Annotated in this window: 98 protein-coding genes and 1 pseudogene (1 of these 99 cut by a window edge); 42 read left to right on the forward strand and 57 right to left on the reverse strand. The window is 71.2% G+C overall.

Annotated elements, in window-relative coordinates:
- Positions 1-25: 25 nt before the first annotated feature.
- Complete coding sequence (locus tag FXF60_RS02425) at positions 26-325, forward strand: antitoxin (protein WP_151523677.1); 300 nt, start codon at positions 26-28, stop codon at positions 323-325.
- Positions 326-422: 97 nt separating this feature from the next.
- On the opposite strand, the gene FXF60_RS02430 is transcribed toward FXF60_RS02425, so the two are convergent.
- Positions 423-1415 (reverse strand): GTP pyrophosphokinase, encoded by a 993-nt coding sequence (locus tag FXF60_RS02430; protein WP_151523678.1) that lies wholly within the window; start codon positions 1413-1415, stop codon positions 423-425.
- Between the two features lie 49 nt (positions 1416-1464).
- On the opposite strand from FXF60_RS02430, the gene FXF60_RS02435 reads away from it, so the two are divergent.
- The 3 genes from FXF60_RS02435 to FXF60_RS02445 all read left to right on the forward strand — a co-directional run bounded on the left by FXF60_RS02435 (position 1465) and on the right by FXF60_RS02445 (position 3772).
- Complete coding sequence (locus FXF60_RS02435) at positions 1465-2025, forward strand: dihydrofolate reductase family protein (RefSeq protein WP_151523679.1); 561 nt, start codon at positions 1465-1467, stop codon at positions 2023-2025.
- A 174-nt stretch (positions 2026-2199) separates the two neighbouring features.
- The gene (locus FXF60_RS02440) at positions 2200-2619 is read left to right on the forward strand and encodes a YciI family protein (protein WP_151523680.1); all 420 of its coding nucleotides are present in this window, start codon (positions 2200-2202) and stop codon (positions 2617-2619) included.
- Positions 2620-2629: 10 nt separating this feature from the next.
- Positions 2630-3772 carry an RNA polymerase sigma factor gene (locus FXF60_RS02445; RefSeq protein ID WP_151523681.1) on the forward strand — a complete coding sequence of 381 codons (1143 nt, stop codon included), beginning with the start codon at positions 2630-2632 and terminating at the stop codon, positions 3770-3772.
- On the opposite strand, the gene FXF60_RS02450 is transcribed toward FXF60_RS02445, so the two are convergent.
- The 3 genes from FXF60_RS02450 to FXF60_RS02460 are packed head-to-tail and all read right to left on the reverse strand — an operon-like array spanning position 3750 to position 5504.
- The gene (locus FXF60_RS02450; protein WP_151523682.1) at positions 3750-4199 is read right to left on the reverse strand and encodes a hypothetical protein; all 450 of its coding nucleotides are present in this window, start codon (positions 4197-4199) and stop codon (positions 3750-3752) included. The genes FXF60_RS02445 and FXF60_RS02450 overlap by 23 nt on opposite strands.
- 45 nt (positions 4200-4244) lie before the next feature.
- Entirely contained in the window at positions 4245-5009 is a 765-nt protein-coding gene (locus FXF60_RS02455) for an alpha/beta hydrolase family protein (RefSeq protein ID WP_202879529.1), read from the reverse strand.
- Between the two features lie 36 nt (positions 5010-5045).
- Complete coding sequence (locus tag FXF60_RS02460) at positions 5046-5504, reverse strand: GNAT family N-acetyltransferase (protein WP_151523684.1); 459 nt, start codon at positions 5502-5504, stop codon at positions 5046-5048.
- A gap of 116 nt (positions 5505-5620) precedes the next feature.
- Here FXF60_RS02460 and mraY point away from each other — a divergent pair, with 116 nt between their 5' ends.
- Positions 5621-6733: a phospho-N-acetylmuramoyl-pentapeptide-transferase gene (gene mraY, locus FXF60_RS02465; RefSeq protein ID WP_151523685.1), complete on the forward strand. Its 1113-nt coding sequence runs from the start codon at positions 5621-5623 to the stop codon at positions 6731-6733.
- A 54-nt stretch (positions 6734-6787) separates the two neighbouring features.
- The gene (locus FXF60_RS02470; RefSeq protein WP_151523686.1) at positions 6788-7093 is read left to right on the forward strand and encodes a helix-turn-helix domain-containing protein; all 306 of its coding nucleotides are present in this window, start codon (positions 6788-6790) and stop codon (positions 7091-7093) included.
- Positions 7094-7112: 19 nt separating this feature from the next.
- Here FXF60_RS02470 and FXF60_RS02475 read toward each other — a convergent pair whose 3' ends face one another.
- The 3 genes from FXF60_RS02475 to FXF60_RS02485 form a co-directional block, all read right to left on the reverse strand.
- The gene (locus tag FXF60_RS02475; RefSeq protein ID WP_151523687.1) at positions 7113-7718 is read right to left on the reverse strand and encodes a ClpP family protease; all 606 of its coding nucleotides are present in this window, start codon (positions 7716-7718) and stop codon (positions 7113-7115) included.
- Positions 7715-8341, reverse strand: coding sequence for a ClpP family protease (locus FXF60_RS02480; protein ID WP_151523688.1), 627 nt, complete (start codon positions 8339-8341; stop codon positions 7715-7717). The genes FXF60_RS02475 and FXF60_RS02480 overlap by 4 nt, the downstream gene beginning before the upstream one ends.
- Positions 8342-8420: 79 nt before the next feature.
- Positions 8421-10043, reverse strand: a complete 1623-nt coding sequence (locus FXF60_RS02485) for an FAD-dependent oxidoreductase (RefSeq protein WP_151523689.1) — start codon at positions 10041-10043, stop codon at positions 8421-8423.
- 76 nt (positions 10044-10119) lie between these two features.
- Here FXF60_RS02485 and FXF60_RS02490 point away from each other — a divergent pair, with 76 nt between their 5' ends.
- From FXF60_RS02490 to FXF60_RS02505, 4 genes are all read left to right on the forward strand, one after another.
- Positions 10120-10677, forward strand: a complete 558-nt coding sequence (locus FXF60_RS02490) for a helix-turn-helix domain-containing protein (RefSeq protein WP_151523690.1) — start codon at positions 10120-10122, stop codon at positions 10675-10677.
- 196 nt (positions 10678-10873) lie between these two features.
- Entirely contained in the window at positions 10874-12979 is a 2106-nt protein-coding gene (locus tag FXF60_RS02495) for a calcineurin-like phosphoesterase C-terminal domain-containing protein (protein WP_192796562.1), read from the forward strand.
- Positions 12980-13075: 96 nt separating this feature from the next.
- Complete coding sequence (locus FXF60_RS02500; protein ID WP_151523692.1) at positions 13076-13798, forward strand: 4a-hydroxytetrahydrobiopterin dehydratase family protein; 723 nt, start codon at positions 13076-13078, stop codon at positions 13796-13798.
- Positions 13799-13806: 8 nt separating this feature from the next.
- The gene (locus FXF60_RS02505) at positions 13807-14397 is read left to right on the forward strand and encodes a GNAT family protein (RefSeq protein ID WP_151523693.1); all 591 of its coding nucleotides are present in this window, start codon (positions 13807-13809) and stop codon (positions 14395-14397) included.
- 152 nt (positions 14398-14549) lie between these two features.
- Here the strand turns inward: FXF60_RS02505 and FXF60_RS02510 are convergent, their stop codons facing one another.
- Positions 14550-15431, reverse strand: coding sequence for an aminoglycoside phosphotransferase/kinase family protein (locus FXF60_RS02510; protein ID WP_151523694.1), 882 nt, complete (start codon positions 15429-15431; stop codon positions 14550-14552).
- Between the two features lie 42 nt (positions 15432-15473).
- Between FXF60_RS02510 and FXF60_RS02515 the strand changes: the two genes are divergently transcribed.
- Positions 15474-16787: an aspartate aminotransferase family protein gene (locus tag FXF60_RS02515; protein ID WP_238335664.1), complete on the forward strand. Its 1314-nt coding sequence runs from the start codon at positions 15474-15476 to the stop codon at positions 16785-16787.
- A 5-nt stretch (positions 16788-16792) separates the two neighbouring features.
- On the opposite strand, the gene FXF60_RS02520 is transcribed toward FXF60_RS02515, so the two are convergent.
- From FXF60_RS02520 to FXF60_RS02560, 8 genes and pseudogenes are all read right to left on the reverse strand, one after another.
- A complete protein-coding gene (locus FXF60_RS02520) occupies positions 16793-17206 on the reverse strand; it encodes a VOC family protein (protein WP_151523695.1) in 414 nt (137 codons plus the stop codon).
- 8 nt (positions 17207-17214) lie between these two features.
- The gene (locus FXF60_RS02525) at positions 17215-17490 is read right to left on the reverse strand and encodes an ArsR/SmtB family transcription factor (RefSeq protein ID WP_151523696.1); all 276 of its coding nucleotides are present in this window, start codon (positions 17488-17490) and stop codon (positions 17215-17217) included.
- Between the two features lie 65 nt (positions 17491-17555).
- Positions 17556-18117, reverse strand: a pseudogene (locus tag FXF60_RS02530) (dihydrofolate reductase family protein).
- Between the two features lie 50 nt (positions 18118-18167).
- Positions 18168-18773, reverse strand: a complete 606-nt coding sequence (locus FXF60_RS02535; RefSeq protein ID WP_151523697.1) for a class I SAM-dependent methyltransferase — start codon at positions 18771-18773, stop codon at positions 18168-18170.
- 80 nt (positions 18774-18853) lie between these two features.
- Positions 18854-19507 carry a response regulator gene (locus tag FXF60_RS02540; RefSeq protein WP_151523698.1) on the reverse strand — a complete coding sequence of 218 codons (654 nt, stop codon included), beginning with the start codon at positions 19505-19507 and terminating at the stop codon, positions 18854-18856.
- 567 nt (positions 19508-20074) lie between these two features.
- Positions 20075-20827: a hypothetical protein gene (locus tag FXF60_RS02550; protein WP_151523699.1), complete on the reverse strand. Its 753-nt coding sequence runs from the start codon at positions 20825-20827 to the stop codon at positions 20075-20077.
- Positions 20824-24597, reverse strand: a complete 3774-nt coding sequence (locus FXF60_RS16730) for an AAA family ATPase (protein WP_151523700.1) — start codon at positions 24595-24597, stop codon at positions 20824-20826. Before FXF60_RS16730 ends, FXF60_RS02550 begins: the two co-directional genes overlap by 4 nt.
- Positions 24598-25176, reverse strand: coding sequence for an HAD family hydrolase (locus tag FXF60_RS02560; RefSeq protein ID WP_192796563.1), 579 nt, complete (start codon positions 25174-25176; stop codon positions 24598-24600).
- A gap of 373 nt (positions 25177-25549) precedes the next feature.
- Here FXF60_RS02560 and FXF60_RS02565 point away from each other — a divergent pair, with 373 nt between their 5' ends.
- Positions 25550-25750: a hypothetical protein gene (locus tag FXF60_RS02565; RefSeq protein ID WP_151523702.1), complete on the forward strand. Its 201-nt coding sequence runs from the start codon at positions 25550-25552 to the stop codon at positions 25748-25750.
- Here FXF60_RS02565 and FXF60_RS02570 read toward each other — a convergent pair.
- The 4 genes from FXF60_RS02570 to FXF60_RS02585 form a co-directional block, all read right to left on the reverse strand.
- A complete protein-coding gene (locus FXF60_RS02570; RefSeq protein WP_151523703.1) occupies positions 25742-28840 on the reverse strand; it encodes a type I restriction endonuclease subunit R in 3099 nt (1032 codons plus the stop codon). The genes FXF60_RS02565 and FXF60_RS02570 overlap by 9 nt on opposite strands.
- Positions 28841-28843: 3 nt before the next feature.
- A complete protein-coding gene (locus tag FXF60_RS02575; protein ID WP_151523704.1) occupies positions 28844-30091 on the reverse strand; it encodes a restriction endonuclease subunit S in 1248 nt (415 codons plus the stop codon).
- On the reverse strand, positions 30088-32067 hold the full coding sequence (locus FXF60_RS02580) for a type I restriction-modification system subunit M (RefSeq protein WP_238335665.1): 1980 nt from the start codon (positions 32065-32067) through the stop codon (positions 30088-30090). The genes FXF60_RS02575 and FXF60_RS02580 overlap by 4 nt, the downstream gene beginning before the upstream one ends.
- A gap of 732 nt (positions 32068-32799) precedes the next feature.
- The gene (locus FXF60_RS02585; protein ID WP_151523706.1) at positions 32800-35880 is read right to left on the reverse strand and encodes a replicative DNA helicase; all 3081 of its coding nucleotides are present in this window, start codon (positions 35878-35880) and stop codon (positions 32800-32802) included.
- A gap of 293 nt (positions 35881-36173) precedes the next feature.
- On the opposite strand from FXF60_RS02585, the gene FXF60_RS02590 reads away from it, so the two are divergent.
- Positions 36174-37520 carry an MATE family efflux transporter gene (locus FXF60_RS02590; protein ID WP_151523707.1) on the forward strand — a complete coding sequence of 449 codons (1347 nt, stop codon included), beginning with the start codon at positions 36174-36176 and terminating at the stop codon, positions 37518-37520.
- Positions 37521-37523: 3 nt separating this feature from the next.
- Here the strand turns inward: FXF60_RS02590 and FXF60_RS02595 are convergent, their stop codons facing one another.
- The 6 genes from FXF60_RS02595 to FXF60_RS02620 are packed head-to-tail and all read right to left on the reverse strand — an operon-like array spanning position 37524 to position 44596.
- Positions 37524-39545, reverse strand: coding sequence for a hypothetical protein (locus tag FXF60_RS02595; protein WP_151523708.1), 2022 nt, complete (start codon positions 39543-39545; stop codon positions 37524-37526).
- The gene (locus FXF60_RS02600; protein WP_151523709.1) at positions 39542-40537 is read right to left on the reverse strand and encodes a glycoside hydrolase family 130 protein; all 996 of its coding nucleotides are present in this window, start codon (positions 40535-40537) and stop codon (positions 39542-39544) included. The genes FXF60_RS02595 and FXF60_RS02600 overlap by 4 nt, the downstream gene beginning before the upstream one ends.
- A 5-nt stretch (positions 40538-40542) precedes the next feature.
- Positions 40543-41376, reverse strand: a complete 834-nt coding sequence (locus tag FXF60_RS02605) for a carbohydrate ABC transporter permease (protein ID WP_151523710.1) — start codon at positions 41374-41376, stop codon at positions 40543-40545.
- Position 41377: 1 nt separating this feature from the next.
- Positions 41378-42289 (reverse strand): carbohydrate ABC transporter permease, encoded by a 912-nt coding sequence (locus tag FXF60_RS02610; protein ID WP_151523711.1) that lies wholly within the window; start codon positions 42287-42289, stop codon positions 41378-41380.
- Positions 42290-42293: 4 nt separating this feature from the next.
- Positions 42294-43571: an extracellular solute-binding protein gene (locus tag FXF60_RS02615; RefSeq protein ID WP_151523712.1), complete on the reverse strand. Its 1278-nt coding sequence runs from the start codon at positions 43569-43571 to the stop codon at positions 42294-42296.
- 26 nt (positions 43572-43597) lie between these two features.
- Positions 43598-44596 (reverse strand): LacI family DNA-binding transcriptional regulator, encoded by a 999-nt coding sequence (locus FXF60_RS02620; RefSeq protein WP_151523713.1) that lies wholly within the window; start codon positions 44594-44596, stop codon positions 43598-43600.
- A 199-nt stretch (positions 44597-44795) separates the two neighbouring features.
- On the opposite strand from FXF60_RS02620, the gene FXF60_RS02625 reads away from it, so the two are divergent.
- Positions 44796-45746 carry a hypothetical protein gene (locus FXF60_RS02625; RefSeq protein WP_151523714.1) on the forward strand — a complete coding sequence of 317 codons (951 nt, stop codon included), beginning with the start codon at positions 44796-44798 and terminating at the stop codon, positions 45744-45746.
- Positions 45747-45994: 248 nt separating this feature from the next.
- On the opposite strand, the gene mnhG is transcribed toward FXF60_RS02625, so the two are convergent.
- The 6 genes from mnhG to FXF60_RS02655 are packed head-to-tail and all read right to left on the reverse strand — an operon-like array spanning position 45995 to position 52115.
- The gene (mnhG, locus tag FXF60_RS02630; protein ID WP_151523715.1) at positions 45995-46333 is read right to left on the reverse strand and encodes a monovalent cation/H(+) antiporter subunit G; all 339 of its coding nucleotides are present in this window, start codon (positions 46331-46333) and stop codon (positions 45995-45997) included.
- On the reverse strand, positions 46330-46653 hold the full coding sequence (locus FXF60_RS02635) for a monovalent cation/H+ antiporter complex subunit F (RefSeq protein ID WP_151523716.1): 324 nt from the start codon (positions 46651-46653) through the stop codon (positions 46330-46332). The genes mnhG and FXF60_RS02635 overlap by 4 nt, the downstream gene beginning before the upstream one ends.
- Positions 46650-47255: a Na+/H+ antiporter subunit E gene (locus FXF60_RS02640; protein ID WP_151523717.1), complete on the reverse strand. Its 606-nt coding sequence runs from the start codon at positions 47253-47255 to the stop codon at positions 46650-46652. Before FXF60_RS02640 ends, FXF60_RS02635 begins: the two co-directional genes overlap by 4 nt.
- The gene (locus tag FXF60_RS02645) at positions 47252-48805 is read right to left on the reverse strand and encodes a Na+/H+ antiporter subunit D (protein WP_302849009.1); all 1554 of its coding nucleotides are present in this window, start codon (positions 48803-48805) and stop codon (positions 47252-47254) included. Before FXF60_RS02645 ends, FXF60_RS02640 begins: the two co-directional genes overlap by 4 nt.
- On the reverse strand, positions 48802-49203 hold the full coding sequence (locus FXF60_RS02650; protein ID WP_238335666.1) for a Na(+)/H(+) antiporter subunit C: 402 nt from the start codon (positions 49201-49203) through the stop codon (positions 48802-48804). Before FXF60_RS02650 ends, FXF60_RS02645 begins: the two co-directional genes overlap by 4 nt.
- Positions 49200-52115 carry a Na+/H+ antiporter subunit A gene (locus FXF60_RS02655; RefSeq protein WP_151523718.1) on the reverse strand — a complete coding sequence of 972 codons (2916 nt, stop codon included), beginning with the start codon at positions 52113-52115 and terminating at the stop codon, positions 49200-49202. Before FXF60_RS02655 ends, FXF60_RS02650 begins: the two co-directional genes overlap by 4 nt.
- Positions 52116-52392: 277 nt before the next feature.
- Here FXF60_RS02655 and FXF60_RS02660 point away from each other — a divergent pair, with 277 nt between their 5' ends.
- Genes FXF60_RS02660 through FXF60_RS02675 form a run of 4 tightly spaced genes read left to right on the forward strand, consistent with a single transcriptional unit; the run spans position 52393 to position 56095 of the window.
- Positions 52393-53037 carry an ABC transporter permease gene (locus FXF60_RS02660; protein ID WP_151523719.1) on the forward strand — a complete coding sequence of 215 codons (645 nt, stop codon included), beginning with the start codon at positions 52393-52395 and terminating at the stop codon, positions 53035-53037.
- Positions 53034-54293 carry an ABC transporter ATP-binding protein gene (locus tag FXF60_RS02665; RefSeq protein WP_151523720.1) on the forward strand — a complete coding sequence of 420 codons (1260 nt, stop codon included), beginning with the start codon at positions 53034-53036 and terminating at the stop codon, positions 54291-54293. Before FXF60_RS02660 ends, FXF60_RS02665 begins: the two co-directional genes overlap by 4 nt.
- Positions 54294-54299: 6 nt before the next feature.
- Positions 54300-55073 carry an ABC transporter permease gene (locus FXF60_RS02670; protein ID WP_151523721.1) on the forward strand — a complete coding sequence of 258 codons (774 nt, stop codon included), beginning with the start codon at positions 54300-54302 and terminating at the stop codon, positions 55071-55073.
- Positions 55073-56095: a glycine betaine ABC transporter substrate-binding protein gene (locus tag FXF60_RS02675; protein WP_151523722.1), complete on the forward strand. Its 1023-nt coding sequence runs from the start codon at positions 55073-55075 to the stop codon at positions 56093-56095. Before FXF60_RS02670 ends, FXF60_RS02675 begins: the two co-directional genes overlap by 1 nt.
- A 178-nt stretch (positions 56096-56273) precedes the next feature.
- Here the strand turns inward: FXF60_RS02675 and rplI are convergent, their stop codons facing one another.
- The 4 genes from rplI to rpsF all read right to left on the reverse strand — a co-directional run bounded on the left by rplI (position 56274) and on the right by rpsF (position 58022).
- Positions 56274-56723: a 50S ribosomal protein L9 gene (rplI, locus tag FXF60_RS02680; RefSeq protein ID WP_192796564.1), complete on the reverse strand. Its 450-nt coding sequence runs from the start codon at positions 56721-56723 to the stop codon at positions 56274-56276.
- A gap of 24 nt (positions 56724-56747) precedes the next feature.
- Complete coding sequence (gene rpsR, locus FXF60_RS02685) at positions 56748-56984, reverse strand: 30S ribosomal protein S18 (protein WP_151523724.1); 237 nt, start codon at positions 56982-56984, stop codon at positions 56748-56750.
- A gap of 86 nt (positions 56985-57070) precedes the next feature.
- Positions 57071-57673, reverse strand: coding sequence for a single-stranded DNA-binding protein (locus tag FXF60_RS02690; RefSeq protein ID WP_151523725.1), 603 nt, complete (start codon positions 57671-57673; stop codon positions 57071-57073).
- A 61-nt stretch (positions 57674-57734) separates the two neighbouring features.
- Positions 57735-58022 (reverse strand): 30S ribosomal protein S6, encoded by a 288-nt coding sequence (gene rpsF, locus FXF60_RS02695; protein WP_151523726.1) that lies wholly within the window; start codon positions 58020-58022, stop codon positions 57735-57737.
- A 270-nt stretch (positions 58023-58292) separates the two neighbouring features.
- Here rpsF and FXF60_RS02700 point away from each other — a divergent pair, with 270 nt between their 5' ends.
- Positions 58293-59459, forward strand: a complete 1167-nt coding sequence (locus FXF60_RS02700) for a nucleotide sugar dehydrogenase (protein ID WP_151523727.1) — start codon at positions 58293-58295, stop codon at positions 59457-59459.
- On the opposite strand, the gene FXF60_RS02705 is transcribed toward FXF60_RS02700, so the two are convergent.
- Genes FXF60_RS02705 through FXF60_RS02720 form a run of 4 tightly spaced genes read right to left on the reverse strand, consistent with a single transcriptional unit; the run spans position 59444 to position 63553 of the window.
- Entirely contained in the window at positions 59444-60562 is a 1119-nt protein-coding gene (locus FXF60_RS02705; protein ID WP_202879531.1) for a glycosyltransferase family 4 protein, read from the reverse strand. The genes FXF60_RS02700 and FXF60_RS02705 overlap by 16 nt on opposite strands.
- 21 nt (positions 60563-60583) lie before the next feature.
- Positions 60584-61414 (reverse strand): ABC transporter ATP-binding protein, encoded by an 831-nt coding sequence (locus FXF60_RS02710; protein ID WP_151523729.1) that lies wholly within the window; start codon positions 61412-61414, stop codon positions 60584-60586.
- Positions 61401-62297, reverse strand: a complete 897-nt coding sequence (locus tag FXF60_RS02715; protein WP_151523730.1) for an ABC transporter permease — start codon at positions 62295-62297, stop codon at positions 61401-61403. Before FXF60_RS02715 ends, FXF60_RS02710 begins: the two co-directional genes overlap by 14 nt.
- The gene (locus FXF60_RS02720) at positions 62294-63553 is read right to left on the reverse strand and encodes a nucleotide sugar dehydrogenase (RefSeq protein ID WP_151523731.1); all 1260 of its coding nucleotides are present in this window, start codon (positions 63551-63553) and stop codon (positions 62294-62296) included. The genes FXF60_RS02715 and FXF60_RS02720 overlap by 4 nt, the downstream gene beginning before the upstream one ends.
- Before the next feature lie 87 nt (positions 63554-63640).
- On the opposite strand from FXF60_RS02720, the gene FXF60_RS02725 reads away from it, so the two are divergent.
- Genes FXF60_RS02725 through FXF60_RS02735 form a run of 3 tightly spaced genes read left to right on the forward strand, consistent with a single transcriptional unit; the run spans position 63641 to position 67034 of the window.
- Positions 63641-64756 (forward strand): glycosyltransferase family 28 protein, encoded by a 1116-nt coding sequence (locus tag FXF60_RS02725; RefSeq protein ID WP_151523732.1) that lies wholly within the window; start codon positions 63641-63643, stop codon positions 64754-64756.
- Positions 64753-65388, forward strand: a complete 636-nt coding sequence (locus FXF60_RS02730) for a hypothetical protein (protein WP_151523733.1) — start codon at positions 64753-64755, stop codon at positions 65386-65388. Before FXF60_RS02725 ends, FXF60_RS02730 begins: the two co-directional genes overlap by 4 nt.
- A 5-nt stretch (positions 65389-65393) precedes the next feature.
- Entirely contained in the window at positions 65394-67034 is a 1641-nt protein-coding gene (locus tag FXF60_RS02735) for a hypothetical protein (RefSeq protein ID WP_202879532.1), read from the forward strand.
- On the opposite strand, the gene FXF60_RS02740 is transcribed toward FXF60_RS02735, so the two are convergent.
- Genes FXF60_RS02740 through FXF60_RS02750 form a run of 3 tightly spaced genes read right to left on the reverse strand, consistent with a single transcriptional unit; the run spans position 67031 to position 71734 of the window.
- A complete protein-coding gene (locus tag FXF60_RS02740; RefSeq protein ID WP_151523735.1) occupies positions 67031-68275 on the reverse strand; it encodes an ATP-grasp fold amidoligase family protein in 1245 nt (414 codons plus the stop codon). The genes FXF60_RS02735 and FXF60_RS02740 overlap by 4 nt on opposite strands.
- Entirely contained in the window at positions 68272-71322 is a 3051-nt protein-coding gene (locus tag FXF60_RS02745; protein WP_151523736.1) for a glycosyltransferase, read from the reverse strand. Before FXF60_RS02745 ends, FXF60_RS02740 begins: the two co-directional genes overlap by 4 nt.
- Positions 71315-71734: a hypothetical protein gene (locus tag FXF60_RS02750; RefSeq protein ID WP_151523737.1), complete on the reverse strand. Its 420-nt coding sequence runs from the start codon at positions 71732-71734 to the stop codon at positions 71315-71317. The genes FXF60_RS02745 and FXF60_RS02750 overlap by 8 nt, the downstream gene beginning before the upstream one ends.
- Before the next feature lie 168 nt (positions 71735-71902).
- Between FXF60_RS02750 and FXF60_RS16910 the strand changes: the two genes are divergently transcribed.
- The gene (locus FXF60_RS16910) at positions 71903-73870 is read left to right on the forward strand and encodes a glycosyltransferase family A protein (RefSeq protein WP_151523738.1); all 1968 of its coding nucleotides are present in this window, start codon (positions 71903-71905) and stop codon (positions 73868-73870) included.
- On the opposite strand, the gene FXF60_RS02760 is transcribed toward FXF60_RS16910, so the two are convergent.
- The 4 genes from FXF60_RS02760 to FXF60_RS02775 all read right to left on the reverse strand — a co-directional run bounded on the left by FXF60_RS02760 (position 73846) and on the right by FXF60_RS02775 (position 78977).
- The gene (locus FXF60_RS02760; protein ID WP_151523739.1) at positions 73846-75528 is read right to left on the reverse strand and encodes a glycosyltransferase family 4 protein; all 1683 of its coding nucleotides are present in this window, start codon (positions 75526-75528) and stop codon (positions 73846-73848) included. The genes FXF60_RS16910 and FXF60_RS02760 overlap by 25 nt on opposite strands.
- A 13-nt stretch (positions 75529-75541) precedes the next feature.
- Complete coding sequence (locus FXF60_RS02765; RefSeq protein WP_151523740.1) at positions 75542-76585, reverse strand: GNAT family N-acetyltransferase; 1044 nt, start codon at positions 76583-76585, stop codon at positions 75542-75544.
- Between the two features lie 592 nt (positions 76586-77177).
- Complete coding sequence (locus tag FXF60_RS02770; protein WP_192796565.1) at positions 77178-77762, reverse strand: PIG-L deacetylase family protein; 585 nt, start codon at positions 77760-77762, stop codon at positions 77178-77180.
- A gap of 147 nt (positions 77763-77909) precedes the next feature.
- Positions 77910-78977, reverse strand: a complete 1068-nt coding sequence (locus FXF60_RS02775; protein WP_192796566.1) for an inositol-3-phosphate synthase — start codon at positions 78975-78977, stop codon at positions 77910-77912.
- A 118-nt stretch (positions 78978-79095) separates the two neighbouring features.
- Between FXF60_RS02775 and FXF60_RS02780 the strand changes: the two genes are divergently transcribed.
- On the forward strand, positions 79096-81306 hold the full coding sequence (locus tag FXF60_RS02780) for a transglycosylase domain-containing protein (protein WP_151523743.1): 2211 nt from the start codon (positions 79096-79098) through the stop codon (positions 81304-81306).
- Positions 81303-82667: a hypothetical protein gene (locus FXF60_RS02785; RefSeq protein WP_151523744.1), complete on the forward strand. Its 1365-nt coding sequence runs from the start codon at positions 81303-81305 to the stop codon at positions 82665-82667. Before FXF60_RS02780 ends, FXF60_RS02785 begins: the two co-directional genes overlap by 4 nt.
- Here the strand turns inward: FXF60_RS02785 and FXF60_RS02790 are convergent.
- The 3 genes from FXF60_RS02790 to FXF60_RS02800 are packed head-to-tail and all read right to left on the reverse strand — an operon-like array spanning position 82616 to position 86977.
- A complete protein-coding gene (locus FXF60_RS02790) occupies positions 82616-84931 on the reverse strand; it encodes an acyltransferase family protein (RefSeq protein WP_151523745.1) in 2316 nt (771 codons plus the stop codon). The two genes, FXF60_RS02785 and FXF60_RS02790, sit on opposite strands and share 52 nt — an antisense overlap.
- Complete coding sequence (locus FXF60_RS02795; protein ID WP_151523746.1) at positions 84928-85509, reverse strand: hypothetical protein; 582 nt, start codon at positions 85507-85509, stop codon at positions 84928-84930. Before FXF60_RS02795 ends, FXF60_RS02790 begins: the two co-directional genes overlap by 4 nt.
- Positions 85502-86977, reverse strand: a complete 1476-nt coding sequence (locus tag FXF60_RS02800; RefSeq protein WP_151523747.1) for a CCA tRNA nucleotidyltransferase — start codon at positions 86975-86977, stop codon at positions 85502-85504. Before FXF60_RS02800 ends, FXF60_RS02795 begins: the two co-directional genes overlap by 8 nt.
- A gap of 81 nt (positions 86978-87058) precedes the next feature.
- On the opposite strand from FXF60_RS02800, the gene FXF60_RS02805 reads away from it, so the two are divergent.
- The 9 genes from FXF60_RS02805 (at position 87059) to FXF60_RS02845 (ending at position 99026) form a co-directional block, all read left to right on the forward strand.
- Positions 87059-87544 (forward strand): NUDIX hydrolase, encoded by a 486-nt coding sequence (locus FXF60_RS02805; RefSeq protein ID WP_151523748.1) that lies wholly within the window; start codon positions 87059-87061, stop codon positions 87542-87544.
- Between the two features lie 7 nt (positions 87545-87551).
- Positions 87552-90005: a DUF6049 family protein gene (locus tag FXF60_RS02810; protein ID WP_151523749.1), complete on the forward strand. Its 2454-nt coding sequence runs from the start codon at positions 87552-87554 to the stop codon at positions 90003-90005.
- On the forward strand, positions 90002-93727 hold the full coding sequence (locus FXF60_RS02815) for a lipid II flippase MurJ (protein WP_151523750.1): 3726 nt from the start codon (positions 90002-90004) through the stop codon (positions 93725-93727). The genes FXF60_RS02810 and FXF60_RS02815 overlap by 4 nt, the downstream gene beginning before the upstream one ends.
- A complete protein-coding gene (gene sigM / locus FXF60_RS02820) occupies positions 93724-94302 on the forward strand; it encodes an RNA polymerase sigma factor SigM (RefSeq protein ID WP_151523751.1) in 579 nt (192 codons plus the stop codon). The genes FXF60_RS02815 and sigM overlap by 4 nt, the downstream gene beginning before the upstream one ends.
- Before the next feature lie 165 nt (positions 94303-94467).
- On the forward strand, positions 94468-95361 hold the full coding sequence (locus tag FXF60_RS02825; protein WP_151523752.1) for a hypothetical protein: 894 nt from the start codon (positions 94468-94470) through the stop codon (positions 95359-95361).
- Between the two features lie 131 nt (positions 95362-95492).
- Complete coding sequence (gene trxB / locus FXF60_RS02830) at positions 95493-96530, forward strand: thioredoxin-disulfide reductase (protein WP_151523753.1); 1038 nt, start codon at positions 95493-95495, stop codon at positions 96528-96530.
- On the forward strand, positions 96527-96850 hold the full coding sequence (gene trxA, locus FXF60_RS02835; RefSeq protein ID WP_151523754.1) for a thioredoxin: 324 nt from the start codon (positions 96527-96529) through the stop codon (positions 96848-96850). The genes trxB and trxA overlap by 4 nt, the downstream gene beginning before the upstream one ends.
- Before the next feature lie 351 nt (positions 96851-97201).
- The gene (locus FXF60_RS02840) at positions 97202-97978 is read left to right on the forward strand and encodes a ParA family protein (RefSeq protein ID WP_437440844.1); all 777 of its coding nucleotides are present in this window, start codon (positions 97202-97204) and stop codon (positions 97976-97978) included.
- Entirely contained in the window at positions 97971-99026 is a 1056-nt protein-coding gene (locus tag FXF60_RS02845; protein ID WP_151523755.1) for a ParB/RepB/Spo0J family partition protein, read from the forward strand. Before FXF60_RS02840 ends, FXF60_RS02845 begins: the two co-directional genes overlap by 8 nt.
- Here FXF60_RS02845 and rsmG read toward each other — a convergent pair.
- Genes rsmG through rpmH form a run of 6 tightly spaced genes read right to left on the reverse strand, consistent with a single transcriptional unit; the run spans position 99023 to position 102279 of the window.
- Positions 99023-99724, reverse strand: coding sequence for a 16S rRNA (guanine(527)-N(7))-methyltransferase RsmG (gene rsmG, locus FXF60_RS02850; protein ID WP_151523756.1), 702 nt, complete (start codon positions 99722-99724; stop codon positions 99023-99025). The genes FXF60_RS02845 and rsmG overlap by 4 nt on opposite strands.
- A gap of 4 nt (positions 99725-99728) precedes the next feature.
- A complete protein-coding gene (locus FXF60_RS02855) occupies positions 99729-100322 on the reverse strand; it encodes a Jag family protein (RefSeq protein WP_151523757.1) in 594 nt (197 codons plus the stop codon).
- A gap of 37 nt (positions 100323-100359) precedes the next feature.
- Positions 100360-101337, reverse strand: coding sequence for a membrane protein insertase YidC (yidC, locus tag FXF60_RS02860; RefSeq protein ID WP_151523758.1), 978 nt, complete (start codon positions 101335-101337; stop codon positions 100360-100362).
- 7 nt (positions 101338-101344) lie between these two features.
- Positions 101345-101722 (reverse strand): membrane protein insertion efficiency factor YidD, encoded by a 378-nt coding sequence (gene yidD, locus FXF60_RS02865; protein WP_151523759.1) that lies wholly within the window; start codon positions 101720-101722, stop codon positions 101345-101347.
- Positions 101719-102111: a ribonuclease P protein component gene (locus FXF60_RS02870; protein ID WP_151523760.1), complete on the reverse strand. Its 393-nt coding sequence runs from the start codon at positions 102109-102111 to the stop codon at positions 101719-101721. The genes yidD and FXF60_RS02870 overlap by 4 nt, the downstream gene beginning before the upstream one ends.
- A 30-nt stretch (positions 102112-102141) precedes the next feature.
- A complete protein-coding gene (gene rpmH, locus FXF60_RS02875) occupies positions 102142-102279 on the reverse strand; it encodes a 50S ribosomal protein L34 (RefSeq protein ID WP_151523761.1) in 138 nt (45 codons plus the stop codon).
- 411 nt (positions 102280-102690) lie between these two features.
- Here rpmH and dnaA point away from each other — a divergent pair, with 411 nt between their 5' ends.
- From dnaA to FXF60_RS02915, 8 genes are all read left to right on the forward strand, one after another.
- Positions 102691-104199, forward strand: coding sequence for a chromosomal replication initiator protein DnaA (gene dnaA, locus FXF60_RS02880; RefSeq protein WP_151523762.1), 1509 nt, complete (start codon positions 102691-102693; stop codon positions 104197-104199).
- Between the two features lie 482 nt (positions 104200-104681).
- Positions 104682-105815, forward strand: a complete 1134-nt coding sequence (gene dnaN / locus FXF60_RS02885; protein WP_151523763.1) for a DNA polymerase III subunit beta — start codon at positions 104682-104684, stop codon at positions 105813-105815.
- 39 nt (positions 105816-105854) lie between these two features.
- Complete coding sequence (gene gnd, locus FXF60_RS02890) at positions 105855-106832, forward strand: phosphogluconate dehydrogenase (NAD(+)-dependent, decarboxylating) (protein WP_151523764.1); 978 nt, start codon at positions 105855-105857, stop codon at positions 106830-106832.
- 20 nt (positions 106833-106852) lie between these two features.
- Positions 106853-108094: a DNA replication/repair protein RecF gene (recF, locus tag FXF60_RS02895; protein WP_151523765.1), complete on the forward strand. Its 1242-nt coding sequence runs from the start codon at positions 106853-106855 to the stop codon at positions 108092-108094.
- Complete coding sequence (locus FXF60_RS02900; RefSeq protein ID WP_151523766.1) at positions 108091-108657, forward strand: DciA family protein; 567 nt, start codon at positions 108091-108093, stop codon at positions 108655-108657. The genes recF and FXF60_RS02900 overlap by 4 nt, the downstream gene beginning before the upstream one ends.
- Positions 108658-108876: 219 nt before the next feature.
- Positions 108877-110997, forward strand: coding sequence for a DNA topoisomerase (ATP-hydrolyzing) subunit B (gene gyrB / locus FXF60_RS02905; protein ID WP_151523767.1), 2121 nt, complete (start codon positions 108877-108879; stop codon positions 110995-110997).
- Between the two features lie 11 nt (positions 110998-111008).
- Positions 111009-113714 (forward strand): DNA gyrase subunit A, encoded by a 2706-nt coding sequence (gene gyrA, locus FXF60_RS02910; protein ID WP_151523768.1) that lies wholly within the window; start codon positions 111009-111011, stop codon positions 113712-113714.
- Positions 113711-114466 carry a DUF3566 domain-containing protein gene (locus tag FXF60_RS02915; protein ID WP_238335667.1) on the forward strand — a complete coding sequence of 252 codons (756 nt, stop codon included), beginning with the start codon at positions 113711-113713 and terminating at the stop codon, positions 114464-114466. Before gyrA ends, FXF60_RS02915 begins: the two co-directional genes overlap by 4 nt.
- A gap of 41 nt (positions 114467-114507) precedes the next feature.
- Here FXF60_RS02915 and FXF60_RS02920 read toward each other — a convergent pair whose 3' ends face one another.
- A protein-coding gene (locus FXF60_RS02920; protein ID WP_151523769.1) for a universal stress protein crosses the window boundary here: on the reverse strand, positions 114508-115343 show its 3' portion. The gene runs 58 nt beyond the window's last position; 836 of the gene's 894 nt are visible here — the last part of the coding sequence; its start codon lies off the right edge, out of view — the gene reads right to left on this strand; the stop codon is at positions 114508-114510.

Consider the following 115343-nt stretch of genomic DNA (forward strand, 5'->3'; position numbering starts at 1 on the left):
CGAAGACTCCGACGAGAGGACCCTCATGCCGTCCCGCAAGTTCGCCGCCCTCGGTGCCGCCGTGGACGCGGCCCGCCGGTTCGCCCGCAAGGACCCGGAGAAGACCCAGTCCTACCTCGACAAGGCTGCCGACTTCGCCGACCGGCAGACCAAGGGGAAGTACTCCAGCCAGATCCGCTCGGCCAGCGACAAGGCCAGCCAGGCCGCGCTCGGGCACGACGGCACCCAGGGCGGCTCGGCCTCGGGCGACCGCGTCCAGGACGAGGTGGACCCCGGCACCCAGGGCCGCACACCGCCTCCGCCCCCGCCGCCGCCCGGCTCCTGAGCGCAGCCGCCGCGCGTCTCGTACGCAGCAGTTGTTCTTCGGTCGTGATGCATCACGGCATACGAACAAGAACTGCGTACGAGTGGAGGGCGTCTGCTCAGCCCAGCCGCGCCAACCGCGCCGTCAGCAGGTCCTGGCGGTGCGCGTTGCCGTGCAGCCGGACATACCGCTCCCCGAAGACCATGAGCAGGGAGTCGTCCAGCCGCCGGACCGCACCCGGCGGGTAGCGGTAGGCCATGCGTGCCTCGATGGCCTCGACGTCCACCTCCCGCAGCACCTCGCGCAGTTCGGACAACGAGGTGATGCCCAGCTCGAGGAGCAGACCGCTGATCCAGGCGTAGTGGTCGGTCCTGGACCACCCCGCGTCGGCGAACTGGCCGGCCAGGAAGGCCGCGAGGTCGGTCGGGCTGATCCGCGGATCGTCGTCGACGGCGTCGGCCGGGGAGGTCAGCTCCTCCCGGTGCCGGTCCCGGATCGCGGAGAACTGCTGGTCGGCCAGCTCGAGCAGGCCCGCGGCCAGGGTGAACCGGCGGTCGAAGTCGTGCGCGTGCTCCTCAGGGACGGACCCCTTGTAGCGGATGTCGTGCTCGAACTCCGCCCACGCGTGCTGCAGCACGGTGCGGATCTGGACCGACGCGGGACGCTCGGGCGGGATCCCGGCCTCCGCGGCCCGCTCCTCGTCCAGCGCCACCAGCAGGTGCCGGCTGGAGTAGCCGAACCGTCCCTCTTCGGCGGTCTCCCGGCCCATGTCGCGGTCGTCGCGCACGTCCAGCTGGGCGGCCAGCAGCTGGGCCACCGCGTCGACATCGGCCAGCACGTAGGTCACCACCCGCACACCGATCTGGTCGGTGATGTCGGTCAGCGGCTCGGGGTGGGCCAGCCGCCCGCCGTCGGTGCGCCGGGCCGCCTTGCCCGCGAAGGACTCCACGCTCTTGGTGCGTCCGGTGACCGCGAGATAGTTGATGCCGGCGTCATCGAGGAGCTGGGTGACCAGGGCGACGTAGGCGTCGGTGGCGGCGCGCAGCGCGTCGTGCCCCGCGGCATACCTCGTCACCGCCCTGCGGATCCGGGTCGACTGCGTGCTGGCCATGAGCACAGCCTGCCTCACGTCCCCGCCCCTCGGTGCCACGATGGGGTCCATGGGACGCCTCGTGTATGCCGGGATCGGGTCGCTGGACGGTTACGTCGCCGACGAGCAGGGCGGCTTCGACTGGAGCGCACCGGACGCGGAGGTCCACGCCTATCTCAACGAGCGCGACCGCCGGGTCACCGCCGAGCTCTACGGCCGCCGCCTCTACGAGGTGATGAAGGTCTGGGAGACCTACGGCACCGGGCCGGACGCGTCCCCGGAGGAGCAGCAGTACGGCGAGCAGTGGCGCGGCCGGCCCAAGGTGGTCTACTCGCGCACGCTGACCGGGGTGGACACCGCGCACACCCGGCTGGAGCGCGAGGTGGACCCGGCACAGCTGCGGGCCTACGTCGACGCGGCGGAGGGTGAGGTGTCCATCGGCGGCCCGGAGCTGGCCGCGCACGCGCTGCGGGCCGGGATCGTCGACGCGGTCGAGTACTACGCCAGCCCGGTGGTCCTGGGCTCCGGCACACCATGGCTGCCCGCCGGGCTGCGGCTCGACCTGCGCCTGGTGGAGCTGCACCGCTTCGGCAACGGCGTCGTGCACCTGGCCTACGAGCTCCGAGGGTGACGCCGCCGACTCCTCGCCGACGCCGTCAGAGCGCCGGAGCGAGGTCGGTCTGCGTCAAGTCGTCGCCCGTGAAGAGCAGCGGCGGGGCGGGGTCAGATGTCGAGAACGGCTGGAGGGCTCCGTCCCCGGGGTGATGGCGACCACAATGGTCGGCACGGACACCAGGAGGACATCATGGCGAAGTACCTGTTGCTCAAGCACTACCGGCGCAGCTCCGGCCCCACCGCGCTCCCCGGGACCGACGTCCCCATGGACCAGTGGACCGAGCAGGAGGTCGCCGACCACATCCGCTTCATGGACGACTTCGCGGACGGCCTGCGCGAGCGCGGCGAGTTCGTCGACGGGCAGGCCCTCTCCCCCGAGGGCACCTTCGTCCGCTACGGCGGCGAGGGCAGGCCCCCGGTCACCGACGGGCCGTTCGCGGAGACCAAGGACCTCATCGCCGGCTGGATGATCATCGACGTCGACAGCCAGGAGCGTGCCTACGAGGCGGCGGCCGAGCTGTCCGCGGCCCCCGGCAGGGGCGGTGAGCCCATCCACGAGTGGCTGGAGGTGCGGCCGTTCCTGACCCGGGAGCCCTCGGCGGACGCCTGAGGCGCCAGACGTGGAGGACCTGCTGCGGCAGCTCGCCCCCCGGGTGCTGGGCGTCCTCGTCCGGCGCGGAGCAGACTTCGCGTCGGCCGAGGACGCCGTCCAGGAGGCGTTGATAGAGGCGGTCGCCCGCTGGCCGGAGGGTATGCCGTCGGACCCGCAGGCGTGGCTGGTCACCGTCGCCTGGCGCAGGTGGCTGGACCACGTGCGCTCGGAGTCGGCGCGTCACCGGCGCGAGCAGGCCGACCTGGACGAACCGCCGCCCGGGCCGACCGAGAGCCGGGACGACACGCTCCACCTGCTCTTCCTGTGCTGCCACCCGGCCCTGACCCCGTCCTCGGCGGTGGCGCTGACGCTGCGCGCCGTCGGCGGGCTCACCACCCGTCAGATCGCCGAGGCATACCTGGTGCCGGAGACCACGATGGGGCAACGGATCAGCCGGGCCAAGCGCACCGTGGCCGACGAGGGTCTGGGCGGGACGGGCGACCTCGGGCGGGTGCTGCGGGTGCTCTACCTGATCTTCAACGAGGGCTACCAGGGGGAGGTCGACCTCGCGGCCGAGGCGATCCGGCTGGCCCGTGAGCTGGCCGACCGGGCCGACGACCCGGAGGCCGCCGGGTTGCTGGCTCTCATGCTGCTGCACCACGCGCGTCGGCCGTCCCGGTTCGGCACCGACGGCTCTCTGGTGACGCTCGCCGAGCAGGACCGCACCCGGTGGGACACAGGCGCGATCGCCGAGGGGATCGACATCCTGCACCGGGCGCTCGCCGCCGACCGGCTCGGGGAGTTCCAGGCGCAGGCCGCGATCGCCGCGCTGCACGCGGACGCCCAGAGCGCCGACGAGACCGACTGGCCGCAGATCGTCGGCTGGTACGACGAGCTGCTGGCCCTCACCGACAGCCCGGTCGTGGCCCTCAACCGCGCGGTGGCGGTGGGCGAGGCCGATGGTGCGCAGGCAGGGCTGCGGGCGCTCGCGGAGGTGCCCGACGGCATACCTCGCCGGCACGCGGCGCACGCCTTCCTGCGGGAGCGGGCGGGAGAGCCCGACCGCGCCGCGGAGCTGTATGCCGAGGCCGCGGCCCGCGCGAGCAGCACCGCCGAGCGCGACCACCTGACCCGGCAGGCGGCCCGGCTCAGGTCTGGGCAGCCCCGGTGACCCGCTCGTCGAGACCGGCGAGGCCCTGGCGGATCATCCGGCCGTAGCCGTCGTCCGGCAGCACGTCGACCACCGCCAGGCCGGCGGCGAGCTGATCGCGGGCGTCGGCCACCCGCCCCTGGCGCAGGTAGCCGTCCCCCAGGTTGAGGTGCAGGCTCGGCGCCAGCCCGAGTGCGGAGCCGATCCCGACCGGGGCCAGGGCGTCGTCACCGACGTGCGGCAGCTCGGCCAGCGCGCGTTCGTCCCAGGCGACCTCGTCGTCCAGCTCCTCCTCGAGGTCCGCGAGGTAGTGCGCCATCACGCACCGCTGCGCGTGGTCGTGCTCGTCGGTCTGCTCCCAGAGCGCGAGCAGGTCCGCCCGGCCCTGCGGGGGATCCCCGCCCAGAGCCAGGCCGATGGCGGTCGTGACGGACTCCCAGGTGACCATGTCGGAAGGCTAGTGTCCGGGGCCGACACCCTCGAGCGCCTCCGCTCAGCCCGCGAGGTAGGGGTCGACCCAGGCGGAGATGATCCTGGCCGCCCGCCGGGCCTGGTCGCGCTCGGTGAGCAGATGGTCGGCGCCCTCCAGGGACACGAAGCTGCGGGGGTGCCGCGCGGCCCGGAAGATCTCGCTGGCGTTGGCGATGCCCACGGTGTTGTCGGTCGGCGAGTGCATGACCAGCAGCGCCCGCCTCAGCGTGCGGATCTGGTCGTGCAGGTCCACCGCGCGCACGTCCTCGATGAAGTGGCGCCGCAGGGTCAGCGCCTTGCCGCCGACGAGGAAGGGCGCCTCCCCTTCACCCATGATCCGCTCCACCAGGGCGTCGTAGTTGTGCTCGACGTGGCTGGGCTCGTAGGGGGCACCGACACTGGCCACCGCACGCACCGAGGGGACCTCGTGCGCCGCCGCGATGACCGCGGCGCCGCCGAAGGAGTGGCCCACGAGCAGCCGGACGTCGCGGCCGGCCTCGCTCAGATGGCGCACGGCCTGGGCGGTGTCGGCGACCTTGTGCGAGAAGGAGCCGTCGCCCCAGTCGCCCTCGGAGTCACCCAGACCCAGGTTGTCGAAGCGCAGCATCCCGATGCCTTCGCGGGCCAGCTGCTTGCAGATCCGGCTGGCGGCGGGACTGTCCTTGCCGAGGGTGAACCCGTGCGAGAAGACACCCCAGCCGCGGACCTGGCCCTCGGGGTGGTCGACGAGGCCGGCCAGCCGGGGCCCGCTCGTGCTGGAGAACCACACCCGCTCGGCCACGCCCACATCCTGGCAGAGCCCGAGCTCCCGTGCGGGGCTCGCTCAGCGGCCGTAGCGGTCCGGGTGCTCCCAGGGCCAGTCGGTCCGCAGCCACGCGGCCACGGCGTCGGCGAGGACGCCGTCCAGCTGGGCCCGGTCGGCGCGCACCCACGACTGGACGCTCACGTCATACCCCGGACGCTCCGGCGGGTAGAGGTAGACGCAACCGATGACGTCGCCGCCGTCCGGGTCGAGCACGGTGAAGGTGAATCCTGTGCCCGCCGTGAAGTCGGCCGCGTGCCGCGTCAGGTCGCTCAGGTTCTCCTCCAGCGACATCCCGGCGAGCGGTGGCCAGCTGCCGTCCGGGTAGCCGGGGGTCGCCCGGATGTGCTCCACGCTGGAGGTCCACGCCGCGTGGTCTGACACGTTGTGCTGCGGCCCCAGCGGCTCGAGCCGGAAGTCGTCGGTGACGAGCGAGGTCGGGGCGTCGAAGCCCGCGGGGACGAGGGGGGCGGAGGGCATCTGCCGAGGGTATGCCGGTGGCTCGCCGCCCGCACCCGGGTTGTCGGACGGCGGGGCGCCCGGGGTCGGGTAGCGTCTGCCCAGCCAGTGGACGACCGCAGCGGAAGGGGAGGCGCATGATCGACGTCATGCTTGCCGGCGGCATCTCGATGGCCGTCGCGCTGCTGTGCACGCCGGCCTTCATCCGCTTCCTGGTGCGCCGTCGCTACGGCCAGTTCATCCGCGACGACCTCACCCACCACCACGTGAAGCGGGGCAAGCCCACCATGGGTGGGGCGGTGATCATCGGGGCGACGCTGCTCGGCTACTTCGGCTCGCACGCGGTGCTGCTCGTGCTCGGGGCCACCGGCTGGCTGGACGTGAGCGCCAGCCCGATCTCGCTGAGCGCGATGCTCGTGCTCTTCCTGCTGGCCGGGCTCGGGCTGATCGGCTTCTTCGACGACTTCACCAAGATCAGCAAGGAGCGCAGCCTGGGCCTGACCTCGCGGCAGAAGCTCGTGGGTCAGACGCTGGTGACCGTGGTCTTCGCGCTGGCCGCGCTGCTCGTGACCGACGACCAGGGCAGGTCAGCGGCGTCCACGGCCGTCTCCTTCGTCCGCGACACCCCGCTCGACCTGGCCTTCGCCGGACCGGTCCTGGGGGTTGTGCTCTTCCTGCTCTGGTCCAACCTGCTCATCACCGGCGCCTCCAACGGCGTGAACATCACCGACGGCCTCGACGGACTGGCGACCGGGGCGTCGACGATGGTGTTCGGGGCATACACCGTGATTGCGATGTGGCAGGCCGCGCAGAGCTGTGAGATCTCGCCGGTGGCCAACTGCTACCCCGTCCGGGACGCACTCGACCTCGCCGTCGTCGCCGCGGCGATCTCCGGCGCCTGCGCCGGCTTCCTGTGGTGGAACGCCGCGCCTGCCGCGATCATCATGGGCGACACCGGGTCGTTGTCGCTCGGCGCAGCCCTGGCCGGGATGGCGATCCTCACCCAGACCCAGCTGCTGCTGGTCGTGCTGGGCGGGCTCTTCGTCATCATCACCGCCTCGGTCATCATCCAGGTGATCAGCTTCAAGCTGACCGGCCGGCGGGTCTTCCGGATGGCGCCCCTGCACCACCACTTCGAGCTGCTCGGCTGGGCCGAGATCACCATCGTCATCCGCTTCTGGATCATCGCCGGGATCTGCGCGGCCGCCGGACTGGGCCTGTTCTACGCCGAGTGGCTCGCCAACCTGTAGCGGCCCGGGCCTTCAACCGTCCCGCACGGCCCGGGCCGGGGCTACCCTGGGCCTATGAGCACCGTCGTCCCCCTGCACCGTCGCCACCGAAGGCGTCTCCCGGAGCTGCTGTGGCGGGAGGCTGTCGGTGAGGTGCTGCGCGAGGAGCGGCAGGACCGGGGCGAGCGGATCGTCGACACCGCCGGCACGGCCGGCGTGAGCCCGCAGTACCTCTCCGAGGTGGAACGCGGCCGCAAGGACCCCTCGTCGGAGGTGCTCAGCGCCCTCACCGGAGCACTGGACCTCAGCGTGGCCGAGGTCGCCGCCCGGGCCGCCGACCGGATGACCCGCAGCTCCGGACCGCTCTGCCTCGCCGCCTGAGCAGACCGCGAGACCTGCCTCACTCGAGCTCCACGGGGTCCCGACTGGTCAGCACCGCGTCCACCACGCCGTAGTCGAGGGCGGCCGCAGCGGTCAGGATCAGGTCGCGCTGCGTGTCCTCCCGGATCTGCGCGGGTGACTTGCCGGTGTGCGCCGCCAGCAGCTCCTCCAGCATGGTGCGGACGCGGGCGACCTCCTCGGCCTCCAGGATGAGGTCCGGGATGGTCCCGCGCTGCTGACCGGCCGGGGCGTGGATGACGACGCGGCCGTGCGCCAGCATCGCCCGGTGCCCCGCGGCACCACCGGCCAGCAGGACCGCGGCCGTGGACGCCGCCTGACCGACGCAGGTGGTGTGCACGGCGGGCCGGACATATTGCATCGCGTCGTAGATGGCGAGCACCGCCGGGATCTGCCCGCCGGGCGAGTTCAGGTAGAGCTGGACCGGCAGGTCGGGGCTCTCCGACTCGAGGTGGATGAGCTGGGCGATGACCGTGTTGGCGACCCCGTCGTCGACGGCCGTGCCGAGATAGATCACCCGCTCGGCCAGGAGCCGGCTGTAGATGTCCTGGGTGCGCTCGCCCGCCGGGGTGCGGGTGGTGACGTAGGGGATGGGATAGCTGCTCATCGCCCGCCTCCCAGCCCGACCTGGGGACGCCGCACCGGCATCACCTCGCTCATCGAGGCCACCACGTGGTCGACGAAGCCGTAGTCACGGGCCGCCTCCGCGTCGAACCACCGGTCCCGGCGGGAGTCGTGCTCGACGGTGGCCAGGTCCTGGCCGGTGTCGGCGGCGACCAGCGTGAGCACCGTGTCCCGGGTGTGCCGCAGGTCGTCGGCCTGGATCTCGATGTCCATCGCCGTGCCACCGATCCCGGCGCTGCCCTGGTGCAGCATGACCTTGGAGTGGGGCAGGGCGTAGCGCTTGCCGGGCGTGCCGCTGCTGAGCAGGAACTGCCCGGCGCTGTAGGCCATCCCCAGGTTGACGGTGACGACGTCGCACCCGACGAGGCGCATGCAGTCGCGGATCGCCAGCATCCCGGGGACCGAGCCGCCGGGACTGTTGATCAGGAGCCGGATGTCAGCCGTCGCGTCCTGCGCCGCGAGGATGAGCAGGCCGGAGCAGAGCCGGTTGCTGTTCCACTCCTCCAACGGCTCCCCGAGCAGGAGGGTGCGCTGCTCGAAGAGCTGTCGGTAGAGGTCCTCGTCGAGGTCTCGCCCCGGTGGCGGGGGTGCGGTCTGCGTGCTCATGGGGCCAGCCTGCGTCCGGGGTCGACCCTCGGCTCCCTCCCGCTGCTCAGAGCAGCGCTGCCCGGAGCAGCGTGCGAGGTCAGCCGGTCCGCACCGCCCGGAGCACCACGTCGTCGACGTGGTGGGTCGACGCGGCTCCGGCCGGGCGGGGTCGGGTCTGGTGGAGCTCGACCGTCCACCCGTCCTGGGCGGCGAGTGCGGTCGCGATCTCCTCGACGCCGACGTAGGCCTCGGGGTCCCACATCCGGGTCTGCTCGGCGGGGTCGACCGGCTCGCGCAGCGGGGTCAGGTCGTGGCTGACCACGAGCAGCGTCCCGCCGGGGGCGACCGCGCCCAGCAGGTTGCCCAGGCCCCGGCCCTCCGGGGTGCGGAGGAACGAGCCGTACTGCAGCGAGACCAGGTCGTAGGTCCGGCCGTCGAAGGCACCGGGTGCGTTGGCGTCCGTGCGCAGCAGCGTGACCGGCAGGCCCCGGGCCTGTGCCGCGGCACCGACGTGCCCCAGGGCGTTGCCCGAGATGTCGGAGGCGGTCACCTCCCACCCCTGCTCGGCGAGCCAGAGCACGTCGCCGCCCTCGCCGGCGCCGACGTCGAGCGCCCGGCCGGGCGGCATACCGGTCACCTGGGCGACCAGGGTGCCGTTCGGGTTGCCGCTCCACATGCGGGCCTCGCCGGCGTAGCGGTGGTCCCAGTCGCCCTCCTCGCCGGACGGGCGCTGCTGCGCGCGGACGTCCTCATCGGCCAGGCTGAAGGAGATCATGGCGCCGATCCGGCTGCCGTGCGCCGCGGACGGGAGCACCTGCAGCGAGGGGTCGGTGACGTTGCCGGCGGCATACACCCCGGGGACCGCGGTCTGGCCCGTCATCGGGTCCACCTCCAGCACGTCGCCCATGCCGCTGGCGTGCGGGGTGGCCTCCAGGCCGAGCGAGGCGAGAGCGCCGAGGCGGGCGTGGAAGCGGGTGCCGACCAGCACCGAGTCGGCCTCGAGGGTGGAGCCGTCGGCGAGCTCCACGCCGGTCACCGCGCCGTCCGGACCGGTCGTGACCCGGCGCACCGCCGTGCGCACGACGGGCACGCCGGCGCCCTCCAGTCCGCTCAGGGCCGCCTCGGCGTGGTCGTCCAGCCCGTCGACGTCGTGCAGGACGACGGTCAGCCGGTCGGTGAGGTGGCGCAGCAGGGGGCTGGGGTGCAGCCCCATCGGGTGGGTGACGATCTGGACCAGACGCTGGTCGCGCACCTCGTAGCCGTGGCAGAACGGGCAGTGGATCACGTCCTGCCCCCAGCGCGGCGCGAGCCCCTCGATGTCGGGGAGCTCGTCGACGATCCCGGTGGCGGCGAGCACCCGACGCGCCAGGAGGGTATGCCCCCCGCTGAGCTCGACCCGGAAGCGCCCGTCGTCGCCGGCGCGGACGGCCAGCGCACGCCCGGTGAGCACCTCACCGCCGTAGCTGCGCACCTCCTCGCGGCCCACGGCCACGAGCTCCGAGGGCGCGGCGCCCTCCCGCCCGAGGTAGCCGTGCATGTGCGCCGCGGGGGCGTTGCGGGGCGTGCCGTCGTCGACGACGATGACGGTGCGCCGCTGCCGGGCGATCTGCAGGGCCCCGGCCAGGCCGGCGGCGGAGCCACCGATCACCGCCACGTCGCAGTGGCGCTCGACAGGGGGTGGGGCGGCGTGGTCGTGGGAGTGGGCGTGCTCAGCGGTCATGGGTCAACGGTACGCCCGCCATGCGGTAAGTGAGAACACGTTTGCAGAATTCGCAAGACTGCGGCACGCTTGCCCCATGAGCGCCGCGAAGGACGTCGAGGACCTGGCCCGGTCCCGGCTGCGCAGCCTGCGCACGACCCTCGGCTACTCGTTGGAGGAGCTGGCCGACCGCACCCGCCTGAGCCCCTCCACGATCAGCAGGGTCGAGACCGGCAAGCGCGCCCTGGGTCTGGACGTGCTGGTGCCGCTCGCCCAGGCGCTCGGCGTCAGCCTCGACGCGCTCTTCGAGATGCCCGGCGACGAGGACGTGGTGATCCGCCCGGCGCCGCACAGCTCCGGGGGCCACACCACGTGGCCGCTGAGCCGCTCCGACGGACGCACCATCGCGGTCAAGATGCGGATCGAGCCGACGGGAGGCAGGCCGGACCAGCGGGTGCACCCGGGGCACGACTGGTTCGTGGTCATCGAGGGTCGGGTGCGGCTGCACCTGGGAGACCGCGAGATCGAGGTCGGCACCGGTGAGGCCGCGGAGTTCTCCACCATGACGCCGCACTCCATCGGGGCGATCGGTGGGCCCGCCGAGCTGATCATGATCTTCGACCGTGAGGGGCAGCGCGCGCACGTGCACCAGTGAGCCCTGGGCCGTGCCAGCGGGGTTGTTGACCCGCGCCAGACCAGATCGCCATCGGCGCGCCGCGCGATGTTGACGGGGTCGTGGTCAGGGCATCCAGGGGCGTTCACCGACGTCCCCTTGGCTGGAGCGTGGCCGATGCCGCACGAGATCAGCGCGGCGCAGCCGCCTCATGTCAGCCGACCGAAAAGAGCGGACCGTGAAACGTCACGTCTTCCAACCAGCACTGCTCATGCTCGCCCTCACCGCCAGCGGGGCGAGCATCACCCTCGACGACCCGACCCCGGGCCCGACCACCGACACCACGAGCCGGCCGGAGGTGGGCGCGTCCGAGGACGGGGCGCCCGCGCTGGCGGGGGAGCAGCCGGGCGAGCACCGCCAGGCGGCCTCCGAGCTCGACTACCGCGCCAGCCTCGAGGTGATCCCCGCCGAGGCCGGCGCGACCGCCGCCGCGCAGGCGGACACGATCGACGGTCTGGTCTTCTACGACCGCAACCAGGACGGTCAGCACCAGGAGCGCAGCGAGCCCGGCATCGAGGACGTCCGGGTGACCAACGGCCGCGAGGTCGTGCTGACCGACGAGGACGGCCGCTACTCCCTGCCCGTCGACGACGACATGGCCCTCACCGTCAGCAAGCCGGCCAACTACATGGTCCCCATGGACGAGGACAACATCCCGCAAATGTCCTACCAGCACAAGCCCGAGGGCTCGCCGGACCTGCGCTTCGGTGGCCTGGAACCGACCGGGCCGTTGCCGGAGGCGGTGAACTTCCCGATGCTGCCGACGCGGGTGACCGACGAGTTCAGCTGCGCCGCCCTCGGTGACGTGCAGACCTACTCCGGCAACGAGGTCGGCTACGCACGGGACAGCGCGGTCGCCGACCTGCTCGGCTCGGACCTCTCGGAGCACGAGTGCATGCTCCTGCTCGGCGACGTCGCGGGTGACGACCTCGGGCTGTACCCCCGGATCAAGAACACGATGTCGGCCGTCGGGCTGCCGCAGTACTGGACCCACGGCAACCACGACCTGGACTTCGACGCCACCACGGACGAGGACTCCGCGGACACCTACCGGCGGGAGTACGGGCCGGCCTACTACAGCTTCGACATCGGCCAGGTGCACTTCGTGGTGCTGGACAACGTCGTCTACCCGTGCACCGAGGAGGACCGGGAGAACGGCCGCACCCAGTGCGGCGACCCGGACGACACGGCATACAACGGGCGGGTCACCGACCAGCAGATGGAGTGGCTGGCCAACGACCTGGCGACCGTCCCGGAGGACAAGCTCGTCGTGCTGAACCACCACATACCGATGCTGTCCTTCGTGGACAACGAGCAGGTGATCCACCAGACCGACAACGCGGCGGACATCTACGAGCTGCTGGAGGGCCGCGAGGCGCTGTCGCTGTCCGGCCACACCCACACCATCGAGCAGCTGCTGCCCGACGAGGAGTATGCCGGGTGGCAGGAGGCGGTCGGGGTCGAGGAGGCGCCGTTCCACCACCTCGTCGCCGGCGCGGTCTCCGGCAACTGGTACACCGGTGAGCTGGACCGGGACGGCATCCCCGAGGCGACCGGCCGGCTGGGCGAGCCGCGCGGCTACTTCACCATCGACTTCGACGGCGCGAGCTACGAGGAGTCCTTCCACGCCTCCGGCCAGGCCGACCGCCAGATGGCGCTGTCGTTCAACACCCCCCAGTTCCGCGAGTGGTACGACCAGCTGTGGTCCTGGCACCAGGAGAACCCGCCGACCACCGACGAGATCCCCCCGGTGAACGTCAACGACCTGCCCGACCTGCACCTGTTCACCCCGCGCGACCTGCGCGACGGCGTCTCGCTGACGGCGAACGTGTGGGCGGGCAGCCGCGACTCGGAGGTCTCGGTGCGGATCAACGGCGGCGAGCCGCTGGAGCTGGAGCGCACCCAGGAGGGTCGCGGCGAGGAGGTGCTGCTGGGCGTGGAGTATGCCGACCCGGCCGCCGTGGTGCGGCAGCTGCAGGTCGCGCGCTACGCCTACCAGAGCACGTCCGGCAACGAGGACGCGCAGGGCTGGCAGGCCTATTCCGGCTCGCAGTTCGGGCCCGGCGCGCCGCAGTCGATCGGGCTGGGCGGCGTGGCGAACAAGTCCAGCCACCTGTGGACGGTGCCGCTGCCGCGGGACCTGCCGACCGGCACCCACGTGGCCGACGTCACCTCCGTCGACCGCTACGGCAACCCGAGCACCGACCAGGTCATCTTCGAGGTGCGCGAGGAGCGCCCGGAACAGTTCTGGCGCGAGGGTCCGTGGGAGGACTCCGAGGGCTGAGCCCCGACCACCGCCACCCCCATCGGGGACGTCCCGTGTCCGCGATCCCGCGGGCACGGGACGCGGTGCGTCACCATCCCGGGTACGGTCGCCGCCATGGACATGCTCATGGGGGACGCCATCGCCGCCGCCAAGCTGGCCGACTGGGTGAAGCTCGCCCAGGGCCTGCACGCCCGCTACCTCGTCGACGACTTCGGCGCCGGGGCGCGCTTCCTCGCGGCCGTCGGTGAGGCGGGTGCTGCCGTCGACCACTACCCGACCGTGGCGATGAGTGCCGGCCACGTCGACCTCAAGCTGGTCACCGCCGACGCGATCTACCGCGAGGAGGACGGCACCGAGCACGTCGTGGAGTGGCCGACGCAGCAGGATCTCGACCTGGCCCGACGGATCACGGAGGTGGCCGCCGAGCACCGGCTCACGCCCGACCCGAAGAGCGTCAGCGTCATCGAGCTCGGGCTGGACACGGCGGACTCCGGGACGATCGCCCCGGTCTGGGCCGCGCTGCTGGCCGGTGAGGCGCAGGCCCAAGGCCGAGGCACGCCGAGCGACGAGATCCGGGACGCCACCGGGCGGGTGCCGAACCTGTGGTTCGGCGGCGCGTCCGAGGAGGACTCGCGCCAGCGGTTCCACGTCGAGGTCTACCTCGGCCCCGAGGAGGCCAAGGAGCGGATCGCGGCCGCGCTCGCCGCGGGCGGGACGGTGGCCGACGACAGCGAGGCGCCCGGTATGACCGTGGTCGCCGACCAGGACGGCAACCTCGGCGTCATCTGCGTCGACACCTCGGCCGTGGCGGGCGACGACCCGACCGGGCAGGCGTAGGCCGCGCGATGCCGACGCAGACGGCATACCGGATCGAGGCGCTCAGCCCGCAGACCTGGGACGCCTTCGCGGGGTTGGTCGAGCGCCACAACGGGATCTTCGGCGGGTGCTGGTGCACCCACTTCCACCCCTCGTGCGCCGAGCGCGGACCGGGGTATGAGGGCAGCAAGGCGATGAAGAAGGCCTACGTCGAGCAGGGGAAGGCGCACGCGGCGCTGGTGATGGACGGCGACGAGGCGATCGCCTGGGCGGAGTACGGCCCGCCGGAGGAGCTGCCCAACATCCACCACCGCAAGCAGTACGACGCCGAGAAGAGCGCGGACCCGGACTACCGGATCACCTGCGTCTTCGTCGACAGGCGGCACCGCCGGCAGGGCGTGACCGAGCTGGCGATCACCGGTGCGCTGGACATGATCGCCCAGGCCGGTGGCGGCGTGGTCGAGAGCTATCCGCACGACCTCACCCACCAGACCAAGAAGATGTCGTCGTCCTTCCTCTACAACGGCACGCGGCGGCTCTACGAGCGGCTGGGGTTCACCTACGACCGGCCCAAGGGGCTGAAGAACTGCGTGATGGTGACGTGGGTCGAGCCCGCCTGACCTGCTCGAATTCGACCTCTCGAATGTCTGCCATGGCAACGATTCGAGAGGTCGAAGTCCTGCAGACCCCGAGTGCGCCGGAATTCGACTACGCCTTCGTCTGCCATGGCAGCGTTTCGAGAGGTCGAAATCCGGCGGGCGTGGGTGGCCGATCAGGTGATCTCGGGCGACTCGCGCCAGGCCTCAATCAGGGGAGCCATGCCCGTGCCGAGCTCGGGCACGGAGGGGACGAAGGCGTGCGCCGCCACGAGCTGGACGTTGCGGGCGACGCCCATGAGGCTGAGGCGCTCGGGGTCGAGATCCGCGCCTCCGGCCGCGGTGTATGCCGCGAGCATCTCCTCGGAGCACCCGACCAGATCCCACTCCACCGGCGCCAGCCCGACGTGCTCGAGGTCGCCGACGAGCGTGCCGCGCGGGGTGACCAGCGCGTTGTAGTAGGGCGCGTCGCCGTGCGTCGGGACGAGCCCGTCGACGGAGGAGCACCGCTCGCGCACGACGGCCAGCTCGCGCCGGGCGCGGGCGACGTCCTCGGCGGGCAGCGACCCCGCTGCGGCGACGTCGTCGAGCATCGACTCGCAGCCCTCGAGCGGCACCCACTCGGCGAGGGTCCCGGGATAGTCCGCCAGGGCGCGGTGCAGCTGGGCGACCAGCGGCATACGACGCAGGAAGACCTCCGGCTCGAAGCCCTCGTCACGGTGCTCCACCCAGCGCCAGGCGGTGACGGCGACATCCTCGACGACGTGCACCTCCGCCGGCAGCAGGTCGCTGGGCGCGACCACGGGGAAGTCCTGCCCGGCGAGCCAGGCCGTGACGTCGACCTCGCGCTGGCGCTGGGCCACGTCGGCGGCGAGCGGCAGGACGGTCAGCGTCGGCACCCGGAGCACCACGGGGGCGGGCGCGAGATGGACGATCACGCTGAACGAGTCGTGCAGCACCCGGAGGTCGTCCGTGGGCAGCCCGTGCTCGGTCGCGAGGGTGGTCGCCAGCGCGAGGGCGCGCTCGGCGCGCGGGGAGGGGGTGCTCGTCGTCGACATCTCCGCGATGCTAGCGGTATGCCGGTGCGCCAGCATGTGAGCATGAGTGGCATGACCGATGCTCGCGCCGAAGCCCTTCTTGCTCAGACCGAGCGGCACCTGATCCGCTACGGCTCCGCCTTCTCCCCGCGCATCATCGAGCGCGCCGAGGGGGCATACATCTGGGACGAGGACGGCAGCCGGATCCTCGACTTCACCTCGGGGCAGATGAGCGCGGTGCTGGGCCATGCGCACCCCGACATCGTGCGGGCGGTCACCTCCTCCGTCTCGACGCTCGACCACCTCTACAGCGGGATGCTCAGCCGGCCGGTCCTGGACTTCGCCGAGCGACTCGCAGGCACCCTCCCCGAGCCGCTCTCACGCACCCTCCTGCTGACCACGGGGGCGGAGTCCAACGAGGCGGCGATCAAGATGGCCAAGCTCGCCACCGGGCGCTTCGAGGTGGTGGCGTTCGACCGTTCCTGGCACGGCATGACCACCGGCGCGGCCTCGCTCACCTACTCGGCGGGGCGACGCGGCTACGGGCCGGCGATGCCGGGCAGCCTGACCCTGCCCAGCCCGGACGCCTACCGCTCGCCCTTCCGCCACGACGACGGCTCCTACGACTGGCGCACCGAGCTCGACTACGGCTTCGCGCAGATCGACCGAGCCTCCTCCGGCAGCCTGGCCGCGTGCCTCGTGGAGCCGATCCTCTCCTCGGGCGGGATCATCGAGCTGCCGCCCGGCTACCTGGCGCGGCTGCGGGAGCTGTGCGACGAGCGCGGCATGATGCTGATCTATGACGAGGCCCAGACCGGCCTGGGCCGCACGGGCCAGATGTACGCCTTCGAGCGGGACGGCGTCGCGCCGGACATCCTGACCCTCTCCAAGACGCTCGGCGCGGGCCTGCCGGTCGCGGCGGTCGTCACCTCCCCCGACATCGAGGAGCGGTGCCACGAGCGCGGCTTCCTCTTCTTCACCACCCATGCCTCCGACCCGCTCGCCGCGACCGTCGCCTCCACCGTGCTCACGGTGATCCAGCGCGACGGGCTGGCGGCCCAGGCCGCCGCCCGCGGGGAGGTGCTCCGGGAGCGGCTGCTGGGCCTGCGCGATCGCTTCGAGGAGGTCGGCGACGTGCGCGGGCGCGGCCTGCTCCAGGGGCTGGAGCTCGTCACCGACAAGGCGAGCCGCACCCCCGCCGACGCGCTGGGCGCCGCTGTCACCACCGAGTGCCTGCGCCGCGGACTGCACATGAACATCGTCCAGCTGCCCGGCATGGGCGGTGTCTTCCGCATCGCCCCTCCGTTGACCATCACCGAGGAGCAGCTGCTCGAGGGCCTGGACATCCTGGAAGCGTCGCTCGCGGCGGCGCTCTGAGAGGATCACCCCTCGCCGGCGTGCTCCTCGAGCATCTGGGTCAGCTGGATGAGGTTGCCGCACGTGTCGTCGAGCACCGCGGTGCGCACCGTGCCCATGTCCGTGGGTGGCTGGGTGAAGCGCACCCCCTTGTCCGTCAGCTCCGCGTAGGCGGCCTCGACGTCGGCGACACCGAACATGGTCAGCGGAATGCCGTCGGCGACGAGGGCGTCCTTGAACGACCGGACCGCAGGGTGACCTGACGGCTCCAGCAACAGCTCGACCCCGTCGGGGGCCTCGCTGCTCACGACGGCCAGCCACCGGTCCTCACCGAGGTCGATGTCGGTCTTCGTCACGAATCCGAGGACGGTGGTGTAGAAGCTGAGCGCCTTGGCCTGGTCGTCGACGTAGACGGACGTGTGCGTGATCGCGGGGTTCATCTGGCTCCTCAGGTGGGGTCGACCGGCCAGCGGTCATGGATCTCGCGCAACGGCGAAGGGGTGAAGTGGTGCACCTTGCTGCGGCCGACTCGTGCTGTCTCGACGAGGCCGGCCGACGTGAGCACCGAGATGTGCTGCGAGATGGCCTGCCTGCTCATGCTCACTCCGTGCACGGTGACGAGCCGGGCGCAGAGCTCGAAGAGGGTCTGCCCGTCACGTCGCTGCAGCTCGTCGAGGACGAGTCGTCGCGTGGGATCGGCCAGTGCTGCATAGACGTCTCCCACACGTGGAGCATATGCAAGCGTGTGCTTGCATGTCAAGGATCGGCGAGCCGGCTCGCGACCGGGACCTACGGCCGTGGGCGGTAGCGCAGGGCGGCCGCCCCCGACCCGAACTGCTGCCGGTCGACGAGCTCGAGCTGGACGCGGTCGTGCAGACCGGCGAGGAGGGTCGGCCCGTGCCCCGCGATGACCGGCTGCACCACGAAGACGTACTCGTCGATCAGGCCGAGATCCGCCAGGGCCAGCGGGAGGGTCACACCGCCCACGAAGAGCCCCTCACCCGGTTCCTGCTTGAGCCGCTGGATCTCCCGCCCCAGGTCGCCCCCTAGACGCTGGGCATTCCAGTCGACGTCATCCAGGGTGCTCGACACCACGCACTTGGCAGCCCGGTCGATGATGTCGGCGAACGGGATCTGCCACTCGACCATCCAGGCCGGCCAGCTCCCCGAGGCCGGACGCCGCCAGGCCGACTCCATCATCTGGTAGGTCACCCTGCCGAAGATCAGTGCGTCGGCCCGTGCCAGCTCGGCGGTCCAGAACCGCATCGACTCCTCGTCGGGCGGAAAGGCCCGCCTCGTGGTGGCAGCAGCCGTCGAGCGTGACGTTGATCGCGTAGCGAAGTGGCCTCATCTCACGCCCCTGACCGCGCGTGGACGTCGCTGCCCCCGACGGACAGGGGCTCAGGGCACGACTGCCCGGACCCATTGATAGTGGCCACCGTCATCCATCCACTCCCATGTGTCGAAGTCCACGACGGTCCCGAGACACGTCAGTTCGGCCCGGAGATCGCCATCAGTGCGGTGCCGGAAGTACCGCCCGTCGTCCCCGGTCCATTCACGGTTCTGAGTGTGGCCCCACACGCCGATCTCGACCAGCCCGCCGGGGCGGACGACGCGGGAGATCTCCGCGAGTGCCGAGGCGAGGTCCTCCCCGGGCAGGTGCATCAGGGTGCTCATCGACCAGGCCGCGTCGAAGGAGGCAGCCGCGAAGGGGAGGGAGGTGGCATCGGCCTCCAGCGCGTGCAGCCCGCGTCCTGTGCAGTGCTGGACTGCGGCGGTCGAGAGATCCATCCCTGCGTAGTCGAAACCTGCGCGCGCGATGAGCATCCCGTCACGGCCGGCGCCGCACCCGATCTCCAGCACCGACCTGAGCCCGCGAACGCGCAGCTGCTCGAGAAAGGCCGTGAGGGCACGGCTGCGACGCTCACCCAGGGGTCGAGCGGCTCGGTGCTGCATCTCCCGCGCGTCGTAGTGCGCACAGAGGTTCTCGCGCACATCGGGTCCCATGCGCCGACACTAGGGCAGCCGCACCCCGGCTGTGCGCGGCCGCCGTCAGGACTCGCCACATGGCGGCCAACCGGGGGCGATCACGGTCGCACGCGCCGGGTGTCGTAGGCCCACATCGCGATCTCGACCCGGTTGCGGGCACCCAGCTTGGCCATCAGGGAGGCGATGTGGCTCTTGACGGTGCTCAGGCCGATGAAGAGCTCGCCGGCGATCTCTGCATTGGTATGCCCGCGGGCGACCAGCAGCAGCACCTCCTCCTCCCGTCCGGTAAGGGGATCGACCGGTTGGGCCGGTGTCGCGGGCGCGTGGTCGGCGAAGGTGGCCAGCAGCCGGCGGGTGACGTTGGGCGCGATCAGCGCGTCCCCGTGGGCCGCGGCCCGGATCGCCTGCGCAAGGAGCTCCGGACCCGCGTCCTTGAGGAGGAAGCCACGTGCACCAGCGCGAAGGGCCCCCAGGACATACTCGTCGAGGTCGAAGGTCGTGATCACCACGACCGCCATCGGATCAGCCACGTCCGGCCCGGCCAGGCGGCGCGTGACCTCCACACCGTCGAGGCCAGGCATCCTGATGTCCACGAGGAGGACGTCGGGCCGCAGCCGGGTCGCCGCCTCGAGCGCCGCTGGCCCGTCCGCCGCCTCCCCCACCACCTCGAGGTCGGGCTCTTCGGCCAGGATCATCACGAGACCGGTCCGCACCAGGTCCTGGTCGTCGGCCACCACGACACGGATGGTCACAACCGTGCCACCGCTGGGAAAGTGGACTAGACGACCCAGCCACCACCGGGTCCTGGGACCACAGCGAAGGTGCCGCCCAGCAGTTGCACGCGTTCCGACATACCCGTGAGGCCCCAGCAAGTCGGACAAGGCAGACTGGGAAAGGGCCATCGGTGAGATCTCCTCTGGTGAGTACTTGGCGGTACACACCGAGCATCTCGCCGATGACCCCTCTACGTCAGGGAGCCACACCCACTCCCCAAACCCCACACCCCACGGGACTCCTACCTTCGGCAGCAAGCCGTTCTCGGGGGCCAACGCGTTCCTTGAGGAGGACGGGCGCGAGCCGATCGACTGGCGGATCCCGGATCTGTAATGGTCGGGACTCGAGCGAGGTGCCCAGACCAATTCGTCGTCGGGTAGTCAGAGCCGATGAGCTCGATCGGGCTGAGCGGCACGCCGCCAGCCTCATGGACTTCGCGGACCGCGGGACCACGACTGTGATTCCGCCTTCGCGCCGTCCGTTCGGAGGGTCGGGCTCAAAGGGCTCGACCAGCCATCAGCGACGCGCTGGCCACGGCCTTCACCTCACGCGATCATCGCCTCGAGCGCTTCGACCACCGACTCCAAGGCCTCGAGGTCTTGCTTGACCTCTGTCACGGTGAGCGGTGCCCGGCCCCGACCGTGTCGGTCCCCGGTGTGCACGATCTTGTTCCGCCGCTTGGTGATGCGCTCCAGGAGGTCGAATGAGGTTCCCTTCGGGACCTTGCGATGGTGGTCCATCTGATTGGTCCACTTGGTGATCCCGATGAGTGACAGCAGTTCGCCCAACTTGGAGGGCGAGGTGCTGGCCAGTTCGTTGATATGACGCACCATCACGCGTTCACGCAGTCCTCGGCGCCGACGTTGGTAGTCGGTCTCGATGTCGAGCCAGTCTCCCACCGTGAGAGGCACCTTGCGCATCCGGTCAGTCGCGCTCATGTTCGCCCTGAGCAGTACGCCGGCGCGCTCGATGGCCTTGTCCGACAGGTACGTCTCGGTGGCTGCGCATGCAGCAACCAGCGCTTGACGCAGGAGTGGCTTGTGGTCTGAGAAGTGTGCACGGCTGAGTCCTGAGCCGGGTTTGAACACGACGAGGACGTCGCCGCTCTCAAGGCAGTCCAACTCGCCGCGTTGCTTGGCAGGGATCCGCATGGCATCGCCCACCCGCTCACGGAGCTCGCGGCGCATCCGGTAGGCACGTTGATTGGTGAAGCCTTCGGCCAGGCGCACGAGGTGGTGAGCGTCCTCCATGTTCGCCTTGAAGGACTCCAGGGGCGACAGCTTCGCGACGCCGCTCACACCGACTCCTCGAACACTCCGCGGGCTAGTTGCTCGATCTGAGCGGCGTCGATGCCGTCGGGTGGTTGGCCTTCGGTCGACCAGACGAGTGTTCCCTCAGGGCCTCCGCCTTCGGTCCACGGGGCGATCCCGTGGTTGGCGTACCACTGCCTCTTGGCCTCCCAATCGGCGCGGTAGCCAGCCTTGTCCAGCATTCCCAGGTGCTCCCAGTAGGTCGGCGTAGTTCCGGGGCGATGGATGGTGAAGTCCGGGAGTCGGCGGGTTCCGTCTGGCATCACGAGTGGCTGCTCGTACAGGTATTCCACACCCAGTGACCTCAGTGTGTTGGCCACGATGACCTCGGACTTAGAGATGACGAGTTCTCCGTTGGCCGTGCGGTGGACATGCGCCCCGTCGCGCAGACGGCCGTCTGCGGCCTCGAATGGCGATGGCGGGCGGAAGAGGCGCGTAAGTCGCCGCCCGGTCTCCGATTCGAGCGGACCGGCGACGCGTCGGAGGTCGGACGGATCTCCCTGGATGAGGAGCACGCACTTGCGTTGGTGTCTGGTCAGTGCGGTGTACAGCAACTCCGGGGACAGGAGTGGGCAAGGGTTGGGGACGACGACGAACGTGAGCCCGAATTGGGATCCTTGGGACTTGTGGACCGTGACCGCGTAGGCGAGTTCGAGTTCCTCGACTCCGTCGTTGTCGCCGTTGAGGTCGGATGCCCAGAAGATGAAGTGCAGGCCAGGCTGGGTGGACAACTCGACCTTGAGGCCCTTGTTCCCTGCCCACCAGGTGGCAATGCCGATCTCGCCGTTGGCTACCTCGGCCTTGACCTTGGCTTTGTCGGCGATGCGCTCGGCCTTCATGCCGTGATTGCGGACCACCATCACCTTGTCGTGGTAGAGGATCTCGTCGGCGCCCATCGGTGGGGGCAACCTGTAGTTGTCCCTGGCGCTGGCCGCGTCCTGGCGCCGCCACGTCCGCCGCACCAGCCGGTTGAGGCCGTCAACGCCACCTTTCCTGGCCCGGACCGGTGACAGGAGTTGCCAGTTCTCGGCTCCCTCGCCGCCCGTGCCGAAGTCGAATGCGGGTCGGCCCATGTAGCTCGAGGTCGCGCCAAGGGATTCCTTCAGCGCATCGGAGGTGCCAGGGGCGAGTCGGTACTCATCGACAAGCGTGTCGACGACAAGGTCGTGTAGTTCCTCTTCGGTCTCCCACCGCTTGATCAACACAGAGCCGTCGCCGGTGCCGTTCAACACGCGGGCGAACGCCTCGTCGGCGGCGGGGTGGGCGGAGTCGGTGGCGAAGAAGGCGGCGACGGCGAGGTCGTCTCGACCCGAGTCAGAGCCGGTGATCGTTCCCGTGGTGCCGCGCTGCCGCCGGCCGATGGTGAGCTGGGCGATCCCGCCTCCCGTGGGCTGTGCCTCGACGCCAGCAGAGGACGATGCGTTGAGATCGGCCAGGTGGCGGATGAGGTCTGCGAATGGCCGGCCCGCCCCGATGGGTGGGAGCTGGCGGTGGTCGCCGCAGAGGATGAGTCGGTCGACTCCGGTGACCGCGGCGAGGAGCGCGGCGAGCATCTCCTCCGTGAGCATGGATGCTTCGTCGACGATGACCGTGTGGTAGGAGCCGATCTTGGCCGCGCCGTCCTTGATGTGGTAGCCGAACTCGTAGTCCCAGCGGCCGGAGGGGCGTAGGAAACTGGCGAGAGTCGCCGCCCTTTCACCGGTCTTGTCGCCGAGTTGGACGCGGGCCTTGCCGGTAGGCGCCAGGAGAAGCACGCGTCCGCGGATCTCCGGTTGGCTGCACAGTGCCTTGAGGAGTGTGGTCTTACCGGTGCCGGCGGGGCCGACGAGTGCCGATACGCGTGCTTGAGCCAGCGTCTGAAGCGCGAGCGACTTCTCGGCTCTGGCCAGGGGCTCGTCGACATCCGTCGGGTCGATGGGTTGAGCAATCGCCTCATCGACTGCTTGGGCCCAGTCCCAGGTGACGTCGAGTGGGCCTAGGTGAATGCGCTGACCAATCTCGTCTGCGATGAGGTCGCCAGCAGCGGCCAGCCGATCCAGTTGCCAGCCCCGGCCACTCTCGGCGAGCGGCGTCTCCGCGAGAAAGGGGTGGAACTCGTCTGTGGCGAGCTCGAACAGATCGGTTTCCGGGTCACAGGTGGGTTCCAGGCCCAGGTTGCTGATTCGCCTCCTGAGTTGCGGCTCGTCGAGGAGTGTGTGCCCCTCGTCGATCGCTCGTTCCAAGACGTGGACGCATGCGGCTCGGACACGCCTATCGTCCGCCGCCTCACCGATCGGGTCGGGAAGTGGGCATCGATCGAGCGTCGCCTGGGCGTTCGCGGATCGAGGGAACAGGCCGCGGTCGATGGTGCCGAGGGTCAGGCCGTCGCGACGCCGTCGGTCGATCTCGTAGAGCTGGTACGGGTTGGCCAAGAGCTCGGAGTCGGTGACGATCGAGCCATCGATGCTCCGCTCGGTTTGGTCGAACAGTCGCCGTGCCTGATCCCTGGTGAGGTCAAAGCGTGCGAGGAGTCTCAGGAGTTCGTATCGTTCTGGTTGTTCCGCTAGCCGCTCCCAGGCCTTCCTGGCCATGCGGTGGACCAACCCGGTTGCCGGTCCCTTGCCCGAGGCCGCGTCCTTGATCGCGGACTCAAGGGCAGGCCAAGGGTCGTCTGCGGGGTCATCGAGTGAAGCGACCACCCGGTGCGCAATGACCGCTCCCCGAGCGAGTCCGGCAGCGGTAAGAACTGCACCGAGTCCCGGGTAGGCGCCACGCTGCGCCCACGCGTCGGCGATCCGGTCCTCGAGCCAGGTCGCGACCTGGTTCCACGGACCGTCGACGATTCCGGGAAGCATCTCCACTACGCGTGCGAGTTCGGTCAGTGCCTGGACAGCGGTGTCGTGGCTGACCAGTTCGGTGACGTATGAGAACTCCTCGAAGGAGTCCGGCGGCGCGATGGCAACGAACCGGGCGAGGTCATTGCCGCTGAGCTTCGGGTCGGCCAAGAGCTGCTGGTACGGAAGGAGGAAGCCGTCGGTGCAGTTTGGCGTGATCGAGTGAGCAACCGCGCGTTCCCACATGATCGAGCGCAGCGGACCGGTGCCGTCGTACTCCCATTCGCTGGGCGGCGCCACTGACGTCACCAAGCCCGCGCCCACCAGGACGCGGCCACCGGGTGGTCGATCTTCGAGGAGCGGAACGTCCTTGGCGTAGATGAAGACCAGCGACCTCGTGGGAACAATGGCGGAGAAGAACGAGTCGAGCATCGCCAACTGGTTGCGGTGGTCTTGGACCCAATTCGTCTCGGTGCGCTTCTCGATGATCTCGTCGGCCCGGTCTTCCAAGGACCGGTCGTACTGAATGCCCCAGATGTCGGCGATCAGCTCAGCCTGGTCGCGCATCACCCAGCGATACGGCGTCGCCTCGAACGAGTACGCCGGCATGGTGTGCGTCGTGGTTGCGAAGTGCGCGTGCGACCGCGTCCACCCACCGGCATAGGCATGGTCCCGGTCGATGGAGTAGGCACTCTCGCGCATGAAGCCGCCCCGCTCGAACACGCATGGAGGCACCCGCCGGCGGGGGAGGTCCGACCAAACCATGCCGCTGTCGTCGGACTCGGTCTCGGAGTCCTTGTTCTCCTTGATGTTCTTCAACACCGAGCAGAAGTGGTTCTCTCCAGGCTTGTCGCACACGCGCCCGGTCCAGTCGGTGTCGTGCCAAGGCACGCGTACGGACAGGTGCATCGGCGCGAGTTGCACGGCGCCTTCGGCAAGTGGCATCTACAGCATCTCCCCATGTGGCGCTGAGCGGCAGAGGAGCACGCCTGTGGGGAGATGGTGGTGCTCCGTGGCCTGCAGCCCGTACGTGCCCGTGTACCGACCAGTCCTCAGGTCCTCCGGATCGACCCCCGCAGCAACATCGTGGTCCGGAGATGGGTACAGCACGTCGATGACTCCGTCAAGACCCGTGTGCCGGAGGCGCGACTCCGTCCAGTACGCGCCGGACTCGGGATAGGCAACGATCCGTAGTCCTCGGTTCTTCAGGGCACGGAGCTTCTCGTCCACTCCGGGGTACAGCCTCGTCGTGTGCTTGCGCGCCGAATTCTGGGCATGCAGTGCGTCGTTGAAGACATCGAAAGGGTCACGTCCATCTGCGAACTCGACCAGTGCGGGGACCTCGCGGATCAAGTTGGAGTACTCCGTGGTGCCTCGCTGTTGGTGAACCGCCTTGATCTGCTGTTCCAGAGTCTGCCGGTTCGCCCCACTTATGGAGACGAGCCCGTCGAGCAGGGCGCTGAACGACTGATACCACGCCTCGAACCAGTCCCAGAGCGTGTTGTCCAGGTCCGTGATCAGCATGCGAGGTCCCACCGTCATGCTCATCACCCTAGTCATGGGTACCGACAAGAGCCTGAGTCCGAGCAGCTCTCAGGCGCGTTTCTGCAGGGCGGAGGCGAGCCCGTACTGCTGCTGGGGGTCGAGGGAGTACCCACCACGATGCCTGACCAGCATCCCGAGCGCCGAGGTGGCGCCTTTGAAGCGAACCTTGCAGACTTACCTGCAGTCCGTCGCGGACCCGTCGGCGACCGACGTCGTACGCGGCTTGGACGAGACCGTGCAGCCGGGGACCGGGTACCGGTGCCTGAATCCCGTGTGCGATCAGATGTGCGCGTGGCCCTCCGGCTACGCGGCCGGCAGACCGACCAGGTTCTGCTCGCGTAGCCGCCGTCAGATGTTCGACCGGGTGCAAGCACGTCTCGCCTGGGAGGTCGACACGTTGGAGGCGTGGCTGCAGCAGGCCGATCTACTGGCCAAGGATCGCGCCGTCCTCGAACGCGCCGCCGGCCAGCCCCGGTGGGCCCTGGAGCGCTACCCCGACACCGGGGTGGGGGTCGGCCGGCCCACGTCCTCACCCGGGAGCAGCTCAGGCTGACTCGCGCAGGGTCTCCCAGAGCTTCATCATTCCCATGATCGCCAGGATCTCCTCGCGGGAACGGTCGGCGGCGAGGCGCTCCAGTCCGCGCTGCTGACTGTCGGTGGCCTCGACGATGACCTCCTGGATGGTGCGCCACAGGTCCGGTCCGGAGAAGAAGTCGAGCTTGTTGTTGGCGGCAGCCTGGGCGCGCAGGTCCTCGTTCTCGAGCATCTTGCGCAGCACCGTCTCGACCGCGGAGACCTGGTCGCCGTCGGAGAGGCCGTCGCCGTCGAAGAGGGTGTTGATGTGGGCCAGCACCTCCGACCACGGCACCAGGTCGGCCTCGTGGCGGCCACGGGATCCGGCTGCCAGGACGGACGCGAGCCCCTCGGCCTGCCCGGTCGCCAGGTCGAGTTCCTGCTCGGGCTGCTTGTGCAGCGCGTGGTGGGTCAGGGTGACGTCGGAGAGGTCGATGGTGTCCTCGTGCCGGTTGGAGTCCTTGAGGGCCTCGGCGAGCAGCCGCGCGAAGGTCGCACGCTTCTCCAGCTCGACGTCGTCGTAGTCGACGATCGCGGCGAGGAAGTCATACGTGCCGACGAAGGTGCGCAGGTCACGGCGGAAGGTGTCGAGCCGGTCGACCTCGCTGTCGTCACGACTCTGCAGTGCCCGCCGGTATGCCGTGTTGAACCTTTCCTTGACCGGCGCCAGCGCGGCGGACAGTTTCCCCTGGCTGGGTTTGGTGGTCCCGTCACCCCAGTACGCCTTGGCGCACCCGTCGACGTCCATGGCGTCGAAGAGGGCGACCCCGGCGAGCTTGTCCCACTGGTCGAAGACGATGTTGGGGTCGCTTGCCTGCGTGAGGTAGGCGCCCTCGTAGTAGACCTTGAACGCGTCGAGCACGTCCTCGGCCTGGTTGACGAAGTCCAGCACGTAGGTGGTCTTGCCCGGATACACCCTGTTGAGCCGGGACAGGGTCTGGACGCACTGCACACCGTCGAGGCGCTTGTCGACATACATCGCGCACAGCAGCGGCTGGTCGAACCCGGTCTGGTACTTGTTCGCCACGATGAGCACCTGGTGCTCCCGCGTCCCCAGCGCCTCCGGGATGGTCCGGCCGCGCAGGTCGGTGTTCATCGAGTGCTCGGTGAACTCCTCCGGCCCGGACTCGGGGTCCTCGACCGAGCCGGAGAACGCGACCAGGGTGGCGACGTCGGTGAGGTGGTGCTCGGCGATGTACTTGTCCATCGCCAGCTTGTAGCGCACCGCAGACTTGCGGGAGTCGGTGACCACCATGGCCTTCGCATGACCGTCCAGCAGCGGCGCGACGTTAACGCGGAAGTGCTCGACGATGATCGCGACCTTCTGGCTGATGTTGTAGGGGTGCAGCTTGACCCACTGCATCACTGACTTCATGGCCTTGGACTTGTCGACCGTCTCGGAGTCGTAGTCCTGTCCACCGTGGACCAGCCGGAACGCCGTCCGGTAGGTCGTGTAGTTCTTGAGCACGTCGAGGATGAAGCCCTCCTCGATGGCCTGCTGCATCGAGTACAGGTGGAACGGGACCTTGTCGACCTCCCCTCCGGTGTCGGAGGTGCCGAACAGCTGGAGCGTCTTGCCCTTCGGGGTTGCGGTGAAGGCGAAGAAGGAGACGTTCGGCAGCGCACCCCGCCCCTCGAGCTCCAGCCGCACCAGGTCGTCGACGCCGACCGTGTCGTCCTCTTCGGTGACGTCGTCGAGAACCTTGCCCGACAGGGTCTGTCGCAGCTTGTTGGCCGACTCCCCGGTCTGAGAGGAGTGGGCCTCGTCGATGATCACGGCGAACCGCTTGCCCGCCAGCGACTTCGACTCCCGGATCGCCTCTAGCGCGAACGGCACCGTCTGGATCGTGACGACGATGATCGCCCCGCCGGTGGTCAGCGCCTCGGTCAAGGCCTGCGACTTGGAGGAGAACCGTTTCGCGAAGTCGCTGTCGGTGCCCTGCCCGATGGGCAGCACCACGCCCCGCTTGTGGTCGATCTGGTAGATCGCGTCCTGCAGCTGGTCGTCCAGCACCGTGCGGTCGGTGATCACCAGGATCGAGTCGAAGACCTTGTCCGAGCTGGCGTCGTGCAGCGTGGACAGCTGGTGCGAGAGCCACGCGATGGAGTTGGTCTTGCCCGACCCGGCCGAGTGCTGGACCAGGTAGCGCTGCCCTGGCCCCTTCTCCTTCGCATCCGCTAGGAGCGTGGTGACCGCATCGTGCTGGTGGTAGCGCGGGAAGATCACCGTCGAGGACCGGGTGACCCTGCCGGTCGCCGGGTCCTTGCGCTTGTTCACCTGCACGTGCATGAACTTGCCGAGGATGTTGAGCCAGGTGTCCTTTGCCAGCACCTCTTCCCACAGGTATGCCGTGGCAGCCCCGTCCGGGTTCGGCGGGTTCCCGGCATGACCGGCGTTGCCGCGGTTGAACGGCAGGAAGGGCGTCTCCGGACCATCGAGCCGGGTGGTCATGTAGACCTCGCTGTTGTCCACCGCGAAGTGCACGAGGGCCCGGTGCCCTGGAGCCAGCAGCGGTTCCCGGCGGCGGGTCTTGGGGTCCACCGGCGGGCGGTCATGGCGGTACTGGCGGATCGCCTCGTGCACGTCCTGCTGGAACTCGCTCTTCAGCTCGGCTGTCGCCACCGGCAGCCCATTGACGAAGAACACCAGGTCGATCGAGTCGGTCTTGTTCTCCGAGTAGTAGACCTGCCGGGCGACCCGAAGCCGGTTCTGGGCGTAACGCTTCGTCGTCGTCGGGTTCATCGACTCAGCCGGACGGAACTGGCACAGGTCCAGTTGCTTGGTGGACTTGAACCCGTAGCGCAACGCGGCCAGAGTCCCGCCGCCCGCGTCCAAGGGGCGGTCCAGCGACTCGGCAAGCCGGTCCAGCAGTCGCTCCCGGTCCTTATCGGTCTTCACGATTGCAGCGAGTGTTTCCGGCTGGGTGGCCTCCAGCCAGGCGAACAGGTCATCGGCCCACAGCGCCCGCTTCTTGTCGTAGCCGGTGGAGCCTGGCTCGTAGACCCACCCATGCGCCCCGAGGTGGTCGCACAACTCGTCCTCGAGCTGCCGCTCGTGCTCCACCGCCACGCCTCAGCCCGCCTTCCCGTAGGTGGTGACGTCCAACTTGCCCGTCACCGCCGCCGTGATCAAGGCCGCACGCCGCTCCCTCAGCTTGGAGCTCAGCTCCTGTGCCTTGGCCACCATCGCATCAACCTTGGGTGCATCGGCCGCCAACGCGCGCGCCACCTCGACCTGAGACTCCACGTGCGGCAATGGCATGGGCAAGTTGAGGAGGTCTTCCTTGCTGACGTTCTGCATCGAGTGGCTGGCCCCTGTTGCCTCCAGTTCGATTGCCTGACGAATGCGGGGGGTTCCCAGGAACGACGAGACGAACCAGGGATCGGCGACCCGTCGGTCCACCGTGATCGCGTAGGTTTTGTCGCTCAGCATCAGACGCGGGTAGTCAGCCTCCACCACTGCGGCACTTCCCACGAGGTCCCTTGTACTTGCTCGCGACATGACGATCTCCCCACGGCGGACGACAGTCTCGACGCGCGGTTCAGCGTCCGCGGGCAGCAACTTGTTCTCCTGAGGCCGGAAGACTCCACCATTGACACAGCCCGTCTTGAGCACACCCCACTCCGTCACCCCGTCGGCCGGGACCGACTCACACTGCGGGCTCCACCCCTGCCGCATCTCGGTCACGAAGTGCTTGAGGCGTGCCCCAGACTCAAGGTCGAGCACCGATTCCACAGCTTGCGCGTTCGCTGACCGGTGATGTTCGCGAAGGCGGGCGACCAGCGCATCCTGCTTGCCGAGGAGCGCGTCAATCTTCGCCGTCTCGCGGTCCAGGAAATCTGCGATAACAGCCTGTTGCTGCAGGTCCGGCATCCAGATCGAGAGCTTGCCGATGTCGCTCTGGCGAAGCCCTACTCTGGTTACTCCAGTGGCGAGAACCTGCCATTGCTGTGCCGCGGCCGACGACGCCAAGGACCAGTAGAGGTAGCGGGGGTGGACGGCACGCTCGCTTGGTCTGGCGATCGCAACGTGGTAGCCACACACCAGCGGCGAAGAGGTCTGGACGTAGGCCGGCACGCCGATGTCATCTGCCGTCTCCGAGTCCTTCGTGAACAAGGTATCGCCTGGCGCGATGGAGAATCTCCTGATCTCGTCTGGCGTCGCCGTGGCGCTCATGAAGATGAGCCCGTCCACGATGGCGTTGTTCTTGTAGACATCCACGTAGTTGCACAGCCGAACGGGTACCTCCCCCTCGACCGTGTGCTTGTCCACCGTGCTCACCGAGACCTCGGCGACGTGACTGAGGCGGCTGAACGTCACGAGTCGAGCTCCGCGAAGAGGTCCTGGATCTCGACGATGAGCCGCTTGACGTCCGCGTCGATCTCCTCCAGCGGGCGGGGCGGGACGTACTCGTAGAAGTGCCGGGGGAAGGGGATCTCGTACCCGATCTTGGTCTTCGCGTGGTCGACCCAGGCGTCGGGGACATAGGGGAGGACTTCGCGGGCGACATACTCGTCGATGTCCTGGCCGAGAGGGACGTTCTCGGTGTCCCGGAGCTTGGAGTCCGGCTCGGTGTTTCCCTTGGCGTCGGTGCAGACCTCCGCGGTCTCGTCACGCTCGCCCAGTGCTGCGTGGATGGCCTTGCGGACCGGGGATCCGACCTGGAGGTCGGCTTCACCGAGTGCCTTGCCCAAGGCCTGGTCGAACGCGGGCCGCTCCTTCCACACCGTCTTGCGGTCGAGGGTCTGCAGGGCCCGGCGCAGCTGCTCCTGGGTGGTCTCGTCGAGCTTCTGCACCGCCTTGGCCTCGATTGCCGCATCGATCCGCTCGGCCGTGGCCTGGAACGACAGCCGCAGCGGACGTTCAACGGTGATCGTGTGGAAGCCAAACGCCTCGCCCGGGAAGACCTTGGAGCGCTTGTCGTCGACGTCGTCGAACGCGGCATACAGCTTGACGAGGGTCTCGATGTCGGTCGGTGACAGCTCCTTGCGCTTGGACCCCAGCGACTTGCGCATCTTGGTGAACATCTGCGAGCCGTCGATGAGTTGGACGTAGCCGCGGCGCTCGACGGGCTTCTTGCGGTCGAGCACCCAGATGTAGGTGGCGATGTCGGTGTTGTAGAACATGTCGGTCGGCAGGGCGATGATCGCATCCAGCAGGTCTGACTCGATGACCCACCGGCGGATCTCTGACTCACCGGAACCGGCCCGTCCGGTGAACAGCGGGGACCCGTTGAGGACGATCGCGGCCCGTCCGCGGACGTTCTCGTCGTCGGGGTCGACGGTGCGCATCTTGTCGATCAGGTGGAGCAGGAACAGCATGGACCCGTCGGAGACGGCGGGCAGGCCGGGGCCGAAGCGTCCGTTGAAGCCGAGCTGCTTGTGCTCCTTGACGACCTCGCGCTGCGAGGTCTTCCACTCCACTCCGAACGGCGGGTTGGACAGGCAGTAGTGGAAGTCCTTGCCCGCGTGGGCGTCGTCGGTGAGAGTGTTGCCCAGGGCGATGGCGTCCACCGGCTGGCCCTTGATAATCATGTCCGCCTTGCACACGGCATACGAGCTGGGGTTGATCTCCTGACCGGCCATCAGCAGGCGGGCAGACGGGTTCTGCTCCCGCAGGTGCTCGTCCATCGTCGAGAGCATCCCGCCGGTGCCCGCGGCTGGGTCGTAGACGCGGCGGTTCACGGCCTTGCCCGGGGTGGTCGCATCCTCGTCGCCGACCAGCAGCAGGTCGACCATGAGCGCGATGACCTCACGCGGGGTGAAGTGCTCACCAGCGGTCTCGTTGCTCGCCTCCGCGAACTTGCGGATCAGCTCCTCGAACACCGAGCCCATCTCGGTGTTGCTGACGTGCTGGGGGCGCAGGTCCAGCTTGGAGAACTCCTGGACCACCAAGTAGAGGGCGTTGGCCTCCTCGAGCCGCTGCACCTGCTCCTCGAACCCGAACCGGGTGAAGACGTCGCGGACGTTGTCGCTGAAGCCGTCGACGTAGGAAAGCAGGTTGGCCTTGATGTTGGCGCTGTCGCCAGTCAGCGACGGGAGCGTGTAGGGCGAGGTGTTGTAGAACGAGTACTTCGAGGCCTTGCGCAGTTTGACGTCCAGCAGGTCCTTGGCCGTGCGTTCACCTGAGCGCTCCTGCTCGGCCAGCACCGCGTCCTTCGTCGCCGCCAGGACGCAGTCCAGCCGGCGCAGGATCGTCATCGGCAAGACGACGTCGCCGTACTCCTTGGGCTTGTACGGCCCGCGCAGCAGGTTGGCGATCGACCAGATGAAGTTGGCGTCCGGCTTCGACGGCACAGTGGGGCGTCCTCTCGTGGTGCGTGGACCCATCCTTGCCCATCAGGCCAGCCTCTCGGTGGAGCGGTCTTGCCCGCGCCGTGCGAGGCGCGGGCAAGACCGAAGGTCAGGCCGCCCGAATCAGCACGAAGCCTCGGCGGCGGCTCTCCTGAAGGTTGTCTCTCAGCTCGCGGGCGATCAACTCGTCGAACCCCTCCGGAGTCCGGCAGCCGCAGGATGAGCCACCCCCAGGGCCGTAGCCCCTAGGAGCCGAGTCCTCACAGCGCAGGTCCGGCGGGACCCCTCGCTGCAGGGTGACACAGAGGTCGTGCTCGCAGGCTCGACCCACCAGTTTGACGCGACAGCGATGCGGTGACATCGCCACCTCCTTCTCGACCCAAGTTGGGCCGGGTCTGGGAGGCCTCTAGACTTGGCGACTGCTACATCGAGGTTGTCTAGATGACCTCCGGCGGGGCGAGCGTTGCAAGCGCTCGTCCCGCTTCTTCTTGTGGACATGGACCCGTCTCTGCGGGCGGGCCCATCCTGACAGCCACCACTGACAGCTGCCGGGCTCTCGGGGTAGGCCACGCGGTTGCGCGACGCTCCGGCGACCTGACCATTCATAACCAAATCTTTGCTTTCCACCGCTCATTGATAAGCGGCAGGAATGTTACATACGGACGGTCGCTGCGCAAGATTGGCTGCATCTCGACACCGGGATCCGGCAGCTCCACGACGTCCTCGTGACCCGGCTCAGAAGTTGCTGGCCATGTTGGTGAAGCGGCTGTAGTGCCCCTGGAAGGCCACGACAACCGTGTCGGTCGGGCCATTCCTGTGTTTGGCGACAATGACGTCAGCCTCGCCCTCGCGAGGAGACTCCCGTTCGTAGAGTGACTCGCGGTGCAGCAGGATCACGACGTCGGCGTCCTGCTCGATCGAGTTGTGGACCGCGATGCCGTTGGCCACGAAGTTGTGGCCTCCGAGCACGGTGGCGTCGTAGACCTCCTCGACGCCCACCAGCTCCACCGACCGCACCTCGTCCCAGAAGACGTCGTTCACGGCGTGGAGCTCGAGGTCGGCGCTGCCCAGCACGGTGGCGATCCGTCCCAGCCGCTCCCGAGAGGGCGCGCTCTTGTAGAGCGTGGACCCGCAGTACTGCGTACCTATCGCGGCCTGGAACTCGCGCGTCGTCATGCCCTGCTCGCTCATGACCCGTCGGACATCGCCCCACACCTCGCGGGGCACGGTGTCGACGTTGGTGTTGGCCTGCCGGTCGCGGATGATCTCCAACAGCTGCGCGGCAGACGCAGAGCGCCCTCCGAAGACCCCGATCTCCTGCAGGAAGCGTCGCTGCGAGTCGGACCCTGAGATGTCGAGGGTGTACCCCGGCCGATAGCCCTGCTTGTTGACGGTCCTCACCCGCCCGGAGATGCCGAACCGCAGCAGGAGGCGGCTGACGTCGTCGATCAGGCGACGGGAGGTTGACGCGTAGTAGATGCGGCCGCCGTTCTGGTGCTTGTCGACGGTCACCGAACCATCCGTCGACCAGAGGTGGTGCAGGAACAGGGAGATCTGACGCTTGGACAGCGAGAACACAGGGTCGGGCACGTACTTCTCATGACTGCGCAGGCCGAAGACACCGAGATCGTCGAGCCACTCAGCGATGGGGTTCCGCCGTCCCCGAGCCAGCCGGAAGGGTGCTCGCAGCCGCAACGTCGTGCACCTGGCGGCGGCATACTCGTCGCGCACGGCGACCACACCGAACGACAGCGCCGCCGCGGTGACCGCGCGCAGGTTCTCCTCGTCGATCGACGCATACCGCAGCGGCTGCCGCTTGACCATCGAACCGTCACCCAGCATGTGCGCGAGCAGCACCACACGGTGGTCGTCGGCCCACGGCTCGTGCTGCTCGGGGGCTGGCACGTGGCGTGGCACCGCGATGCGGTCACCGGCATGCAGGTCGCCGAGGGCCTTCCAGCCGTCGTAGGCCAGGAAGGGATGGTTCTCCGTCGCCGTCAGGGTCTTGCCGGAGGTGAGCGTGAGCCGGAACACCGGCCGGGTCCCTGTGGCGAAGACATGGGTGAGGTGCCGCCGGACATGCCGCAAGGACTCGTCCAGCGACCAGACCGGCACGTCCGTGGCGCCGTCGGCGTGCAGCTCCCCGAGGGTGACCTCCGCCCCCGTGTCGGCGCGCAGCACGCGCGTGTCGGCCGTGAGGCAGCCGGACTCGCGCAGATCGCTCATCTGCGGTTTCTTGTCCGTCCGCTGCTCGGGACCACGGTTGAGCTGCGACAACGCGATGACCGGCACCTCGAGCTCCTTGGCGAGCAGCTTGAGCGCCCGGGAGAACTCCGCGACCTCCTGCTGACGCGACTCGACCCGCTTGCCCGAGCTCATCAGCTGCAGGTAGTCGATGATCACGAGCTTGAGGTTGTTGCGCTGCTTGAGCCGCCGGCACTTGGCCCGGATCTCCATGAGCGACATGTTCGGGCTGTCGTCGACGAAGAGCGGCGCATCTGTGATCCGGCCCTGGGTCTCGGCCAGCCGGGTCCAGTCGCGGTCGCGCATGTTGCCCTTGCGCATGTTCTGCAGCGGGATCTCGGACTCGGCCGACAGCAGCCGCATGGTGATCTCGGTGCGGCTCATCTCCAGGGAGAAGACGACGGTCGCCATCTGGTGCTTGATCGCCGCCGAGCGGGCCACGTCCAGGGCCAGTGTCGAATTGTGCGTCGGGATCATCGACCGGCCCGCGAGATATAGATGGTCAGCAGCCTCGACCTGCACGCAGCGGACCGGGACCGACTCCAGAGCGCGCACTTCGCGGATCTGCCAGCTGTCGGCGTCCTCTCCCCCGCGCTCCACGCCCATCAGGATCCCCGACTCGAGGGCTCGCCCGACCTCGCCCGTGGTGAGCACCTGGCTCCCCTCCGGTCCGCGAACCGCCCACAAGTGCTCCTCGTCCGCCACGATCACCGAGCCGTCCGAGAACTCGACCTCGTAGCAAGGTCTGCCCTCCATCACCTCGGTCGCCGCGACGACCCTCGTGGGGCGACCGTCAGCACCCAGCAGCGCGTCGCCCACGGTCACCTCGCCCATCGTGGTCCAGCCGGCGGGCGTCGGCAGCGGTGTGTCCAGCGCGAGCGCCTTGCCCACAGCTGGCCTGGCAGCCACGATCACCATCTGCCCCGGGTGCAGCCCGTTGGTCAGCTCGTCCAGCTCGGTGAAGCCGGTCGGCACCCCGGTCATCTCCCCCGAGGACCCGGCGGCGTGCTCGATCTCGTCCATCGTGGGCTCGATGAGCATGCCGAGCGCCTGGTAGTCCTCGCCCCCGCGCTTGTCGGCGACGGCATACACCTCGGCCTGGGCCGCGTTGACGATGTCCTCGACGTCACCGCCCTGGTAGCCGATCTGCACGATCCTCGTGCCGGCGTCCACCAGCCGCCGCAGCACCGCGCGCTCGGCGACGATCTCGGCGTAGAAAGCTGCGTTGGCCGCGGTGGGCACCTCCGCGATCAGCTGGTGCAGGTATGCCGTGCCCCCCACCCGTTGCAGGTCGCCCCGCTTGGTCAGCTCGTCGCCGACGGTGATCGCGTCGACCGGCTCCCCCCGCGAGTAGAGGTCGACGCAGGCCTCGAAGATCATCTCGTGCGCGGGGCGGTAGAAGTCGGGCGCCCGCACCATCTCCGAGCACTCGGCGATGGCGTCCTTGGACAGCATCATCGAGCCCAGAGCGCTGCGCTCGGCGGCGACGTCCTGCGGCGGGAGGCGGTCCTCCGGGCCGCTCGGCGGACCCTGGTCCGGCGGTCCGTAGACCTCCACATCGCTCAGCGTCATGCCGCCTCCACACCTGTCGTCAGCTCGTGCGAGAAGTCCAGCACCCACCGCCGACAGACCCGCAATCGGCCCACCGTACGGCCACCACGACGTGCGCGCAGCATCCCCGTGTGGACGACCTGGGGACACCGTGTGGACGCCGTGGGGACAACCGACGCAACGGCCCAGCACGGGGTGTGGACACACCTGTGGAAACTCACGGAACTTTCGTCACACCGGGCCTCTGACCTGCGGCGATGCGGCGCCACCGCTGTGGATGAAAGAAAGTCGGTGGCCCGTGACAGACTCACGGCGTGGCGGAGCGAGACCGGGGCGGCGTGGGCGGCCAGGGCCAGGCGCGGGAGATCCTGCGCCTCGCCGTGCCTGCCTTCCTGGCGCTGGTGGCCGAGCCGCTCTTCCTGCTCGCCGACTCGGCGATCGTCGGCCACCTCGGCACCTCGGCCCTCGCCGGTCTCGGCGTCGCCAGCGCGGTGCTGCTGACCGCGGTCAACATCTTCATCTTCCTCGCCTACGGCACCACCGCCGTCGTCGCGCGCCGGCTGGGGGCGGGCGACGAGCGCGGCGCGGTCAGCGCCGGCGTCGACGGCATCTGGCTCGCCCTGCTGCTCGGCGCCGTCGGCGCCGTGGTCACGGCCGTGCTCGCGCAGCCGCTCGTCGAGCTCTTCGGCGCCGGCCCGGCCGTCGTCGCCGAGGCGGTGACCTATCTGCGCTGGTCGGCCATCGGCATACCCCCGATGCTGGTCGTCCTGGCGGCCACCGGCGTGCTCCGCGGCCTGCAGGACACCCGCACCCCGCTGGTCGCCTCGGTCGTCGGCTTCACCGGCAACGCCGCGCTCTCGCTGCTCCTCGTGCACGGCGTCGGGTGGGGCATCGCCGGCGCCGCGATCGGGACGGTGATCGCCCAGACCGGTATGGCGCTCGGCCTCGTCCTCGTGGTCGTCCGGGGAGCGCGACGGCTGGGCTCCTCGCTCACCTTCCACGGGGCCGGGGTGCTCCGGGCGGCGCGCGGGGGCATACCCCTGCTGGTCCGGACCATCGCGCTGCGTGCCGCGCTGCTGCTCACCACCTGGTCGGCGGCGGGGCTCGGGGACGAGCAGCTCGCCGCGCACCAGGTGGCGCTGACCGTGTGGTCGACCCTGGCCTTCGCCCTGGACGCGCTCGCCATCGCCGCCCAGGCCCTGACGGGCAAGACCCTGGGCGCCAGCGACGTGGACGGCACCCGCGCGGCGACCAGGCTGATGGTGAGGTGGTCGATCTGGTTCGGCGTCATCCTCGCCGTGCTCATCGTCGCCCTGCACCGGGTCATCCCGCTGGGCTTCAGCCAGGACGGCGAGGTGCGCTCCGCCCTCGCCGCCGCGCTCATCGTGGTGGCGATCGGGCAGCCGATCGCCGGGATCGCGTTCATCCTCGACGGCGTCCTCATCGGTGCCGGCGACACCCGCTGGCTCGCGTGGGCGCAGACCGCCGCGACGGTGGCCTACCTGCCGATGGTGCTCGGGGTGCGGCTGAGCGGCGTCGACGGCACCGTCGGGCTGGTCTGGCTGTGGGTCGCCTTCACCGGCTTCATGACCGTGCGGTCGGTGCTGATGTGGCGCCGTGCACGGGGCGAGGCGTGGATGGTCGTCGGCGCCGAGCGCTGACCCTCAGCCGCGACGCCCACCCCTGCCCAGACGCTCCCGGGTCACGGTGAAGCCGCGCGACGGCACGACCACCCTCCGCCCCGCAGGCTGCCAGCCCTCGAAGTCGCCGTCCGCGTCGAAGCGCGCCCCGGCCGTGTCACCCAGAGCGGAGACCCGGGCCCGCGCCGGGGTGGAGCCGGCATACAGCACCGCGCTGTCGCCCGTCGTGGCGTAGGTGACGGTCGCGACGGCGGGGCGGATCACGAGCGCGTCCAGCCGCAGCGCACCATCGCTCGTGCACCGGACGGTCACCGGCCCACCGGGCAGCGACGTGGGGAGGAGCTGCGGGACCAGGCTCCCGTCGACCTCGGTCAGGCCCGCCGGGCCCGTGCCGCCGTTGGCGGTGCTGCCCAGGTCGGCACCACCGACGACCTCCCAGGAGGCAGACCCCGCCTCCTCGGCCCGTCGCCAGGACAGCGGATGCGCCCAGCTGCCCTCGGCGACGTCCAGGTCGAACTCGACCCACTCGCCCTCCGGCACCTCGACGTAGCCGCCCCCGACGAGGTTGCCCTCGCCCGTCCACGCCCCTTCCTCCCGCTGCACGACCCGGCACCCCGGGCTGAGCCGGGCCGACTCGGCGTCCAGGGCCTGCAGCCCGTCGAAGGACTCGATGCCCCTGATCGACCTGGCGACCGCGGCGACGCGTGGGTGGTCGTCGAGCAGCATCATCGTCAGCAGCCCGTGGATGGTCGACTCCGCGCCGGAGTTGCGGTTCACCCGACCATCGGTCTCCACGCCGTCGAAGGTGACGCCCGTGGCCGGGTCGTAGGTGGCCGTGCCCGCCGTGTTCGCGCCGAAGAACCAGCCCGCCGCCAGCCCGGCGAGCTCCCTCAGCCCCGGGCCACCACCCGCGTCCGCAGCGGCCAGCGCACCAGCGACCCGGCCGTGCGCGCCGTAGGCGATCTGCGCCTCCGCGGGGACCGGCGCCCAGGCGTTGTGCGGCCCTCCCGTCGTCAGCACCTGCGGGGTGAAGGTCCCGGCGTCGGCCACCGCGGCCCGCACCCAGTCGCGGCGGCGGCGCCAGCGGCCCGCCAGCGCCAGCGCCTCCGGCGCGGCGGCGCCCCAGGCGTGCCAGAAGCCGAGAGAGCCGGTCCACGGCAGGACGGCGCCGAACGGCCAGGCACCGTCGCGGCTGGTCCCCATCGCGGCGATCGCCTCGGTGTAGCGGTGCGCCGCCCGGCCGATCCGCCGGTCGTGCGGGCAGGCCCGGGCAGCCGCCACCAGCCCCAGCACCGCCTCGGCGGTGGCGTCGGCCCCACCGGCGATCAGCCATCCGGGCAACGGCACCCCGTCGCTGGTCACCCACCGGCCGTAGCGCCCCAGCGACTCCCGCTCGAGCGCGTCGAGGCACAGCCGCAGCCGGCGGAGCAGGAAGCGCCCGAAGGCCGGCTCGCCCCGCCGGAAGGCGGCATACCCCTCACCCAGCGCCCAGACGGTCCGCGCCAGCCAGTAGGACTCCGCGGAGTCGGAGGGATCAGGCAGCTCCACCGGCTCCGCGCTGGGGTTGAGCGTGCCGTCCGCCTGCTGCCACAGCACCACCCGGCCGGCGTCCGGTCCGCTGTCGTTCTGCAGGTAGGTGAGGGTGCGCAGCAGCTGGTAGGCCTGCTGCTTGCTCCGCCGGTCGCCGGTCCGGCGCCAGTCCCGGACGAAGACCACGGCGGCGCGCGCGATGTCGTCGGTGTTGTAGGCACCCTGGGTGTAGTGGCCGGTGGCCGGGTCCAGCGTCCCGCCCCCGACGCGACGGAAGCCGTCCCCGTCCGCATCGGCATACGTCCACGGGGCCAGCCCGGTCGGGTCGTCGTCGAGGTCGAAGGTCGTGTGCGTCGCGAGCGGTGGCAACGGCACCTCGTCCAGCAGGAAGCGCAGGTGGGCGAGGTTGGTCAGCCGCCGCCTGCTCCGCGGAGGGCCCGCAAGCGCGGGTGGCGCGAGGAGCGTCCCGGCGGGAGCGGCGGCGGACACGGCGAGGAAGGTGCGACGGGTGGTCATGCGCGGATCTCCTGCTCGGTTGCGGCGCCCAGGGAGGACCCCCAGCGCTCGTTCGGGTCGTGCACGGCGACGGCGAGAGTCGTGTCGGACTGGCCGTAGTAGGCGAACCACAGGCCCCGGAAGTGCACGAGTCCCTCGACGAAGGTGACGTTGGACACCAGGCCGTGGGTGTCTTCGAAGGACTGGGGGCGCAGCCACGGCTCCTGCAGCCGGGCCAGCACCCGGGTCGGATGGTCGGGGTCGATCGCGATCTGGCCGCACCGGTAGTCGACGTCGACCGATCCGTCGTCGTGCACCGTGCGGGTCGCCCCGTTGGTCAGCATGAGCAGCAGACCGTTGTCGGTCAGCACGGGTGAGGTGCCGATCTCCACCAGGTCGGCGTCGAAGGAGCCGGGCGTCGGGGCATACATCGGCTCGGTGTCCGGCGTGCCCGGCGTCCAGTGGATCAGGTCCTCGCTGGTCGCCCAGTAGATCCCGCCCTCGCCGAAGTACATCCACCACTTCCCCTGCATCTGCACCGGCACGATCACCCCGGCCTTGGACCAGTTGAAGCCGCGGGGGTCGACGGTCGCGAAGGTGTCGAAGTCGGCGAACAGCGGCCCGTGCTTGGTCCAGGTATGCAGGTCGGTCGAGGTCGCCAGGCACAGCTGCGCGCTGTGCCTGTCCCAGCCGGTGTAGGTGAGGTAGTAGGTGCCGTCGACGAGCGCGATCCGGGGGTCCTCGCAGCCGTAGCGCTCGTAGTCCTCGCTCGGCGACAGGATCGGCTCCTCCTCCCGCTCGAAGGTGTAGCCGTCACGGCTCCGGGCCAGGCCGACGTGGGAGACGATGTCCTCCGCGTGGGCCCGGTAGAGCAGCACCACCTCGTCCCCGTCGACCAGGGCGGCCGGGTTGTAGAGGTTGGCCGACTCCCAGGAACCCCCGCGCGGCCGCAGGATGGGGTTGTGCTCGTAGGGCACGAAGGGACCCAGGGGGAAGTGCGCTCCGGTGAACATGAGGATCAACCCTTCACGGCGGTGCCGAGGTCTGAGGCGGTGAAGTACCGCTGGAACAGAACGAACAGGACGACGACGGGGAAGGCCAGCGCAGCCGCGCCAGCCAGGATGGCGCCGTTGGGGTTGGCGGTGGACTGGGCCACGTTCGAGATGTAGTTGGCGAGCGAGACGGCCATCGGCTGCAGGCTGGCGTCTTTGGTGATGAGGAAGGGCCAGAGGAACTCGTTCCACGGGCCGATGAAGGTCACGAGGATCACGGTGACCAGGGCCGGCCGCACCAGCGGCGCCGCGATGGAGGTGAGGATCCGCAGCTCGCCGGCACCGTCGATCCGGGCTGCCTCGAACATCTCCTGCGGGAGGGCCTTGAAGAACTGGGTGAAGATGAACACCGCGGTGGTGTTGATCGCGAACGGCGCGATCATCCCGAGATAGGTGTCACCCAGTCCGAAGCCCCGGGTGATCTGCACGTAGAGCGGGATCATGAGCAGCTGGAAGGGGACCATCTGGACCAGCAGCATCAGGACCCAGGTCGCCCCGCGACCGCGGAAGTCCAGGCGGGCCATGGCATACCCCGCCAGGAGCCCGAAGACGACGGTGCCGAGCAGAACCCCGCTGGTGAAGATGAGCGAGTTCAGCAGGGACCTGACCAGGTCGACCCGGGCGTCGATCGCCGCGAAGTTGCCCAACGTCCACCCCGAGGTGGGGAAGAGGTTGTCCGGGGTGTTGGTCGGGGCCTCCTGGAAGGCGCCGACCACCATGAAGTAGAAGGGGAAGGCGAAGATCAGCGCGGCGGTGGTGAGCAGCAGGTAGCGCACCCAGACGAAGCGGGGCCGTCCCATGTCAGGCCTCCCTGTTGACCCGGTTGGCGACCAGCGAGAGCAGGCCCACGACGATGACCAGCAGCATGCCGATCGCCGCCGCCGTGTCGGGGTTCTGCTGCTGGATGCCCTGCTGGTAGATGAGCAGGACGGGGGTCGCCGACGCGCCGTCGGGCCCGCCGCCGTTGGTGAGCAGGTAGGGCTCGGTGAAGAGGTTGGCGCCGGTGATGATGGCCAGGATGAGCACGAGCGTCGTCACCGACCGCACGCCGGGGACCGTCACGTGCACGAAGCGTTCCCAGGCGTTGGCCCCGTCGGTCATGGCCGACTCGTGCCGCTCCCTCGGCACGTTCTGCAGCGCGGCGAGGTAGAGCAGGATGTAGAAGCCGAGCTGCTTCCAGGTCACGTAGAGCGCGATCGTCGGCATCGCCAACGCCGAGTTGATGAGCCACGACGGCGACGGTGCCAGCGGTCCGAGGACGCTGTTGACCAGACCTCCCGAGGAGAAGAGCAGCATCCACACACCCACCAGCGAGACGCTGGCCGTGAGGTAGGGGACGTAGAAGGCGATGCGGTATGCCGACACCCACCGGACCCCGCTGTCGAGCGCGGTCGCCAGCACCAGGGCGAGCACGACGGTCAGCGGCACGTTGATGACCAGGAAGACCGCGGTGTTGCGGAAGGAGCGCAGCACCTGCGGGTCGGTGAGCACGCTGACGAAGTTGTCGAAGCCGACGAAGGGCTTGGCCACGTCGACACCGGGCGCGGTGAAGAAGTAGTCGTGGAAGGCGATGTAGACCGCGAAGCCCAGCGGGTAGGCGAAGATCACCCCCACGAAGACGAGGTAGGGCAGCGCGAACAGCCCGCCGATCGGCTGCGCACCCAGCACCCGGGTGCGCAGCCGGACACGGTCGGCTGCCGGGGCAGCGGTCACGTCGTCAGCCCTGCGCGAGCTCGTCGACCTCGGTCGACGTCTGGCTGAGGAAGTCCTCGATCGACGTCGACCCGAAGATGACGGCCGCCGAGTAGCCGTCCCGGAAGGCCTGCCATGCCTCGACCGAGTTCGGGATGCTCGGCACGTCCCCCACGCGCTCCGCCTGCTCGGCGAAGGCCACGTAGTCGGGGTTGGCCTCGAAGTAGTCGGCGTAGGTGCCGGCCAGGTCCGTGCGCAGCGGCATCTGGCCGGTCAGCTCGAGCAGCTGGCCGTCGCTGTCGGTGCTGGTCGCGAACTTGAGGAACTCCCACGCCGTGCCCTGGTTCTCGCAGGTGGTGAACATCGACACGTTCTTGGAGTCCGCGAAGGTGTAGACGTCCTCGGTCCCCGAGCTGGTGGGGACCGGCATGAAGCCGACGTCGACGGTCTCGGCATACGAGGGGATGGCCCAGGGGCCGGCCAGCTGCATGGCCGTCGTGCCTGCTGACATGGCGTCGTCCGTCGACGCCTCCTTCGGGGCCAGCCCGTCCTCGTAGACCGTGGCCCAGAACTCCGCGACGGCACGGCCCTCGTCGCTGTCGAAGGTCGCCGCACCCTCCTCGACCAGCGTGGTGCCGCCGGTCTCGGCGAGATAGAGCGGGTAGAAGTCGAACCAGGGCTGGTAGAACTCGTTCGTGGGCGAGGGCCAGATCGCGCTGTCGGACGCCCCGGACTCGACGATCTGCCGTGCCCCGGCGAGGAAGTCCTCGTGGGTGGTCATCCCCGGGTCCTCCGGGTCCAGCCCCGCCTCCTCGAAGAGGGTCTTGTTGTACATGATCATCACCGGGTTGGACTTCCACGGGAGCTGGTAGTAGCTGCCGTCGATCGCATACGCCCCGGCGCCCTCGCCGCCCCGCTCCTCGATGTAGCTCGTGCCGTCCTCGAACGAGGACAGGTCCACCAGCCCACCCTGCCGCACCCAGCCGGACACGGCCGCGGTGGCGATGTTGAACACCAGGCACGGCGCCGTGCCGGCGGTGATGGCCGCGGTGATGGCCTCCTCGGAGGAGGAGCCCGCGGGGATCTCCTGCGCCGTGACCTGCTGGTCGGGGTTGTCGGCGTTCCAGGCCTCGACCACCGACTCGCCCCAGGCGAGCTCCTGCTCGTTGTTGGACAACCAGATCTCGATCGCCCCGGTCGCCGCAGCAGCCTCGCTGTCTCCGCCGCTCTCGCTGCCACCGCCGCCGCACGACGCGACCAGCAGTCCGCTCGTCACCAGGGCACAGGGTCGGATGAATCTCATGGTTACTCCTTGGATGAGGTGTGGTTTCAGCGCCGGGACGCTGTGCTGTCCCGGAGCCGCAGGCGGGTGCAGTCGAGGGTGACCGACCGAGGGGTTCCACCGGCGATGTCGTGCAGCAGGTGCTCCGCCGCCACCTCGCCGCGCCGGTGCGGATCGGTGGAGACACTGGTCAGGCCGGGCGAGAGGTGGGCGGAGAGATGGTCGTCGTCGAAACCGGCCACGGCCAGGTCGTCCGGCACGCGCAGTCCGAGCGACCGCGCGTAGGACAGACCGGCGATCGCCATCGTGTCGTTGGCATAGACGATCGCGCTCGGCCGGTCAGGGAGCTGGAGCAGCTCGGCGGTGAGGTCGCGGCCGCTGCGGGCCGTGAAGTCCCCCTGGCGCAGCAGTTCCTCGTCGCCGACGCGCTCGAGGTAGGCCTGGGCGCGGACCCGGGAGTGGACGTAGCCCATCGGCCCCGAGACGTGGGCGATGCGGGTATGCCCGTGCGCCAGCAGGTGGTCGATGAGCTCGTGGACCGGTGCGGCGTCGTCGGTGCGGACGCACGAGAAGGAGCTCTGGCCGTCGTAGGCGCCGAGCAGCACCGCCGGGGTCCCGAGACCCTGGAGGAGCGGCACCCTCCAGTCGTCCTGGTGCAGATCCAGCACGATCACGCCGTCGGCCCTCCCCTGCGCGATCGCCCGGTAGGCACGCTCCTCACCGGACCGCGTCCTCGCGACCTGGAGCACGAGGGCCACCTCGCGCGGCGCGAGGACCGACTCGACGCCGGCGATGAAGGCGGGGAAGAACGTGTCGGAGGCGAGGATCTCCGGGTCGCGGGCGAGCACGATGCCGATGGCGTTGGCCCGACGGGTGGCGAGGGCCCGAGCGGGCGAGCTCGGCACCCAGTTGAGCTCCTCCGCTGCCGCGATGACGCGCGCCTTGGTGGCCTCGCTGATGGGCCGCTTGCCGCTGAAGGCGTGCGAGACGGTCGCCTTCGTCACGCCAGCTGCGCTGGCGACGTCACCGATCGTCGGTCGACCCATCACACGCTCCTTGTGCGGTTGGACCTGGTCAGAGTAAACCGGTTTGACAGCAGAGGTCAACCGGTTTGACAACTCTTTCCCACGTTTTCGACATCTGCTTTCGTCGCCATGGCGACGATTCGAGAGGTCGAATTCGGGCAGGTCGCTGGCCTGTGGACGACGAACCCGGTCCTGGGGCGGACTCGGCAACACTGGCGGTATGCCGTCCCGCACCGAGCGCGCTGCTCTCGCCAGGCTGGAGCACCACCGCCGCCATCGCCTCGCGCGGGAGCTCGCCGCGCCCTACGACGGGGTCGTGACGCTGAAGATGCTGGGCAGGCACGGGCTCACCCGCGGCCAGATCCTGGTGGAGATCGAGCGGGGAGCGTGGAGCAAGCGGGGCGTGCACACCGTGCAGGTCGACGACCTCGGGCCGAGGGCCGCGTCGTGGTGCGCGCTGTGGGAGTCCGGCGCCAGCGCCGTGCTGGACGGTCCGAGCTCGTTGATCGACGCGGGCCTCACCGGGTGGACGGAGGACCTGATCCACGTCAGCGTGCGCAACGGCGCGATCGTGCGAGACCTCCCAGGGGTGCGGCACCACCGGCTGCGCGACACCGGTCCGCGCATCGACCAGGGCATGCGCCGCACGCGATCCGAGGTCGCCGTCGTCCGGGGAGCCCAGTGGGCCACCACCGACCGTGCCGCGGCGACCCTGGTGGCGATGACGGTGCAGCAACGGCTGGTCCCGCCCGCGGCGCTCCTCGACCGGTGGGACGCCGTCGGGTACTCCGCCCGCCGGGCGGTGCTGGACGGGATCATCCGGGACGTCTGCGACGGCGCGCACTCCCTGAACGAGCTCGACTTCGCCCAGGCGTGCCGCCACCGCGGCCTGCCCGAACCCAGCCGACAGGTCGTGCGCACGGGGCCGAAGGGACAGGTATACCTCGACGTCCTCTGGGAAGAGCTCGGCGTGCACGTCGAGATCCACGGCGCGCAGCACTACCAGGGCACGGCGGTGATCGACGACGCCCTGCGGGTCAACGACCTGGGGCTGCGCGACCGGGCGCTCATCAGCCTGCAGATCCCGGTGCTGGGCCTGCGTACGACGCCGGAGCCCTTCTTCCGGCAGCTCCGCCAGGCCCTCGAGGAAGGCGCCCGCCGCGCCGGCTGATCCCCTGGGCGTGAGCTGCTCAGGTGGGTGCCGGGTCCTGCTCCTGCGCGCCCACCGCCGGATTTCGACCTCTCGAAGCGTCGCCATGGCAGGCAGAAGCACAGTCGAATTCCGGCAGCCGCCCCACCCGCAGGATTTCGACCTCTCGAAGCGTCGCCATGGCAGACATTCGAGAGGTCGAAATCGGGCAGGAGGGGGCCGGGCTGTCGGCGGCCGGGTGCGGCAGGGCTGGGCGTGTCGGTGCCCGGTCAGGCGGGGTCGTCCCGGCGGCCGGGGTGGATGTCGGTGGGGGCGACCTGGCCGGTGCGGAAGCCGGCCCGGCCGACCATGTGCGACCCGGCCGGGATGGTCAGCAGCTGGAAGACGCCGATGAGCAGCAGCATCCCCACGTCGAGGCCGGAGCGGCTGCGCAGGCCGACCCCGACGAGCACCAGCAGCAGGCCCAGGACCTGCGGCTTGGTGCCCGCGTGCATCCGGGTGAGCAGGTCGGGGAAGCGGAGCAGCCCGATCGCCGCGGCCAGGCAGAGCAGCGCCCCGAGGAGCAGGAAGACCAGCCCGAGGACGTCGAGGGCGTCGGTGAGGGTCACGACTCCTCCTCCAGCCGGTCGGGCACCGGGTCGGGGGCCGGGGCGTCGCGGTCGCGCGCCACGAAGCGGGCCACCGCGACCGACCCGAGGAAGCCCACCAGCGACAGCGAGATGAGCAGCGGCAGCGTGGTCCAGGCGTCGGTCAGCGCGGCGTAGGCCCCGAGCGCGCACACGACGATCGAGACGAGCACGTCGGTCGCGATCACCCGGTCCAGCACGCTCGGGCCGATGGTGATGCGCACCAGGGTCAGGGCGGCGGAGGCCGCGAGCAGTCCACCGACCAGCCAGGTCAGCACCACCTCCAGCAGGTCCAGGGTCATCCGGTCACCTCCGCGCCCGGGGTATGCCGTCGGCGCCGTGGGTCGAGCAGCGCCTCCGGGTCGGGGTGCAGCGCCCGCAGCACCCGCGCCTCCTGCGCGCGCACCTTGTGCCGCACCCGCTCGGCCTGCGCGCGGGTGCGCACCCCGAGGGCGTGCAGGGTGAGCAGGCGGGTGCCCGGCTCGAGGTCGATCACCACCGAGCCGGGGACGAGCGAGACCATCTCGGCGGTGAGGGTTTGCAGGAAGGCGTCGTCGCTGGCCAGCTCCAGGTCCATCACCACACCACGACTCACCGGTCCCGGTCGCACCGCCAGCCAGGCCACCTCGACCGAGGCCCGAACTAGGTCGGCCAGGAAGCGGACGACCAGGATCGTGAACGCCAGCGGCCGCAGCCGCAGCCGCAGGTCCACCCGAGGCAGCGGGAAGAGCACGAGCACGACGAGGGCCACCAGCACCCCGCCGACGACGTTGAGCACGTCGAGGCTGCCCCAGAGCAGCACCCAGACCGCCGTCAGCCAGAGCACCGCCGCGGGCGACACCCCGGGCAGTCGGCGCCGGGCCCTGCTCAGCCGGTCGCGCGCACCCACGCCTCCCGCGCTCACGGCGCTCCCCCGCTCCCGAGCACCGCGAGCAGGTAGGGCTCGCGCAGCGTCAGGTCGACCGCCGCCCGGGTCGCCACGTCGAAGAGCGGCCCGGCCAGCACGGTCAGCGCCAGGCCGACCACGACCAGGGCGGCGGTGGGCACCAGCACCCCGGCCTCCAGCGCCTGGTGGTGCCCGCCCCGCAGCGGCCCGCCGCCGGTGATCCCCGCGACGTTCTCGGACCAGAACGCGCGCCCCCACACCTTGGCGACGGCATACAGGGTGAGCAGGGAGGTCAGCACCGACCCGGCCACGAGCAGCAGCGCCAGCCACGACCCCTCCGCGACCCCGGCCTGCACCAGCCCCACCTTGCCGAGGAAGCCGCTGAACGGCGGGATGCCGGCGAGGTTCATCGCGGGCACGAAGAAGAGCACGCCCACGACCGGGGAGATCCGGGCCAGGTCACCGAGCTTCGTGGTGTCCGAGGACCCGCCGACGCGCTCGACCAGCCCCAGGACGAGGAAGAGGGTCGTCTGCACGGTGATGTGGTGGATGACGTAGAAGATGGCCGAGGCCAGGCCGTGGGTGCTCCCGACGGCGATGCCGAAGATGAGGAAGCCGATGTGGCTGACCAGGGTGAAGCTCAGCATCCGCTTGATGTCGTCCTGCGCGATGGCCCCCAGGATCCCCACGATCATCGTCAGCAGGGCGGCCACCAGCAGCAGGTCGTCGAACCGCGCCTGCGGGAAGAGCAGGGTCTGGGTCCGGATCATCGCGTAGACACCGACCTTGGTGAGCAGGCCGGCGAAGACGGCGGTGACCGGCGCGGGCGCGGTCGGGTAGGACTCCGGCAGCCAGCCCGACATGGGGAAGACCGCCGCCTTGACCGCGAAGCCGATGAGCAGCATCAGGTTGAGCAGCGCCACCGTGCCCAGCGGGATCTCCCCCAGCCGCTCGCTCAGCAGCGCCAGGTTGATCGTGCCGGTGGCGGCATACACCAGCCCGATCGCGGCGAGGAAGATCACCGAGCTCAGCAACGAGACCAGGACGTAGGTCGTGCCGGCCCGGACCCGCTCCACCGTGCCGCCCAGCGTGAGCAGCACGAAGCTGGCGGACAGCAGCATCTCGAAACCGACGTAGAGGTGGAACAGGTCGCCCGAGATGAAGGTGGTGGTGACCCCGGCCGCGAGCACCAGCAGGGCGGGGTGGAAGACCGGCAGCGGTGAGTGCCCGTCGCTCTCCTCGTCGAAGCTGCTGGCGCCCTGACCGACGGAGTAGGACAGCACCGCGAGCATGACCACGCTGGACACGATGATCATGAGGGCGGCCAGCCGGTCCACCACGAGCACGATGCCCTCGGTGGCCGTCCAGCCCCCGACGAAGACCACCTGCGGGCCCTGGGTGTCCGCCGCCCACAGCAGCACCGCCGCCAGGCCCGTCATCCCGACGAGGACTGTGAGGCTCACGGCGCGCTGCACGACGGTGCGGCCGGCGGCCGCGAGCGTCAGGCCGGCACCGATGAGCGGCAGCACCACCATGAGCGGCACCAGCGGGGCGTAGTCCGGACTCACGGCGACTCCTCCCCCTCCGCCACGTCCCCGCCGTCCTCGATCTCGGCCCGGGCGTGGATCCGGGCCGACTCGGTGTCGTCGGTGACGAGGTCGTCCCGCGCCAGCTGCCAGCTCCGGTGCGCCAGCGCGAGCACGAAGGCCGTCATCGCCAGGGTGATGACGATGGCGGTCAGGACCAGGGCCTGCGGCACCGGGTCGGCCATCGGCCCCCCGTCCCCGGCGCCCACGATCGGCGGCGACCCGGCCGGCCCGGAGCCGATGACGAAGAGCAGGTTGACGCCGTTGCCCATGAGCAGGAAGCCCATGAGCGCGCGGATCAGGGAGCGGGACAGGAAGAGGTATGCCCCGGTGCCGACGAGCACGCTGGCCACCACGACGAGGGTCAGGTTGGCGGTCATCGGGTCCCCCTGCCGGCCGTCTCGCGCTCGGTCGCGATCTGGGCGTCCAGCCCGGACCCGAGGCTGCGCAGCACGTCGAGCATCAGCCCGATCACCACGAGGTAGACACCGAGGTCGAAGAGCAACGAGGTGACCAGGTGCACCTCCCCGACCAGCGGGATCGTGAGGTAGGCGTCCCAGGTCCGCAGGGCCGGCGACCCGAGCAGCATCGGGATGACGGCCGAGCCCGCGGCGATGAACAGGCCGGTGCCGAGCACGGCCGCGGGCATCACCGGGAGCGCGGCACCGAGCTCGTAGCCGCGACCCGCCAGGAAGCGCAGGCACAGCGCCAGGCCGGCCACGATCCCGGCCGCGAAGCCTCCGCCCGGCTGGTTGTGGCCGGCGAGCAGCAGGTAGACCGACCAGAGCAGGATGGTGTGGAAGACCATCCGGGTGACGATCTCCAGGATGACCGAGCGCCGCTCCGGGTCGAGCCGGTCCGCCACCGCGATCCACCGGCTGGTCGGGAGCGACCCGGTGTCCGTCGGGACCGGCCGGGCGCGCCACCCCGCCCGGGCCCCGCGGGCCGAGCGGAGCCCCTTGCGCACCCCCTCGAGCGCCTCCTCGCGCAGCCAGACCAGGCTCGCCACGCCGGTCGCGCAGGCCAGCACCACGGAGAGCTCGCCCATGGTGTCCCACGCGCGGATGTCGACGAGGATGACGTTGACGATGTTCTTCCCCGCGCCGTAGTCGACCGACCGTTCGGGCAGACCTGCCCCGGCCGGCTCATGGATGCGGGACGAGGTGGCGACGACGGCGAGCAGCCCGACCACCAGCCCGACCCCGGCCCCCAGCGCCGCCCGCAGCCGCCGGGTGAGCACGCTCGGGTCGTCCGGGAAGCGTCCCGACAGCCGCCGCAGCACCAGGACCAGCACGACGAGCGAGACGGTCTCGACCAGGATCTGGGTCAGCGCCAGGTCGGGTGCACCGTGCAGCAGGAAGAGCATGGCGCAGCCGTAGCCGGTGACGCCCACGAGGAAGACGGCCCGGAGCCGGCGGCGCGCCCGGGTCGCGAGGACGGCGGCGGCGATGACGAGCAGCGCCACGGCCACCTGGGCCGCGCTGTCCGCGAGCCGGAGCCGCGAGGGCCAGGTCGTCCCGCCCAGCGCGAGCTGCAGCCCGGGCAGGACGAGCAGCACCACGAAGATGGTCCCCAGCAGGACCGGCAGCGACCCGCGGGACAGGAAGCCGGTGCTCTCCAGCGCGGCCCGGTCCACGCCCCGCATCAGCCGGTCGTAGGCGCGGCCCGCATCCACCCGCACCAACGGTGCCGTCGCGCGCTCCGGGTCCCTCGTCCGCCACCACCAGAGCGCGCCGAGGACCCACACGCAGACGGAGACGAGCAGCGGCAGCGACAGCCCGTGCCACAGGCCGAGGTGGACCTCGGGGCCGGGCAGCAGGGACACCGTGGAGGTATGCCGCGCCAGCACCTCCTCGAGCGCGGTGGAGGTCACGCCGAGGGCGAGGCCGCCCAGCGCCAGGGCGAGCGGGATGCCGACGAGGAGGGGTCCGGGTGCGTGCCAGGAGTGCGCGCCCGAGCCCGCCCCTGGTGCGCTCCCGCCACCCGGAGACCCGGGGCCGAAGGCCCCCACCACGTAGCGCAGCGAGTAGGCGACGGTGAGCACGGACCCGGCGACGAAGGACGCGGCCGCGACCCCCTGCAGGGACAGCCAGCCCGGGGCGGGCTCCAGCAGGGCGGCGAGCGCCGCCTCCTTGCCGACGAAGCCGATGAGCACCGGCAGCCCGGCCATCGACATGGCCGCCAGCACCCCGGCCAGGGCGAGCCACGGGGCGGCGCGCCCGACGCCGTGCAGCCGCCGGATGTCACGGGTCCCGGTGGCGTGGTCGATCGCCCCCGTCGCCAGGAAGAGCGAGGACTTGAACAACGCGTGACCGACGAGCAGCGTGAGCCCGGCCAGCGCGGCGGCCTCGCTGCCGTAGCCCACCAGCAGCACGAGCATGCCCAGCTGGCTGACGGTGCCGTAGGCCAGCAGCAGCTTGAGGTCGGTCTGCCGGGTCGCGCGGAAGCCGCCCAACAGCATCGTCGCCGACCCCAGGACGAGCACCATGACCTGCCAGACCGGCAGGTCGGCATACCCCGGCGCGAAGCGCGCGACCAGGTAGACGCCCGCCTTGACCATCGCCGCGGCGTGCAGGTAGGCGCTGACCGGTGTGGGCGCAGCCATCGCGCCCGGCAGCCAGAAGTGGAACGGCACCAGGGCCGACTTGGTCACCGCACCCACGAGCAGCAGACCGACGCCCCACGCCACGGCGGCACCCGAGGCCCCTGGTCCGGCGACCAGCTCGCTGATCCGGTAGGTCCCCGCGCCCTCGCCCAGCAGCACCAGGCCGACCAGCATCGTCAGACCGCCGGCGGCGGTGACGAGCAGGGCCTGGCGGGCCGCCCGGGTGCTGACCGCACTCGTCGTCAGGTAGCCGACGAGCAGGTAGGACAGGATCGTCGTGATCTCCCAGAAGACGTAGAGCAGCAGCAGGTCGTCGGTGGTGACCAGCCCGAGCATCGCCCCGGCGAAGCCGACGAGGGCCCCGCCGAGCAGCCGGGGGCTCCCCGCGGTGGAGCGCGGGTCGATGTAGGCCGCGCAGTAGAGCAGGACCAGGGCACCGATGCCGGAGACGATCAGGCTCATCACCACGGCGAGGGTGTCGAGCCGGAAGGACAGCTCGAGACCGAGCTCGCCGACCCAGCCGGTGCGCTCCACCCGGACCGGTCCGAGGAGGGCCGTGGCCACCCATGCGGCGGTCCCGGCCGGGACCAGCGCCAGCACAGCGAACCCCCGCCTCCCCAGCGTCCGCACGAGCGGGCCGGCGAGGACCGCGGCGAGGAGGTGCATTCCGATGAAGGTCAGGACCATGCTGACCTCCCAGAATGTGTATGACGCGTCCCCCAAGTCTATCGGACCCGTCGCCCGCCCCTGGCGCGCGCCCGCGCGCGCGAATCGTCCCGCGGATCCGCGGGAGAACAACCCTCTGCGTCCTCAAGGATCGCAGTCGTCACCGCATCGTGACCCGACCGTGACCGACGGGTCACTTCCGCTTGCAATCCCGCCGGAGACCCGCATAGATGGGGGACCGGTCGGCCCGACCGCGGCCGGGCCGACGTCTCCGAGATCCCGCCAGGCAGGGTGCGCTGTGTGGCAGTTCGTCACCGATCGCTGGCTGGACATCGCCTACCGGTCCTACCAGCACGTGAGCCTGGTCGTGCAGTCCGTCGCCCTGGCGACGGTGATCGCCATCGCCCTCGCCCTGCTCGTGACGAGCTACCGGCGGCTCGAGCCGGTGGCCAACTTCGTCAGCAGCGTCGGGCTCACCATCCCCTCGCTCGCCCTGCTCGGCATCATGCTCCCCGTCGTCGGGATCGGCACCATCCCCGCCGTCGTGGTGGTGACCTTCTACGCCAGCCTGCCGATCCTGCGCAACGCCGTGGTCGGTCTCCAGGGAGTGGACCGCAATCTCGTGGAGTCCGCGCGCGGCATGGGGATGAACGGCTGGACGACGTTCCGCCGGGTCCGCCTGCCCCTGGCCTGGCCGGTCATCCTGGCCGGGCTCCGGGTCTCCACCCAGATGTCCATGGGTGTCGCGGCGATCGCGGCGTATGCCCTCGGTCCCGGGCTCGGCAGCTACATCTTCACCGGCCTCACCCAGATCGGCGGCGTCAACGCCGTCAACTACGCCCTCGTCGCCACCATCGCCATCATCATCCTCGCCCTCCTGCTCGACGCACTGCTGCTCGTGCTCGGGCGGGTCACCACCTCGGAGGGGATCCGCGTCTCATGACCCAGTCCACCAGCTCCCCGTCCACCGAGCGCGGCGACGCCGTCAGCGGCGTCGAGATCGTCTTCGACGACATCGTCAAGACGTATGCCGGCACCTCCCAGCCGGCCGTCGACCACCTCTCCCTCACCATCCCCGCCGGCGAGATCGTCATGTTCGTCGGTCCTTCGGGCTGCGGCAAGACCACGTCGCTGAAGATGATCAACCGGCTGCACGAGCCGACGTCCGGCACCATCACGATCGACGGCGAGGACATCCGGGCCAAGAACGCCGACGAGCTGCGCCGGCACGTGGGCTACGTCATCCAGGGCGGCTCGCTCTTCCCGCACATGACCGTGAAGCAGAACATCGGGCTGGTGCCCGGCCTGCTCGGCTGGGACAAGCAGCGCACGGCCGAGCGCGTCGACGAGCTGCTCGACCTGGTCGGCCTCAAGCCGGACCGCTACCGCGACCGGTTCCCCCGCGAGCTCTCCGGCGGCCAGCAGCAGCGGGTCGGCGTCGCGCGCGGCCTGGCGGCCGACCCGCCGGTGATCCTCATGGACGAGCCCTTCGGTGCGGTCGACCCGATCACCCGTCAGCGGCTGCAGGACGAGCTGTTGTCCATCCAGGAGGAGCTGCGCAAGACCATCGTCTGCGTGACCCACGACATCGACGAGGCGGTCAAGCTCGGCGACCGGATCCTCATCCTCACCGAGGGCGCGAAGATCGCGCAGTACGACACCCCGGAGAACGTCCTCGCCGCCCCGGCCAACACCTTCGTCGAGGACTTCGTCGGAGCCGGCTCGGCGCTGAAGTCGCTGAGCCTGTCCCGCGTCGCCGAGGTCGACCTCTACGACCAGACCAGCGTCAAGGTCGGCGAGTCGGTGGCGGACGCCAAGCAGCGCGCGACCAGCGCCGGGCATACCTCGGTCGTCGTCCTGGACGAGCAGGAGCGTCCCGTCGACTGGCTGTGGCTCCGCGCCCTCCAGGGCGAGACCGTGCGCGAGCCCGCGGACGAGCGCGACCTCATCACGATCAGCCAGCAGGCCACCCTCAACGACGCCCTCGACTCCATGCTCGTCTCCACCCATGACGGCGTGCCGGTCACCGGCGCCCAGGACCGCTACGTCGGGGTCGCGACGTTCTCCGCGGTGACCTCCCTCATCACGAGCAAGAACCAGCAGGCCCAGGAGACCAGCGGCGACGCCATCGCCCAGGCGCCCGACGACGCCGACCTGGAGCACGCGACCGCGGCCCCCGCCGACACCGAGGGCAGCTGAGCCACCATGTCCACCGAGACCACCACCGCACGGTCCGAGCGCAGGTCCCGCCTGTCCCGGGAGGACCTCGGGCTGCTCCTGGGGCTGCCGATCCTGTGCGCCGTCGTGCTCGGGGCCTGGGCCATCTGGCGGGCCACCGCCGACCTCGACGACATCGAGAGCCGCGCCCTGGCCTGGGGCAACATCCTCACCCTCGCCGGCGAGCACCTGCTGCTGACGGTCGTCGGCGCCCTCGTCGTGGTCGCCACCGCCGTGCCGATCGGCATCGCGCTCACCCGGCCCGGCATGAAGCGTTTCGCGACGCCCGTCGTCGGCGTCGCCAACGCCGGGCAGGCCGCCCCGGTGATCGGCGTCATCGTGCTCTTCGCGATGTGGCTCTCGTTCGGCTTCTGGACGGCGATCCTGGCCCTGTCGCTCTACTCCTTCCTCCCCGTGCTGCGCAACACCATCGTCCGGCTGCAGTCGGTGGACCCCACCCTGGTCGAGGCGGCGCGGGGCACGGGGATGTCCAACGCGACCGTGCTGCGCCGGGTGGAGCTGCCGCTGGCGATGCCGGTCATCATGACCGGCGTCCGCACCGCCCTGGTGCTGCTGGTCGGCACCGCCGCCTTCGGCACCTTCATCAGCGCCGGCGGCCTCGGGGCGCTCATCGTCGTCGGGATCACGTTGTTCCGCAGCCCGATCCTCATCAGCGGCGGGTTGCTCATGGCGGTGCTGGCGCTGCTCGTGGACTGGGCCGGGCGCGTCCTGGAGTTCCTCGCGACACCGAAGGGGATGTGATGGCTCACCGCACAGGAGGTAGGCGGCTGGCCGCGGCGAGCGGCGCGGCTCTGCTCTCGCTCGGGCTGGCCGGCTGCGGGCTCGGCACCGGGGGCGGTTTCGTGCCCAGCGGCGAGCTCGCCGGGCCGCTGGCCGAGGTGCCGACGATGGAGGACGCGGAGGTCGCCGTCGGCAGCAAGAACTTCTCCGAGCAGCTGCTCGTGGGCAAGATGGCCGTCATCCTCTTCAAGTCGGCCGGGGCCCAGGTGCAGGACTACACCAACATCCCCGGCTCCTCGAGCACCCGGCAGGCGCTGCTCGGCGACGAGCTGGACATGGTGTGGGAGTACACCGGGACCGCCTGGATCGCCTACCTGGGCGAGACCGACCCGATCCCGGACGAGCAGGAGCAGTGGCAGGCGGTGAAGGAGGCGGACGCCGAGTTCGACCTGGTCTGGCTGCCGCCCGCGCCGATGAACAACACCTACGGCTTCGCGATGACGCAGGAGAGCGCCGACGAGCTCGGCATCACCAAGCTCTCCGAGATCCAGGACATCCCGGAGGAGGAACGCACCTTCTGCGTGGAGTCGGAGTTCAACAACCGCAACGACGGCTTCGGGCCGATGCTGGAGACCTACGACATCCCCCGTGGGGACGGGGTCCCGGACGACAACGTGCGGCTCTACGACACCGGCGCCATCTACGCCGCCACCGCGCAGGGCGACTGCACCTTCGGCGAGGTCTTCACGACCGACGGCCGGATCCAGGCGCTGGAGCTGGTGGTGCTGGAGGACGACCGCAAGTTCTTCCCGGCATACAACCTCTCGCCGGTGGTGCAGGAGGAGCTGCTCGCGGAGTATCCCCAGGTCGAGGGGCTCTTCGGGCCGGTCAGCGAGGCGCTGACGGACGAGGTGCTGCTCGAGCTCAACGCGCAGATCGACGTGGACGGCCGCGAGCCCGGCCAGGTCGCCTTCGACTGGCTCGTCGAGGAGGGCTTCCTCACCGAGGCGCAGGAGGCGCAGGCCCTCGCCCCCAGCGACTGACCTACGAATTCGACTACTCGAATCGTCGCCATGGCGATGATTCGAGTAGTCGAATTCGGGAGGGGCGCCGGGAAGGGCATGGAAGACGGTCTCCGAGACCGCGGTATGCCGACGGCCCCGGCTCCTCGTGGAGAAACCGGGGCCGTCCGATATGCGTGCGCGAGGCGCGGAGCGCCGCTCAGGAGGCGGCGACCACGCTCACGGTCACGTCGGCGTCCACGTCGTCGTGCAGGTGCACGTGCACGGCGTGGTCACCGATGTTGCGGATCGGGGTGCGGACCTCGATCCGGCGCTTGTCCACCGCGGGGCCGCCGCCGGCCGCGATCGCCTCGGCGATCTCGGAGGGGGTGACGGCGCCGAAGAGGCGGCCGCTGTCCCCGGCGCGGGCGGTCACGGTCACCGGAGAACCCTCGAGCCGGGCCTTGGCGGCCGCGGCGTCCTCGGCGCTCCTGACGGCGCGCTTCTCCCGGCCGGCCTTGATCGCGTCGACCTGCTTCTGCCCGCCCTTGGTCCAGGCGGTGGCCACCTTGCGGGGCAGCAGGAAGTTGCGCGCGTAGCCGTCCTTGACGTCGAGGACGTCACCGGCGTCACCGAGGCCCGTGACGGGCTGGGTCAGAATGATCTTCATGATGCGCTCCTGGTGCGACCGGGCTCAGCGGGCGGAGCTGCTGTAGGGCAGCAGCGCCATCTCGCGGGCGTTCTTCACGGCGTTGGCGATCAGGCGCTGCTCCTGGACGGAGACGCCGGTCACCCGACGGGCGCGGATCTTGCCCCGGTCGGAGATGAACTTGCGCAGCAGCGCGGTGTCCTTGTAGTCGATCGCCTCGATCTTGGCGGACTTGAGCGGGTTCGCCTTCTTCTTCGGCTTACGCATGACGGGCTTGGCCATCGTGGTGCTCTCCCCTTTCGTGAGAGCCCGAGCGCATCGCTCGGGATGGTGGGTGTGATCTGTGTGTGCTGGTGGTGGGTCGTCGGTCAGAACGGCGGCTCGTCGTAGGACGGCGCGCCGCCCCAGCCGGAGCCCCCACCGGAGTTGCCGGCGTTGCCGCCGGTGCTGCTGTTGCCGCCGGTGGCCCACGGGTCGGTGCCGGAGGACTGCTGGCCCGGGCCGCCGGCCTGCTGGCCGCCGCCCTGGCCGCCTTGGCCACCCTGCGGGCCGCCCTGGCCGCCGGAGCCGCCTCCCTGCCAACCGCCGCCGGAGCCACCCTGGCCGCGCTGGGCCTTGGTGACCTGGGCCGTGGCATACCGCATGGACGGGCCGACCTCGTCGACCTGCATCTCCATGACCGTGCGGTTCTCGCCCTCCGGCGTCTGCCAGGAGCGGGACACCAGCCGGCCGGTGGCGATGACGCGGTCACCGCGGTGCAGCGACTCCGAGACGTGCTCGGCAGCCTCGCGCCACACGGAGCAGCGCATGAACAGCGTCTCCCCGTCCTTCCAGTCGTTGCTCTGCCGGTCGAACTGCCGCGGGGTGGAGGCCACGGTGAAGTTCGCGACCGCCGCACCACTGGGGGTGAAGCGCAGCTCGGGGTCGGCGGTCAGGTTGCCGACGACGGTGATCGGAGTCTCTCCGGCCATCTCAGGTGCTCCTAGCGTTGACGTCTGGCGGGTGGGGCGCTCGGGTATGCCGGGTCGCGACTCAGGCGTCGCGGCGCAGCAGCTTGGTCCGCAGGACGGACTCGTTCAGGCCCAGCTGGCGGTCCAGCTCCTGGGCGGTCGCGGGCTCGGCGGTCATCTGCACCACGGCGTAGATGCCCTCGGCCTGCTTCTTGATCTCGTAGGCGAGCCGGCGGCGGCCCATGATGTCGATCTCGTCGACGGAGCCACCATCCTTGCCGACGACGGCGAGCATCTTCTCCAGCGTGGGCTGGAGGGTGCGCTCCTCGGTCTCGGGCTCGAGGATGATCATGAGTTCGTACTGACGCATGCTGAAGACCCACCTCCTTCGGTCTGTAGCGGTCACGGTCTCTCCGTGACAGGAGGGTTTCACACGTCTCACCGCCCCCTGCCAGGATGCCACCGTCGTGATGGTCCGTGCAGGCGTCGTCCACAGCCGTCGGGGATGACCCGGGGTCGCGGAACGCGATGAACCCGACCACGATACCGGCCGCGCCGGGGCACCACCTAATCAGCCGGGTCCTCATCCGCCTCTCACCTGCCTCACGACATACTGTCCGGACCGAGGAGAGGGAGAAGCATGAAGATCGCCGTCGCCGGCACCGGCTACGTGGGGATGTCCCTGGCCGTCATCCTGGCCCAGCACCACGAGGTGTCCGCCCTGGACATCGACCCCGCCAAGGTCGACCAGATCAACGCCCGCCGCAGCCCGATCCAGGACCCGGAGACCAGCGACTACCTCGCCTCGCGCGAGCTGGACCTGCGCGCCACGACCGACCCGGAGGAGGCCTACGCCGACGCCGAGTGGGTGGTCGTCGCGACGCCGACCGACTACGACACCGAGACCAACTTCTTCGACACCCGCAGCGTCGAGGCCGTCATCTCCGACGTGCGCCGGATCAACCCGCGGGCCGCGATCGCCATCAAGTCCACCATCCCGGTGGGATACACCGAGGGGTTGCGCGCGGAGCACCCGGACGCGGACATCCTCTTCAGCCCCGAGTTCCTGCGCGAGGGCCGCGCGCTGCACGACAACCTGCACCCCTCCCGCATCATCGTGGGCGACCCGACCGACCGCGGTCGGCGCTTCGCCGACCTGCTGCTCGAGGGTGCGCTGGACGACGAGGTGCCGGTCCTGCTGACGGGATCCACCGAGGCGGAGGCGATCAAGCTGTTCGCCAACACCTACCTGGCGATGCGGGTCGCCTTCTTCAACGAGCTGGACACCTACGCCCAGACGCGGGAGCTGGACAGCCGGCAGATCATCGAGGGTGTCGGCCTGGACCCCAGGATCGGCGCCCACTACAACAACCCGAGCTTCGGCTACGGCGGCTACTGCCTGCCCAAGGACACCCGGCAGCTGCTGGCCAACTACGGCACCGTGCCGCAGACCCTCATCACCGCGGTCGTCGACGCCAACACCACCCGGATGGACTTCATCGCGGCCGACATCCTGGACCGGCACCCGGGCCGGGTCGGGATCTACCGCCTCATCATGAAGGCCGGGTCGGACAACTTCCGGGCCTCCAGCGTCCAGGGCGTCATGTCCCGGCTGCAGGCCCGCGGCGTCGAGATCGTCATCTACGAGCCCTCCTACGAGGGCGACACCTTCCAGGGGTGCCGCGTGCTGCGCGACCTGCCCTCGTTCACCGACGCGGCCGACGTCATCATCGCCAACCGGCTGGACGAGCACAGCGACGAGTTCGGCGACAAGCTCTACACCCGGGACCTCTACGGTCGCGACTGAACGCCGCCGTCGTCCGCGAGCTGCTCCAGGACGGTCACGAAGTCCGGCCCGAGCCGGGTCCAGTCGAACTCCTCCCGCGCCACGGCGTGGCCACGGCTCCCCAGCGTCGCCGCCTCGCCCGGGTCCGCCGACCAGCGCAGGATCGTGGCGAGCGTCTCCTCCACGTCCCCGAAGGGCACCACCACGCCGGCACCGGAGCGCTCGACCAGCCGGGCGGGCACCGGCAGGGGGGTGGTGATCGCCGGGACCCCGTGGGCGAGGTACTCGATCACCTTGGTGGGCATGCTCGGCCGGAAGTTCGCCTCGTCGTGCAGCAGGGACAGCCCGGCGAGCGCGCCGTCGAGCAGCTGCAAGGCCTGGTGACCCGGGACGAAGCCGTGCCACCGCAGGTCGCCGCGACGCACCGCTGCCTCGAGGACGGCCACGGCAGCGCCGTGGGCCGGGCCGATGACCTCGAGCCGCACCCGGCCCCCGGTCTGCGCCCGCAGCCGTCCACCGAGGGCGACCATCTCGTGCACGCCACGCTCGACCGTGACCGACCCGAGATACATCACCCGCTGGACGCCCTCGGCGTCCCGCGCACCCGCCGGGACCGGCGCGTCCGGCACCACGGTGGTGTTGCGGATCACCGGGTGGGCCCTGGCGAAGCGGTCGGCGTAGTGGTCGTCGGCCAGCAGCAGGTGCATCCTTCGCTCCGCGTGCCGCTCCAGGCCGACCGCGGCGCGGGCCAGCACCGAGCGGCTGGAGTCCGGGACCCAGGTGCGGATGGCGATCGTCGCCGGGGTGTCCTCGTGCACGTCCCACACCACGGGCGGCAGGCTCAGGCCGAGGGTCCAGGGCACCAGCTCCGGGTCGTGCAGCAGCACCAGGTCGTGCTGCGGGCCGAGCTCGCGCAGCACCGACCGGGCACGGTATGCCGCGCCTAGGCGCCGCCGGCCCGAGGAGCGGCGCAGGTCCACGGTCCGGGTCAGCCGCTCGTCCCGCGCGGGCAGGCCGTAGTCCGTGAACGGCGCGGCGTAGGTGACCTCCCAGCCGGCCTCCAGCAGGGCGCCGATCTGCCGCAGGTAGATCCGCGCGTCGTGCGGGTGGTGCACGATCGTCATGACCAGGATGCGACGCGGCATTCAGGACGCCTCGTCGGCGGCCTCGTCCGCCGCCTTCGCAGCCCGCTGGGCGCGAGCCTTCCGCCCGAACTTGGCGGAGTAGGCGTCGACGACCTCGTCCACCGGGCCGTCCATGATGAGCTCGCCCTTCTCCATCCACATGGCCCGGCGCGCGATCTCCTTCATCGTGGCCGCGTTGTGCGCGACGAGGAAGACGGTGCCGGCCTGCTCGCGGATCTCGGCGATCCGCTCGGTGGCTCGGGCCTTGAACTCCGCGTCCCCGGTCGCCAGGGCCTCGTCGACGACGAGGATGTCGGGCACCGACGCGGTGGAGATCGCGAACCGCAGCCGGGCCGCCATGCCGGAGGAGTAGGAGTTCATCGGCAGGTCGATGAAGTCGCCGATGCCGGAGAACTCGACGATGTCGTCGAACTTGGCCCGTGCCTGCGCCGCGCTCATCCCCAGCGCCTGGCAGCCGATCATGACGTTGCGGGCGCCGGTGAGCTTGCTCATCAGCACCGCGTTGACCCCCAGCAGCCGCGGCTCCCCCGCGATCCACAGCGACCCCGTCGTGGGCGGCATCAGCCCGGCGACGGTCCGGAGCAGGGTCGACTTGCCGGAGCCGTTGCGGCCGACCAGGCAGATCGCCTCGCCGTGCCGGGCGACGAAGGACAGGTCCTTGACCGCCTCCACCTCGCGCACCCCGACCGCCCGGGTGCTGCGCCCGAAGGCTCGCTGCCACCACGCGTGCTCGTCCTGCTCGCGGTAGCCCGACCCGGCACCGAAGACGCGGTAGGTCAGCCCGAGGTGGGAGGCCACCACCGTCGGTGTCCCCCGCTCACGCGCGGCCATAGTCGGCCTCCCCACGCCAGAACACGACGGTCCCCACGACGAGGAAGAGGACCGCCCAGCCACCGCTGACCGCCCAGGTCTCCCACCTCAGCGGCATCGAGCCCAGCAGGGTCTCGCGCACCATGGTCAGCGAGATCGCCACCGGCTGGTAGGCCAGGATGACCGACCAGATGCCGCTGGCGTAGGACTCGATGCTGAAGAAGACGCCGCTGACGTAGCGCAGCATGCGCACCAGCAGCGGCATGAGGTTGCCGGTGTCGCGCACCGCGTGCAGCACCCGCGCCAGGATCATCACCACGCCCAGGAACATCATCCCGATGATGAGGACGGCGACCGGGAAGAGCAGCCACTCCAGGCTCGGTGTCTCCCCGGTGAGCAGCGCGATGACGACGATGATCGCGAACGCCGGCAGCGCCTGGAGCAGCTCGGCCGCGGTGACCGCGGACGGCAGGATGATCCGGGGGAAGCGCAGCGACCGCACCAGACCCATCCGGCCGATGATCGACCGAGAGCCCGAGGTGAGCGCCCCGGCGATGAAGATGAAGGTGAACAGGCCCGAGGTGAGGAACAGGACGTAGTTGTCCGTCCCCCGCGTGGTCTCGAGCAGCACGCCGAAGATGAGGTAGTAGGCCCCCCCGAGCAGCATCGGGTTGAGGATCGCCCACAGCATGCCCAGGTAGTTGTTCTGGTGGCGGGAGACGAAGTCGCCCTCGGCGAGGGTGAGGACGAACCTGCGCCGCCGCCACAGGTCGGCCAGGTATGCCCCGAACCCGGGCCGCTCCCCGACGCGCGACATCCCGTGCTCCCGGGCGAGTGCGGCAGCCTCCTCCACGCCCAGGGCATCGGGGCGCGGAGCCGGGGTCGGTCCACCCGGCGAGGTCACAGGCGGGAGACCCTCTCACCCTCGGTGGAGACCCCGCGCGTGTCGAAGAACAGCCGGGCTGCCCCGGCCAGCGCGTCCACGTCGTACTCCCGGTGGTTCTGCACCAGGATGGTCAGGTCCGCCTCGGCCACCGCGCTGGCGGCGTCGTCCACCTTGACGGCGTCCGGCACCGACTGCCAGCGCTCCACGTGCGGGTCGTGGAACTGCACCACGGCACCCTTGGCGGCCAGCTGCCGGGCCAGCGGCGCCGCCGGGGACTCACGCTGGTCCGCGATGTTCGGCTTGTAGGTCACGCCCAGCAGCAGCACGGTCGAGCCGCGCAGCGCCTTGGCGTCCTCGTTGAGCAGGTCCTGCGCGCGGGAGAGCACGTAGGCCGGCATCTGGGAGTTGATCTCCTGGGCCAGCTCGACGAAGCGGAAGGGGTAGCCCAGCCGGGCCCGGACGTTGTGCGAGAGGTAGTTCGGGTCGATCGGGATGCAGTGCCCGCCCACTCCCGGCCCGGGGTAGAACGCCTGGAACCCGAACGGCTTGGACCTCGCCGCGTTGATGACGTCCCACAGGTCGATGTCCAGCTCGTGGCAGAACCGCGCCATCTCGTTCACCAGCGCGATGTTGATGTGCCGGTAGGTGTTCTCCAGCAGCTTGGCGGTCTCCGCCTCCCGGGTGCCCTTGGCGCGCACGACGGTGTCGACGAAGGCGCCGTAGAACTCGGCCGCGGCGTCGCTGCACGCCGGGGTGTGCCCACCGACCACCTTGGGCGTGTTCTTCGCGCCGAACTTCTCGTTGCCGGGGTCGATGCGCTCCGGCGAGAAGGCCAGGTGGAAGTCCCGACCGGCGACCAGGCCACCGGCCTCGAGCGCCGGGCGGACGACCTCGTCGGTCGTGCCCGGATAGGTCGTGGACTCCAGGACCACCAGCATCCCGGCCGTGAGGTGACGGGCGATCCCGGCGACGGCGGCCTCCACGGCACGCAGGTCCGGGCCGCCCTCCTTGGACAGCGGCGTGGGGACGCAGATGACGGCGGTGCTCGCCTCGGCGATCCGGGACTCGTCAGTCGTGGCCTCGAAGCCGCCGGCCAGCATCTCGGCGATGTCGTCGTCGGAGAGGTCGTCGACGTGCGAGACCCCGGCATTGAGCGAGGCCACGACCTCCTCGTCGATGTCGAACCCCAGAACCTTCCTGCCCGCCCTGGTGGCCTCCTGGGCCAGCGGCAGCCCTACGTAGCCGAGTCCGACGATGACAGCATCGACAGCCACAGTGGCGTCTCCTCCTGAATGGCGCAGTTTTCGGCGGGCGTCCGACAGACGGTGTCGATGGTAGCGCGCTGTGCCATCATCCCTGTCATGCCCGTCACCACCGCAGCGCAGGCACCGCCTGCCGCGGCGTCGGTGCTGCTGGTGTCCAGCAACGGGGCGGGGATGGGGCACCTGACCCGGCTGCTGGCCTATGCCCGTCGGCTCCCCGCCACGACGCGGCGCCACGTGCTCTCGCTGTCCCAGGCCGTGCCCGTCGTGGCCTCCGAGGGTCTGCCCTGGGAGTACCTCCCCAGCCATGGGGCGACCGGCCTGCGCCCGGCGAGCTGGCGCGCGTTGTTCGCCGAGCGGCTGGCCCGGACGCTGGACCGGCTGGACCCCGACGTCCTGGTGTTCGACGGCACGCACCCCTACACCGGGCTGGACGCGGCGCTGGCGGCCCACCCCCGCACCCGGGCCGTCTGGTCCCGGCGCGGGATGTGGAAGACCGGGCGCAACGTGGACCAGCTGGCCAAGTCCTCGTGGTTCGACCTGGTCCTGGAGCCGGGCGACCTGGCCGGCGCCGTCGACCCGGGGGCGAGCGCCGACGCCACCGGTGCCGCCGCGGCGCACCGGGTCGCGCCGGTCACGCTGGTCGACCGCGCGGAGCTCACCAGCCGGCAGCTGGCCCGGGAGGCGCTGGGTCTGCCGGCCGAGGGTCCGTTGGCCCTGGTGGCGCTGGGTGCGGGGAACATCAACGACACCGACGACGAGGTCGGTGCCGCAGCGGCCGCGCTGCGCGCCCAGGGTGTCGGCGTCTGCGTGACGGCCCCGTCCATCGCGGCGCGCGCCTACTCCGGGGCGGACGTCCACCTCGTCCGGCACTTCCCGCTGTCCGAGCACTTCGCCGCCTTCGACCTGGCGGTGGCGGCCCCCGGCTACAACTCCTTCCACGAGGCGCTGCGGCTGGGTGTGCCGACAGCCTTCGTCCCCAACCGCGCCACGTCGCTGGACGACCAGGTGGCGCGGGCGCGGTATGCCGCGTCGCGCGGCTGGGCGCTGTCCGTCGACACGCTGACCGGAGGCGCGGCAGGCGGGGTCGTCGAGCAGCTGCTCACCGAGGGGTCCTCGCTCGCGGAGGCGGCCCTCGCCGCCGACCCGGGGAACGGTGCGCAGGAGGCTGCCGACCTGATCCTGGGGACGGCCCGATCGGCGGCCGCCCGGTGAGCGGGCCCTCGCCCCGGACGCGGGCGGTGCAGCAGCGGCTGGCCCGCACGGCCAAGCGGATGCCGGGCTACCAGCTGCTCGTCACCGAGGCGCTGCCCCGGGTCCGGCGCAACCCCGTCCTGTCGGACCTGGCCTGGCGGGTCTTCGCCCCGCGGCACGGGGCCGGGCAGGTCGACGTCCCGCTGCACGGCGGACGTCACCTCGTCGGCCGGGACCTCTCCCTGCTGCCGGTGGTCGGGGTCGTCGCCCTCGGCGCGGACGAGGACGGCGTGGACCGGCTGCTGGATCAGCTCGCCGACCTGCAGCGGACGCACCGGTCGTTCCGGCCCGTGCTCGTCCTCGACCTGGCCGCCTTCGCCGCCGTCCGGTCGCACGGGTACGTCGTCGAGCACGTGCTCGCACGGGCGGACTGGCCGCCGGAGGACCCCACCGGCTGGGAGCGCTACCTCGCGGAGCGGCTGGCCGGCCTGACCGACCACTACCAGCTGTGGACGATGCTGGACGCCGGGCCGGAGGGTCTGGGCCCGCGCGACCGCGCACTCCTGGCGGCGCTCGCCGACCGTCTGCCCGAGGATCTCGACGTCCGCGTGGCTCCCGCCGCGCCGGACGACCCGGGCGCGGGGCACCGGTGACGCAGGTGGCCGACCTGGCTGGGCGGGTCCGACGCCGGCTGGGCCGGGAGCTGGTGCGTGCCGGCCGCCGGCTGACCGGGCCTCCCGCCGCGCCCAGCGCCCCGGCGCCGGGTCCTGCCGCGGCCCCGGGGACGATCGACCTCGAGCTCTACGCACGCGACGCCGACCCGGACCGGGCCGCCGCGATCCGCAGCGGCGCCTTCGGGCACGGCTACCTCGTCCGGACCGGGACCGAGGTGGTGCTCCCGGGCTTCCTCGGGGACTGGCGCCGACAGCAGGTGGGTCCGCTCCACCTGCACCTCGCCCCCCGCACCCAGGTCACCGTCGCCGGGCCCGCGGACCCGGGGCAGGCCGACACCGTGGTCGTCCTCGGTCAGCCCGTCGACGTCGACCACGGCAGCACCGACGTCGCGGCCATCGCGGGCCGGCTGCGGCGCACGCTCGCCCGGTCGGGTCCGGACGCCCTGGTGCGGGAGGCGGCATACCTCGCCGGCCGATGGACGCTGCTGGCCCTCGGCGGCGACTCCCGGTCACCCGTGCTGACGGTGCTGCCCGATGCCATGGCCAGCAGGCCGGTGTTCTACCGGGCCGACGTCGACGGGCTGACCCTGGCCTCCTCGGAGATCCTGGTGGCGCTGGCACACGACCTGCCCCCGTCCCGGGCCGAGGCGGAGGCGGTCGCCCACGGGCAGCTGCTGCGCACCGGGGTGGTCCACAGCCCGGGGACGCTCACGGCGGTCGAGGAGGTGCTGCCCCTCGTCCCGAACTGCCTGCTGCGCGCCTCGCTCGGTCCCGACGGCGTGCCCGGACGGGTCCGGCACGAACGGTTCTGGCCGTTCGAGCAGCGCGCGGAGGAGACGGACCTCGGGGAGGTGGCCGGCGCGTTCGCCGACCGGATGCGGGAGCACCTCCGGCTGCTGGGAGAGCTGGGACCGCTGTGGTGGAGTCTCACGGGAGGTCTGGACAGTCGCGTCACCCTCGCCCACAGCAGCCCGTCGGTCCTCACCGGCACCTTCACCTACCTCAACCCCCGCGACCTGCAGCGGTCCCCGGAGGTCGCGGACGACCTGTTCGTCCCCAACCGGCTGGCCGCCGGGCTCGGCGTCCCGCACCGGGTGCTGCGATGGCGGCAGGCGGCCGACGGCACGGTCTTCGACCGGCTGCACCGGGCGACCTACCCGCTGCGCCGGGCGTCGCACGGCGCGGCTCACGCCATGTGGGCCGACCTGCCGGGGGACATCGTCCAGGTGCAGTCCAACGGCGGGGAGATCGGGACCACGAACACCCGGGCGCGCACGGACGAGCCGATCTCCCCGAGCGCCCTGGCGGCGCTCTGGCTCGGACCGATGGCACGGGACGTGCCGGGCTTCGCGCCGATCTTCGCCGACTGGGCCGAGCACGCGCAGTTCCGGGACGACCGGCTCCTGGGCTACGACCGGCACGACCTCTTCTACTGGGAGCACCGGATGGGCCGGTGGGGTCACCGCAAGTTCCTGGACGGCGACCTCGGGCACCGGCTGATGCTGCCCTTCAACGACCGGCGGCTGCTCGAGATCATGCACCGGTCGCCGATCGAGCAACGGGTCGGCAAGGAGCTCTACGCCCGCGTGCTGGACGGACGGCCCGACCTGGACGCCGACCGCTAGCGTCGGCCCGCGGGACGGCACCAGCGGTCGCACCCGACGACGGTGGGGGCCCAGCTGCCCGGCCGTGCCGAGCGGGACACGTGCGACTCGTGGTAGAGGCTCGGCGCCTCGTGGCTGCCGTGCAGCACCCCTGCGGGGCGGCCGGCCAGCAGATCCATGTCGAGCCGGTAGACGGCCCGCTCCCAGGCGCGGCCCATCACCTGGTCCTGGTCGGCCCGGATCCGCTGCTCCCCGCCGGGCGCCCGGGTGATCTCGCCGAGGACGATGCCGCCCGGCGTGTCGTAGACGTCGACCCGGACGAAGGGGACGCCCATGGCGCGGGACAGGTGCTCCGCGACCTCGATGATCTCCGGCAGCCGCGCAGGCACCGGGATCGTCTCGTCCACGGGCACGCCCGCGACCACCTGCCCGAGGTCGCTCCCGTCCGGCCGCAGGTAGCGCCGCACGTGCGCGCCCCCGGCTCCGTGCTCGCTCACCCGGCGCACCAGGACCTGCTGCGCCTCGCCGTAGCAGGCATACACCTTGATGTCGTCCGGGATCGGGACGGCCTCGTCCTGGACGAGGAACTCCTCGGCGAAGAAGGGGCGCATCACCTTCCTCCGCGTGAGCAGGTCGCGCATCTGCTCCCGCACCTCGTCGGCGGTGTAGTCCCGGGCGCCGTCGGCGGTGCGCCACCGACCCTGGCCCTGCGCCAGCAGCGGGAGCACGCCACGGCTCGCCGCGCCGCCGTCGGACTTCACCACGAAGGCCTCCGGCAACCCGTCGAGGTCGATCTGCTCCGGCTCCTTCCAGGTGCCGTAGACGGTGGGGACGGCGATGCCATGACTCGCCGCCAGCCGGTAGTTGCGCAGCTTGAACGGGATCTGCCGCAGCGGGTGACGGTAGTGCGGGTCGAGCTCGCGCAGCTCGGACGTGGTGCGGCGCAGGGTGAGCAGCTGGCGCCGGAAGGAGGGCTCGGCAAGGTAGTCGTCGACGTCCACCAGGCTCGCGGCGTGACGCTGCACCGCGTCCAGCTCGGCGCGGGTCTCCTCGAGCTGCGCGGAGCGCGCCCCCTCCTGCGCGGTGAGCTCCTCGATCTGCGCGGCCTGCGCGGAGATGGTCTCCTCGTGGGCCGCGGACCGCGCTCCGGCGTCCTTCACCTCCTGCCGCCGGACCAGCAGCTCCTCCTGCTGCCGCGCCAGCGCGGCGTCCCGCCACGCGAGCTGGGGGATCGCCCCCGCGAGGCGTCGGCGCAGCGTCATGCGGTCTCCTCCGGTCCGGTCTGCAGGTCGGGCGCGACCGCCGCGCCCCGGAGCTCGGCCTGCAGCTGCAGCGGCGCGGAGCCGTCCCACCAGGCCACATCGTGCCACCCCGCCGGCACCGGGCCGAGGACCTCCGACGGCACGGCCTGGCCCTCGTCGTCCGACCTGTCCACCCAGCGTCCTCGGGTGAGGGCCCGGCCCAGGCCCTCCTGCCGCAGCACCAGCCCGACCACCCCGGCGGGGGCATCGTCCAGCAACGCCTGCACGTCCAGCCCGTGGCTGCCGCCCTCGACGACGTGGCCGCGGAGCCAGCAGGACAGCGCCGCGTCCGTGGAGCCGGCGTGCACCAGGGTGAGCCGGTCCGCGCGCTCGCCGTCGGCCGGCGAGCGCATCGGGACGGCGACGACCTCCAGCCCGGCGCCCTCCACCGCGTCCGGGCCGGTGCCGTCGGGCCCCGGCCGCCCCGGTCGCAGCACCCAGCTGTCGGTGGCGGGGACCGGGTCCTCGCGCGCGGGACCGGCCGGCCGCAGCTCGGCCCGGACCCGCTCGACGAAGGTGCCCCGTGAGAAGCGCTCCCGGACCGCCTGCTCGGTGCGCCGGACCCGGTCGGCATAGGCCTCCGGGTCGGCGGCGTAGCGCGCCAGGAGCTCGTCCACCTCCTCCGGACGGGCGTAGTCCAGGGCGTCGCCGAAGGTCTCCCGGTGCTTCGGGTGCGCCACGGTGAGGACGCCGCTCGCGGCGGCCTCCAGCACGGTCCGGCCGAAGGCCTCGTGCGCCTCCGGGTGGTCCAGGTAGACGTAGAAGTCGAGGCCGGCGAGGAACTCCGGGACGTCCTGGCTGCCGTGCTGCAGGATGCGCCAGTGGTCCGGCACGGTGGGCAGCTCTCCCTCGCCCGCCGCCTGCCGCCGGAGCTCGTCGATCGTCCGGCTCCCGCCCAGCATGCGCACCTCGGCGGCAGGCAGCGAGGGCACGGAGTAGCCGCGCACGAGGTCGGTCCAGGCCGTCGGGAACTTGATCCGGTCGTCGCGGGAGTGCCGTCCCACCACGCAGCGGCCCTCCGGGGGTCGCCGGGTGCCGGCGCGCCAGGCGTCGACGTCGATCAGGCCGGGGCTGTCCCAGCTGGTCAACGGCAGATCGGGGTCGTGCTCGAGGAGCAGCCGACGGATCGTCGGGCTCTGCGGTACCCAGCGGACCGGGGCGCCGAACAGCTCGGTGGCCCGCTCGGTCACGTCGCCGGGCAGGTAGCGCGGGTCGCTGCCGTCGGGCTCCGAGGGCGCCTGGTTGGCCACCACCAGGGTCTGCCGCACCCGCGGTCGACGGGCCAGCCACGGGGGGTACTGCAGGATCGGCGGGTAGCGGACGAGGAGCAGGTCGATGTCCACGTCGTCGTCCGGGAGCACCCACCGCACGGCGCCGGAGCGCACCAGGTCGACGACGGGGGCGGCCAGGTCCTCGTCCTTGCTGCCCATGAAGCGCAGCGCCTCCAGGTGCATCACCCCGACCCGCAGGCCGTCGGCGACGGCGGCCTCGATCTCCTCCATCATGGAGCGCTGCGGGCCGCCGAAGCGGCGCCAGTCCCCCGCCAGCACCAGGTCCAGGTGCGGTGGCGGCTCGAGCAGCGGGTGGGTCGCGCGGGCCCACCGGTGCGGCTCGGGGTAGGGCCGCGGACCGTCCGGGTCGAGGTAGGGGGAGGCGGCGCCGTCGAGGACCTCGCGGTGCCAGCTCGAGTACACCTGCTTGTAGGCGTGCCGGGCAGGATGCCGCCAGCCGTTGCCGAACTCGTCGGAGGACAACGTCTCGCCGCCGCCGCGCAGCAGCGTGGTGGTCTCGCGGATGTCGAGGATCGCGGTGCCGAAGGCCGCCTCCAGCCGCCGGGCGTGCTCGTTGTCCGCACCCTTGCGGGTGGGGTCGTAGAACCCGATCCGGGCGAGGGTCTCCGGGAGCCGGAACAGCACGGTGGGTGCCGACGCCTTGCGCGGGCGGTAGCCCACCCTGCTGAGCCGCAGGTCAGGGGTCAGCCGCACCCCCTGGGCGCGGGTCGCCATCACGCCGGGCCGGCGCAGCAGCGGCTGGGCGAGCAGCTCCAGCGTCTGCGGGTGCCACCAGTCGTCGGAGTCGATGACGATGGCGAAGTCCCCGGTGGCCTGGCGCAGTGCCGTGTTGCGGGCACGGTAGGTCCCACCGTTGACCGCCTTGCGGATGACCCGGACCCGCTCGTCCAACGCCTCCGCCGCGGCCAGCACCTCGGCATACCTCCCCTCCGGACCGGCGCCGGAGGCGTCGTCGACGACGAGCAGCTCCAGGTTGGTCCAGGTCTGGGCGAGGACCGTGCGTGCGGCGGTCAGCAGACTCTCGTCTCGGCGGAAGGCACTCATCAGGACGCTGATCCGCTGGGGTGCGTCGATCGAGGGCCTCGGCTCCACCCTCAGCGTGTCCAGGTCAGGGCCGGTGCGCGGGTCCGGGGCGAGGACGGGCGCCAGTGCAGGCCCGTGCAGCGCCTCGTCGAAGGCCTGCACCCACCTGTCCAGATCCGCCTCGGCGCCCTCCGGCAGCACCGCGGGATGGAGGGAGTCCGCCAGGACGGCGGCCCCGACGTCGCGGCGCACCCGGGGGTCGTGGGCCAGCTCCCGCGCGCCCTCGAGGTCTCCCGCGAAGAGCCGCAGCTGGGCGAGCACCTCGACGTGCTCGGACCGCAGCTCGGGCCAGACCGGGTCCCGGACGACGACCTCGTAGAGCGCCCGGGCGACCGCCTGGTCGACGGGTTCGGCCAGCTGGACGGCGAGCACCCGGGCGTAGTCGGCGATCCGCTCCGGGACCCCGCCCGGAGGGAGGTGGTGCCGAGCGGCACCCGAGTCCTCCAGCGCCCACCCGTCGAGCTGCGCCGGCGTGCGCCCCGGCCAGGCCAGCTCGGCCAGCACCTCCCGCGCGTGCACCGAGCGGGTCCGCAGCGCGGTGGCGACGAGCGCCCTGGGGTGGCGGCCCTCGGCGATGCGTGCGTAGGCCCGGGTGACCGCCGCCCGCCCGGGGGCGCCGGCCGGGTCACTCACCGGGGTCGCGGGGGTGCTCCGGCGCCGGACCCGAGCGGGGCAGCTGGGCCAGCGCGTGCTCGAGGGTCGTCTGCATCCGGTCCAGCCGTCCGGTGTACTGCGCCTGCATCACCCGCACCACCCCGAGGACGTCGTCCTGCGTCGGAGCCGGGGCCCGGTGCCGGGGGGCACTGGGCGCCGGGGCGACGACGGGCTGAGCGCCCGACCGCCGGATCTCGTCGCGCAGGTAGTTGCGCAGGGTCCGGGTCCGCCGCCAGGTGTCGACCTGGACCACCAGGATGAGCGCACCGAAGACGCCGGCAGCCAGGCTGACCAGGACCCACTGCTCCTGCCACGTCCCGACCACGAGGAGCAGCGTCAGCAGCCCGGCCACGAGGGCACCGGCGGCCAGGACCAGGCGCGGGTTCGACATGGCGACCTTCCGGTGGGCAAGAGAGGGCTGAGCGTGCGTGCCGCGAGCCTCGCCACCATAGCAAGGCAGCCGCCTCTCGCCGGACCCCGCGGGCTAGGCTGGCGGGGACGATCCTGGGGTGGTCACGGCCCCCGCCACGAGGTCCTGAGCGACCGGGAGAGGAGCACGGTGTCCGGCACCCTCGACGCGGTCCTGGTCCCCCCCGGCGCGGGTGCACCGGGCGCCTGGACCACCACGCAGCTCACCGCGATCGCGCGCGAGCGCCCCGACGCCCTGGCCCAGCTCGGTCTGCGCACGACGAGCCCGTCGTGCGCCGACGCGCTCGCCCTGGTGGCCACGCGTGGTCGGCTCGACGCCAGGACCCTGGCCGCCGCTCTCCCCGACGCCGCCGGGACGGTGGTCGACCCGCGGGCAGCAGCCGCCCTGGCGCAGCTGTGGGCCGGCGTGCGCCAGGGGCCGGGAGCCCCGGGTGGCACCGAGCGGCCCGACCTGCTGGGCGCCGGCGCGGATCTGTATGCCGTGCTGCTCGAGGTGGGAGCGCTGCCGGAGGTCGCGGCGCACCACCAGGGCGCGGGCCAGGCGATGTTCCTCGCCGGGCGGCACGCGCTGCTGCGACGGGAGCTTCCCCGCCTCCCGCTGCTGCCGGACGACGTCCGGCACGACCTGGTCACCGATCTCGCCCACCCCGCCCTGTCCGGCGCCGACGGCGAGGAGGAGTGGGTCCGGCTGCTGTCCCAGCCCTTCGTCGACGCGGGGCTGGCCCCGCTGCGACTGACCGCCCCGGATCGGCGGCACGCCTTCGACCGGTTGTCCGGCGCCGCCGCCGGCACGGTCCAGGGCCCTCTGGTGACCGTGGTGGTGCCGGCGTGGCGGCCGGACGAGGGGCTGCTGACCTCGGTCGCCTCGCTCACCACCCAGACGCATACCGACCTGGAGATCCTCGTCGTCGACGACGCGTCCGGACCGGCGCACGCGGACCTGTTCGAGCAGGTGGCGGCGCTCGACCCCCGGGTGCGGGTGCTGACCATGGAGCGCAACGGCGGCAGCTATCTCGCCCGCCGGGCCGCGATCGCGCAGTCGACCGGTGCCTTCGTCACGACCCAGGACGCGGACGACTGGAGCCACCCGCAACGCCTGGAGCACCAGGTCGCGATGCTGCAGGACCACCCCGACGCACCCGCCAGCCGGTCGCTGGCGATCCGGGCCATGGACGACCTCACCCACCAGTGGTTCGGCTACAGCGCGCGGCGCCCCAACGCCTCCTCGCTCATGGTCCGGCGCGAGGTCTTCGACCGGGCCGGCACCTTCCTGCCGATGCGCAAGAGCGCCGACTCCGAGTATGCCGAGCGTCTGGTGGCGCTGCTCGGACCGGTCGCCGACACCGGCACCCCGCTCGCCGTGACCCGGCTGCGCGCCGGCAGCCTCTCCCGCGGCGACTTCACCCTGGGCTGGCACCACCCGGACCGGGTGGCCTTCCGTGGCAGCTACCGCGCCTGGCACCGGAGCCTGGTGGCGTCGGACGACGGCGCGTCACCGACCGACGAGCAGATGCCCGAGGTGCCGGCGGCCTACGCCCGCGGCCTGGACGGGGTGCGGGTGGCCGGGGACCACGTCGACCTGGTCCTTGCCGCGGACCTCGGCGCCGCCGTCGGGAGCCGTCCGGCGACCGACGGGATCCTCGACGGTGCCCGGGAGACGGTGCGGGGGGTCTGGCACCTCGAGCGGCCCACCGCGCTGCGGCCCGGCCGGCGCGAGATGCACCCGAGCTGGTTCGACGCCGTGGCGACCCGACCCGACCTGCACGTGCTCACCCGCACCCACGAGGCCCGGGTCGGCACCCTGGTGCTCCTCGACCTGGACGCCGTCCTGCTGGCGAGCGCCCAGCCGTGCGCGCTCCGCCCGGAGCGGGTGCTGCTCGCGGTGGCCGACCAGGACGTGCTTCCCGGTCCGACCGGGCTGCCGGTGGACCTGCTCGCCGTGCGTGAGGCGGCGCGTCACTGGTGGGGCGTGGACCCTGCCTGGGTGGCCGCCCCCGGCGCGGACCCGGTGCTGCTCGCCGACGCCCTGCCGGGCCTGGACATCCAGCCTTGGCCAGGGCTGGAGGCGGCGGCTCAGCCGAGCACGACGGACCGGTAGCGGTCGGCGACCCGGGCCGGGTCGAAGAGGGCGTCCGCCTGCTGCTGCGCCCGTGCCCCCAACCCGGGCCAGGCGCCGGGCTCGGTGACGGCCCGGATGCGCGCCTCCGCGGCGTCCAGGTCGTCCACCACCCACTCGTCCGGGAAGAGCGCACGCGGGCCCCCGCGGGAGGCGACCATCGGCCAGTTCCGCACCACGGGCACGGCACCGGAGGCGGCGCCCTCGACCAGCCCGAGGTGCCAGCCCTCGCGGCGGCTCGAGGAGACGATGACGCCGACCTGCTGCAGCGCGCCCGCCACGTCCTCGGTCCGCCCGACGACGTGCACCCGGTCGCGCAGTCCCGGCGCGGCGATCCGCTCCCGGAAGGCCTCGACGTAGGCGGCCTGCGCCGGCGTGGGGCGCTGGGCGAAGTCCGGACCGATGAGCACCAGCCGCCAGGACGGCTCCCGGTCCAGCAGGTCGAGCGTCCAGGCCGGGTCCTTGACGATCCGGCCCCAGCCGACCATCCCCAGCGTGGTGCGCGCCCCGGGGCTCTTGGGCCGCGCCATCTCGCGCAGCGGCACGAGGTTGTCGATCACCCGCACCGGCGGGATCGGCGCACCGGACCCGGCGGCGGCCGCCGCGGCGACGCTGCGGGTCAGGCTGCGCATGGGTGGACTGGTGGTGAGGACGACCTCCACCCGGTCCCAGCGCAGCAGCGGCATCCACGGGTCGACCAGGTCCAGCCCGTGCACCCGGAGCACCATCCTGGTGCCCGGTGGCGCGAGGTGCGAGACCCAGAGCGTGGACCGGTCCGCCCAGTCGCACAGCACCACGTCCGCCCAGCCCAGCAGCTCCCGCAGCCGCGCCACGGCGGGGGCGTCCGACGGCCGCCCCTCGAGCAGGGCGGCCAGGTCGGGGAGCACCTGGGTGTCCATGATCTTGCGACCCAGGGAGGGGATGAGCTCGGTGAGGTCCGCGACCCGCACCTCGGGCGCGGACGCGGCCTCGCGCAGGGCCTGCACCACCGGTCCGTGGAAGTTCCCGTAGGCGCCGGTGGCGACGAGCACCCGGCGCGCCGGGCCGGCGTGTCCCTCGTGCGGTGCGTCCCGCGCGTGCGTGGGTGGTGCACCGTCCGGGTGCCGGGGCACGACCAGCTCCCGCCAGGTGCGCGAGCCGAGCAGCGGCGCCAGGTAGCCCTGCGGGTCCTCCACCAGCGCGGACATCTCGGTCTCCGCGTGCAGCTCACGGTGGAAGAGCAGGGTCATCGCGTCCCCGAGGCGGTCCAGCGCCTCCGTGCGCGCACCACCGCGCAGGGCCTCGTCGGCGCCGGCCAGCGCGCCGCGGACCGCCACCTCCCGGTCGGCCTCGGTGGTGGCGGTCCCGAGGGTCAGGTCCGCGGCGAGCCGCCGGGCCGCCAGCCCACTGGCGAGGCGGTCGGCGGACGGCCAGGCCGGCTGGTCCAGCGCCCCTGCCAGCACCCGCGCACCCTGGGTCAGTCCGTGCCGCTGCCGCACCGCGCGGGCGGCCCGCACCACCCGGTCGACCGCGCCGGCCTCCCCCGGGTCCACCTCGTCCAACCGCTGCGCCCAGCGCCGGATCCGCGCGGCCGTCACGGAGTCCGCCGTGACCACGGTGTCCAGGATCTGCTCCAGCCCCTGTCCCGTCGTCCCGGTCATGCCCCTTGATCGCTCACTGCTCATTCCTTCTCAGCAATAACCGATAAGTCGAGCGAAATTCTTGTGTCCAAGTGAACTTCCAGTGATATCGGCCAGCACCGAAATCGAATCGCTCGAACTCTCGGCTCTTGAAAAGGTGACGCAGGATCTCGTACTGGAGTACCGTGTTGACTCGATAACTCGCTACTTCAGGTGCATAGGCGCTGTTCCAGCATAAGAGCGATCCCCCATCGATGTAGGCCGATTTGTACGAGAGAAGATCTCCCTCTGGCGAAATGAAACCAAAGGTGAGCGTTCGATCAGGATCCGAATACATTGCGGCGCAGTGCCTGACTCGAAGCGGATCTTCGAAAAGCGAATGGCGTTCAGAGCGGCCGTGCTCGTCCTGGAGATGGTTCTTCTCGCGGATATGAAGGTCGCCCATCTGTCCCAGAAGTGAACCATTGGAATCGCCTCGAATCACGACGAATCGATGTTCTATCTCTCGACGAAACCTCGCCGCCCTTTTCCTGACACTCCCAAGCCCTTGGGCCGACTCGTACTCCTCGAACGAGGAGTAGTGCGTGAGATTCAGGACGGGGTTCTCGATGTGGAGATTAAAGCAAGGGTTGAACACTGGCGATCGCAGGAAGTGTCCGGCCAAGTAGTTGCTGACGTCCACATTGCTCAGTGAGAGAGTGTCCCACTCAGCATGGTCCCACAGGTAGCGGAAGATCTTCTTCATGGCGACGCTGGCGAGCCGCTGGTCTGCAGTGAGAACGAACCCCATGTAGTCGCCATGACTCGCGAATCGGAGTCGCCTTATTTTTCTGCCGTTCCTGCTCCCCGGCGTCAACACGAGGGGCGCGATTCCCACAGCCTCCCCTCTTTCGCGTGCCACGACAATGCACAGGTCATGTCCGTGCTCCTGACGGTAGGCACCCCACCACGCCTTGACCGAGTCATACTTCACGTAAAAGGGCGTGCTCTTGTCCTGCAGTTCCAGCCACTCAGGCGCCAGCCGTTCGAGTTCCTCGTCTGTTGTTACGACCTCGACGTCGGGGTCACTTCCGCTCACCGACGGTCCCACCTTCGGATGTGGGCAGACAACACTTCGGGCACCAAGACTGCTCGGCGACGGCCGCTGGCAGCGTACAGCCGTCCTGAGTACGTCGCCCCTGCGGCGAGAAAGGAATCTCGAGAAGGAACGTTGTTCCCTCTGACTAGCACAACCCCTTCAGGCTTTCCACATTCCACACCCTTGGCCCATCTGTCGTGAATACTTGCTCGGTGCAGGCCGCGCCGGCGATGGGCCTTGAAGATGTAGTCGTCTAGGAAAAGAAACTGCGTGGACCTCAGCTTCATCAAGTAGCCTGGACCAGCCTCATGCCGGTCCACCCAAGAGATACAACAGAATCCACACACAGCCCCGGCGCTGTCTCGCAGGATCCAGGCATCCTCGTCGGGGTTTTCGATTCGATGCATGAGTATGTCGCACTTGCGTTGAGATATCTCTTTGGGGCCGTAGGTTGTTGACATTTCTTGGATGGTTTCCGGCGTGGCCGGCTCTAGCATGCCGGCCCCGAACGATCCTCTTGCATGGTTCGAACCACGTAGAATGAGTCTTTCGTAGAAGTTCTTACGCTTGTCCAACTGGGGACCTTTTTGGTTCACACTGTCACCCGGGAGCTGTAGTGAGAGGCCTTGAGAGCCTTGAATTCTGGTGGAACGGAGATGTGACCGAACCCTCGGTAGAACTCTGCGGCGACTTCGGCGGACGGCAGGTACTGCGACGGTGGGTCGAACCTCACGTCGTCGTGCCTGCCAGGACTCAAAGGAGAGCGGGCAAACATTTTCCCGCCCGCAGATAGACGGCGAAGTCCTTCGACGCATGCTAGATGGTCGGAATGGTAGTCGTCTGGGTGAGCAGCCAGCACGAAGTGTGCGTCGGGCTTCACCAGCGGGGCCAAGGAGTCACGGACTTCCTTGGCCGCGTAGTTGCCGTCAGGCATCCCCAGCCTGAGGATTGACCCCTGCCCGCCTGTCAGGGCCGACCACGCTGCGGCCTGCTCGGCACGCCGGTACTCCTTCTCGTAGTCGGGTGGCCAGCCCATCCGTCGTGCTCGCTTGGAGCCACCGCCATCTCCGACAGCGACGAGCACCAAACGGTGGGGGTCATTGGCCCTGATCCAGGTGACGTATCCGGAGAGGCGGAGGGTTTCGTCATCGGGGTGTGGCGAGACGATGTAGGTCACGGGTTCCCGCGTGCCTGGGAGCGCCCAGCGCGGCGCCACCCGGCGGATCCGCCGCTTGACCTGGCTCGGCAGGGCCTGACCAGCACGCGCCGTGGCTCTTCGGATCAAGCTCATAGGAACGGATCCTAGCCACCGCCCATGCGGCGCTCAGCCGCGGATGAAGGCCTCCACCTCGGCGCGACCCTCGTCGTCCGGCATCTGCACCGGCGGGCTCTTCATCAGGTAGGCGGAGGCCCCGATCACCGGGCCGCCCTGCCCGCGGTCCAGCGCGATCTTGGCCGCCCGGATGGCGTCGATGATGATGCCGGCGGAGTTCGGGCTGTCCCAGACCTCCAGCTTGTACTCCAGGCTCAGCGGGACGTCGCCGAAGGCGCGACCCTCGAGCCGGACGTAGGCCCACTTGCGGTCGTCCAGCCACTGCACGTAGTCCGAGGGTCCGATGTGGACGTCCCGCTCGGCCATCGTGGTCTGCAGGTTGGAGGTGACGGCCTGGGTCTTGGACACCTTCTTGCTCTCCAGCCGCTCCCGCTCGAGCATGTTCTTGAAGTCCATGTTGCCGCCGACGTTGAGCTGGTAGGTGCGGTCGAGGGCCACGCCGCGCTCCTCGAAGAGCCGCGCCAGCACCCGGTGCGTGATGGTGGCCCCGACCTGGCTCTTGATGTCGTCGCCCACGATCGGCACCCCCGCCTCGGTGAACTTCGCCGCCCACTCGGGGTCGCTGGCGATGAAGACGGGCAGGGCGTTGACGAAGGCCACGCCGGCGTCCAGCGCGCACTGGGCGTAGAACTTGTCCGCCTCCTCGCTGCCCACCGGCAGGTAGGAGACCAGCACGTCGGCCCTCGCCTCGGTCAGGGCGGCGACGACGTCCACCGGCTCCTCCAGCGACTCCTCCACGGTGAGGGCGTAGTACTTCCCCAGCCCGTCCAGGGTGGGACCGCGCTGCACCGTGACGCCGGTGTCCGGGACCTCGGCGATGGTGACGGTGTTGTTCTGACCCGCCTGGATGGCCTTGGCCAGGTCCTGGCCCACCTTCGCCGCGTCCACGTCGAAGGCGGCCACGAACTCCAGGTCACCCACGTGGTAGTCGCCGAACTCGACGTGCATCAGCCCCGGGACGCTGGCCTCGGGGGCGGCGTCCCGGTAGTACTCGACCCCTTGCACGAGCGAGCTCGCGCAGTTGCCCACCCCCACGACCGCGACCCTGACCGACGACATCGACACTCCTTGCTGACATGGCGCGGGCGGCCCGGACGGGCCGCCCTCGTGTCATGCCAACGCCCCCGGCCAGAAGTGCATTCCGGGCCCGTCCGGCACGCCCAGGCACAATGGTCGGGTGAGCCGTTCCAGCACCACCCCCAAGTCCCGTCGGTCCGCGACCCGGAGGAAGCCTCGGACCGGTCGGCGCGGTGTCGTGCGCCGGGTCCTGCTCTGGCTGACCGGGCTGGGGCTGCTCGCCATCCTGCTCGTCGTGGGCGTCTTCGCCTGGGCCTACGCCCGGACCGACGTCCCGCAGCCCAACGACTTCGCCGAGGCGCAGAGCTCGATCCTCTACTACGCCGACGGCGAGACCGAGCTGGCCCGCTTCACCGGCGGCTACGACCGGGAGTCGGTGCCGCTGTCCGAGGTCCCCGAGCACGTCCGCGACGCCATGCTCGCGGCCGAGGACCGCTCCTTCTACGAGAACGAGGGGGTGTCGATCACCGGCACCGCACGCGGTGCCTGGAGGACCCTCACCGGCGACGGTCTCCAGGGCGGCTCGACCATCACCCAGCAGTACGTGAAGAACTACTACCTCACCGCGGACCAGACCCTGCAGCGCAAGTTCACCGAGATCATCATCGCGATCAAGATCGACAACGAGCTCGCCAAGGACCAGGTCCTGGAGAACTACCTCAACACCATCTACTTCGGGCGCGGGGCCTACGGCATCCAGACCGCCAGCCAGGCCTACTTCGGCAAGGACGTCTCCGAGCTGGACGTCGAGGAGGGTGCCTTCCTCACCGGGGTGACCAACGCACCCTCGCTGTTCGACCCGGACTACGCCGAGGGCAACGAGCAACGGGCGCAGGACCGGGTGGCCTACGTGCTCGACGGCATGGTCGAGGAGGGGTGGCTCGACGCGGCGGAGCGCGAGGGTATGGGTATGCCCGAGGTCCAGGAGCCGCAGCCCTCCACCGCGGCCCAGGGGGTCGAGGGCTACATCGCCCAGGAGGCGCGCGAGGAGCTCAAGGAGGTCCTGGGGGTCGAGGACGCCGAGATCGACGGTGGCGGGCTGCGGGTGACCACGACCATCGTGCAGCAGCACCAGCGGGCCGCGGGCGAGGCGGTCGAGCTCTACCGCCCCACCGGGGAGGGCACCGACGACATCACCGTCGCGCTGACCTCGGTCCGTCCCGGCGACGGGGCGATCACCGCGATGTACGGCGGGGACGACTACCAGCAGACCCAGCTCAACTCGGCCACCGAGGCACGGGTCCAGGCGGGTTCGCTGTTCAAGCCGATCACCCTGCTGGCGGCGGTCGAGGAGGGCGTCGACACGCTCCAGACCTACGAGGGACCGACGCCGATGACGTTCGGCGAGGACGCGACGGAGGTGAACAACTTCCGGGACCTCTCGTTCGGCGTGATCGACCTGCGGGTGGCGCTCGCGGAGTCGGTGAACACCATCTACGTCCAGCTCAACGAGGAGATCGGCCCGGAGCGGACGCGCCAGGCCGCGGTCGACCTCGGGCTGCCCGACGACACTCCCGGCCTCGACACCGACCTGACGAACGTCCTCGGCACCGCCTCCCCCACCCTGATCCAGATGACCAACGCCTACGCCACGCTGGCCGCCGAGGGCGAGCGAGCCACGCCATACCTCATCCGGCAGGTGGAGACGGTGACGGGCGAGACGACCTACGAGGCGGAGCCGGAGACCGACCAGGCGGTCGACCGGGACGCCGCGGTGGACGTCACCGACGCGATGACGTATGTCGTCGGCCAGGGGTCGGGGATGGCGGCCGGGGACCTCGGTCGCCCCGCCGCCGGCAAGTCCGGGACCAGCGAGCGCAACGTGTCCGCCTGGTTCGACGGGTTCGTGCCGCAGCTGGCGGCGGGCGTGGTGATGTACAAGGGCGACGGCACGGTCCCCATGCAGGACGTCGCCGGGCTGGACCAGATCACGGGTGGCACGTTCCCGGCGCAGGTCTGGGGAGAGTTCATGCGCGTGGCGATGGAGGGCGAGGAGGTCCTGGAGTTCTCCCCGCGGGTCGGCACCGGCGGTCCCACCGACGACACGCCGACCACGCAGGAGCCGGCCCCTGAGCCGACCACGACCGAGGCGACGACCACCGAGGAGCCCACGGAGACCACGACCACCGAGGAGCCGACGGAGACCACGACCAGCGAGCCGCCGACGACGACGCAGCCGAGCAGCCCCGAGCCCACCACCGGGGAGCCGACGACACCGGCCCCGACTCCGACGACACCGGAGCCCACGACACCGGACCCCTCGCAACCTGAGCCACCGGGCGACGACACCGCCCCGGCACCGACCGGGTGAGTCCTGCGCCTGGGCGGCCTCCGGGCGACCGCGTCGACCTGCCCTGGACGGTCCCCTCCTGGGTCGACCCGGTCGTCCGCCGGGCCACCGGCGCCATCGGTGGACCGCTGGGTCGGCACGGCGTGGTCGGGGGCACCGGGCTGGCCGGCGTCGCGGCGGCGGTCACGCTGCTCGGCACGCTGGCCCTCGGCCTCGGCGTCTGGCGGTCGGGCCACTGCCTGATGAAGGGGTGGAGCACCCCCGACCAGTTCTGGCGCGCCTGCTACTCCGACCTGCCCGTCGTGCACGTCAGCTCCCCGCTGGGGGACCGTGCGCTGCCGTGGGTGGGTGAGGGGGCGGCCACGGGCACCCCGCCGCTGCCCGGCGCGGTGATGTGGCTGATCGCGCAGGTCTCCCCGGCGGCGGGTCCGGGGCTGGCGGCCCAGCAGTGGGTGTTCGCGCTGTGGGCGCTCCTGTGCGTGCCGCTCGTGGCGGTCGCCGTGGTCGCCCTGGTGTCCATGACGCCCGGCCGACCGTGGCAGGCGGCGATGCTGGCCGCGAGTCCCGTGCTGGTGCTGCTGGCCCACGTGTCGACCGACCTGCTGGGCGTCACCCTCATGGTGCTCGGGCTGTGGGCCTGGCAGCGGGACCGCCCCTGGCTCTGCGGCCTGCTCCTCGGCCCGGCCGTCCTGGTCCGCCCGTTCCCCCTGCTGGTGCTGGTCGCCATCGGTCTGCTGGCCTGGCGCCGCGGGTCGCCGCTGCCGGCGCTCCAGGCCGTGGTCGGCGCCGCGCTCGGGGCGCTGGTCGTCCTCGTCCCCCTGGTCGCGGTGCAGCCGGAGGCGTTGTCGGCCGCGCAGCAGTGGTGGAGCCAGCCGGCCGGCTACGGCGCGCTGCAGATGGTGCCCCGCCTGATGGGGGTCACCGTCCCCACCGAGGTCACCACCGCGGTGGTGGTAGCCGGCTGGCTCGCGGCGCTCGGCGTGGGTGTGTGGGCCTCGGCACCGGGACGCTCAGCGTCCCGCCCGGAGCTGGGGGTCGACCAGCTGGCGGCCCTGATGATCGGGGTGGTGGCCCTCACCGCCGCCTCGCTGTCGGTGCAGTCCGGTCTCTGGCTGCTGCCGTTCCTCGCGCTGTCGACCATCCGGTGGTCCTCCCACCTCGTGTGGGCCGGGGCCGAGGCGCTGGCCTTCCTCACCACCTGGCTGCACATCGCCTTCGCCAGCGATCCTGGTCGCGGGTTGCCGCCGGACGCGTATGCCCTGGTCGTGGTGCTCCGCGCAGCGGCATGGTCGTGGATCCTCTGGCAGGTGGTGCGGACCCCCCGGCCCGGTCAGCGGCGCGAGCCGACCTCGAGCCCGGCACGCACCGTCTCGGCGAGCTGACCGGCGAGCACCACCGGAGTCACCTGCTCCTCCACGACGTCCCGCAGGGAGCGGACGTAGGTCGCGGACAGGTGGTTGCTGTCCCTCCAGACCACGACCTCGCCCACGATGGGGCTGCAGGTCCGGCCGGGACAGACGGCGGTGGTGAAGTCCAGCACGGGCAGGTCGTCGTGCTCCTCGGCGAGGAGGAGGTGCCCGGTGCCCGACGCGTCCAGCCCCTGCTGCCGGTCGAAGGCACAGCGGGGCACGTCCTCCCGGTGCTCCAGCAGGCAGGCCGGCACGTCGAACGGCGCCCTCGGGACGTCCCGGATCAGCGCCGGCTGCATGCCCGCCTCGGTGAGCATCTCCACCCGGGCCCCCAGTCCCGCGGCCACCTTGCGCGCACCGGTGGTGCCGTAGGACGCGCTGGACAGCAGCACCACGTCCGGGTCCTGCTCGAGCAGCACGCCGTCCAGGTTCTCCTGCCAGGTGGTGCACTGCCGGTAGTCGCCCGCCTGGCCGGACCGCTCCACCGTCAGTCCCACGGCAGCCGGGCAGGAGGACTTGGACATCACCACCACCCGCCAGCCGCGGTCCCTGCCGATCTCGTCGAGGGCGGTGAACCACATGCTGGCGTGGCTGTCGCCGATGAGCGCGACGGTCCGGTCACCCTCGGGGTCCCCGCCCTCGCACACGCCGACGCGGGTGCCGCTCAGCCCGACGAAGCAGTCGCGCGGCTCCAGCGCCGGGCTGTCGTCCACCACCTGCTCCAGGGGCACCGCCAGCTCGCCCACCTGCTGGGGGATCTGCACCACCGGAGGCGGCTCTCCCAGGGCGCCGGACACACCGCTCCCCGCGGCAGCGGCCGCGAGGGCTGCGTCCACGGCGTCCAACGGGGCGCCACCGTCGGTCCCGGGGTCGTCCACGCCGACGGCCAGCGTGTCGGCCCCGACCGGGGCGCGCAGCTCGTCCACGACGGCGGGCGTCCGCCACCCGGCGACCTCGTCGGTGTCGGACCGCGGGGCGGCCGCCATCACCAGCACCCCGAGCATCGCGCCGGCCAGGGTGCAGTTCAGACCCAGCCTCAGGGTCCGCGCGGTGACGAGCCCCGGGGACAGCTGCGTCGCGAGCACCCGGCCGTGGCGGCGCACCGGGTCCTCCACCAGGGAGAAGGACAGCCATGCCGGGACGGCCGCGAGGGCCAGCGTGAGCAGCCCCCAGTGGACCGGGAGCGTGGCGGGTCCGCCCCGGCCGACGTGGGCGAGCTCGGCGGCCACGGCGATGAACGGCCAGTGCCACAGGTAGAGGCTGTAGGAGAGCCGCCCCACCCACTGCAGCGGCCGGGCGCGGAGCAGCAGCACCGGTCCCGCCCGGCCCGCCGCCGGACCGGCGAGCAGCACGAGGGCCGCCCCACCGGTCGGGAGCAGCGCCCACAGACCGGGAAAGAGGGTCTCCTTGGTGATGACGAAGAGGGAGAGCACGATCAGGCCCAGCCCGACCCATCCCACCCCGGCGGCCAGCCACCGCGGCAGTCGTGGCCACGCCCGGGCACCCAGCGCCACGACCGCGCCGAGCATCAGCTCGTGCACCCGGGTGGGCGTCACGAAGTAGGCCGCCGGCTCCTGCAGCGTCCACCACCAGGACAGCACGAGCGACCCACCCAGCAGCAGCAGCGTCACCACCCAGGTGAGAGCGCTGAAGACGCGGGCCCGGCCCGCGGCATACACCAGGATCGCCAGCAGGATCAGCGGCCAGAGCAGGTAGAACTGCTCCTCCACCGAGAGGGACCAGTAGTGCTGCAGCAGGCTGGGCGCGCGCTCCACGTCGAGGTAGTCCACGGAGCGCCACGCCATCCGCCAGTTGACGACGTAGAGCGCGGACGCGAGCAGGTCCGCCCCCACCTCGCTCCATCGTCCGCGGGGCAGGAAGAGCACCGTCAGCACGGCGGTCCCGGCCAGGGCGGCGAGGGCGGCGGGCAGCAGCCGCCGGGCCCGTCGGGCGTAGAACCGACCCAGGTCGATCCGACCGCGCGCGCGCCCCTCCTCGAGCAGCAGGGACGTCATGAGGAAGCCGCTGACGACGAAGAAGACGTCCACCCCGACGAAGCCGCCCGGCAGGAGGCCCACCCCGGCGTGCCAGAGCATGACCCCGAGCACCGCGACCGCGCGCATCCCCTCGATGTCGGCGCGGAAGTCACGGGGGACGGGTGGGACCCGCAGGGCGTGGCGCGCGGCGTGCAGGGCGCGGGCCCTCCGGCGGGTGAGCGGGGCCTCGGGCGCGGTCATGGCGCCTCCGCCACCGCGTCGAGCCGTCCGGAGCGATCCCGCAGCCAGGCCCGGTGCGCTCCCTCGACCCAGAGCGCGGCCACCAGGGCCGGACCGGCCAGCAGCAGCCAGCGCAGGTCCTGCCGGTCGGTGGGCTGGGTCGGGATCTCCGCGGCGGCCGTGAACTCCAGCTCACCCTCGCCGTCCTGCACCTCGAGGGCCGCCGCCGTGTCCGCGGCCAGCGCGGCCAGCCGCGGGTCGGGGGCGTGGGCCACCACCCGGACGACGGGGTCGGACTGCCGGTGCCGCACCTCGAGCCGGATGTCGTCCGCCAGCTCGGGGTCCAGCTCGACCGCTGCCTCCACCTCGCCCTCGAGGGAGGGGTCGGTCAGTCGCACGGAGGCCCGGTCGGCGGCCCGCTCGTCGGTGGCGGTGATGGTCGCGAGCGCGGTGTAGGTCCGGGGGCGCACGAGCTCCCAGCCGGCACCGAGCAGGGTGAGCACGAGGACCAGGGTGATCCACGGGACCCCGGCGAGCAGGTGGGTCCAGTGGCTCGGAGGGGTGTCGCTGTGCCGTCGCCGCGCGGTATGCCTACCCACCGCTGCGCTCCTGCTCGGCCCACCACCTCAGCAGCTCGGCCCGCGCACCTTCCTCCCCGAGGGGGCCCTGGTCCAGGCGGACCGACAGCAGGTGCTGGTAGGCGCGCCCGAGCTGGGGGCCGGGGGGGATCCCGAGCACCTCCCCGATCTGGTGCCCGTTCAGCTCGGGCCGCACCGCCTGCAGCTCCTCCTCCTCGCGCAGCCGGGCGATCCGCTCCTCGAGGTGGTCGTAGTGGGCGGCCAGCCGGGCCGCCTTGCGGCGGTTGCGGGTCGTGCAGTCGGACCGGGTGAGCTTGTGCAGCCGGCCCAGCAGCGGCCCGGCGTCGGTGACGTACCGCCGCACGGCCGAGTCGCTCCACTCGCCGGTCCCGTAGCCGTGGAACCGCAGGTGCAGCTCCACGAGGCGGGTGACCGCCTTCACCGTGTCCTTGTCGAAGCGCAGCTCCCGGAGACGGGTCCGCGTCATCTTCGCGCCCACGACCTCGTGGTGGTGGAAGCTCACTCCCCCGCCCGGCTCGAACCGGCGGGTGGGCGGCTTGCCGATGTCGTGCAGCAGGGCGGCGAGGCGCAGCACCAGGTCCGGGCCCGGCACGTCGTCCTCCCCGTCGGCACCAGGGCGATCCTCCAGCTCGATGGCCTGGTCCAGCACGGTCAGGCTGTGCTCGTAGACGTCCTTGTGCCGGTGGTGCTCGTCGACCTCCAGCCGCAGCGCGGGCAGCTCCGGCAGCACCTGGTCGGCCACACCGGTGGCGACCATGACCTCCAGCCCGGCCCGCGGGTCGCCCGCCAGGACGAGCTTGACCAGCTCGTCGCGCACCCGCTCGGCCGAGACGATCTCCAGCCGGTCGGCCATCCGGGTCATCGCCGCGACCACCTCGTCCGCGGGCCGCAGGCCGAGCTGGGCGGTGAAGCGGGCGGCCCGCAGCATACGCAGCGGATCGTCGGCGAACGACACCTCCGGGGCCTGCGGGGTCCGCAACCTCCGTGCCGCGAGGTCCCCCAACCCGTCGTGCGGATCCACGAAGGTCAGGTCCGGCAGACGCAGGGCCATCGCGTTGACCCGGAAGTCCCGACGCGCCAGGTCCTCCTCGAGCGAGTCACCGAAGGCCACGAGCGGCTTGCGCGAGGCGCGGTCGTAGGCGTCGGCGCGGTAGGTGGTGAGCTCCAGCACCGTCGCACCGCGCCGGGCGCCGATGGTCCCGAAGGCCCGACCCACGTCCCAGGTGGTGTCCGCCCACCCGGAGAGGACCTGCTCGATCTCATCCGGGGTGGCCGAGGTGGTGAAGTCCAGGTCGGGCGAGTCACGACCGAGGAAGGCGTCGCGCACCGGACCGCCGACGAGCGCCACCTCGTGCCCCGCGGCGGCGAACCGCTCGCCCACCTCGGTCAGCAGCGGCATGGCCGGGGTCAGCTGCCCGAGGGCGCGCAGCAGCAGGGCGCCGTCGTCGGGAAGGTCGGTGTCGGACATCGGATCTAGGGTAATCGGCGAGGCGACAGGGCCGTGTCGTCGTGCGCTTCCGCACCTGTTCCCACTCGTTACAGTGGGTGGATGACCACGACGCCGCCGCGCCAGCACCTCGGCGCGCGACGGCTGCCGTCGGTCAACGAGACCTCCGCCGGCGGGGTCGTGATCGACGTCTACGAGGGCCGCGCCCGCATCGCGATCATCGCGCGACGCAACCGGAGTGGTCGGGTGGAGTGGTGCCTGCCCAAGGGCCACGTGGAGCCGGGCGAGACCCTGGCCCAGACCGCCGAGCGCGAGGTGGCGGAGGAGACGGGCATCGAAGGGCGGGTGCTGATCACCCTGGGCACGATCGAGTACTGGTTCACCACGCCGTCGCACCGGATCCACAAGATGGTCCACCACTACCTGCTCGAGGCGACCGGGGGACGCCTGACGATCGACAACGACCCGGACCACGAGGCGATCGACGCGATCTGGGTCCCGCTCGACGAGGTGCACCGCAAGCTCACCTTCCCCAACGAACGTCGGATCGCCCGCGAGGCCTGGAACCGTCTCACCCGAGGCGCCTGAGACGCCCGTGGCCACCGTCGTCCGTCGCACCGCGAGGGCGGTCCGCTCCCGGATCGTGCCTGCCCTGGCGCTCGTCGGCGCCCTGGCACCCCTCGCCCTCACCCCCCTCCCCACGTCCGCCGCACCCCGGTCGGCACAGGTCCCGGTCCCCGCCGACACCCCGGTGGAGGACATCTCCGTCGTGGTCGACGAGGTGGACCCCGTGGTGCTGACCCCGGGGGAGCCGGTGACGCTCACCGGCCGCCTGCTGAACGGGGGCACGGTGCCGCACCGGATGTCCTTCCTCACGGCGACGGCCTCCTCGACCGGCCTCACGTCTCGCCGTCAGGTCTCGGACTGGCTCTCCGGCGAGCTCGTGCTGGACCGGTCCGTCGCGCTCGGCGACGACACCGTGGGACCGGTGGTGCCCCCTGGGGCGGCCGTGCCCTTCCAGGTCGTGGTGCCGGCCTCGGTGACCGAGGACCTCCCGGCCGCACCGCAGGTCCTCCCCGTGGTGCTCAGCGCCACCGAGGACGAGGGCGAGGAGGAGTCCGACCCGGTCGAGCTGCGCACGACCGTGGTCAGTGGCGGGTCGGGCGAGCTCGACACCCCGCTGGAGGTCTCCTGGGTCGTCCCGTTGACCCTCCCCGCCGACGCGGACCTGGTCAGCCCGCAGGAGGCCGCGCACGCCGCCGCGTGGACGCAGGCGGTCGGACCGGACTCCGACATCAGCGGGTGGCTGCAGGACCTGGAGCTGCCCGCAGTCACCTACATCGTCGACCCCGCAGCCCTGGTCGGGCTACGCCCCTCCCCCGCCCTCACCGCGGGTGGCGCCGAACCCACCGGGACCGAGACCCCGAGCGAGCCGGCCCCCACCCCGGACGACAGCGTCGAGACGGCCGGACCCGACGAGTCGGTGGCGACCGAGCCGGGCGGCGACGCGGACGACGGGGGCAGCACCGCACCGGCCCCGGTGCCCGACGTGACCGCGACGACCGAGCCGCCGGACGACGAGGCGGTGGCGACCGAGCCCGGGCCGACCGCGACGGCGGCGGACGTCGCGGACGTGGTGGCCACGCTGCGCACCACCCTGGCCGGACTGCCTGACGACCAGGTGTGGTGGCTGCCCAGCAACGACCCCGACCTGCAGCAGCTGGTGCGGCACGGGGCGCCGGACGACCTCGCCGACGACCTGCTCAGCAGCACCCCGTCCGGCGCGTCCGAGCTCGTGCAGCCGGTGCTCGCGACCGGCCGGCGGGACGTGGCCTGGCCCCTCTGGTCCGCCCCCGACGCCGAGGACCTCACCGCGGTGCAGGACCTGTTCCGGACCACCGGGGGAGACACCGGCCAGGACATCGGCCAGGACACCGACCTGGGCGCGGTGCTCGTCCCCCGGGAGAGCTTCACGGCCGACAGCGCGGCGCCGCCCCGGCGCGGCGCCATCCCGCTGCGCCAGGTCGACGGGGTGACGGCGCTGGGGGTCGACTCGTGGACCAGCGCCCTGGTCGCCGCGAGCGAGGACGCCGCGCTCAGCCGCGGATCCGGCGCCGCCGCGCAGGAGGTGCTGGCGCACACGGTGGGCACCTACCTCGAGGACCCGACCAGCGCCCGCGAGCTGGTGATCGCGCCGCCGCGGCTCTCGCCGGCCTCGCCCGAGGTGCTCCAGCAGCTCAGCGAGGGGTGGCGCGCCGCACCGTGGATCCGGCCCGTCGCGGCGCACGAGCTGCTCGACCGCGCCGAGGGGACCGAGGCGCTGCGCCTCACCGGCCGAGGCCCCCAGCCCCGCGTGCTCGGCGACCTCGCCGAGCGGCTCGCGGCCGGGGAGAGCCCGTTGGACGAGGAGCGGGTCGACGCGATGGCCACGACCGGCACCGAGCTGGACCACCTGGAGGGCATCCTGCGCGACCCGAGCGCCGCCCAGTCCTGGCGCTCGGCGCTGGCCACGCTGTGGTCCGCCCGGTGGCGTGACGACGAGGACCAGTGGGTCATCGCGCGCCAGACGGTCCGCGACGACGTCCGGTCGGCCCGGGACGGCGTGACCGTCACCCCGAGCACGGTCAACTTCCTCACCGACCAGGGCGAGATCAGCGTGACGGTGGTCAACCGGCTCGGCGCGGCCCTGGACGACGTCGTGCTCGAGCTGGTGGCCAGCAATGGACGGCTGCAGGTCATCCGGCAACCGGACCCGGTCAGCATCGGGGCCGACAGCCGGGCGTCGGTGTCCTTCGAGGCCAGGTCGATCACGCGTGGCGAGACGACGCTGACCGCGACCCTGCGGACGCCCGCCGGCACGACCCTCGGCGAACCGGTGCCGATCGAGGTCCGCGTGCAGCCCACCGGCGTCTGGGTCTACTGGGTGCTGGGGGGTCTGGCCGGGCTGGTGCTGATCCTCGGGCTGAGCCGGTCGCTGCGCCGCGGGGGTCCCGCCACGCCTGCGCCCCAGGCTCCGGGCGACGCGGAGTCGGCCGAGGGAGAGCGGTGAGCACCGGGTCCGGCGCCGGCTCCAGCTCGTCGCTCGCGAGGTCCAGCGCGGTCATGGCGGGTGGCACGCTGGTCTCGCGCCTGCTCGGGATGGCGCGGCTGGCGCTGCTCGGGCTCGCCATCGGGGTGCTGACCCCGGCGGGCAGCGTGTGGGAGACGGCCAACACCATCCCCAACACGATCTACCTGCTGCTCGCGGCCGGTGTGCTCAACGTCCTGCTGCTCCCCCAGCTGACCCGGGCGATGACCCGCGGCCGCGAGGGGCAGGAGTACAGCGACCGGCTGATCACGCTCTCCGTGTCGATCCTCGTCGTGGCCACGATCGTGTTCGTCGCGGCCGCCCCCCTGGTCACCAAGTTCAACGCGCTGGCCTGGGGGTGGGACGACCCCAAGCTGCAGCTGGCGATCCTGTTCGCCTACCTGTGCATCCCGCAGATGCTGTTCTACGGCCTGCACACCATCCTCGGCCAGATCCTCGCGGCGCACCACCGCTTCGCGGCCTTCATGTGGAGCCCGGCGATCGCCAACGTCATCGCCATCGCCGGTATCGCCGTCTTCATGCGCCGCTACCCCGACGCCGGCACGATCCCGCTGCAGGACTGGACGGGGGGCATGATCGGGCTGCTCGCCGGATCGGCGACGCTCGGCATCGTCGTCCAGGCCCTGGTCCTCTTCCCCGCCGTCCGCGCCACCGGCTTCCAGTGGCGGCCACGGTGGGGCCTGCGCGGTGTGGGGCTCGGGGCGGCCGCAGTGATGGCCGGGTGGGCGCTGGCCGACGTGGCCGTGGCCCAGGGCGGCATGCTGGTGGTCACCAACCTGCTGAGCAACGTCATCGACGAGGTCCCGGACGCCCCCGGCAAGATCACCTACGCGTATGCCTTCTCCCTGTTCGTCCTGCCCCACTCGCTGATCGCGCTCTCCCTGCTCACCGCGATCTACCCGGTGCTGTCCAAGGACGCCGCGGCCGACGACCTGCGCGCCATGGCCGACCACACCGGCCGCGGGCTGCGCCTGCTCGGCGCGGCGATGGTGCCCATCGCGCTGGGCATGCTGCTGCTCACGCCCCTGCTGGTGCGGGTGGTCTACTTCGGCAGCAGCCCGGCCGAGCACCGCGCGGTCGCCGCCATCGTGCTGGCGATGGTCGTGGGCCTGGTGCCCTACGGCATCTACCTGCTGTGCGGCCGGGTCTTCTACTCCTTCGAGGACGCCCGCACCCCGTTCCTGTTCCAGGTGTCCGTCACCTCCGTGCTCCTGCTCGTGTGCTGCGTGGCGATCCTCGTCCCTCCACCCCGGGTCGCGGCGCTGCTCGGCCTGGGCCAGGCGCTGGGCCACACGACGGCAGCGGTCTTCGGCCTGCGGTCCGTGCGGCGACGGCTGCCGACCTTCGGCCTGCGCTCGATCGCTCAGACCTACCTGCGTGCTGCCGCCGCGGCCCTGGTGGCGCTGGTCCCCAGCTGGCTGGTCGTCCGGCTCCTGGACCGGGGCGCGCCCCCCGACACCACCTCGATGGACCCGCAGGGTGTGGGTGCCTTCCTGAGTGCGGCGGTGACGCTCGCGGTCGCCGGCGTCCTCTATCTCGGCGTGTATGCCGTCCTCGCGCACCGTCTGGGGGTGCGTGAGGTCACCGACGTCGCCGCACCGGTGCTGCGCCGCATACCCGGCCTGCGCCGTCTGGCACCACGAGGAGCGGGCGACGCCTCGGACCCCGTCACCGGGGCGAGCCCGGCGGCCCTCGGGCTGACCGCGGCCGCCGACGACGCGTGGGCACCGTCCGGTCTGGACGACACCACGACCTGGGGCGACGGCGCGGCACCGCCGGAAGGAGGCCCCGGGGGCGGCACACTAGGGTGGGATCGCCCCCACCCAGGAGAGGACGGCAGCATGGATCGGCTCGAGGTCGGCACCCGACTGGGTGACCGCTATGTCCTCGACGAGCTGCTGGCCGAGCGCGAGGGAGGGGGCCTGGAGTACTGGTCCGCCCGGGACAGCACCCTGGGTCGGCTCGTGGCGGTGACGGTGCTCCCGTCGGGCGGCCCTGCGGCGGACGTCGCCGAGGCCGTCCTGGACGGGGCCCGACGGGTGGCCTCCGTCGACGATCCCCGGCTGGTGCGCGTCCTCGACGTGGGCGAGCAGGACGGCCTGTGCTGGATCGTCGAGGAAGGGCTGTCCGAGGCCGAGTCGCTGGCGTCCCTCGTCGAGCAGCACCCCCTGCCCGCGGAGGAGGCGCGCCGACTGGTGGGCGAGAGCGCGGCCGCGCTCGAGTCCGCCCGGCGCCGCGGTCTGCACCACCTCTACCTCAACCCCCACTCGGTGCTGCGGACGACGGACGGCACCGTGAAGGTGTCCGGCGTCGGGGTGGCCTCGGCCCTCGAGGGGACCGACGACGTCACCCCGGACGAGGCCTCGCTCATCGACTCGGCCGACCTGGTGTCCCTCCTCTACACCGCGTTGACGGGACGGTGGCCGGGAGAGGACCTGGCCGGGGTGCGCCCGGCACGCCGGCTGGCCGACGGCACCCTGCCCGCTCCGTCCGAGCTGGTCTCCGGCGTCCCCGGTGACCTCGACGCCCTGTGCCGCCTCGCGCACGGCTCCGAGGCCGACCTGCAGGCCGCCCCGCACACCCCGGGTGAGCTGGTCCGCCAGCTCTCCCCCTGGTCCTCCGAGATGGTCCGTGCCGAGCGTCCCGGCGAGCTGGGGGCGCGTGGCGAGCGTCCGGCGACACGTCCGGCGGACGACGCCCTGCGCGGTGCGGCGGGGGCGTCAGCCGCGGCGACGGCGGCCCACCCGAGCCATGCCGACGACACGCCGGAGCCGGTCCGTGGGGATGCCACGGACGAGGTGCCGCAGCCGTACTACCGCACCGAGGCCGGCACCGACCGCTCGGCCGGGCAGCAGCAGGCGGGTGGGCGGACGACGCGGCCCGACGACACCATGGGGGGCCTGCTGCGCGGCGGCGAGGCCCGCCAGACACGGTCCGACCGCGCCCAGGCCGCCGGCGCCGCCACGGCGGTCGCCTCCCGGGATGACGAGCGAGGGCTTCCGGACGAGCACGGCACCGGGGCCCAGACCGCCATGGTGACGGTCATCATCCTGGCCCTGCTGGGCATCGCGCTCTTCCTGGGATGGGGGGTGCTGCGAGGCCTGGGCGGCGGCGAGGAGGACGACCCCTCGGCGGGCGCCCCGACCAGCTCCCCGGCCCAGACGTCCTCCGACGACGACGCCACCACGGCCACCGGCGAGGCGCAGGCTTCACCGAGCGAGGACGAGAGCACCGAGCAGGCTCCGGAGCCGAGCGACCCCGTCTCGATCGAGGGCATCACGTCCTACGACCCGGAGGGGGACGGCAACGAGCGCAACGACCTCACGCCGCTGGCCGTGGACGGTGACGAGTCCACCGAGTGGACGTCCCACACCTATCTCTCGGAGGGCTGGGGGTCGCTGAAGTCCGGCACCGGGCTCATCCTCGATCTGGGCGAGGACGCCACCGTCGCCGAGGTGGAGGTGCTGCTGGGCGAGGGCGACATGGGTGCGACGCTCTACCTGTCGGACAACACGTCCCGGGAGGGCGCGACCGAGCTGGGCAGCGACGACGAGGCGTCCGGGACCTGGACCGTCACCCCCGACGAGCCGGCGACGGGGCGCTACCTCATCCTGTGGTTCACCCGGGCGCACACGACTCCCGAGGGCGAGATCGTGCGGGTGGCCGAGATCACCGTGCGGTGACTGCGGCCGGGATCGTGACACCGACCACCGAGCTCGCGGAGCTGGACGACCTGACGCTGCTGCGGCGGCACCAGGACGGTGACGCCGAGGCCTTCGGGGAGATCTTCCGCCGCCACCGCGACCGTATGTGGGCGGTGGCCCTGCGCACCGCGCGCGACCCGGACGTCGCGGCCGACGCCGTGCAGGACGCCTTCCTCAACGCCTTCCGGCGAGCGGGATCGTTCCGCGGGGACGCGCAGGTCACGACCTGGTTGCACCGCATCACCGTCAACGCCTGCCTGGACCGGCTGCGGCGTCAGCGCCCCACGGTGGACCTCGAGGGGCACGACCCGGTCGAGCCCCGTGACCGGCACCGCTCGGTCGAGGTGCGGCTGGACGTCCGGGACGCCCTGGACCAGCTGCCGGAGGGCCAGCGCCTGGCGCTCATCCTGGTCGACATGCACGGGCTCAGCGTCGCCGAGGCGGCCTCGGTGCTGGAGGTGGCGGAGGGGACGGTCAAGTCCCGGTGCTCGCGCGGGCGTGAGGCCATGGCGCGGTTGCTGCAGCTCGACACCGGCACGGAGGGGGACACGTGACCCGCCCCGCACAGCCTGTGCAGATCTCGCTCCCCACGCACCCGTGCGGGCGGGGGAGGCAGGGAACCACGCCGTGGTCCCGCTCGTCGTACTCCCATGGGCGGCGCTGCGCGCGCGGCCCCCACGGAGCCGACCGGATGTTCACGGAGAGGAGGCCGACCCCGTATGTCGTCGTACCCGACGCGCTCTGAGCCCGGCGACCCCGCTGACGAGCACGACCCGACGGGGGTGCGTGACCTGCTGTCCGCCCTGCCCGACCCGGGCCCGATGCCGGCGGACCTGGTCGACCGGATCCACGCCCGGCTGGAGGTGGAGCGCGAGCACCTGACCGGTGCCGCGGCGACCCACCCGTTGACCGGTCCTGCGGACCGCGTGGTCGAGCTCGCCGACGCGCGGGCGAGGCGCCGCCCGGCCAGGACGCTCGGGCTGCTCACGGCGGCGGCCGCCGGGCTCGCGGTCACGACCGTGGCGTTCACCCAGATCTTCGGGTCGGGAGCGAGCACCGACAGCGGTGCGGTGGCGCAGTACCCGTCGCGGGCAGAGGCGGGTGCCGACGAGGGGGCGGCCGACGACGCCGGCGGGATGGATGGCGAGGAGGGCAGCAGCTTCGCCGATCAGGACATGGCGGGCAGCGACGACGCCGCCGAGGAGGAGCTGGCCGAGTCCGACGAGGCGGGCAGTGTGCTCTCCGAGCAGCTCCCACCCACGGTGCTGCCACCGCTGGGGGACGTCGGCGCCGACGACTACGCCACCGCCGTGCACGACGCCAGTCTGGGCGACCCGGCGGCGGGCGCCGCGACCGAGGCGGTCCCGCTGACCGACGCGCAGGCGGCCCAGTGCTGGGGGTCGGTCGACGAGGTCGGTGGTGACCGCACCTGGCCGACCCGGTATGCCGCGACGGCCACGTTGGTGGACGAGGACGAGCAGGCTCAGCCGGTCGTCGTGCTGCTCGGGGTGCGGCCCGGCCGCGCTCACGCGTGGGCCGTCCCCGCGAGCTGCGTCTCGACCCAGGGGGTGGCGGTCCTGGACCCCGACGGTGTCGCTCTGCCGCGTCCCTGACCAGCACTGATGGCTGACGGCCCGGATGCTCGGCTCGCCTCGTGCCCGCGCCGGAACAATGACGCTCTAGGATCGGTTGACCTCGACGTGCCGCGATGCGGCACCTGAACCAGCGTTCCAGGAAGGCCTGTATGACCATCGACCTGATCTCCGGCCCCGGCACGCCCGAGGGGGGCACGACACCCGCTCTGCGCGAGGTCATCATCATCGGTTCCGGACCGGCCGGCTACACCGCGGCCGTCTACAACGCCCGCGCCAACCTCGCCCCTCTGGTGTTCGAGGGATCCGTCACCGCCGGCGGTGCCCTGATGAACACCACCGATGTCGAGAACTTCCCCGGCTTTCCCGAGGGCATCATGGGTCCGCAGCTGATGATGGACATGCGCGAGCAGGCCGAACGCTTCGGCGCCGAGCTCGTCCGTGACGACGTCGTCGAGGTCGACCTCGAGGGCCCGGTCAAGCGGGTGACGGACAGCTCGGGGACCGTGCACGAGGCGCGCTCGGTCATCCTGGCGATGGGATCCGCCTACCGCGAGCTGGGGCTGCCGAGGGAGCAGGAGCTGTCCGGTCACGGCGTGTCGTGGTGCGCGACCTGTGACGGCGCCTTCTTCCGCGACCAGGACATCCTCGTGGTCGGTGGCGGTGACTCGGCGATGGAGGAGGCGACCTTCCTCAGCCGGTTCGCGCGCTCGGTGACGGTGGTCCATCGACGCGACGAGCTGCGCGCGAGCAGCATCATGGCCGATCGTGCCCTGGCCGACGAGAAGATCGGCTTCGCCTGGAACTCCGCCGTCGCCGACCTGCACGGCGCGCCGAAGCTCTCCGGCGTGACGCTCCGCGACACGCGCACCGGCGAGCAGCGCGAGGTCGAGGCCACCGGGCTGTTCATCGCGATCGGTCACGACCCGCGCAACGAGCTCATCCAGGGGCAGGTCGAGCTCGACGCCGACGGCTATGTCATCGCCCGGGGGCGCGGCACGGCCACCAACCTGCCCGGCGTCTTCGCCTGCGGCGACCTCGTCGACCACACCTACCGCCAGGCCATCACGGCAGCCGGGAGCGGATGCGCCGCCGCGCTGGACGCGGAGCGCTACCTCGCCGCCCTCGACGACTCCGCCGACGAACCGTCCCTTGTGTCCACATCCCTTGCGAGAGAAGGCATTTCATGAGCATCACGAACACCACCGACGCCACGTTCACCGAGGACGTGCTGCAGCACGACGGACCGGTCCTGGTGGACTTCTGGGCGCCCTGGTGCGGGCCGTGCAAGCTGATCGCCCCCATCCTCGAGGAGCTGTCGCAGGAGTGGGGCGACAAGCTCAAGGTGGTCAAGCTGAACACCGACGAGAACCCCGAGACGACGGGTCACTACGGCATCACCGGCATCCCGACCATGCACGTCTACTCGGGCGGCGAGGTGGTGAAGACCATCGTCGGCGCGCTGCCGAAGAAGAAGCTCGCGACCGAGCTGGAGCCGTACACCACCTGACGCTGAGCGACAGCGGCTCAGGTTGTCCACAGCCGTCCACCGGGGTTATCCACAACCCTGTGGACGGCTGTTCTCATGCCCGTCGGGCTTGGTCCACCGGTCCTGATCAGCGATGATGGACCCCTCATGACTGCAGCTCCCCAGACACTCGGCTGGCCCGAGACCGGCCCGGACGAGACCTCTCCCTTCACTCGACGCCACACCTCTCCCCTGGGATGGCCGCACGCCGTCAGCGTCGCCGACGGCCCGCAGGACGACGGTGACGTTTCCCGTGAAACAACGGGACCGACAGAGGCTGTTTCACGGGAAACGTCGCCCTCCCGGCCATGGGAGGGGACACGCATCATCGCCGTGTCCAACCAGAAGGGCGGGGTCGGCAAGACCACGACGGCGGTCAACCTGGCCGCCGCCATGGCCACCACCGGTCTGCGGGTCCTGGTGGTGGACATGGACCCGCAGGGCAATGCGAGCACCGCCCTCTCCATCCTGCACACCAGCGGAACCCCTGGCATCTACGACGTGCTCATCGAGGGCGTGCCGCTCGCCGACGTCGTCCAACCCTGCCCGCAGATCCCCACCCTCAGGTGCGCGCCAGCCACCATCGACCTCGCCGGTGCCGAGATCGAGCTGGTGCCGCTCGTGGCCCGCGAGAACAGGCTGCGCCGCGCCCTGGCCGCCTACCTGGAGCAGGACTCCCCGCACCAGCCGGTCGATCTCGTGGTCATCGACTGTCCGCCCAGCCTCGGCCTGCTCACCGTCAACGCCCTCGTGGCGGCTCGTGAGCTGTTGATCCCGATCCAGTGCGAGTACTACGCGCTCGAGGGACTGAGCCAGCTGCTCAAGAACGTGGAGCTGATCCAGCAGCACCTCAACGCCGACCTGCACATCTCCACGATCCTGCTCACCATGTTCGACGGGCGTACCCGCCTCGCGTCCGACGTGGCCGACCAGGTCCGGGCCCACTTCGGGGACCGCGTGCTGCGCACCGCGATCCCCCGGTCGGTGCGGATCAGCGAGGCCCCGAGCCACGGCGAGACGGTCATCACCTACGACCCCGGAAGTGCCGGGGCCTTGTCCTACGCCGATGCTGCCGCCGAGATGCGCACCACGAAGGAGCACCATGACTGAACGACGACGCGGGCTGGGTCGAGGCCTCGGGGCGCTGATCCCCCAGGGCGGCGAGTCCGAGGCGGACCGTCCCAGGGATGTCTTCTTTCCCCGGGAGCAGGCGGCCCCCACGCCGGATCAGGCCGCAGGTTTCACGGGAAACACCACGTCCGCGGCGCCAGGGCCACCGGACGAGGACTCGGTGGCGCCCGAGCCGGACACGACGTCGCTGGCACCCGTTCCTGGTGCGCAGTTCGCCGAGGTCCCGGTCCAGCAGATTCGTCCCAACCCCCGCCAGCCGCGGGAGGTCTTCGACGAGGACGAGCTCGCGGAGCTGGTCACGAGCATCCACGAGCTCGGCGTGCTGCAGCCCGTGGTGGTGCGGCCGGTGGAGGACGTCGACGAGGCAGGCTCCCCGTCCTTCGAGCTCGTCATGGGCGAGCGCCGTCTCCGGGCCGCGCAGGCCGCCGGGCTGGGCGCGATCCCGGCGATCGTCCGAGCCACGGGTGATGAGCACATGCTCCGCGACGCCCTGCTGGAGAACCTGCACCGGGCGCAGCTCAACCCGCTCGAGGAGGCCGCGGCATACCAGCAGCTGCTCGAGGACTTCGGCTGCACCCACGACGAGCTCGCCGGCCGGATCGGCCGCTCCCGACCTCAGATCAGCAACACCCTCAGGTTGCTCAAGCTGCCCCCGATGGTGCAGCGTCGCGTCGCCTCCGGCGTGCTCAGTGCGGGCCATGCCCGCGCGCTGCTCGGCCTGGCGGACGGCGCGGCCATGGAGCGGCTGGCCCAACGCATCGTCGCCGAGGGACTGTCCGTGCGCTCGGTCGAGGAGATCGTCACGGTCGGCGGCGACGATGCCCAGCCCCGCCGGCGCTCATCCCGCTCCGCACCGCCCCCGGAGCTGGCTCATGTCGCCGAGTCGCTGTCCGGCCGCCTGGACACGCGGGTGCAGGTCTCCATGGGTCGACGCAAGGGCAAGATGGTCATCGAGTTCGCCGGCCGGGAGGACCTGGACCGGATCCTCGCCCTGCTGGAGTCCGGCAGCTCCGCAGACCCGTCCTAGCGTCGGCGCGGACGGCCCGACCGGCGTCGCCGACCGGAACGCGGCGTCGTCCGGTCGGCCGGTGGCCGGACGATCTCGACGACCCGCACCGGCCCGACGTCGGTGTCCTCGGCGAGCAGGTGCAACCGTGACTCCTCGACCCCGTGCCGCTGCAGCAGCGGACCGGCCTGCTGCAGCTCCTCCGCGGCGGCCTCACCCTTGAGGGCGAGCAACCGGCCACCCTCGGCGAGCAGCGGGAAGGACCACCGGACCAGCTTGTCCAGGGAGGCCACTGCGCGGGCCGTCACCACCGGGGCCGACAGCTCTCCTCGCACCTCCTCGGCGCGTGCCCGGACCACCCGCACCTGCGACAGCCCCAGCTCGGCCACGGCGTGGTCCAGCCAGGTCGTGCGGCGCAGCAGCGGTTCGACCAGGTGCACGCGGAGGTCCGGGCGGACGATCGCGAGGACGATCCCCGGCAGTCCCGCACCCGAGCCGATGTCGATCACCGGGGTCCCCTGGGGAAGCAGCTCGGTCAGGACCGCGCAGTTGAGCAGGTGCCGCTCCCACAGCCGGCCGGTCTCCCGCGGCCCGATCAGGCCGTGCTCGATGCCGGTGGTGGCGAGCAGCTCGGCGTAGGCCACCGCGACGTCGATCCGCGGCCCGAAGACGTCCTCGGCGAGCGTCGGGGGATCGGGGGCGTGCGCGGGGGGCGCCATCGAGTCAGTCGGAGGGGAGCACGACGACGTAGCGCGAGGGCTCGACACCCTCGGACTCCGAGCGCAGGCCGGCTGCGAGCACCTCGTCGTGGACCACCTTGCGCTCGAACGCGCTCATCGGCTCCATCTCCTGGCGCCGGCCCGACTCCTTCACCGCCGAGATCGCGCCCTGGGCCTGGGTGACCAGCGCGCTGCGACGGTCTGCCCGGTAGCCGGCGACGTCCAGCATGAGACGGCTGCGCTCCCCGGTCTGGGCCTGCACGGCCAGCCGGGTCAGCTCCTGCAACGCCTCCAGGACCGACCCTCCGGGTCCGACCAGCCGGCGGGGTGCCGTCCCGTCCTCGGAGTCGACCAGGGCCACCGCCGCACGGTCGCCGTCGACGTCGACCTCCAGGTCGCCGTCCAGGTCCGCGATGTCCAGCAGCGTCTCCAGGAAGTCGGCGGCCACCTCCCCCTCCCGGACCAGGTCCTCGGACTCGACATCTGCGGTGCGGGCGCCGGTGTCCTCCGCCGCGGCGGGCTCCTCGGTCGATTCTGTGACCTGCGTCACATCCTGCGGGTCGTCGGTCGGTGCGTCGGTGTCGTGCGTCGTCGTCATGGTGTTCTCCTCGGTCAGGTGCTGTGAGCTCGGGGGGTCAGCGCTTCTTGCTGCGCTTCTTGCTCTTCGGCTGGACGCGTTGGCCGGCGCCGCGCGCCTGGGTCTGGGCCTCGGCCGCCGCCTCCCGCTCCGCCATGAAGTTGGGGTTCTTCAGCTGGACGCCGGTGGCCACCTTGCCCTTGCGCGCCATCCGGGCCTTGTACTTCTCCTCGGCCGGGGTGTTCGGCGCGGGCATGTTGCGGATGACGAAGAACTGCTGGCCCATGGTCCAGAAGTTGCTGACGGTCCAGTAGATGAGCAGGGCCACCGGGAAGTTGACCCCGGTCACCGCGAAGACGATCGGCAGGACGTAGATGAGGATCTGCTGCTGCCGCGCCATCGGGCTGTTCAGCGCCTCGGGCGACATGTTCTGCCGCATCAGCTGGTGGCTGGTGATGAACTGCGTGCCCGACATCACCAGGATGAGGATGAGCGAGAGGATCTTGGCCGAGAGGTCCTGGTCGTGCAGGAACGTGGACGTCAGCCCCGCGCCGAAGATCTCCGAGCCGGCCATCTTGGTCGCCAGCTCCCGGGTGAACAGTCCGAGCGGCTCGATCTCGCCGCGGCTGACGGTCTCGGCCGTGTTCAGCAGCCGGAAGAGGGCGAAGAAGAACGGCATCTGGATGAGGATCGGCAGGCAGGCGCCGAACGGGTTGGCCCCTGCCTCGCGGTACAGCCCGAAGGTCTCCTCCTGGAAGGCCTTCTGACTCGCCTGGTCTTTCTTGCCCTTGTACTTCTTCTGGATCTTCATCAGCTCCGGTTGCACGATCTGCAACCGGCGCTGGCTCTTGATCTGCCTGATCATCAAGGGGGTCAGCAGGGCGCGAAGCGTCACCACCAGGCCCACGATGGCCAGCACCCAGGTCCACCCGCTCGTGTCTGGGAGCCCGAGCCGGGTGAGCAGCCACTCGAAGCCCACCAGGATCGCGGAGTCGAACCAGATGAAGGGGAACAGGATGGTGTCGAAGAATCCCATGGAGTCCTCAGTCTCGGCGGTGGGCGGAGGCGCCGCGCACCGGGGTGGTCACAGGGCCGGGATGGTCCTCGGTCCGGTCAGGTCGGGCGTGCCAGGCACCGTCACGTCGGTCGGGCACGTGGTCGACTCCTCCGGCCGACCAGGGGTGGCAGCTGAGCACCCGTCGGGCGGTCAGCCATCCGCCACGGAACGGCCCGAAGCGCTCCAGTGCGGTGACACCGTACGCGGAGCAGGACGGGTAGTAGCGGCAGACGGGTCCGAGCAGGGGCGAGATCGTCCACTGGTAGCACCTGATCAGCCACACCAGAGGACGAGCGAGCAGGCTGCGCGGTTCCCCGTGCGCGACGCCGCCACGGTGCACGTCCCGGAGCTGGTCCCCGCTCATACGCCCCGGGCCAGCACGCCGCGCACCCCGTCGTCCAACGCGCCTGCCAGCTGCTCAGAGGTCGCCGAGCCGGCTACCGGGAGGGCGCGGACCACCAGGTCCGTGCCGTCGGGGAGGTCTGCCAGGTGCCGGCGCACGAGGGCCCGGAGCCGCCGGGTCGTGCGATGCCGGACCACCGAGTTGCCCACCGCTGCCGAGACGACGAAACCGACGCGGGGGCAGGACGGCGCCGACGCGGAGGTCTCCGCGTCGGGTCCGGTGCCGGGGAGCGAGGCGTGCACGACGAGAAGGCGGTTGCCCGCCCGACGTCGACGCCGGCCGTCACCCCGACCCCGGAGCACAGAGCGGAAGTCCTGGCCGGAGGTCAGCCGATGACGGCGTGGGAGCATCGCGGCAGCCGGGCGGCGGCGCCGGTCCGCTCAGGCCGACAGGCTGGAACGGCCCTTGCGGCGCCGCGCGTTGAGGATGCTGCGGCCGGCGCGCGTGCGCATCCGCAGACGGAACCCGTGCTTCTTGGCACGGCGACGGTTGTTCGGCTGGAAGGTGCGCTTGCTCATCGATGCTCCGGTCGGGTGTGGAGGTCAGGTCCGGGGTGCCGGGTCGGCCGCCAACGGAAGCCCATCTCTGCGACACAGAGGTGATGGGCAGGCGAAAGCGGCCGAAAATCGGCCTGGTCCACGGTACGGGAGCGCATCGGCACCGGTCAAACCCGCGGCCCGGTGCACGGCAGGGAGACGGTGAACCCCGAATCATCCCGTATGCCCGACCCGCTCGCCGCGGACGACACGCCGACGGTCGCGAAATACTCGAGGCCGACACTTGCGGGTCTCGGGTCGCGCTTGTTAGCGTCGGCGCTTCCGGCACATGTCCACCGTCTCGTCCACACCCTGTGGATAACTCTGTGGACAGCGTCCGTCACCGGCGTCGTACCCGATTTCCTGTCCGTCCGAGAGGGGCTGAGCCCAGCCATGACCCAGCCCTCCACCTCGGACGACCTCTGGCAACGGGTGGTCGCCGAGCTGGAGGCCGGGGGGCTGGGTGCTCGGGAGCGTGCCTTCCTGCAGCTCACCCAGATGGTCGGCCTGCTCGACACCACGGTCCTGCTGGCGGTGCCCTACCAGCACACCAAGGAGATCCTGGAGACGAGCCTGCGTCAGCCGATCGTCGACCACCTCTCCCGCGAGCTGGACCGGGAGATCCGACTGGCCATCACCGTCGACGACGACCTGCGCCAGCAGGTGGAGGACGAGGCTCCCGACGACGGCGGGGCCGAGGACGACGCGCTGGCCCGGGAGTCCCTCACCCGTCCGGCGTCGCAGCCGAGCTCCTCGGACGGCTCCGAGACCGGGACGAAGGACCGCCCCGACCCCCAGGGCGCGTCGACGAACGGCATACCCCGTCCGGCCACCCCGGCCGGCCCGGCGGTGACGGGGGCGGCCGACGAGGCCCGGCTGAACCCGAAGTACACCTTCGACACCTTCGTCTCCGGACCCTCCAACCGGTTCGCGCACGCCGCCTCCCTCGCCGTCGCCGAGTCCCCGGCGCGCGCCTACAACCCGTTGTTCATCTACGGCGAGTCCGGGCTGGGCAAGACCCACCTGCTGCACGCCATCGGGCACTACGCCCGCAAGCTCTACCCCGGGGTGCGGGTGCGCTACGTGAACTCCGAGGAGTTCACCAACGACTTCATCAACTCGATCCGGGACGACAAGGCCGGGGCCTTCCAGCGCCGCTACCGCAACGTCGACTTCCTGCTGGTGGACGACATCCAGTTCCTGCAGGGCAAGGAGCAGACGGTCGAGGAGTTCTTCCACACCTTCAACACGCTGCACAACAGCGAGAAGCAGGTCGTGATCACCTCCGACCAGCCGCCGAAACGGTTGTCCGGCTTCGCCGAGCGCATGCGCAGCAGGTTCGAGTGGGGGCTGCTGACCGACGTGCAGCCGCCGGACCTGGAGACCCGCATCGCGATCCTGCGCAAGAAGGCGGCGCAGGAGGGGATGCAGCTCCCCGCGGAGGTGCTCGAGCACATCGCCAGCCGGATCACCACGAACATCCGTGAGCTGGAGGGCGCCCTCATCCGGGTCACCGCCTTCGCCTCGCTGTCTTCCCAGCCGGCGGACACCGATCTCGCGGCGCACGTGCTCAAGGACATCGTGCCCGGGAGCGACACCGCGCAGATCACCGTCTCGACGATCATCCGAGAGGTCGCGGACTACTTCCAGATCACGATCGACGAGCTGTGCGGCACCTCCCGCTCGCGCACCCTGGTCAACGCCCGCCAGGTCGCGATGTACCTCTGCCGGGAGCTCACCGACCTGTCCCTGCCCAAGATCGGCCAGGAGTTCGGCGGCCGCGACCACACGACGGTGATGCACGCGGAGCGCAAGATCCGGAACCAGATCGGCGAGCGACGCGCCCTCTACGACCAGATCGCCGAGCTCACCGGAAGCATCCGCCGCGCGTCGCAGCGCTGAACGCTCCGTCTCTCCTTGTCCACAGCTGTGGATAACCCTGTGCGTAGTGGCTCAGCGTTCACCTTCGTCACACCCGCCTCGTCCGCGCTGGTCCACGCGCCCACCTCCCCCCGGTCCCGGAGCTGTGCACACGCTGGGGACAACATGCGGATCACCGCAGGTCAGCCTGGGGACGCGAGGTGTGCCGGGCGATCCCGGCTGGGGACCGGTCGGGGCCGTCCCCAGGTGACCGGTCCGGGTCCAGCAGGATGTCCACCCGGCACACACAGGGTGACGCCCGCCGGCGGACGCCGCCCGACCAGCCAGGACGCACCTGCGCAGGCCCGGTTGTCCACAGCATCCACAGCCCCGATGTCGATGACGAGTCCCTCTCCATCGACCGGTGCTCGTCCTGCGTCCCTGGGGACGTGTTGCAGCGCGCTCCGGACGGACGTGGCAGAGTTGCCTCGCAAGACCAACATGTCCGGAAGGTTCGAGGTGTCGTGAAGTTTCGTGTCGAGCGCGATGTGCTCTCCGAGGCGGTGGCCTGGGTCGTGCGTGGCCTGTCCAACCGTCCGCCCGTCCCGGTGCTCGCCGGTGTCCTGCTGACCGCGGATCCGGAGGGGACGCTGACCTTCTCCGCCTACGACTACGAGGTCTCGGCCACCGTCACCGTCGAGGCGGAGGTCGCCGAGGGGGGCCAGGTGCTGGTGCTCGGCCGGCTGCTCGCGGACATCGCCCGCAACCTGCCGGCCAAGCCGGTCGAGGTCTCCACCGACGGCGCGAAGGTGTCCCTCACCTGCGGATCCAGCCGGTTCTCGCTCATCCAGATGCCGGTGGCCGACTACCCGCAGCTCCCGAACCAGTCGGAGACCAGCGGGTCGGTCCCCGGTGACGCGTTCACCCAGGCCGTCACGCAGGTGTCCATCGCGGCCGACCGCGGCGACACGCTGCCGATCCTCACCGGGGTGCGCGTGGAGATCGACGGCGAGAAGATCACCATGCTGGCCACGGACAGGTACCGCCTCGCCCAGCGAGAGCTGACCTGGTCCCCCGGGAGCACCGACGCCGAGCACGTCTGCCTCATCCCCGCGCGGACGCTGTCGGAGACCGCCAAGTCGCTGGGTGCCAGCGCCGCGGTGGACCTCTCGCTCGGCGAGGCCGGGCGCGGTGACGGCCTGGTCGGTTTCGAGGCGGGCCAGCGTCGGACGACGACGCGTCTGCTGGACGGTGAGTACCCCAAGGTCACCTCGATCTTCCCGTCCTCGGTGGACTCCGTGGCCGTGGTGGACACCCAGGTGTTCATCGAGGCGGTGCGCCGCGTAGCCCTCGTGGCCGAGCGCAACACCCCGGTCCGGCTGCGGTTCTCGGAGGGGCAGCTGGCCATCGAGGCCGGCACGGGCGACGACGCCCAGGGCAGCGAGGCGATCGAGTCCACGCTGGAGGGGCCGGAGATCGAGATCGCCTTCAACCCGCAGTTCCTGCTCGACGGGCTGGGGGTGCTCGGCCAGCCCTACACCCGGCTGTCGTTCACCCAGTCCTCCCGGCCCGCGGTCATCTCCGGGCAGGCCGAGCTCGACGGCGACGCCGACGACTCCTACCGCTACGTCCTGATGCCGGTGCGCTTCGCGGGCTGAGGATGCGCACCTGACCACCTCTCGACAAAGGAGCAGCACATGAAGATCGGCATGATCGGGCTCGGCAAGATGGGCGGCAACATGCGCGAGCGGCTGCGCCGCGCCGGGGTCGAGGTGGTCGGCTTCGACCTGGACGAGCAGCTGCGCGACGTCGACACCCTCGAGGAGATGGTGGGACAGCTCGAGAGTCCGCGCGTGGTCTGGGTCATGGTGCCGCACGGCAAGCCGACCAGGTCGACCGTGGAGCAGCTCGGCGAGATGCTGGACGAGGGGGACCTCGTGATCGAGGGCGGCAACAGCCGCTACACCGAGGACCTCGAGCTGGACGCCGTCCTGGAGCCGCTGGGCATCGGCTACGTCGACTGCGGGGTCTCCGGCGGCATCTGGGGTCTGGAGAACGGCTACGGCCTGATGTGCGGCGGGCGCGCCGCCGACGTCGAGAAGGCGATGCCGGTCTTCGACGCGCTGCGGCCGGAGGGTCCCCGTGAGGAGGGCTTCGTGCACGCCGGCGACGTCGGTGCCGGCCACTACGCCAAGATGGTGCACAACGGGATCGAGTACGGCCTGATGGCGGCCTACGCCGAGGGCTACGAGCTGCTCCAGGCCAAGGAGATCGTCAAGGACGTCAAGGGGTGCTTCCAGGCCTGGAGCCGCGGGACGGTCGTGCGCTCCTGGCTGCTGGACCTGCTGGTCAAGGCGTTGGAGGAGACGCCGGACCTGGAGGGCGTCAGCGGCTATACGACCGACTCCGGGGAGGGTCGCTGGACGGTCCAGGAGGCGATCGACAACGCGGTGCCGATGCCGGTCATCAGCGCGGCCCTGTTCGCCCGGTTCGCCTCGCGGCAGGAGAACTCCCCCGGCATGCAGGCCGTCGCGGCGCTGCGCGGACAGTTCGGCGGGCACGCCGTGCAGATGCTCGACGACGAGGACACCCGCGACGCGGACCAGCCCGAGGTCCACGGCGGCGCGGAGCCCAAGCACGACGAGGGCCTGGCTCGGCCGGGCGACGACTCCTAGCCCACGCCCTCCCGACGACGGTGCATCTGAGCCATCTCGGCATCGCCGACTTCCGCAGCTACCCTGCCGCCGAGGTCGACCTCGGTCCCGGGGTGAGCGTCCTGCTCGGGCGCAACGGCCAGGGCAAGACGAACCTGGTCGAGGCGGCCGGCTACGTGGCCACGCTGGCCAGCCACCGGGTGGCGCAGGACGCCCCGCTGGTGCGGGCGGGTGCCGACGGCTCGGCCATCATCCGGGCCACCGTGCACCGGGACGGCCACGAGTCGCTGGTCGAGCTGGAGATCGTGCCCGGGCGGGCGAACCGGGCCAGGCTGAACCGCTCGCCGCTGACCCGGCAGCGGGACGTCCTGGGGACGCTGCGCACCGTCCTCTTCGCCCCGGAGGATCTCGCGCTGGTGAAGGGCGACCCCGGTGAGCGTCGTCGGTTCCTGGACGACCTCCTGGTGGCGCGGCAACCTCGGTGGGCCGCCGTCCGTGCCGACTACGACAAGGTGGTGCGCCAGCGCGGTGCGCTGCTGAAGCAGGCCGCCCACCTGTGGCGCGCCCCGACGCGACGCACGGGCGGGCCGCGGCTGGCCCCGGGGGAGAGCCTGGAGGAGGGGCGCGCGGCCGCCCTGGCGACGCTCACCGTCTTCGACGACCAGCTGGCGCAGATCGGGGCCGCCCTGCTGTATGCCCGGCTGCGCCTGCTGCGGGACCTGCGCCCCTACCTGGAGCAGGCATACCGCACCATCAGCGACAGCGGGACGCACGCCGACGCCGCCTACCGCAGCTCTCTCGCACCGGGGTCGCCGGTCGCCGAGGCGGTGGCGGCCGGGCAGGTCCCGGAGCAGGCGGAGCTCGCGGCCGCCATCCTGGAGTCCGTCGAGGCCGTGCGCACCCAGGAGCAGGAGCGGGGGGTATGCCTGGTGGGACCGCACCGGGATGACGTGCTGCTGGCCCTGGGAGACCTCCCGGCGAAGGGGTATGCCAGCCACGGCGAGTGCTGGAGCCTCGCGCTCTCCCTCCGGCTGGCCGGCTTCCACCTGCTGCGGCACGACCTGGGCACCGACCCGGTCCTCGTGCTGGACGACGTCTTCGCCGAGCTGGACTCCGGTCGACGGGAGCGGCTGGCGGACCTGGTCGCGGACTGCGAGCAGGTGCTGGTCACCGCGGCGGTGGCGGCGGACGTGCCGGAGCGGCTGCTCGGGGACGGGGTCCGGGTCTTCGAGGTCACCCTGGGCTCGATCACGTCGCGGTCCGGTGCCGGGGCGAGCGCATGAGCGGGGAGTCCGGCCCGGACGGCGGGACGGAGGGCACGGGCGGCGAGCCGGGCACGGACCCCCGGGAGGAGTCGATGGGCGCGGCGCACGAGGCGCTGACCCGGGCGCGCCGGACGGCGCGCGGCCGAGGGCTGCGTCCGGGGCCGGCGGGCCGCAGCCGCCGTCGGACGGGCACCCCGTCGGCGCAGGAGCCCGGGACGGACGGGCGACGCGACCCGCAGCTGCTCGGTGACGAGGTGGACCGGTTGGTGGCCGGCCGGGGGTGGGTGGACGACGTGCAGGTGGGTGGCGTGGTCGGCCGCTGGGGCAGCATCGTCGGTGACCAGGTGGCGGCGAACGTCGAGGTGGTGGCCTTCGAGGGGAGCACCCTGACGGTCCGCGCGAGGTCGACCGCCTGGGCCACCCAGATGCGGCTGCTCACCTCCACGGTGCTGCACCGCATCGAGGAGACGATCGGCGAGGGGGTCGTCAGCGAGATCGTGGTCCAGGGCCCGGCGGGACCGCACTGGCGCAAGGGACCGTTGTCCTCGGGAGGGCGCGGTCCGAGGGACACCTACGGCTGAGTCACCCCTCGCGCGTGGGGGGACTCGTGATCAGGGGTCGCGTCGCTCACAGCGGCGTTCATGGGCCGGCAACGAGGGATCGCCCTGTGCACAACTCGGATTCCCCGGCCGCAGAGGGTAGACTGAGACGTCTTTGCCACATCCACCCGAGGAGCCCCCTTGTCCACTGCCGGACCAGAGCACGGCACCCGTCCAGACGGTGACGCGGAGGACCCGACGATGCCGCAGCTCCCGGAGGCGGCAGCACGGTCCGGGGACCCGGAGTCGCTGGCCACGGCCTCGGCCTACGACGCGTCGGCGATCACCGTCCTCGAGGGCCTGGAAGCGGTCCGCAAGCGGCCGGGGATGTACATCGGCTCCACCGGCGCCCGGGGCCTGCACCACCTGGTGTGGGAGATCGTGGACAACGCCGTGGACGAGGCGCTGGCCGGCGAGGCGGACCAGATCGACGTGACGCTGCTGCCGGACGGTGGGTGCCGTGTCGTGGACAACGGGCGAGGCATCCCGACCGACATCCACCCGGTCGAGAAGAAGCCCGCGGTCGAGCTCGTCCTGACCCAGCTGCACGCCGGCGGCAAGTTCGGCGGTGGCGGCTACAAGGTCTCCGGCGGGCTGCACGGCGTGGGTTCCTCGGTCGTCAACGCGCTGTCCGGGCGACTCGACGTCGAGGTGCGCCAGCGGGGCAAGGTCTTCACCCAGACCTACCACCTCGGGGTGCCGCAGGCGCCGCTCGCCGAGCGTGAGCCGACCACCGAGGCGGAGCGTGCCACCGGCACCACGATCACCTTCTGGCCCAGCGACGACATCTTCGACACCGTCGACTTCGACTACGAGACGGTCCGGGCGCGGTTCCAGCAGATGGCCTTCCTCAACAAGGGGCTGACCATCGCGCTCCGGGACGAGCGGCCGAGCAGCGTCGAGACCGACGTGGACGCCCTGGACGACGACCCGATCGACGGCGAGGGTGAGGAGGACACCGACGGTGCCACCCCCGGTGTCGAGCACGGGGGTGAGGGCGCGGCGGCCTCCACCACGGTGCGCCACCACACCTACCGCTACGACCACGGTCTGCTGGACTACGTCACCTACCTCAACAAGTCCAAGCGCAGCGAGCCGGTGCACGAGGAGGTCATCGCCTTCGAGAGCACCGACACCGACCGCATGCTCAGCCTCGAGATCGCGATGCAGTGGACCGGGGCCTACACCGAGGCGGTGCACACCTACGCCAACGCCATCAACACGCACGAGGGGGGCACCCACGAGGAGGGCTTCCGGTCGGCCCTGACCAGGATGGTGAACGACTTCGCCCGCGAGCAGAAGCTGCTCAAGGAGAAGGACCTCAACCTCACCGGTGACGACATCCGGGAGGGCCTCACCGCGGTGATCAGCGTCAAGCTCGGCGAGCCGCAGTTCGAGGGCCAGACCAAGACCAAGCTGGGCAACTCCGAGGTGCGGGGCTTCGTGCAGACCGCGATGTACGAGGAGTTCGGCCACTGGCTGCAGGCCCATCCCCGGGAGGGCAAGGAGATCGTCGGCAAGGCGGTCCAGGCGGCGACGGCGCGGATCGCGGCCCGCAAGGCGCGCGACGCGACGCGGCGCAAGGGGTTGCTGGAGTCGGGCGGGTTGCCCGGCAAGCTGCGCGACTGCCAGTCCAACGACCCCACGATCTCCGAGGTCTTCATCGTCGAGGGCGACTCGGCCGGTGGGTCGGCGGTGCGCGGCCGTAACCCGCACAACCAGGCGATCCTGCCGATCCGCGGCAAGATCCTCAACGTCGAGAAGGCGCGGCTGGACAAGATCCTCGCCAACACCGAGGTGCAGGCCCTGATCAGCGGGTTCGGCACCGGCATCGGCGAGGACTTCGACATCTCCAAGGCGCGCTACCACAAGATCGTGCTCATGGCGGACGCCGACGTCGACGGCATGCACATCCGCACCCTGCTGCTGACCCTGCTGTTCCGCTTCATGAAGCCGCTGATCGAGGCCGGCTACGTCTACCTGGCGCAGCCGCCGCTCTACCGGATCAAGTGGACCAACGCCGAGCACCAGTTCGCCTTCACCGACCGGGAGCGGGACGCGCTGGTCCAGGAGGGGTCGGGCAAGGGGTGGCGGCTGCCCAAGGACACCGGTGTGCAGCGGTACAAGGGTCTGGGCGAGATGGACTACAGCGAGCTGTGGGACACCACCATGAACCCGGACACCCGCGTGCTGCTGCAGGTGTCGCTGGAGGACGCCGCCAAGGCGGACGAGATCTTCGCGATCCTCATGGGCGAGGACGTCGAGTCGCGCCGCGCGTTCATCCAGCGCAACGCCCGTGACGTCCGTTTCCTCGATATCTGAGCTAGGAACCCATGGCTGACGACGACCAGACCCCTGACCTGCCCGAGATCCCGGACGCGACCGGCGCGGCCCAGAGCGCGGACGCGGCGCTGGAGGCCGCGGTGAGCGGTGGTGACGGCGGCGACCGCATCGAGCCCATCGACCTCAACGCGGAGATGCAGCGCAGCTACATCGAGTACGCGATGAGCGTCATCGTCTCGCGCGCGCTGCCGGACGTGCGGGACGGGCTCAAGCCGGTGCACCGGCGGGTGCTCTACGCGATGTACGACGGCGGCTACCGTCCGGACCGCGGCTTCAACAAGTGCGCCCGCGTGGTCGGCGACGTGATGGGTCACTACCACCCGCACGGTGACGGCGCGATCTACGACGCGCTCGTCCGGCTGGTGCAGGACTGGTCGATGCGGCACCCGCTGGTGCAGGGGCAGGGCAACTTCGGCACGCCGGGCGACGACCCGGCCGCGGCCCCGCGCTACACCGAGTGCCGGATGCACCCGCTGGCGATGGAGATGGTGCGGGACATCCGCGAGGACACCGTCGACATGGTCGACAACTACGACGGCAAGACCCGTGAGCCGTCGGTGCTGCCCGCACGCTTCCCGAACCTGCTGGTCAACGGGTCGGCCGGGATCGCCGTCGGGATGGCGACCCAGATCCCGCCGCACAACCTGCGCGAAGTGGCGGCCGGCGCCCAGTGGCTGCTGGACCACCCGGAGGCCACCCGCGAGGAGCTGCTGCAGGCGCTGCTGGAGATCATCCCGGGCCCTGACTTCCCGACCGGCGCCCTGATCATGGGCAAGAAGGGGATCGAGGAGGCATACCGCACGGGGCGCGGCTCGATCATCATGCGGGCCGTGGTCGAGGTCGAGGAGATCCAGGGGCGGACCTGCCTGGTGGCGACCGAGCTGCCCTACCAGGTCAACCCGGACAGCCTGGCGAAGAAGATCGCCGAGCTGGTCAAGGACGGCAAGCTCACCGGGGTCGCCGACCTGCGCGACGAGACCTCCGGGCGGACGGGCCAGCGGCTGGTCATCGTGCTCAAGCGGGACGCCGTCGCCAAGGTCGTCCTCAACAACCTCTACAAGCACACCCAGCTGCAGCAGTCGTTCGGGGCCAACATGCTGGCCCTGGTCGACGGGGTGCCGCGGACACTGCCGATCTCGGCCTTCATCCGGCACTGGGTCGAGCACCAGGTCGAGGTCATCGTGCGCCGCACGCAGCACCGGCTGCGTGAGGCGGAGAAGCAGATCCACGTCTTCCGGGGCTACCTCAAGGCGCTGGACCAGCTGGACGAGGTCATCGCGCTCATCCGGCGCAGCCCGTCCGCCGACGACGCCCGCTCCGGGCTGATCGAGCTGCTCGACATCGACGACCTGCAGGCGCGCGCCATCCTCGAGCTGCAGCTGCGTCGCCTGGCCGCCCTGGAGCGGCAGAAGATCATGGCCGACCACGACGAGCTCGAGGCGCAGATCCTGGAGTTCGAGGACATCCTCGCCAAGCCGGAGCGGCAGCGGGAGATCATCTCCACCGAGCTCGCCGAGATCGTCGACAAGTTCGGCGACGACCGGCGCACCACGATCGTCCCCTTCGACGGCGACATGTCGATGGAGGACCTCATCCCGGAGGAGGACGTCGTCGTCACCATCACCCGGGGCGGCTACGTCAAGCGCACCCCGGTGCGCGAGTACCGCGCGCAGAACCGCGGTGGCAAGGGTCGTCGTGGTGCGGCGCTGCGCGCCGACGACGTGGTGCAGCACTTCTTCGTGACGAGCACGCACCACTGGATGCTCTTCTTCACCGACCAGGGCCGGGTCTACCGGTCCAAGGCGTACGAGTTCCCCGAGGCCGGGCCGACCGGCAAGGGGCAGCACGTCGCCAACCTGATGGCCTTCCAGCCGGACGAGACGATCCGCTCGGTGCTGCCGCTGCAGGACTACGAGCAGGCCCCCTACCTCCTGCTGGCGACACGGAACGGCCTGGTCAAGAAGTCCCGGCTGCCGGACTACGACTCACCGCGCTCCGGCGGGCTGATCGCGGTGAACCTGCGCGAGGGCGACGAGCTGGTCGGCGCGGCGCTGGCCTCGGGCGACGACGACGTGCTGCTGGTCTCCAGCGGTGGGCAGTCGGTCCGGTTCCCCGCGGCGGACGACACGCTGCGCCCGATGGGCCGGGCGACCTCCGGGGTCACCGGGATGAAGTTCCGCGGCGATGACCACCTGCTGTCCATGCAGGTCGTCGCGCACGGCGCGGACCCGTTCGTCTTCGTCGTCTTCGAGTCCGGCATGGCCAAGCGCACCCCCGTCTCGCAGTACCGCCGTCAGGGCCGCGGCGGGCTGGGCATCAAGGTGGCCAAGGCCACCGAGAAGGCCGGCCAGGTGGTGGGTGCGCTGCTGGTCGACGAGACCGACGAGGTGCTGGTGCTGACCGAGCGCGGCAACGTCGTCCGCTCCCGGGTCGGTGGTGAGAACGGCGTCCGCGTCACCGGCCGGGACACCAGCGGCGTGATCTTCGCCCGGCCGGGCAGGGGGGATGCGATCGTCGCGGTGGCGCGCAACGCCGAGGCCGCCGGTGAGGACGAGCTCGAGGAGGCGGTGCAGGAGCAGGTCGACGGCGCGGATGCCGCAGGCGCGAGCACCGATGGCGTACCGTCGAGTCAGGCCGATGACGCCGCGTCGACCGCCGACGGCGACACCGAGAGCACTGAGGGAGATGGAGCATGAGCAGCACGACGGGCTCCTCGGGGCAGGCTGCGTCCTCCACCGACGAGACGCAGGTGCACGACAAGGCCGGCTCCACGGACGATGCTGCGAAGGGTTCCGGGGCGGCCGGCGACCGGCAGTCCTCGGGCGAGGAGCGCTCCGCCGCGGCCAAGATGAAGGACGGTGCGCTCGCCCGCACCGCCCAGGGCCGTGACCTCGCGGCCCGCAAGGCGCGTGCCCTGCGCGGCGCGACGGCCGGGCTGGCCTCAGGGTCCGCCGCCGGGGCGAGCGCCGGCCGCGGAGGCTCCGCGCGGGGCAACCCCCCGCGCGACGGTGCGCCGTCGAGCACCGCACGCACCTCGGGCAACCGTCCCTCGGCCAGGCCCGCTCCGCGACGTGGTGGGCCCCGACGGGTGCGGCTCACCGCCCAGCGGATCGACCCCTGGTCGGTCCTGAAGATCAGCTTCCTGGTGTCGGTGGCACTGGGCATCTCCGGTGTCGTCATGGTGGCCGTGCTGTGGACGGTGCTGTCGGGGATGAACGTCTTCTCCACGATCAACGACTTCCTCACCCAGATCACCAGCGGCGAGGCCAGCGGTCCGACCATCGACCTCACCGACTACCTCGGCTTCAGCCGGGTGATCGCGCTGGCCGCGGTGCTCGGCGTGCTCAACGTCTTCCTGCTCACCGCGCTCGCCACGCTGTCGGCCTTCCTCTACAACATCTGCGCGGCGTTGGTCGGCGGCGCCCAGGTGACGCTCTCCGACGAGTAGGCGTGGGCCGGGCCGGTGAGTCGGCCGGCCCGGTGATCCTCTCAGCGCACGATGTGCACGGGGATCTCGCTGAGGTGCAGGATGTTGCGGGTCGTCGATCCCAGAAGGAAGGACGACAGACGTCCCGAGCCGCGGTGACCCAGGACCAGGAGGGCGGCGTCGCCCGAAGCCTCGATCAGGTTCTCGTCGGCGCGTCCGCTCGGGGTGCTGGTGGTGACCGACACCTCGGGGTAGGAGGTCGCCACCTGCCCTACCGCGTCCCGGGCACGTTGGTCGGCCTGCTCCGCGCGGAGCTCGAGGGTCTCCTCCATGAAGCGGGTGCCGTCCGGGCTCATGCCCCACGGATCGGGGGTGGGTCGCTCCCAGCTGCTGACGACCAGCAGGTCGGCACCCCAGGTCTGGGCGATCGACGCGGCGACCTCCGCGGCTCGCTCGGACTCCGGCGAGCCGTCCACACCGACGACCACCGGTGCCTGCGGGCCAGGCATGGTGCTGGCCCCTGGCACGACGGTGACCGGGCATCGGGCATGACCGGTGATGCCGTAGGCCGTCGCGCCCAGCAGGCTGCTGCGGATGCGGCCGAGTCCGCGAGAGCCCACGACGACACCTCGTGCCCTGGCCGACGCCTCGTCCAGGGCCTGACGCGGCCCGAGGAGCGAACCACGCGCGGCGACGTGGATGTCGGGTTGCTCCTCCTGCGCCAGCCGGGCGCCCTGCTCGGCGAGATCCACGGCGCGCTGCTGCTCGGTGCCAGGATCCCAGAGGCCGGCGGCCTCGTCCTGCGCGTAGACGATGCGGTCGGCGGCGTGCAGGACCGTCAGGGGCGTGTCGGTCCGGACCGCGTGCGCGGCGGCCCACCGCACCGCGTCCTGTGCGC

It is taken from the genome of Serinicoccus kebangsaanensis (assembly GCF_008919445.1).
In the GTDB taxonomy this organism is placed as follows: Bacteria; Actinomycetota; Actinomycetes; order Actinomycetales; family Dermatophilaceae; genus Ornithinicoccus; species Ornithinicoccus kebangsaanensis.

Coding starts and splice junctions, on each gene's coding strand:
- FXF60_RS02425 (WP_151523677.1), top strand. CDS start 26: ATGCCGTCCCGCAAGTTCGCCGCCCTCGGTGCCGCCGTGGACGCGGCC.
- FXF60_RS02430 (WP_151523678.1), bottom strand. CDS start 1,415: ATGGCCAGCACGCAGTCGACCCGGATCCGCAGGGCGGTGACGAGGTAT.
- FXF60_RS02435 (WP_151523679.1), top strand. CDS start 1,465: ATGGGACGCCTCGTGTATGCCGGGATCGGGTCGCTGGACGGTTACGTC.
- FXF60_RS02440 (WP_151523680.1), top strand. CDS start 2,200: ATGGCGAAGTACCTGTTGCTCAAGCACTACCGGCGCAGCTCCGGCCCC.
- FXF60_RS02450 (WP_151523682.1), bottom strand. CDS start 4,199: ATGGTCACCTGGGAGTCCGTCACGACCGCCATCGGCCTGGCTCTGGGC.
- FXF60_RS02460 (WP_151523684.1), bottom strand. CDS start 5,504: ATGCCCTCCGCCCCCCTCGTCCCCGCGGGCTTCGACGCCCCGACCTCG.
- mraY (WP_151523685.1), top strand. CDS start 5,621: ATGATCGACGTCATGCTTGCCGGCGGCATCTCGATGGCCGTCGCGCTG.
- FXF60_RS02470 (WP_151523686.1), top strand. CDS start 6,788: ATGAGCACCGTCGTCCCCCTGCACCGTCGCCACCGAAGGCGTCTCCCG.
- FXF60_RS02475 (WP_151523687.1), bottom strand. CDS start 7,718: ATGAGCAGCTATCCCATCCCCTACGTCACCACCCGCACCCCGGCGGGC.
- FXF60_RS02480 (WP_151523688.1), bottom strand. CDS start 8,341: ATGAGCACGCAGACCGCACCCCCGCCACCGGGGCGAGACCTCGACGAG.
- FXF60_RS02485 (WP_151523689.1), bottom strand. CDS start 10,043: ATGACCGCTGAGCACGCCCACTCCCACGACCACGCCGCCCCACCCCCT.
- FXF60_RS02490 (WP_151523690.1), top strand. CDS start 10,120: ATGAGCGCCGCGAAGGACGTCGAGGACCTGGCCCGGTCCCGGCTGCGC.
- FXF60_RS02500 (WP_151523692.1), top strand. CDS start 13,076: ATGGACATGCTCATGGGGGACGCCATCGCCGCCGCCAAGCTGGCCGAC.
- FXF60_RS02505 (WP_151523693.1), top strand. CDS start 13,807: ATGCCGACGCAGACGGCATACCGGATCGAGGCGCTCAGCCCGCAGACC.
- FXF60_RS02510 (WP_151523694.1), bottom strand. CDS start 15,431: ATGTCGACGACGAGCACCCCCTCCCCGCGCGCCGAGCGCGCCCTCGCG.
- FXF60_RS02515 (WP_238335664.1), top strand. CDS start 15,474: ATGAGTGGCATGACCGATGCTCGCGCCGAAGCCCTTCTTGCTCAGACC.
- FXF60_RS02520 (WP_151523695.1), bottom strand. CDS start 17,206: ATGAACCCCGCGATCACGCACACGTCCGTCTACGTCGACGACCAGGCC.
- FXF60_RS02535 (WP_151523697.1), bottom strand. CDS start 18,773: ATGGGACCCGATGTGCGCGAGAACCTCTGTGCGCACTACGACGCGCGG.
- FXF60_RS16730 (WP_151523700.1), bottom strand. CDS start 24,597: ATGCCACTTGCCGAAGGCGCCGTGCAACTCGCGCCGATGCACCTGTCC.
- FXF60_RS02560 (WP_192796563.1), bottom strand. CDS start 25,176: ATGCTGATCACGGACCTGGACAACACGCTCTGGGACTGGTTCGAGGCG.
- FXF60_RS02565 (WP_151523702.1), top strand. CDS start 25,550: ATGTTCGACCGGGTGCAAGCACGTCTCGCCTGGGAGGTCGACACGTTG.
- FXF60_RS02585 (WP_151523706.1), bottom strand. CDS start 35,880: ATGACGCTGAGCGATGTGGAGGTCTACGGACCGCCGGACCAGGGTCCG.
- FXF60_RS02595 (WP_151523708.1), bottom strand. CDS start 39,545: ATGACCACCCGTCGCACCTTCCTCGCCGTGTCCGCCGCCGCTCCCGCC.
- FXF60_RS02600 (WP_151523709.1), bottom strand. CDS start 40,537: ATGTTCACCGGAGCGCACTTCCCCCTGGGTCCCTTCGTGCCCTACGAG.
- FXF60_RS02605 (WP_151523710.1), bottom strand. CDS start 41,376: ATGGGACGGCCCCGCTTCGTCTGGGTGCGCTACCTGCTGCTCACCACC.
- FXF60_RS02615 (WP_151523712.1), bottom strand. CDS start 43,571: ATGAGATTCATCCGACCCTGTGCCCTGGTGACGAGCGGACTGCTGGTC.
- FXF60_RS02620 (WP_151523713.1), bottom strand. CDS start 44,596: ATGGGTCGACCGACGATCGGTGACGTCGCCAGCGCAGCTGGCGTGACG.
- FXF60_RS02625 (WP_151523714.1), top strand. CDS start 44,796: ATGCCGTCCCGCACCGAGCGCGCTGCTCTCGCCAGGCTGGAGCACCAC.
- FXF60_RS02635 (WP_151523716.1), bottom strand. CDS start 46,653: ATGACCCTGGACCTGCTGGAGGTGGTGCTGACCTGGCTGGTCGGTGGA.
- FXF60_RS02650 (WP_238335666.1), bottom strand. CDS start 49,203: ATGACCGCCAACCTGACCCTCGTCGTGGTGGCCAGCGTGCTCGTCGGC.
- FXF60_RS02655 (WP_151523718.1), bottom strand. CDS start 52,115: ATGGTCCTGACCTTCATCGGAATGCACCTCCTCGCCGCGGTCCTCGCC.
- FXF60_RS02665 (WP_151523720.1), top strand. CDS start 53,034: ATGACCCAGTCCACCAGCTCCCCGTCCACCGAGCGCGGCGACGCCGTC.
- FXF60_RS02670 (WP_151523721.1), top strand. CDS start 54,300: ATGTCCACCGAGACCACCACCGCACGGTCCGAGCGCAGGTCCCGCCTG.
- FXF60_RS02675 (WP_151523722.1), top strand. CDS start 55,073: ATGGCTCACCGCACAGGAGGTAGGCGGCTGGCCGCGGCGAGCGGCGCG.
- rplI (WP_192796564.1), bottom strand. CDS start 56,723: ATGAAGATCATTCTGACCCAGCCCGTCACGGGCCTCGGTGACGCCGGT.
- rpsR (WP_151523724.1), bottom strand. CDS start 56,984: ATGGCCAAGCCCGTCATGCGTAAGCCGAAGAAGAAGGCGAACCCGCTC.
- FXF60_RS02690 (WP_151523725.1), bottom strand. CDS start 57,673: ATGGCCGGAGAGACTCCGATCACCGTCGTCGGCAACCTGACCGCCGAC.
- rpsF (WP_151523726.1), bottom strand. CDS start 58,022: ATGCGTCAGTACGAACTCATGATCATCCTCGAGCCCGAGACCGAGGAG.
- FXF60_RS02700 (WP_151523727.1), top strand. CDS start 58,293: ATGAAGATCGCCGTCGCCGGCACCGGCTACGTGGGGATGTCCCTGGCC.
- FXF60_RS02705 (WP_202879531.1), bottom strand. CDS start 60,562: ATGACGATCGTGCACCACCCGCACGACGCGCGGATCTACCTGCGGCAG.
- FXF60_RS02710 (WP_151523729.1), bottom strand. CDS start 61,414: ATGGCCGCGCGTGAGCGGGGGACACCGACGGTGGTGGCCTCCCACCTC.
- FXF60_RS02725 (WP_151523732.1), top strand. CDS start 63,641: ATGCCCGTCACCACCGCAGCGCAGGCACCGCCTGCCGCGGCGTCGGTG.
- FXF60_RS02740 (WP_151523735.1), bottom strand. CDS start 68,275: ATGACGCTGCGCCGACGCCTCGCGGGGGCGATCCCCCAGCTCGCGTGG.
- FXF60_RS02750 (WP_151523737.1), bottom strand. CDS start 71,734: ATGTCGAACCCGCGCCTGGTCCTGGCCGCCGGTGCCCTCGTGGCCGGG.
- FXF60_RS02760 (WP_151523739.1), bottom strand. CDS start 75,528: ATGACCGGGACGACGGGACAGGGGCTGGAGCAGATCCTGGACACCGTG.
- FXF60_RS02775 (WP_192796566.1), bottom strand. CDS start 78,977: ATGTCGTCGGTCAGGGTCGCGGTCGTGGGGGTGGGCAACTGCGCGAGC.
- FXF60_RS02790 (WP_151523745.1), bottom strand. CDS start 84,931: ATGACCGCGCCCGAGGCCCCGCTCACCCGCCGGAGGGCCCGCGCCCTG.
- FXF60_RS02800 (WP_151523747.1), bottom strand. CDS start 86,977: ATGTCCGACACCGACCTTCCCGACGACGGCGCCCTGCTGCTGCGCGCC.
- FXF60_RS02805 (WP_151523748.1), top strand. CDS start 87,059: ATGACCACGACGCCGCCGCGCCAGCACCTCGGCGCGCGACGGCTGCCG.
- FXF60_RS02825 (WP_151523752.1), top strand. CDS start 94,468: ATGTCGTCGTACCCGACGCGCTCTGAGCCCGGCGACCCCGCTGACGAG.
- trxB (WP_151523753.1), top strand. CDS start 95,493: ATGACCATCGACCTGATCTCCGGCCCCGGCACGCCCGAGGGGGGCACG.
- trxA (WP_151523754.1), top strand. CDS start 96,527: ATGAGCATCACGAACACCACCGACGCCACGTTCACCGAGGACGTGCTG.
- FXF60_RS02845 (WP_151523755.1), top strand. CDS start 97,971: ATGACTGAACGACGACGCGGGCTGGGTCGAGGCCTCGGGGCGCTGATC.
- rsmG (WP_151523756.1), bottom strand. CDS start 99,724: ATGGCGCCCCCCGCGCACGCCCCCGATCCCCCGACGCTCGCCGAGGAC.
- FXF60_RS02855 (WP_151523757.1), bottom strand. CDS start 100,322: ATGACGACGACGCACGACACCGACGCACCGACCGACGACCCGCAGGAT.
- yidC (WP_151523758.1), bottom strand. CDS start 101,337: ATGGGATTCTTCGACACCATCCTGTTCCCCTTCATCTGGTTCGACTCC.
- yidD (WP_151523759.1), bottom strand. CDS start 101,722: ATGAGCGGGGACCAGCTCCGGGACGTGCACCGTGGCGGCGTCGCGCAC.
- FXF60_RS02870 (WP_151523760.1), bottom strand. CDS start 102,111: ATGCTCCCACGCCGTCATCGGCTGACCTCCGGCCAGGACTTCCGCTCT.
- rpmH (WP_151523761.1), bottom strand. CDS start 102,279: ATGAGCAAGCGCACCTTCCAGCCGAACAACCGTCGCCGTGCCAAGAAG.
- dnaA (WP_151523762.1), top strand. CDS start 102,691: ATGACCCAGCCCTCCACCTCGGACGACCTCTGGCAACGGGTGGTCGCC.
- gnd (WP_151523764.1), top strand. CDS start 105,855: ATGAAGATCGGCATGATCGGGCTCGGCAAGATGGGCGGCAACATGCGC.
- FXF60_RS02900 (WP_151523766.1), top strand. CDS start 108,091: ATGAGCGGGGAGTCCGGCCCGGACGGCGGGACGGAGGGCACGGGCGGC.
- gyrB (WP_151523767.1), top strand. CDS start 108,877: ATGCCGCAGCTCCCGGAGGCGGCAGCACGGTCCGGGGACCCGGAGTCG.
- gyrA (WP_151523768.1), top strand. CDS start 111,009: ATGGCTGACGACGACCAGACCCCTGACCTGCCCGAGATCCCGGACGCG.
- FXF60_RS02915 (WP_238335667.1), top strand. CDS start 113,711: ATGAGCAGCACGACGGGCTCCTCGGGGCAGGCTGCGTCCTCCACCGAC.